The 111,155-nt window shown below is 63.1% G+C and carries 108 protein-coding genes (2 of these 108 only partly in view); 54 read left to right on the forward strand and 54 right to left on the reverse strand.

Translation table 11 applies throughout. The annotated features are described in order from the left end of the window. A protein-coding gene (gene hrpA / locus ACN9MW_RS24390) for an ATP-dependent RNA helicase HrpA (protein WP_426163603.1) crosses the window boundary here: on the reverse strand, positions 1–3,076 show its 5' portion. The gene continues 1,163 nt to the left of window position 1, outside the view; 3,076 of the gene's 4,239 nt are visible here — the first part of the coding sequence; it begins with the start codon at positions 3,074–3,076; its stop codon lies off the left edge, out of view. 56 nt (positions 3,077–3,132) lie between these two features. On the opposite strand from hrpA, the gene argA reads away from it, so the two are divergent. Then, entirely contained in the window at positions 3,133–4,443 is a 1,311-nt protein-coding gene (argA, locus tag ACN9MW_RS24395) for an amino-acid N-acetyltransferase (protein ID WP_426163605.1), read from the forward strand. 24 nt (positions 4,444–4,467) lie between these two features. Continuing rightward, positions 4,468–4,740 carry an oxidative damage protection protein gene (locus ACN9MW_RS24400; RefSeq protein WP_057261247.1) on the forward strand — a complete coding sequence of 91 codons (273 nt, stop codon included), beginning with the start codon at positions 4,468–4,470 and terminating at the stop codon, positions 4,738–4,740. A 64-nt stretch (positions 4,741–4,804) separates the two neighbouring features. On the opposite strand, the gene ACN9MW_RS24405 is transcribed toward ACN9MW_RS24400, so the two are convergent. Further along, complete coding sequence (locus ACN9MW_RS24405) at positions 4,805–5,167, reverse strand: hypothetical protein (RefSeq protein WP_426163607.1); 363 nt, start codon at positions 5,165–5,167, stop codon at positions 4,805–4,807. 21 nt (positions 5,168–5,188) lie between these two features. Further along, positions 5,189–5,866, reverse strand: coding sequence for a ribose-5-phosphate isomerase RpiA (gene rpiA, locus ACN9MW_RS24410; RefSeq protein ID WP_426163610.1), 678 nt, complete (start codon positions 5,864–5,866; stop codon positions 5,189–5,191). A 67-nt stretch (positions 5,867–5,933) separates the two neighbouring features. Here rpiA and ACN9MW_RS24415 point away from each other — a divergent pair, with 67 nt between their 5' ends. From ACN9MW_RS24415 to ACN9MW_RS24425, 3 genes are read left to right on the forward strand one after another with little or no spacing between them, the layout of a single operon-like run. Further along, a complete protein-coding gene (locus tag ACN9MW_RS24415; RefSeq protein WP_426163613.1) occupies positions 5,934–6,299 on the forward strand; it encodes a response regulator in 366 nt (121 codons plus the stop codon). A gap of 2 nt (positions 6,300–6,301) precedes the next feature. Further along, the gene (locus tag ACN9MW_RS24420; protein ID WP_426163617.1) at positions 6,302–6,931 is read left to right on the forward strand and encodes a chemotaxis protein CheC; all 630 of its coding nucleotides are present in this window, start codon (positions 6,302–6,304) and stop codon (positions 6,929–6,931) included. Then, positions 6,928–7,884 carry a diguanylate cyclase domain-containing protein gene (locus ACN9MW_RS24425; protein WP_426163620.1) on the forward strand — a complete coding sequence of 319 codons (957 nt, stop codon included), beginning with the start codon at positions 6,928–6,930 and terminating at the stop codon, positions 7,882–7,884. The genes ACN9MW_RS24420 and ACN9MW_RS24425 overlap by 4 nt, the downstream gene beginning before the upstream one ends. 14 nt (positions 7,885–7,898) lie before the next feature. On the opposite strand, the gene ACN9MW_RS24430 is transcribed toward ACN9MW_RS24425, so the two are convergent. The 10 genes from ACN9MW_RS24430 to edd all read right to left on the reverse strand — a co-directional run bounded on the left by ACN9MW_RS24430 (position 7,899) and on the right by edd (position 16,620). Further along, positions 7,899–8,249 (reverse strand): DUF3147 family protein, encoded by a 351-nt coding sequence (locus tag ACN9MW_RS24430; RefSeq protein ID WP_426163622.1) that lies wholly within the window; start codon positions 8,247–8,249, stop codon positions 7,899–7,901. A 9-nt stretch (positions 8,250–8,258) separates the two neighbouring features. Then, entirely contained in the window at positions 8,259–8,639 is a 381-nt protein-coding gene (locus ACN9MW_RS24435; RefSeq protein ID WP_426163625.1) for a hypothetical protein, read from the reverse strand. Then, the gene (locus tag ACN9MW_RS24440) at positions 8,636–9,691 is read right to left on the reverse strand and encodes an acyl-CoA dehydrogenase (protein ID WP_426163627.1); all 1,056 of its coding nucleotides are present in this window, start codon (positions 9,689–9,691) and stop codon (positions 8,636–8,638) included. Before ACN9MW_RS24440 ends, ACN9MW_RS24435 begins: the two co-directional genes overlap by 4 nt. After that, entirely contained in the window at positions 9,685–11,019 is a 1,335-nt protein-coding gene (locus ACN9MW_RS24445; RefSeq protein WP_426163629.1) for a hypothetical protein, read from the reverse strand. Before ACN9MW_RS24445 ends, ACN9MW_RS24440 begins: the two co-directional genes overlap by 7 nt. Further along, entirely contained in the window at positions 11,016–12,254 is a 1,239-nt protein-coding gene (locus ACN9MW_RS24450) for a DUF3667 domain-containing protein (RefSeq protein ID WP_426163631.1), read from the reverse strand. Before ACN9MW_RS24450 ends, ACN9MW_RS24445 begins: the two co-directional genes overlap by 4 nt. A gap of 22 nt (positions 12,255–12,276) precedes the next feature. Beyond that, complete coding sequence (locus tag ACN9MW_RS24455; RefSeq protein WP_426163633.1) at positions 12,277–12,834, reverse strand: cysteine hydrolase family protein; 558 nt, start codon at positions 12,832–12,834, stop codon at positions 12,277–12,279. 93 nt (positions 12,835–12,927) lie between these two features. Further along, positions 12,928–13,536 (reverse strand): RDD family protein, encoded by a 609-nt coding sequence (locus ACN9MW_RS24460; RefSeq protein ID WP_426163635.1) that lies wholly within the window; start codon positions 13,534–13,536, stop codon positions 12,928–12,930. Between the two features lie 27 nt (positions 13,537–13,563). After that, positions 13,564–14,076, reverse strand: coding sequence for a Rhs element Vgr protein (locus ACN9MW_RS24465; protein WP_426163637.1), 513 nt, complete (start codon positions 14,074–14,076; stop codon positions 13,564–13,566). Next, the gene (gene eda / locus ACN9MW_RS24470) at positions 14,076–14,696 is read right to left on the reverse strand and encodes a bifunctional 4-hydroxy-2-oxoglutarate aldolase/2-dehydro-3-deoxy-phosphogluconate aldolase (RefSeq protein WP_426163639.1); all 621 of its coding nucleotides are present in this window, start codon (positions 14,694–14,696) and stop codon (positions 14,076–14,078) included. The genes ACN9MW_RS24465 and eda overlap by 1 nt, the downstream gene beginning before the upstream one ends. Before the next feature lies 1 nt (position 14,697). Continuing rightward, the gene (edd, locus tag ACN9MW_RS24475; RefSeq protein WP_426163642.1) at positions 14,698–16,620 is read right to left on the reverse strand and encodes a phosphogluconate dehydratase; all 1,923 of its coding nucleotides are present in this window, start codon (positions 16,618–16,620) and stop codon (positions 14,698–14,700) included. A gap of 187 nt (positions 16,621–16,807) precedes the next feature. Here edd and pgi point away from each other — a divergent pair, with 187 nt between their 5' ends. The 5 genes from pgi to ACN9MW_RS24500 all read left to right on the forward strand — a co-directional run bounded on the left by pgi (position 16,808) and on the right by ACN9MW_RS24500 (position 24,465). Beyond that, positions 16,808–18,457, forward strand: a complete 1,650-nt coding sequence (gene pgi, locus ACN9MW_RS24480; RefSeq protein ID WP_426172290.1) for a glucose-6-phosphate isomerase — start codon at positions 16,808–16,810, stop codon at positions 18,455–18,457. Continuing rightward, entirely contained in the window at positions 18,454–19,347 is an 894-nt protein-coding gene (locus ACN9MW_RS24485; protein ID WP_426163644.1) for an SMP-30/gluconolactonase/LRE family protein, read from the forward strand. Before pgi ends, ACN9MW_RS24485 begins: the two co-directional genes overlap by 4 nt. A gap of 32 nt (positions 19,348–19,379) precedes the next feature. Then, complete coding sequence (zwf, locus tag ACN9MW_RS24490) at positions 19,380–20,852, forward strand: glucose-6-phosphate dehydrogenase (RefSeq protein WP_426163646.1); 1,473 nt, start codon at positions 19,380–19,382, stop codon at positions 20,850–20,852. Then, entirely contained in the window at positions 20,852–21,706 is an 855-nt protein-coding gene (locus ACN9MW_RS24495) for an SIS domain-containing protein (protein WP_130310897.1), read from the forward strand. Before zwf ends, ACN9MW_RS24495 begins: the two co-directional genes overlap by 1 nt. 92 nt (positions 21,707–21,798) lie before the next feature. Further along, positions 21,799–24,465, forward strand: a complete 2,667-nt coding sequence (locus ACN9MW_RS24500) for a polysaccharide deacetylase family protein (protein WP_426163649.1) — start codon at positions 21,799–21,801, stop codon at positions 24,463–24,465. A gap of 99 nt (positions 24,466–24,564) precedes the next feature. Here ACN9MW_RS24500 and ACN9MW_RS24505 read toward each other — a convergent pair whose 3' ends face one another. Beyond that, on the reverse strand, positions 24,565–24,969 hold the full coding sequence (locus ACN9MW_RS24505; protein WP_426163651.1) for a hypothetical protein: 405 nt from the start codon (positions 24,967–24,969) through the stop codon (positions 24,565–24,567). Positions 24,970–25,050: 81 nt separating this feature from the next. On the opposite strand from ACN9MW_RS24505, the gene ACN9MW_RS24510 reads away from it, so the two are divergent. Continuing rightward, a complete protein-coding gene (locus tag ACN9MW_RS24510; protein ID WP_426163653.1) occupies positions 25,051–25,992 on the forward strand; it encodes a diguanylate cyclase domain-containing protein in 942 nt (313 codons plus the stop codon). Here ACN9MW_RS24510 and ACN9MW_RS24515 read toward each other — a convergent pair. The 3 genes from ACN9MW_RS24515 to ACN9MW_RS24525 form a co-directional block, all read right to left on the reverse strand. Next, on the reverse strand, positions 25,989–26,264 hold the full coding sequence (locus ACN9MW_RS24515; protein WP_426163655.1) for a DUF4242 domain-containing protein: 276 nt from the start codon (positions 26,262–26,264) through the stop codon (positions 25,989–25,991). The two genes, ACN9MW_RS24510 and ACN9MW_RS24515, sit on opposite strands and share 4 nt — an antisense overlap. A 77-nt stretch (positions 26,265–26,341) precedes the next feature. After that, positions 26,342–27,598 (reverse strand): D-amino acid dehydrogenase, encoded by a 1,257-nt coding sequence (locus tag ACN9MW_RS24520; RefSeq protein ID WP_426163657.1) that lies wholly within the window; start codon positions 27,596–27,598, stop codon positions 26,342–26,344. A gap of 15 nt (positions 27,599–27,613) precedes the next feature. Next, the gene (locus tag ACN9MW_RS24525) at positions 27,614–27,988 is read right to left on the reverse strand and encodes a hypothetical protein (RefSeq protein WP_426163659.1); all 375 of its coding nucleotides are present in this window, start codon (positions 27,986–27,988) and stop codon (positions 27,614–27,616) included. Between the two features lie 117 nt (positions 27,989–28,105). Here ACN9MW_RS24525 and tal point away from each other — a divergent pair, with 117 nt between their 5' ends. The 6 genes from tal to ACN9MW_RS24555 all read left to right on the forward strand — a co-directional run bounded on the left by tal (position 28,106) and on the right by ACN9MW_RS24555 (position 37,964). Next, a complete protein-coding gene (gene tal, locus ACN9MW_RS24530) occupies positions 28,106–29,035 on the forward strand; it encodes a transaldolase (RefSeq protein ID WP_426163661.1) in 930 nt (309 codons plus the stop codon). A gap of 130 nt (positions 29,036–29,165) precedes the next feature. Next, on the forward strand, positions 29,166–30,359 hold the full coding sequence (locus tag ACN9MW_RS24535) for an efflux RND transporter periplasmic adaptor subunit (protein ID WP_426163663.1): 1,194 nt from the start codon (positions 29,166–29,168) through the stop codon (positions 30,357–30,359). A 12-nt stretch (positions 30,360–30,371) separates the two neighbouring features. Beyond that, positions 30,372–33,518: an efflux RND transporter permease subunit gene (locus ACN9MW_RS24540; RefSeq protein WP_426163665.1), complete on the forward strand. Its 3,147-nt coding sequence runs from the start codon at positions 30,372–30,374 to the stop codon at positions 33,516–33,518. Continuing rightward, the gene (locus ACN9MW_RS24545) at positions 33,515–35,014 is read left to right on the forward strand and encodes an efflux transporter outer membrane subunit (RefSeq protein ID WP_426163667.1); all 1,500 of its coding nucleotides are present in this window, start codon (positions 33,515–33,517) and stop codon (positions 35,012–35,014) included. Before ACN9MW_RS24540 ends, ACN9MW_RS24545 begins: the two co-directional genes overlap by 4 nt. Next, positions 35,014–36,087, forward strand: a complete 1,074-nt coding sequence (locus ACN9MW_RS24550) for a patatin-like phospholipase family protein (protein ID WP_426163669.1) — start codon at positions 35,014–35,016, stop codon at positions 36,085–36,087. The genes ACN9MW_RS24545 and ACN9MW_RS24550 overlap by 1 nt, the downstream gene beginning before the upstream one ends. 89 nt (positions 36,088–36,176) lie before the next feature. Then, the gene (locus ACN9MW_RS24555) at positions 36,177–37,964 is read left to right on the forward strand and encodes a methyl-accepting chemotaxis protein (protein WP_426163671.1); all 1,788 of its coding nucleotides are present in this window, start codon (positions 36,177–36,179) and stop codon (positions 37,962–37,964) included. 12 nt (positions 37,965–37,976) lie between these two features. Here the strand turns inward: ACN9MW_RS24555 and ACN9MW_RS24560 are convergent, their stop codons facing one another. Genes ACN9MW_RS24560 through ACN9MW_RS24575 form a run of 4 tightly spaced genes read right to left on the reverse strand, consistent with a single transcriptional unit; the run spans position 37,977 to position 41,685 of the window. Further along, the gene (locus ACN9MW_RS24560; protein WP_426163673.1) at positions 37,977–38,828 is read right to left on the reverse strand and encodes a hypothetical protein; all 852 of its coding nucleotides are present in this window, start codon (positions 38,826–38,828) and stop codon (positions 37,977–37,979) included. A 1-nt stretch (position 38,829) separates the two neighbouring features. Then, positions 38,830–40,065 (reverse strand): radical SAM family heme chaperone HemW, encoded by a 1,236-nt coding sequence (gene hemW / locus ACN9MW_RS24565; protein WP_426163675.1) that lies wholly within the window; start codon positions 40,063–40,065, stop codon positions 38,830–38,832. Next, positions 40,062–40,649 carry an RdgB/HAM1 family non-canonical purine NTP pyrophosphatase gene (gene rdgB / locus ACN9MW_RS24570; protein ID WP_426163677.1) on the reverse strand — a complete coding sequence of 196 codons (588 nt, stop codon included), beginning with the start codon at positions 40,647–40,649 and terminating at the stop codon, positions 40,062–40,064. Before rdgB ends, hemW begins: the two co-directional genes overlap by 4 nt. 31 nt (positions 40,650–40,680) lie before the next feature. Beyond that, positions 40,681–41,685 carry an NADP-dependent oxidoreductase gene (locus tag ACN9MW_RS24575; protein ID WP_426163679.1) on the reverse strand — a complete coding sequence of 335 codons (1,005 nt, stop codon included), beginning with the start codon at positions 41,683–41,685 and terminating at the stop codon, positions 40,681–40,683. 99 nt (positions 41,686–41,784) lie between these two features. On the opposite strand from ACN9MW_RS24575, the gene ACN9MW_RS24580 reads away from it, so the two are divergent. Next, positions 41,785–42,666: a LysR family transcriptional regulator gene (locus ACN9MW_RS24580; RefSeq protein WP_426163681.1), complete on the forward strand. Its 882-nt coding sequence runs from the start codon at positions 41,785–41,787 to the stop codon at positions 42,664–42,666. Positions 42,667–42,725: 59 nt separating this feature from the next. Here ACN9MW_RS24580 and rph read toward each other — a convergent pair whose 3' ends face one another. Genes rph through ACN9MW_RS24595 form a run of 3 tightly spaced genes read right to left on the reverse strand, consistent with a single transcriptional unit; the run spans position 42,726 to position 45,393 of the window. Continuing rightward, a complete protein-coding gene (gene rph, locus ACN9MW_RS24585; RefSeq protein ID WP_426163683.1) occupies positions 42,726–43,454 on the reverse strand; it encodes a ribonuclease PH in 729 nt (242 codons plus the stop codon). Positions 43,455–43,461: 7 nt separating this feature from the next. Then, on the reverse strand, positions 43,462–44,394 hold the full coding sequence (locus ACN9MW_RS24590; protein WP_426163685.1) for a PP2C family protein-serine/threonine phosphatase: 933 nt from the start codon (positions 44,392–44,394) through the stop codon (positions 43,462–43,464). A 12-nt stretch (positions 44,395–44,406) separates the two neighbouring features. Next, positions 44,407–45,393: a serine/threonine protein kinase gene (locus ACN9MW_RS24595; RefSeq protein WP_426172292.1), complete on the reverse strand. Its 987-nt coding sequence runs from the start codon at positions 45,391–45,393 to the stop codon at positions 44,407–44,409. Positions 45,394–45,490: 97 nt separating this feature from the next. On the opposite strand from ACN9MW_RS24595, the gene ACN9MW_RS24600 reads away from it, so the two are divergent. Further along, positions 45,491–46,381 (forward strand): YicC/YloC family endoribonuclease, encoded by an 891-nt coding sequence (locus tag ACN9MW_RS24600; protein ID WP_426163688.1) that lies wholly within the window; start codon positions 45,491–45,493, stop codon positions 46,379–46,381. An 84-nt stretch (positions 46,382–46,465) separates the two neighbouring features. On the opposite strand, the gene ACN9MW_RS24605 is transcribed toward ACN9MW_RS24600, so the two are convergent. After that, positions 46,466–47,767, reverse strand: coding sequence for a M20/M25/M40 family metallo-hydrolase (locus ACN9MW_RS24605; protein ID WP_426163691.1), 1,302 nt, complete (start codon positions 47,765–47,767; stop codon positions 46,466–46,468). 51 nt (positions 47,768–47,818) lie between these two features. On the opposite strand from ACN9MW_RS24605, the gene ACN9MW_RS24610 reads away from it, so the two are divergent. Beyond that, positions 47,819–48,568: a DUF72 domain-containing protein gene (locus ACN9MW_RS24610; RefSeq protein ID WP_426163693.1), complete on the forward strand. Its 750-nt coding sequence runs from the start codon at positions 47,819–47,821 to the stop codon at positions 48,566–48,568. Here the strand turns inward: ACN9MW_RS24610 and ACN9MW_RS24615 are convergent. Together ACN9MW_RS24615 and ACN9MW_RS24620 are read right to left on the reverse strand one after the other, a co-directional pair. Next, the gene (locus ACN9MW_RS24615) at positions 48,565–49,449 is read right to left on the reverse strand and encodes an alpha/beta fold hydrolase (protein WP_426163695.1); all 885 of its coding nucleotides are present in this window, start codon (positions 49,447–49,449) and stop codon (positions 48,565–48,567) included. The genes ACN9MW_RS24610 and ACN9MW_RS24615 overlap by 4 nt on opposite strands. Beyond that, the gene (locus ACN9MW_RS24620; RefSeq protein ID WP_426163697.1) at positions 49,446–50,027 is read right to left on the reverse strand and encodes a TetR/AcrR family transcriptional regulator; all 582 of its coding nucleotides are present in this window, start codon (positions 50,025–50,027) and stop codon (positions 49,446–49,448) included. The genes ACN9MW_RS24615 and ACN9MW_RS24620 overlap by 4 nt, the downstream gene beginning before the upstream one ends. Before the next feature lie 122 nt (positions 50,028–50,149). On the opposite strand from ACN9MW_RS24620, the gene gmk reads away from it, so the two are divergent. From gmk to ACN9MW_RS24635, 3 genes are read left to right on the forward strand one after another with little or no spacing between them, the layout of a single operon-like run. Further along, positions 50,150–50,791, forward strand: coding sequence for a guanylate kinase (gene gmk / locus ACN9MW_RS24625; protein WP_426163700.1), 642 nt, complete (start codon positions 50,150–50,152; stop codon positions 50,789–50,791). A gap of 40 nt (positions 50,792–50,831) precedes the next feature. Next, the gene (gene rpoZ / locus ACN9MW_RS24630) at positions 50,832–51,035 is read left to right on the forward strand and encodes a DNA-directed RNA polymerase subunit omega (RefSeq protein ID WP_005665923.1); all 204 of its coding nucleotides are present in this window, start codon (positions 50,832–50,834) and stop codon (positions 51,033–51,035) included. 24 nt (positions 51,036–51,059) lie between these two features. Continuing rightward, positions 51,060–53,339, forward strand: a complete 2,280-nt coding sequence (locus ACN9MW_RS24635; RefSeq protein WP_426163704.1) for a RelA/SpoT family protein — start codon at positions 51,060–51,062, stop codon at positions 53,337–53,339. A gap of 6 nt (positions 53,340–53,345) precedes the next feature. Here ACN9MW_RS24635 and ACN9MW_RS24640 read toward each other — a convergent pair whose 3' ends face one another. The 6 genes from ACN9MW_RS24640 to greB form a co-directional block, all read right to left on the reverse strand. Continuing rightward, the gene (locus tag ACN9MW_RS24640) at positions 53,346–53,981 is read right to left on the reverse strand and encodes a transposase (protein ID WP_426163706.1); all 636 of its coding nucleotides are present in this window, start codon (positions 53,979–53,981) and stop codon (positions 53,346–53,348) included. Positions 53,982–54,091: 110 nt separating this feature from the next. Next, positions 54,092–55,315: an ABC transporter permease gene (locus ACN9MW_RS24645; RefSeq protein ID WP_426163708.1), complete on the reverse strand. Its 1,224-nt coding sequence runs from the start codon at positions 55,313–55,315 to the stop codon at positions 54,092–54,094. Positions 55,316–55,318: 3 nt separating this feature from the next. Continuing rightward, a complete protein-coding gene (locus ACN9MW_RS24650; RefSeq protein WP_426163710.1) occupies positions 55,319–56,002 on the reverse strand; it encodes an ABC transporter ATP-binding protein in 684 nt (227 codons plus the stop codon). After that, positions 55,999–57,216, reverse strand: coding sequence for an efflux RND transporter periplasmic adaptor subunit (locus ACN9MW_RS24655; protein WP_426163712.1), 1,218 nt, complete (start codon positions 57,214–57,216; stop codon positions 55,999–56,001). The genes ACN9MW_RS24650 and ACN9MW_RS24655 overlap by 4 nt, the downstream gene beginning before the upstream one ends. 7 nt (positions 57,217–57,223) lie before the next feature. Continuing rightward, positions 57,224–57,904: a YIP1 family protein gene (locus ACN9MW_RS24660; protein ID WP_426163714.1), complete on the reverse strand. Its 681-nt coding sequence runs from the start codon at positions 57,902–57,904 to the stop codon at positions 57,224–57,226. Positions 57,905–58,024: 120 nt separating this feature from the next. Next, positions 58,025–58,588, reverse strand: a complete 564-nt coding sequence (gene greB / locus ACN9MW_RS24665) for a transcription elongation factor GreB (protein ID WP_426163716.1) — start codon at positions 58,586–58,588, stop codon at positions 58,025–58,027. 39 nt (positions 58,589–58,627) lie between these two features. Between greB and ACN9MW_RS24670 the strand changes: the two genes are divergently transcribed. The 4 genes from ACN9MW_RS24670 (at position 58,628) to ACN9MW_RS24685 (ending at position 62,646) form a co-directional block, all read left to right on the forward strand. Next, on the forward strand, positions 58,628–59,209 hold the full coding sequence (locus tag ACN9MW_RS24670) for a hypothetical protein (RefSeq protein ID WP_426163718.1): 582 nt from the start codon (positions 58,628–58,630) through the stop codon (positions 59,207–59,209). Positions 59,210–59,223: 14 nt separating this feature from the next. Beyond that, positions 59,224–60,315 carry a histidine kinase gene (locus tag ACN9MW_RS24675; protein WP_426172293.1) on the forward strand — a complete coding sequence of 364 codons (1,092 nt, stop codon included), beginning with the start codon at positions 59,224–59,226 and terminating at the stop codon, positions 60,313–60,315. Further along, positions 60,308–60,955 carry a response regulator gene (locus tag ACN9MW_RS24680; protein WP_426163720.1) on the forward strand — a complete coding sequence of 216 codons (648 nt, stop codon included), beginning with the start codon at positions 60,308–60,310 and terminating at the stop codon, positions 60,953–60,955. Before ACN9MW_RS24675 ends, ACN9MW_RS24680 begins: the two co-directional genes overlap by 8 nt. A 113-nt stretch (positions 60,956–61,068) precedes the next feature. Beyond that, a complete protein-coding gene (locus ACN9MW_RS24685; RefSeq protein WP_426163722.1) occupies positions 61,069–62,646 on the forward strand; it encodes a GGDEF domain-containing protein in 1,578 nt (525 codons plus the stop codon). 51 nt (positions 62,647–62,697) lie between these two features. On the opposite strand, the gene ACN9MW_RS24690 is transcribed toward ACN9MW_RS24685, so the two are convergent. Then, a complete protein-coding gene (locus ACN9MW_RS24690; protein ID WP_426163724.1) occupies positions 62,698–63,318 on the reverse strand; it encodes a hypothetical protein in 621 nt (206 codons plus the stop codon). A gap of 348 nt (positions 63,319–63,666) precedes the next feature. On the opposite strand from ACN9MW_RS24690, the gene ACN9MW_RS24695 reads away from it, so the two are divergent. From ACN9MW_RS24695 to ACN9MW_RS24730, 8 genes are all read left to right on the forward strand, one after another. Further along, positions 63,667–65,127, forward strand: coding sequence for a flagellin (locus ACN9MW_RS24695; RefSeq protein WP_426163726.1), 1,461 nt, complete (start codon positions 63,667–63,669; stop codon positions 65,125–65,127). Positions 65,128–65,203: 76 nt separating this feature from the next. Further along, positions 65,204–65,575, forward strand: coding sequence for a flagellar protein FlaG (locus tag ACN9MW_RS24700; RefSeq protein WP_426163728.1), 372 nt, complete (start codon positions 65,204–65,206; stop codon positions 65,573–65,575). Between the two features lie 183 nt (positions 65,576–65,758). Beyond that, positions 65,759–68,413 carry a flagellar filament capping protein FliD gene (fliD, locus tag ACN9MW_RS24705; protein WP_426163731.1) on the forward strand — a complete coding sequence of 885 codons (2,655 nt, stop codon included), beginning with the start codon at positions 65,759–65,761 and terminating at the stop codon, positions 68,411–68,413. Positions 68,414–68,434: 21 nt separating this feature from the next. Continuing rightward, on the forward strand, positions 68,435–68,872 hold the full coding sequence (gene fliS, locus ACN9MW_RS24710) for a flagellar export chaperone FliS (protein ID WP_426163733.1): 438 nt from the start codon (positions 68,435–68,437) through the stop codon (positions 68,870–68,872). Between the two features lie 12 nt (positions 68,873–68,884). Continuing rightward, positions 68,885–69,211, forward strand: coding sequence for a flagellar protein FliT (locus tag ACN9MW_RS24715; RefSeq protein ID WP_426163736.1), 327 nt, complete (start codon positions 68,885–68,887; stop codon positions 69,209–69,211). Between the two features lie 14 nt (positions 69,212–69,225). Continuing rightward, positions 69,226–70,503, forward strand: a complete 1,278-nt coding sequence (locus ACN9MW_RS24720; protein ID WP_426163738.1) for a flagellar hook-length control protein FliK — start codon at positions 69,226–69,228, stop codon at positions 70,501–70,503. Beyond that, positions 70,490–70,846: an EscU/YscU/HrcU family type III secretion system export apparatus switch protein gene (locus ACN9MW_RS24725; protein ID WP_426163740.1), complete on the forward strand. Its 357-nt coding sequence runs from the start codon at positions 70,490–70,492 to the stop codon at positions 70,844–70,846. The genes ACN9MW_RS24720 and ACN9MW_RS24725 overlap by 14 nt, the downstream gene beginning before the upstream one ends. 26 nt (positions 70,847–70,872) lie before the next feature. Then, entirely contained in the window at positions 70,873–71,607 is a 735-nt protein-coding gene (locus tag ACN9MW_RS24730) for a flagellar brake protein (RefSeq protein ID WP_426163742.1), read from the forward strand. A gap of 76 nt (positions 71,608–71,683) precedes the next feature. On the opposite strand, the gene fliE is transcribed toward ACN9MW_RS24730, so the two are convergent. Then, complete coding sequence (gene fliE / locus ACN9MW_RS24735) at positions 71,684–72,025, reverse strand: flagellar hook-basal body complex protein FliE (RefSeq protein WP_426163745.1); 342 nt, start codon at positions 72,023–72,025, stop codon at positions 71,684–71,686. A gap of 169 nt (positions 72,026–72,194) precedes the next feature. On the opposite strand from fliE, the gene fliF reads away from it, so the two are divergent. From fliF to fliR, 13 genes are all read left to right on the forward strand, one after another. Then, on the forward strand, positions 72,195–73,931 hold the full coding sequence (gene fliF, locus ACN9MW_RS24740) for a flagellar basal-body MS-ring/collar protein FliF (protein WP_426163747.1): 1,737 nt from the start codon (positions 72,195–72,197) through the stop codon (positions 73,929–73,931). After that, a complete protein-coding gene (fliG, locus tag ACN9MW_RS24745) occupies positions 73,924–74,922 on the forward strand; it encodes a flagellar motor switch protein FliG (protein WP_426163749.1) in 999 nt (332 codons plus the stop codon). The genes fliF and fliG overlap by 8 nt, the downstream gene beginning before the upstream one ends. After that, a complete protein-coding gene (locus ACN9MW_RS24750; RefSeq protein ID WP_426163751.1) occupies positions 74,922–75,668 on the forward strand; it encodes a flagellar assembly protein FliH in 747 nt (248 codons plus the stop codon). The genes fliG and ACN9MW_RS24750 overlap by 1 nt, the downstream gene beginning before the upstream one ends. Before the next feature lies 1 nt (position 75,669). Continuing rightward, positions 75,670–77,073 carry a flagellar protein export ATPase FliI gene (gene fliI, locus ACN9MW_RS24755; protein WP_426172295.1) on the forward strand — a complete coding sequence of 468 codons (1,404 nt, stop codon included), beginning with the start codon at positions 75,670–75,672 and terminating at the stop codon, positions 77,071–77,073. A gap of 34 nt (positions 77,074–77,107) precedes the next feature. Next, positions 77,108–77,548, forward strand: coding sequence for a flagellar export protein FliJ (gene fliJ, locus ACN9MW_RS24760; protein ID WP_426163753.1), 441 nt, complete (start codon positions 77,108–77,110; stop codon positions 77,546–77,548). A 12-nt stretch (positions 77,549–77,560) separates the two neighbouring features. Continuing rightward, positions 77,561–79,024: a flagellar hook-length control protein FliK gene (locus ACN9MW_RS24765; protein ID WP_426163755.1), complete on the forward strand. Its 1,464-nt coding sequence runs from the start codon at positions 77,561–77,563 to the stop codon at positions 79,022–79,024. Between the two features lie 129 nt (positions 79,025–79,153). Continuing rightward, positions 79,154–79,672 carry a flagellar basal body-associated protein FliL gene (gene fliL / locus ACN9MW_RS24770; protein WP_426163757.1) on the forward strand — a complete coding sequence of 173 codons (519 nt, stop codon included), beginning with the start codon at positions 79,154–79,156 and terminating at the stop codon, positions 79,670–79,672. A gap of 14 nt (positions 79,673–79,686) precedes the next feature. Next, positions 79,687–80,667, forward strand: coding sequence for a flagellar motor switch protein FliM (gene fliM, locus ACN9MW_RS24775; protein WP_426163759.1), 981 nt, complete (start codon positions 79,687–79,689; stop codon positions 80,665–80,667). A 15-nt stretch (positions 80,668–80,682) separates the two neighbouring features. Beyond that, positions 80,683–81,102: a flagellar motor switch protein FliN gene (gene fliN, locus ACN9MW_RS24780; protein WP_055930721.1), complete on the forward strand. Its 420-nt coding sequence runs from the start codon at positions 80,683–80,685 to the stop codon at positions 81,100–81,102. Next, the gene (gene fliO / locus ACN9MW_RS24785) at positions 81,099–81,737 is read left to right on the forward strand and encodes a flagellar biosynthetic protein FliO (protein WP_426163762.1); all 639 of its coding nucleotides are present in this window, start codon (positions 81,099–81,101) and stop codon (positions 81,735–81,737) included. The genes fliN and fliO overlap by 4 nt, the downstream gene beginning before the upstream one ends. After that, positions 81,727–82,485, forward strand: a complete 759-nt coding sequence (fliP, locus tag ACN9MW_RS24790) for a flagellar type III secretion system pore protein FliP (protein WP_426163764.1) — start codon at positions 81,727–81,729, stop codon at positions 82,483–82,485. Before fliO ends, fliP begins: the two co-directional genes overlap by 11 nt. 11 nt (positions 82,486–82,496) lie before the next feature. Continuing rightward, positions 82,497–82,766 carry a flagellar biosynthesis protein FliQ gene (fliQ, locus tag ACN9MW_RS24795; protein ID WP_055930712.1) on the forward strand — a complete coding sequence of 90 codons (270 nt, stop codon included), beginning with the start codon at positions 82,497–82,499 and terminating at the stop codon, positions 82,764–82,766. Positions 82,767–82,769: 3 nt separating this feature from the next. Then, entirely contained in the window at positions 82,770–83,603 is an 834-nt protein-coding gene (gene fliR / locus ACN9MW_RS24800) for a flagellar biosynthetic protein FliR (protein WP_426163767.1), read from the forward strand. A 65-nt stretch (positions 83,604–83,668) separates the two neighbouring features. Here fliR and flgL read toward each other — a convergent pair whose 3' ends face one another. The 6 genes from flgL to flgG form a co-directional block, all read right to left on the reverse strand. Next, on the reverse strand, positions 83,669–84,898 hold the full coding sequence (gene flgL / locus ACN9MW_RS24805) for a flagellar hook-associated protein FlgL (RefSeq protein WP_426163770.1): 1,230 nt from the start codon (positions 84,896–84,898) through the stop codon (positions 83,669–83,671). A gap of 21 nt (positions 84,899–84,919) precedes the next feature. Continuing rightward, positions 84,920–86,869, reverse strand: a complete 1,950-nt coding sequence (gene flgK / locus ACN9MW_RS24810) for a flagellar hook-associated protein FlgK (RefSeq protein ID WP_426163772.1) — start codon at positions 86,867–86,869, stop codon at positions 84,920–84,922. 62 nt (positions 86,870–86,931) lie between these two features. Continuing rightward, positions 86,932–87,858 (reverse strand): flagellar assembly peptidoglycan hydrolase FlgJ, encoded by a 927-nt coding sequence (flgJ, locus tag ACN9MW_RS24815; RefSeq protein WP_426163775.1) that lies wholly within the window; start codon positions 87,856–87,858, stop codon positions 86,932–86,934. 10 nt (positions 87,859–87,868) lie between these two features. Continuing rightward, on the reverse strand, positions 87,869–88,975 hold the full coding sequence (locus ACN9MW_RS24820) for a flagellar basal body P-ring protein FlgI (RefSeq protein WP_426163777.1): 1,107 nt from the start codon (positions 88,973–88,975) through the stop codon (positions 87,869–87,871). A gap of 2 nt (positions 88,976–88,977) precedes the next feature. After that, positions 88,978–89,634, reverse strand: a complete 657-nt coding sequence (locus tag ACN9MW_RS24825) for a flagellar basal body L-ring protein FlgH (protein WP_426163779.1) — start codon at positions 89,632–89,634, stop codon at positions 88,978–88,980. Between the two features lie 15 nt (positions 89,635–89,649). Further along, entirely contained in the window at positions 89,650–90,432 is a 783-nt protein-coding gene (flgG, locus tag ACN9MW_RS24830) for a flagellar basal-body rod protein FlgG (RefSeq protein WP_426163781.1), read from the reverse strand. Between the two features lie 167 nt (positions 90,433–90,599). On the opposite strand from flgG, the gene ACN9MW_RS24835 reads away from it, so the two are divergent. Together ACN9MW_RS24835 and ACN9MW_RS24840 are read left to right on the forward strand one after the other, a co-directional pair. Continuing rightward, positions 90,600–92,072, forward strand: coding sequence for a hypothetical protein (locus tag ACN9MW_RS24835; protein WP_426163783.1), 1,473 nt, complete (start codon positions 90,600–90,602; stop codon positions 92,070–92,072). Between the two features lie 45 nt (positions 92,073–92,117). Then, positions 92,118–93,491, forward strand: a complete 1,374-nt coding sequence (locus tag ACN9MW_RS24840) for a tetratricopeptide repeat protein (RefSeq protein ID WP_426163785.1) — start codon at positions 92,118–92,120, stop codon at positions 93,489–93,491. A 9-nt stretch (positions 93,492–93,500) separates the two neighbouring features. Here the strand turns inward: ACN9MW_RS24840 and ACN9MW_RS24845 are convergent, their stop codons facing one another. The 6 genes from ACN9MW_RS24845 to flgB all read right to left on the reverse strand — a co-directional run bounded on the left by ACN9MW_RS24845 (position 93,501) and on the right by flgB (position 99,789). After that, entirely contained in the window at positions 93,501–95,834 is a 2,334-nt protein-coding gene (locus ACN9MW_RS24845; RefSeq protein ID WP_426163787.1) for an EAL domain-containing protein, read from the reverse strand. A 106-nt stretch (positions 95,835–95,940) separates the two neighbouring features. Beyond that, complete coding sequence (flgF, locus tag ACN9MW_RS24850; RefSeq protein ID WP_426163790.1) at positions 95,941–96,684, reverse strand: flagellar basal-body rod protein FlgF; 744 nt, start codon at positions 96,682–96,684, stop codon at positions 95,941–95,943. Positions 96,685–96,704: 20 nt separating this feature from the next. Then, positions 96,705–98,246, reverse strand: a complete 1,542-nt coding sequence (locus ACN9MW_RS24855) for a flagellar hook protein FlgE (RefSeq protein ID WP_426163792.1) — start codon at positions 98,244–98,246, stop codon at positions 96,705–96,707. 24 nt (positions 98,247–98,270) lie between these two features. Next, complete coding sequence (locus tag ACN9MW_RS24860; RefSeq protein ID WP_426163794.1) at positions 98,271–98,963, reverse strand: flagellar hook assembly protein FlgD; 693 nt, start codon at positions 98,961–98,963, stop codon at positions 98,271–98,273. A 2-nt stretch (positions 98,964–98,965) separates the two neighbouring features. After that, positions 98,966–99,370, reverse strand: coding sequence for a flagellar basal body rod protein FlgC (gene flgC / locus ACN9MW_RS24865; RefSeq protein ID WP_426163796.1), 405 nt, complete (start codon positions 99,368–99,370; stop codon positions 98,966–98,968). Beyond that, positions 99,370–99,789 (reverse strand): flagellar basal body rod protein FlgB, encoded by a 420-nt coding sequence (flgB, locus tag ACN9MW_RS24870; RefSeq protein WP_426163798.1) that lies wholly within the window; start codon positions 99,787–99,789, stop codon positions 99,370–99,372. The genes flgC and flgB overlap by 1 nt, the downstream gene beginning before the upstream one ends. Positions 99,790–99,917: 128 nt before the next feature. On the opposite strand from flgB, the gene flgA reads away from it, so the two are divergent. The 4 genes from flgA (at position 99,918) to ACN9MW_RS24890 (ending at position 103,136) form a co-directional block, all read left to right on the forward strand. Beyond that, positions 99,918–100,604, forward strand: a complete 687-nt coding sequence (gene flgA, locus ACN9MW_RS24875) for a flagellar basal body P-ring formation chaperone FlgA (protein ID WP_426163800.1) — start codon at positions 99,918–99,920, stop codon at positions 100,602–100,604. A 95-nt stretch (positions 100,605–100,699) separates the two neighbouring features. Next, on the forward strand, positions 100,700–101,023 hold the full coding sequence (gene flgM, locus ACN9MW_RS24880; protein ID WP_426163802.1) for a flagellar biosynthesis anti-sigma factor FlgM: 324 nt from the start codon (positions 100,700–100,702) through the stop codon (positions 101,021–101,023). A 6-nt stretch (positions 101,024–101,029) separates the two neighbouring features. After that, positions 101,030–101,494, forward strand: coding sequence for a flagella synthesis protein FlgN (locus tag ACN9MW_RS24885; RefSeq protein WP_426163804.1), 465 nt, complete (start codon positions 101,030–101,032; stop codon positions 101,492–101,494). 76 nt (positions 101,495–101,570) lie between these two features. Continuing rightward, on the forward strand, positions 101,571–103,136 hold the full coding sequence (locus tag ACN9MW_RS24890) for a hypothetical protein (RefSeq protein WP_426163806.1): 1,566 nt from the start codon (positions 101,571–101,573) through the stop codon (positions 103,134–103,136). Between the two features lie 106 nt (positions 103,137–103,242). On the opposite strand, the gene motD is transcribed toward ACN9MW_RS24890, so the two are convergent. From motD to flhB, 7 genes are all read right to left on the reverse strand, one after another. Continuing rightward, entirely contained in the window at positions 103,243–104,004 is a 762-nt protein-coding gene (gene motD / locus ACN9MW_RS24895; RefSeq protein WP_426163808.1) for a flagellar motor protein MotD, read from the reverse strand. A 1-nt stretch (position 104,005) separates the two neighbouring features. Further along, positions 104,006–104,752, reverse strand: a complete 747-nt coding sequence (locus tag ACN9MW_RS24900) for a flagellar motor protein (RefSeq protein ID WP_426163811.1) — start codon at positions 104,750–104,752, stop codon at positions 104,006–104,008. Beyond that, entirely contained in the window at positions 104,734–105,465 is a 732-nt protein-coding gene (locus tag ACN9MW_RS24905; protein ID WP_057260429.1) for an RNA polymerase sigma factor FliA, read from the reverse strand. The genes ACN9MW_RS24900 and ACN9MW_RS24905 overlap by 19 nt, the downstream gene beginning before the upstream one ends. A gap of 17 nt (positions 105,466–105,482) precedes the next feature. Then, positions 105,483–106,283, reverse strand: a complete 801-nt coding sequence (locus ACN9MW_RS24910; protein ID WP_426163814.1) for a MinD/ParA family ATP-binding protein — start codon at positions 106,281–106,283, stop codon at positions 105,483–105,485. Beyond that, the gene (gene flhF / locus ACN9MW_RS24915; protein WP_426163816.1) at positions 106,276–107,619 is read right to left on the reverse strand and encodes a flagellar biosynthesis protein FlhF; all 1,344 of its coding nucleotides are present in this window, start codon (positions 107,617–107,619) and stop codon (positions 106,276–106,278) included. Before flhF ends, ACN9MW_RS24910 begins: the two co-directional genes overlap by 8 nt. Before the next feature lie 269 nt (positions 107,620–107,888). Continuing rightward, on the reverse strand, positions 107,889–110,018 hold the full coding sequence (gene flhA / locus ACN9MW_RS24920; protein ID WP_426163818.1) for a flagellar biosynthesis protein FlhA: 2,130 nt from the start codon (positions 110,016–110,018) through the stop codon (positions 107,889–107,891). 12 nt (positions 110,019–110,030) lie between these two features. After that, positions 110,031–111,155, reverse strand: the 3' portion of a protein-coding gene (gene flhB / locus ACN9MW_RS24925; protein WP_426163820.1) for a flagellar biosynthesis protein FlhB. The gene runs 12 nt beyond the window's last position; 1,125 of the gene's 1,137 nt are visible here — the last part of the coding sequence; its start codon lies beyond the right edge, outside the window — the gene reads right to left on this strand; its stop codon occupies positions 110,031–110,033.

A 111,155-nucleotide genomic window follows, 5' to 3' on the forward strand; every position in this document is an offset into this window, starting at 1 on the left:
CCGGCAGTTGCTCCGGCTTAAAGTCGGAAGTCAGCACGCTGATCGTGATCTGCTTGCGGATGTCGGCAATAATCGCGTCAATCAGGTCGCCACGCGCAAACTCGGTTCGCTCGCAGAATTTGGCAGCGTAGTCCGGCAGCGGCACCAAGTGACGGCGCTGCTTTTGCGGCAGAGTCTTGAGCAGCAGGTGCACTTTCTCCTTCAGCATGCCCGGCACCAGCCACTCGCAGCGCTCACGCGAAAGCTGGTTCAGGGAATACAGCGGCACAGTGAGCGTGACGCCATCGCGCGGCGTGCCTGGCTCGAAGTGGTAGGACAGCTGCATCTCCAGCCCTGCCGCCATCATCTTTTTCGGGAACAGGTCGGTCGTGATGCCGGCCGCTTCATGGCGCATCAAGTCGTCGCGGATCAGGTACAGCAGCTTCGGATTGTCGGCAGAGGCGTCCTTGTACCATTTCTCGAAACCGGCGCCGTTCACCACGTCGGCAGGAATCTGCTCGTCGTAGAACGCCTCGATCAACTGGTCATCCACCAGCACGTCCTGGCGGCGCGACTTGTGTTCGAGGTTTTCGATTTCGCGCACCAGCTTGTGATTGTGTGCGAAGAACGGTGCACGGGTGTCGTAATCGCCACCGACTAACGCGTCGCGAATGAAGATCTCGCGCGCTTCCACCGGATTCTTCTGCCCGTAGTTGATGCGGCGCTGGCTGTAGACCACCAGGCCGTACAGGGTGGCGCGTTCGGATGCTGTGACTTGCGCGGGACGTTTCTCCCAGCGCGGCTCACCCCAGGATTTCTTCAGCAGGTGGCCGCCGATCTTCTCGATCCATTCCGGCTCGATGCGCGCCACGCAGCGGGCGTACAGGCGCGTGGTTTCCACCAGTTCGGCAGAGACAATCCACTTGCCCGGCTTCTTCGACAGGTGCGAGCCAGGCCAGACGTGGAACCTGATGCCGCGCGCGCCAAGGTAGGCGCCGCCCGGTTCGTCCTCGCCCTTGAAACCGATATTGCCCAGCAGGCCGGTGAGCAGCGCCATATGCAGCTGATCGTAGGTGGCCGGCAGTTCGTTGGTGCGCCAGCCCTGCTCTTTCACGATGGTGAGCAGTTGCGAGTGCACGTCGCGCCACTCGCGCAGGCGCAGCTGGTTCAGGAAGGTGGCGCGGCACGAATCCATCAACTGGCGATTGGACTTCTTGTGCTCGATTGCGTTTTCGAACCACTTCCAGATTTTCAGGTAGCTGAGGAACTCCGACTTTTCGTCGGCGAACTTCTTGTGCGCTTCGTCGGCGGCCTGCTGGTGCTCGACCGGACGGTCGCGCGGGTCCTGTACCGACAAGGCGGAAGCGACGATCAGCACTTCGGTCAGGCAGTGGTACTCCTGAGCGGCCAGGATCATGCGGCCCACGCGCGGGTCGAGCGGCAGCTTGGCCAGCTTGCGGCCCAGCGGGGTCAGGGCGTTGTCGTCGTCGACTGCGCCCAGTTCCTGCAGCAGTTGGTAGCCGTCTGCAATCGCGCGGCCCAGCGGCGGCTCGATGAAGGGGAAGCTCTCGACGTCCGTCAGGTGCAGGGACTTCATGCGCAGGATGACGGAGGCCAGCGAGGAGCGCAGGATTTCCGGGTCGGTGAACTTTGGGCGCTGCAGGAAGTCCTGCTCGTCGTACAGGCGGATACAGACGCCATCGGCCACGCGGCCGCAGCGGCCGGCCCGCTGGTTGGCCGCCGACTGCGCCACCGGCTCGATCTGCAGTTGCTCGACCTTGTTGCGGTAGCTGTAGCGCTTCACGCGCGCCAGGCCGGCGTCCACCACGTAGCGGATGCCCGGCACGGTCAGCGAGGTTTCAGCCACGTTGGTCGCCAGCACGATGCGGCGCGCGTTGGTGGTGCGGAACACGCGGTCCTGCTCTTCCACCGACAGGCGGGCAAACAGCGGCAGGATTTCCACGTGCGGCGGGTGGTGCTTGCGCAGTGCTTCGGCGGCGTCGCGGATTTCGCGTTCGCCGGGCAGGAACACCAGCACGTCGCCGCTGCCGATGCGGCAGACTTCATCGACGCCGTCGACAATGGCTTCCATCAGGTCGCGCTTGTCGCGCGCGGCGGCGGTGCGTGCGCCCTTGGCGTCGGCGCCTTGCTGCGCGCCGGGCGCCGCGACCTGGTCGCGCTCCACGGGGCGGTAGCGCACTTCCACGGCGTACAGGCGGCCGGAGACCTCGATCACCGGCACCGGCGGCTTGCCCTCCTGCGTGAAGTGGCGGGCGAAGCGTTCAGCGTCGATGGTTGCCGAGGTGATGATCACCTTCAGGTCCGGGCGGCGCGGCAGGATCTGCTTCAGGTAGCCAAGCAGGAAGTCGATGTTCAGGCTGCGTTCGTGGGCTTCGTCGATGATGATCGTGTCGTAAGCCTTCAGCAGCGGGTCGGTCTGGGTTTCGGCCAGCAGGATACCGTCGGTCATCAGCTTGACCGAGGCGCCCTTGCTCAGGGTATCGTTGAAGCGCACCTTGTAGCCGACGTGCTCGCCCAGCGGGGAGCCCAGTTCGACGGCAATGCGTTTCGCGGTGGACGAGGCGGCGATGCGGCGCGGCTGCGTGTGGCCGATCAGGCCTTTCTGGCCCCGCCCCAATTCCAGGCAGATCTTCGGCAGCTGGGTGGTTTTACCGGAGCCGGTTTCGCCGGAGACGATGACCACCTGATGCTTGGTCAGGGCTTCCGCGATTTCCGCGCGGCGGCCAGAAACCGGCAAGTCTTCGGGGAAGGTGATCGGCGGCAGCGGATTGCGGAACGCTGCCGCGGCCTCGCGGGCCGCGCGCTGTTCAGGAGTTTCGCGCTCGCGGCGTTCGCCACGGCGCTCCTCCGCGCCCTCTCCACGCTGCTGCGGACGTGGCGCCTCGCGGCGTCCTTCGGCCTGCGCCGGGCGTGCGCCTTCCTGGCGGCCTTCGCGGCGCTGGGTAGCGCCAGCGGGCGGCTGCGCAGGCGCGCGGCGCGCCTGTTGGCCAGGCTGGCTTGCCGGGCGGCGTTGTTCGCCTTGCGGCCGCTGGCCTGCTGGTTGCTGGAGAGGATTCTTCTTGCTTGCTTCAGACATCGTTTTTTACATAGATTGGGCGCGAAAACCGCGCAGCGCATTATAATGCGCGAATAATGGAAAACCCTATCCAATTCGTCTCCTGGCTGCGCTCCGTCGCCCCCTACGTCCATGCCTTCCGCGGCAAGACCTTCGTGGTCGCGTTCCCTGGTGAACTGGTTGCTGCTGGCGCCCTCCCGGTGCTGGCCCACGACCTGTCCCTGCTGCACGCGCTGGACATCAACGTCACCGTGGTTTACGGCTCGCGCCCCCAGGTCGCCGAGCAGCTCGCCCTGCGAAACGTGGAAGGCCGCTTCCACAACGGCGTGCGCATCACCGACACGGCCGCCATGGAATGCGCCAAGGAAGCAGCCGGCGAACTGCGCCTCGACATCGAGGCCGCCTTCAGCCAGGGCTTGCCGAATACGCCGATGTCGCATGCCGCGATCCGTATCATTTCCGGCAACTTCATCACCGCACGCCCGCTGGGCGTGATCGACGGCGTCGACTTCGAGCTGACCGGCCTGACCCGCAAGGTGGACGCGGAAACGATCCACTCCATCATGGGCTCGGACGGCGTGGTGCTGCTGTCCCCACTGGGCTTCTCCCCAACCGGCGAAACCTTCAACCTGACGATGGAAGACGTGGCCTGCACCGCCGCCATCGCCCTGCACGCCGACAAGCTGGTCTTCATCACCGAAACCGAGATGATGACCGACGCCGGCGGCACCGAAATCCGCGAGCTGTCCTCGCACCAGGCCGAAGCCGTGCTGCAGGCAGGCTTCCTGCCCGACGCCACCGCCTACTACCTGAAGCACTGCGTCAAGGCCTGCAACAACGGCGTCGAGCGTGCCCACATCGTGCCGTTCGCGATGGACGGCTCGGCCCTGCTCGAGCTGTTCACCCACGATGGCGTGGGCACCATGATCTCGCACGAGAACTTGGAGTCGCTGCGCCCGGCCACGATTGAAGACGTGGGCGGCATCATCAAGCTGATCGAACCGCTGGAAGCCGACGGCACCCTGGTCAAGCGTGGCCGCGAACTGATCGAACGTGAGATCGAGATGTTCTCGGTCATCGAGCACGACGGCGTGATCTTCGGCTGTGCGGCGCTGTACGTCTTCCCGGAAGAAAAAATGGCCGAAATGGCATGCCTGACTGTCAACCCTGACGTGCAGGCCCAGGGCGACGGCGAGCGTATCCTCAAACACATGGAAAACCGCGCCCGGGCGCAGGGCATCAGCAAGCTGTTCGTGCTGACCACCCGCACCGCGCACTGGTTCATCAAGCGCGGCTTTGCTCCCGCCACTGTCGACGCGTTGCCGAAAGACCGCCAGCGCCTCTACAACTGGCAGCGCAAGTCGCAAGTCTTGATCAAGACCTTATAATCGATTTTTTTAGGAGCATCGAAGATGGCACGTACCGTCCACTGCATCAAACTGAACAAGGAAGCCGAAGGCCTGGACTTCCCGCCTTATCCGGGCGAGCTGGGCAAGCGCATTTATGAATCCGTCTCCAAGGAAGCCTGGGCTGCCTGGATCAAGCACCAGACCATGCTGGTCAACGAAAACCGCCTGAACCTGGCGGACGTGCGCGCGCGCAAATACCTGGCAGCGCAAATGGAGAAACATTTCTTCGGCGAAGGCGCCGACCAGGCAGCCGGCTACGTGCCGCCTTCGGCCTGACATTAAATGGGGACATACCCCATTTATTCAGTTGCTAATTAAATGGGGTACGCCCCCATTTAATTTAGCGGCTTGTCACATCCCCATTCATCGGCTTGCACTGGCGCAGTTCGCAGCGCGCCATGAATACCTTGCCGTTGGCGCAAGACATCCGGTAAATCTCCACCGGGCCACGCTCAGTCACCAGCCCTGCCCCGCGACCGCCGCGGCATTCTTCCGCATTCGCCAGGCGCTCCACCGTTGCCGAGGAAATACCTGGGCGGAATTCCACCTTTTCCACCGGCACGCCATCGATCATCGATCGCTTGGCAATAGCTTCCGCCTCCAGCACAGATTTACGCTTCACAGGCGCCTGGGCCACCTGTTTTTTGGTTGCACAAGCACTCAGTACACCAGCAGCAAGCAATAGCAGGAACAGTCGTTTCATGGGTTCTTTCTAAGGGAAGAATCAGTATTTGACGGTGCGCACGCCGTCGGGAGTACCCAGCAGGCACACATTGGCGCCACGGGCAGCGAACAGGCCAACGGCGACCACGCCGACGATCTGGTTGATACGGGTTTCCAGCGCGACCGGATCGGTAATCGACATGCCTGCTACGTCGATGATATTGCCGCCATTGTCGGTCACGAAGATCTCGTCGGAACCGGCCTTGGTACGCACCTTCGGCTGGCCGCCCAGGGCCGCCAGCTGGCGCATCACCGCGTTACGGGCCATCGGCAGCACTTCCACCGGCAGCGGGAACTTGCCCAGCGTTTCTACCAGTTTGGAACCATCGGCGATGCAGACGAATTGCTTCGATACCGAGGCCACGATCTTTTCGCGGGTCAATGCCGCGCCGCCGCCTTTGATCATGTGGCCTGCCGCATTGATCTCGTCGGCGCCGTCAATGTACACCGCGATTTCCGAAACCTCGTTAAGATCGTAGACAGGAATGCCGTGACCGGCCAGGCGCGCTGCAGTCGCTTCCGACGAGGCAACAGCCCCCTTGATGCGGTGCTTGATCTTGCCCAGTTCATCAATGAAGAAATTCGCAGTGGAACCGGTGCCAACGCCGATGATTTCGCCGTCGATCACATACTCGATCGCCGAAATAGCAACAGCCTGTTTCAATTTGTCTTGCGTCATAGTTACAATGGATTCAATAAAGGTTGCCTATTTTATCCGAACTGCCAACTAAGCCGGGAAAAACGACATGAAGCCAAGTACCGTATTAATCGTGGATGACAGCCGCGTGTCGCGCATGCTGACGCGCCAGCACATCCAGGTGCGCCATGCCGACTGGGTGGTGGAAGAAGCCGCCAACGGCGACGAAGCGATCGCCAAGGCCCAGGGATTGCAGCCCGACCTGGTCTTGCTGGACGTGAACATGCCGGGCATGAATGGCGTTGATGCCGCCGCCGCGCTGCGTGCCATGCTGCCCAATGCCCACATTTCCTTGCTGACTGCCAATGTCCAGGCCGCAACCCGCCAGCGGGCGGAAGAAATCGGCGTGGGTTTCATGGAAAAACCGATTACCGCCGAGCGCATTGCGCAGCTGATTGCGCCGCTGGAAGCCTGACCATGGTCCGGCTCACCGAACTGGAGCACGACGCCCTCGTCGAGCTGTTCAATATTGGCGTCGGCCAGGCTGCTGCCGCCATGAGCGAGATCGTCAACGAAACGGTCACCATGTCGGTGCCTGCCATCAGCTTCCTCACCCGTGCCTCCGCCGCCAAATTGCTGGCCAGCCGCAGCACCGGCAACGGCCGCCTGTGCGGCATCAGCCAGCACTACAGCGGCGCCTTCGACACCGAAGCGATCCTGATGTTCCCGGAAGAGAAGAGCCAGGAAATCGTGCGCCTGATGGTGGGCGAAGCGATGCCGCTGGCTGAACTGTCGGCCATGGAACAGGAGGCGATGAGCGAGATCGGCAATATCCTGCTGAACAGCTGCGTCGGGTCGCTGGCCAACCTGCTCGGCCACGAGCTGCATGGCTCGCTGCCGGATTACCACCTCGGCTACGGCGAAGAAATCCTGGCGCTGGCCGGCAGCGGCGAAACCGCGGTGCTGATGCTGCATATCGAATTTGTCATCGAGCGCCAGCAGATTGCCGGGGACGTCGCCTTCATCATGGACATGACGGCGCTGCACGACCTGAAGCAGCATGTGGCAAACTTCCTCGACCGGTCCATCGGCGGAGCGCAGCCATGAAATCTTCGATCGAGTCCCTGCCGCTCCTGCAGGGCGTTATCGATTGCATCGACGTGGGTACCCTGGTCCTCGACGCCAGCGAACGCGTAGTGTTGTGGAACCGCTGGATGGACCAGCACTCCGGCGTATTGGGCCCCGAAACGCTGGAACGCAGCTTCTTCGACCTGTTCCCCGAGCAGCGCGGCAAGCGGCTGGAGGCGGCCATCGGCCAGGCGCTGCGCAACAACCTGCCTTCCCTGCTGTCGCAAACCCTGAATCGCTGGCCATTGCCGCTCTACGCCAACAAGTCCGCCGCCGAAAAAGGCGAGCGCATGCAGCAGCAGATCACGGTCACGCCGCTCAACCTGGGCAACAACGAACGCTATTGCCTGATCCAGGTCAGTGACGTGACAGCCGCGGTACAGCGCGAGAACCTGCTGCGCGAACAGGCCGTAGCCTTGCGCTCGCAAACCTTGCTGGACGACCTGACCGGCGTCGCCAACCGCCGCCACTTCGACATGGCGATCGACCGCGAAACCCGGCGCGCGCGGCGCATGGGCACGCCGCTGTCGCTGATGATGCTCGACATCGACTATTTCAAAGCCTATAACGACCATTACGGTCACCAGCAAGGCGATGCCTGCCTGGAAGCTGTGGCTTCCGCGCTATCGACCATGCAGCAGCGCCCGGCCGACCTGTTCGCGCGCTACGGCGGTGAAGAATTCGCGGTAATCCTGCCCGACACGCCCGCCGATGCAGCGGTGATGATGGCCAACGCCATGTGCCGCAAAGTGCGCGACTTGCGCATTCCACACCAGGCCTCGCGCACGGATGAACGCATCGTCACCATCAGCATCGGCGTTGCCAGCAGCGACAGCAGCAATGCCGGCGAAGTGTATGACCTGATCAACGCAGCCGACCGCGCCCTCTACCAGGCCAAGGCATGCGGCCGCAACCGCGTGCACTCGTTATGAGCGTATCGGCCTGATCAGAGCAGTTCGATGCCGAAGCGCCGCACGCACACGGCAAACAGGGCAAAGCAGGCAATCGTCAGCAGCACGCTCGCGCCCAGCGTCGGCCAGAACCCCAGGCGCGGCAGCAGCCAAGGGAAGACCAGGAACATCGGCAGCGTCGGCACCACATACCAGAAGGTGTACCAGGCGTGGTTGGCGATCTTTTCCTGCGGTTGCCGTTCAACGTACAGCCAGACCAGCGCCAGCACGGTCACCATCGGCAGCGCGGCGATCAGGCCGCCCAGGCGGTCGCTGCGTTTTGCGAATTCCGACACCGCAACCACGACACCTGCCGTGACCAGGTATTTGAAGATCAGCCAGGCCATGATGCCCTCCTACTGTGCAAAAACAAAACGAACCAGCGCCAGGGACAGCGCAAAGACATAGCCATATGCGAAGCGGTCGATGCGCAGCAGGGTGTCGCCGCGGCGCGCGCGCCAGGCCCCCATCAGGCACATCAAGCCGCCGGCCGCCAGCGGGGTGACCAGCAAGTTAACCTTGCGCAGGACTTCGTTGCGTACCAGGTGATCCGGCAGCAGCCAAAGCGTTATTCCGCCGGCAATGGCGCCGAACAAGGCATAGCCAACGCCGGCCAGCCACGGGTTGGCCTTGTAGCTGCGCGCATCGGACAGCGAATGCATGCCTGCCTCCGCTGCCGCTTCAGCGATGAACTGGATGATGATCTCGCCAATCAGCTCAAACAGGAACTCGATCATGGTGTGAACAAGGCATGCTGGCTGGCGGTATGAAAATCGCGCCAGACGCGGTTGATGTCGGAGTCTTCTTTCGCGGCACGCAAGCCGCAATAAGGATAAATATCGCCCACCGACCGGCGCGCAGAAAGCACCAGCGCCATCGATGCCTCGCGCAGCTGGGCGTCAAGCTCCCCGGCAATGCTGCCTATCTCGCCCTCTGCCTGCGCCCAGGCCTGGTCAAGCAGGGCGTACATGCGTTCACGGGCGCCTTCCAGCGCCACGGCAGCTTGCGCCACCGCGTCCTGCGCACTGGCCGACGGCTGGCGGCGCGCAGCAACGGTCTCCTGTGCCAGCTGCAGGAAGTGGCGCGCCAAGCCGGACAGGTTGGCCGCCAAAGTCATCCACGCCAGCAACATGAAGGGGAAGCGATACAGGGTACCTGGCGCCGTTGCATGAGCGGGATCAATCGTGAAGCCGGAGCTTGCCGGCACCCAGGCCCCTTCGACGCGGTAGCTGTGCGACGCAGTGCCCTTCATGCCAAAGCTGCGCCAGGTCGGCTCAACCACCACTTGCGCGGCAGGCACGATAAAAGCGCGTATCCGCGGCGCACCATCTTCCCCGGCCAGAGCCTGGCCGTTCTCACGCAACACTGCATTGAGCGTGAAATGCGTCGCCATTGGTGCCCCGCTGGCGATGTCCCAGCGCCCGGCAATGCGATAACCTTCGCCTTCCTTGTCGGCGAAACCGGTCGGTGCGCCGCTGCCTGCGAGGCAAACATCCGGGGTCGAGATGATTTCGCGCGCCGTTTCGGGCGGCAGGAAGCCGGCAAACCAGCCGGCGCCGGCGCACAGGGTGACCACCCACCCCATGCTGCCATCCGCTTCCGCAATCGCCTCTTCCAGCCGGACCACTTGCGGCAAGGGCATCTCCGCCCCACCCGCGGCGCGCGGCGCTAGCATCTTCAGCCAGCCCTGCCGGTGGACCAGCGCCTGCTGGCCGGGCAGCAGGAACCCAGCTGCTTCAGCGCCGGCGGCATCGCCGGCAATCAAGTTCTTCTGCTGCTCATTCAACATTTCGCGATCAAATCCAGCTCGTAGTGCAAGACGTCCCTGCTTCCGTCAAACAGCCGTTCCAGCGCTTGCACCATTCCGGGGGCGAGCAGGCGATCTCGCTGCCGCTCGTCCGGGCGCTCGTAAGAATGGCCGGCATGCGCCAGCCAACGCACCATATCAATATGCAGCGCGTCCCACGCCATGCTTCCTCGCTCGGCTTGCGCCGCCTCAAGCGCAATCGTCTCCAGCCAATCCCACTTCCTCAGGCGCGCAAAAGCCAGCAAGATTGATAGATCCGCCTTGTCGCGCAAGACTTCCTTTACTCGTTCAAAGGGAACGTACGCGCCTTGCCGTGTCGCCATCTGCGCCGCCAGCCTGCGATTCGCGCGCCCCTCGTCAGAAAGCGCCGCAAGCGCGATTGCATCCTTGTCAGAGGGGGCCAATTTCAGCCACGCGAGAAATGCAGCGCCGCGTATCGATGGGAACGGCGACTCGCTCATCTCCCGCAACAAGGCGATATCCCCCGCCCCTCCCATGCTTCCCAGTGCGGCAAGGGCCATGCAGGCCTGATTGGTCCTGGCGTGCCTGTCCTGCAGGAGCTCACGATAATAAGGCGCGAGATCCACTCCATTGCTGCGCAAATAGTACTGGGCGAGAGACCTTGCCGACCCTTGCGGGTCCAGCAAAGCGCCGCGGGCAATTTCCGCCGCGTCGGGAGCACACCCCAGCAGGCCGCGCAAGGCATGGGTGCGGACCACGCCGAAATGGGATTTCAGGCCGCCCCGCAAGACGGCAATCCGGTCTTCTTCTAGAAGCGACAGGGCCAACACGGCAGCCTGGCGCGACATGACGATGTCCTTGCCCGATTCGACAGCAAGGGTCAACAGTTCAACGCGCGGGATGAGTTCACGCTCCAGGAGCATGAAGAAACTGCCGCGAGCGACCATGGGATGGCGCGAGCATAAGGCTTCACGCAATTGATCGAACGTGAGCCGGCGGGCAAGTTCGGCCTGCGCGCTGGAAATCCAGGCAGAATGATTCAGCCTTGAGAAATGGCGTAACCGCCATGTGAATCCGACGACCGCCAGCAAGTCTTCGTGTCCGGCGGATGGCAGTAAGGCCTGTATAGCCCGGCGTGCAGCGGCGCGTACCTCCGGCACGAAATCGTTCAAACGGGGCATGATGGCCGGTATCGCACCGTCACCGCCTAAAGCCATCACCCTGTCAATCGCAGCTTCGCGCGCATACCCCGATCGCTGGGCCAGCAAAGCCTTCAATTCTTCAAGGCTGGTGCAAGCGCTGGCCTGAAGTACCGGATCGTCGCGCTGGAGTGTCGTAAACAGGCTCACGTTGCAGACAGCGCCAACACGACCAGGGCGTACATGGTCAGCACAATGACTGTCATGAACAGCAGGAAGCAGGTGCGCCACAAGGCGCCGTAGCGCGACAGGCCGTAGGCGCCACGCAATTGCAGGAACATGTGCACCGGCGGGATGAAGGCGAACAGGCAGCCTGCCAGGCCGCCGAATTCAAAGTAGCTCAGGGTCGCGACAAGGGTGAACAGCAGCGACATGAACGACAGCGAATACAGCGAGAACACGGCGTGGTCATACATCGTGACGCCACGGCGCCAGAAGAACATCAGCCAAAGGAATGGTAGCGAGATCGGCACCAGCAGGAAGGAGTATTTGTATGCCGCGTTCTTCAGCTTGTACTGGGCCAGTTCAGGATTATCGACAGCGTGCCGGATGCCCTTGCCAATCCAGCCGGAGCTCGAATGCCCGGCGTCCCTGCCGCCAGCCGCATCCGCGTCGGTCATCCCTTTGGTAACGTCCTGAACTATTTCCTGAATGATGCCCGGCTCTTTCGTATCCGCGCTTTCCTTACCCTCGTCGCTCGCCCCCTCCTTGCCGGTATTCCTGGCAGCGGGCTTGATCGTTTCAGTAAACTTGGCGGTGCCGGTCATGGCAACTTTGCCGGCTGCCAGGGCGCTATTCAGGCCGTCGAGCGTTTTCTTCGCTTCATCAAGCCGGTGTTGGGCCTTCGGCACTTCCGCCGTGCCTGGCTCCGCTTCCTTGAGTTCTTCCTCTGCTTCGGCGATCAGCTGTTTCTGGTCGGAGATCTTTTCATTCATCTTCTGCTCGAATGCGGCCTTGCCATTCTTGCCTTCGACGACCTTGCCCGTACTCGGGCCGGAGCTGGTGCCCATCGTCAGCGAGAAGACGAAGAACATGAAGAACATCATGAACAGGAACAGCGCCAGCGGCGATACAAAGCGCGTCCGCTGGCCGTCGATGTAGCGGCGCGTCAGCTGGCCCGGGCGGGCAACCAGCAAGGGCAAGGTGCGCCAACCCTTGGTATCGAAGTGAAGCAGGCCATGGATCAACTCCTCGCCCAAATGCAGCACGGATTTGTGCAGGTGGCCCTTCTGGCCGCAGTTGCCGCAATAATTGGCGGTGACTGGCGTGCCGCAGTTGGCGCATGCTGCGCCGTGGGCGTGCTCGCCGGTCTTGCCGGCATCGCCTTCAACTTCCCTGGCCGCCAGGCTGGCTGTCACCAGGTCGCCTGCTGCTTCGATCTCCATCCCCATCGTTTTCCCCGCTCGCTTATTTGAATAGTAATTGTGAAATGGCGTCCTGCGCCTGGATGACGGTGGCATATTCCCCGTGCAGGTTGGACAAGGCCATTGCATGAACTTCCTGCGGGCTGCGCCGCACGCCGTCGAAATCGGTCTGTGCATAGGCATAGCAGCCATCTGCCGCAACAAACGTCTTGAAGCCGAGGTTGCCCGCCGTACGCGCTGTCGCTTCTACCGAATTATTGGTGCTGACGCCAAGCACCAGCACGGACGAAATGCCGCGCGCATGCAGCCAGCGTTCCAGCCCGGTATTGATAAAGGCGTCCGGCACATTCTTTTCCACGATGTGTTCGCCCGCAACCGGGGCCAGCGCCGGCTGGAATTCAGCTCCTCGCTGGCCCGGCCAGAATGGCGATCCCGGAGTGCGCGACATATGGCGGATATGGACTACCGGGGCGCCGTGCTCGCGCCACCGCCCGAGCAGGCCGGCGATGACCTGCTCCGCCTGATGGTTGTTACGCTCGCCTGGCGCCGGCCAGCTCATGCCGACCTGCATGTCGACGATGATCAGCGCAGTGTTCTGCATTGAGAGTGATGTGGAATCTACGGGGCAATAAAGATATCACATCATTGGCAAATCAACAGCCCCGGGGGCCGGCGGCGGCAATCCAATCGCTCATCAGCTCTTTCGCTCCAGTTTCACGACGACGGTGCCGGCCAGGAAGTCATGCACGGCGCGGCGGCGCGAATTCAGCAGCATGACGATTGCACCAAGCCAGGTCCATCCCTGCATGCTCCAATTGACCGCCGTCAGCCAGCCAGGGCCCGATGCCATCAAGGCTTCGCTGCGCGCCAGGAAGCCGTAGTTCAGGTAGGTGGCGTCATCCATCGACAGGGCCGAGAGGCCAAGGCCCAGATTGATCACGGCACCCAGAAGCATCACCGGTGCTTCCCGAATCAACGCTGCCGTAAGCGAGACTGGCGCACCATCTTTCATCTGGACGCGCAACTTCATCACGAGCTTGCCTGGCGTGCCGCCATAGCGACGCACCAGGTAGACCGAGTAGAGAAGGCCGGTAACGATGCCGGGAACGATCCAGGACAGGTAGAAACTGCGAGAAATGGTGCTGAGCCAATACGTCAGCCCAACCAAGGGCAGCATGATGACGAAGTCCAGAAGCTTGGCAGCAACGCGCAGCCAGAAGCCGCCAACCTGCGGGTCTGCATTGCTGCCGTCTTGCACAGGGAGATCGAGGTTGGCAACTGGTGCCTGGTATGGATTGGTCATGGCTGGTAAACGTGTGCTTTAAAGCAACTACGATAGCACACTGTTAGCAAAAAATATACGCGGCAGGTTGTCGCGGGATGAGGGATCGCGCAGGAAATCGCGCAGCATGTCGCGATAAAGGCCGGCCTCCTGTTTGTGCAGGCAGGCCATGGCGAAGTAGTCGGCCAGAATTTCGGCCTGCGCCTCCATATTGAAGTCGCACAAACGCCGCTCGGGCGACACTTCGTAGTCATAGCTCAGGCCAAGCCGGATCGCGCCGCGCCACATCACGGGGTAGCCAAGCTGGTATTGCCATACGTGGGCCATCTCGTGCATGAACCAGTGCTGTTCCGCCTCGGTAGCGAGCGAGAAGTCCGGGCGGTAGCGGGAGATATGGAAATACAGTTCGCCGTTGGGCGTGATGCAGACGTCTTTACGCTGCAGGAAAGGAATGAAGCGGGTGTTGTGGATGCGCACCCGCTGGTAGTCGATCGCGCCGCCGAACACCAGCCGGGCCAGCGCGATCTCACCCGACGTCAACGGCCGGGCGATGACTTCCATCAGTGGCGCAGTGCGCTGGCCGCCTTGGCGATGGCGGTGATGCGGTCCCAGTCGCCCGCCTGCATGGCGTCCTTCGGCGTCAGCCAGGAACCGCCCACGCAAGCCACGTTCTTCAGCGAGAGGAAGGCAGGCGCCGTATCTTGCGAAATGCCGCCGGTCGGGCAGAACACCACGTCCGACAGCGGGCCGGCAATCGCATTCAGCATGCCGACGCCGCCGGCCGGAACCGCCGGGAACAGCTTCAGTTGCCTGAAGCCCTGCTCGCGCGCCTTCATCACTTCCGAAGGGGTCATCACGCCCGGCAGCAGGGGCAGGCCGCTGGACTTGGCGGCGCCGATCAGCGCATCGGTCAGGCCCGGCGACACGCCGAACACCGCACCCGCATCGCGCGCAGCGGCAAATTCCTCAGGCTGGGTGAGCGTGCCGACGCCGACGATGGCGCCCTCCACTTGGCTCATGGCGCGGATGGCGCCCAGGCCGTGCTGGGTGCGCAGGGTCACTTCCAGCACGCGGATGCCGCCTGCCACCAGGGCTTTCGCCAGCGGCACGGCGTGGTCCGGGTCGTCAATCGCGATCACAGGGATCACGGCCGAAGTACGCATAATCTCGAGCAGGGTCATATCAGGCTTTCTTTGCGAGGAAATCTTCATCGGAACCGGGCATGGTGTTGCCCACATTGTCTTCGCCGTGCAACGGCACGGTCGTCTGGATCGGCGACGGCAGCGGGAAGCTGGTCGCGCCCTGCTCCGCTGCGCACACGGTATTGCGGAACATGGAGAACAGTTCGCGGCCCATGCCGATCTGGTTTGGCGACAGGTCGGCTTGCGCCATCGAACGGCCATGCCAGACATCGGAGGAAACCAGCGCTTCCAGCGTGCCCGAGGCAGCGTCGAGGCGGATGATGTCGCCGTCGCGCACCAGGCCCAGCGGACCGCCCGCCAGGATCTCGGGCGAAACGTGGATCGCGGCAGGCACCTTGCCCGACGCGCCGGACATGCGGCCATCGGTCACCAGCGCCACCTTGCGGCCGGCGTCCTGCAGGTTGGCCAGCGCCGGGGTCAGGGCGTGCAGTTCCGGCATGCCGTTGGCTTTCGGCCCCTGGAAGCGGATCACGGCCACAAAGTCGCGATCAAGCTTGCCGGCCTTGTAGGCTGCCATGAAGGCTTCCTGTGAATCGAACACCAGCGCCGGCGCTTCCACCGTGCGGTGCTCTTCCTTGACGGCGGACACCTTCATGATGGCCCGGCCCAGGTTGCCCTGCACCAGCACCATGCCGCCATCTTTCGAGAACGGGTCGGCGGCGCCGCGCAATACTTTCTCGTCGGCGCTCTTCAGCGGGGCTTCCTTGAAGATCACGCCGGATGCATCGTCGTTCAGGAACGGCTCGGCGCAGTGCGCGCGCAAGCCCTTGCCCAGGATGGTATTCACATCGTCGTGCAGCAGGCCGGCATCCAGCAGTTCGCGGATCACAAAACCGGTGCCGCCGGCAGCGTGGAAATGGTTCACGTCCGCATCGCCGTTAGGATAGATGCGGCACAGCAGCGGCACCACGGCCGACAGTTCGTTGAAATCGTCCCAGTCGATCACCACGCCGGCCGCCTTGGCAATCGCCACCAGGTGCAGGGTGTGGTTGGTCGAACCGCCGGTGGCCAGCAGGCCCACCACGGCGTTGATGATGGACTTCTCGTCCACGATTTGGCCGACCGGGATGTACTCGCTGCCCATCTCGGTGATCTGCGCTGCACGCTGTGCGGCGGCGGCCGTCAGCGCATCGCGCAGCGGGGTGCCCGGATTGATGAAGGCGGCGCCCGGCAAATGCAGGCCCATGATCTCCATCAGCAGCTGGTTGGAGTTGGCAGTACCGTAGAAGGTACAGGTGCCGGCGCCGTGATACGACTGGGCCTCCCCTTCCAGCAGTTCTTCGCGGGTCGCCTTGCCTTGCGCGTAGCGCTGGCGGATCGCCGCCTTCTCCTTGTTCGACAGGCCGGAAGTCATCGGGCCGGCCGGCACGAACACCGCAGGCAGGTGACCGAAGTGCAACGCGCCGATCAAGAGGCCCGGCACGATCTTGTCGCATACGCCCAGGTACAGCACCGAGTCGAACATATTATGGGACAGGCCGATCGCCGCCGACATCGCAATCGCATCGCGCGAGAACAGCGACAGTTCCATGCCCGGCTGGCCCTGGGTCACGCCATCGCACATGGCCGGCGTGCCGCCCGCGTACTGCGCCACCGCGCCAACCTTGCGCACCGCATCCTTGATGATGGCGGGGAAGGTTTCGAACGGCTGGTGCGCCGACAGCATGTCGTTATAGGCGGAGATGATCGCCACGGAAGGCTGCTTCACCTCTTTCAGGATCAGCTTATCGTTCGCCGGGAACGCGGCAAAACCGTGCGCCAGGTTGGTGCAGGACAGGGTTCCGCGCTGGGTGCGGCCTTTGACGCGGGCCGCCTGGAGGTGCGCCAGGTAGGCCCCGCGGGAAACGCGGCTGCGCTGGATGACGCGTGCGGTGACTTTTTCCAGGACTGGATGCAACGGCATGATCGTTCCTTTTCAATGAATTTACGGAAATTTTACTACAAAATTTCCGACTGCGAGCGCTCCCATCGCGCCCATTCACGCTCAAAAGCCCCGCAATTCACCAGCGCGACAAAAGATTTGTAGTGAATTTACCTGTTTTTGCTGTATAGTTAAACACAATTCATAAAACCATATGCCACCGGACATTATGCGCTTGCCCGCCCTGACTTCCACCGCGGCCTACCAGGCCCTTGAAATCCACGCCCACGACGCCCGCGACTGGCAGATGCGCCAGTTGTTCCAGAAAGACCCCGGCCGCTTCCCGCGCATGACGGTCGATGCGGCAGGCCTGTTCCTGGATTACTCCAAGAACCGCGCCGACGACGAGACCATCAGGCTGTTGGTGCACCTGGCCCGCACGCGCGGCGTGGTGGAACAGCGCGATGCCATGTTTGCCGGTGAAAAAATCAATATTACCGAACGCCGTAGCGTACTGCACACCGCCCTGCGTATGCCGCGCGGCAAGGCGCAGAAGGTCGACGGCCAGGACGTGAATGCCGACGTGCATGCAGTGCTGGACCGCATCAAGGCCTTCACCGACAAGGTGCGCAATGGCGGCTGGCTGGGCCACACGGGCAAGCCGATCACCGATGTGGTGAATATCGGCATTGGCGGCTCCGACCTGGGTCCGAAAATGGCCGTACTGGCCCTGCGCTCCTACTGCCACCCGCGCCTGAAGATGCACTTCGTCTCCAACGTGGACGGCCACGATATGGACGCCGTCCTGGCGCAAGTGAATCCCGAAACCACGCTGTTCATCGTCGCATCGAAAACCTTCACCACCGCAGAAACCATGCTGAACGCGCAGACTGCGCGCAACTGGTTCCTTGGCCGCGCGCGCGAGGCTGACTTGCCGCGCCACTTTGTCGCCGTATCCACCAATACCGATGCGGTGCGCGCCTTCGGCATCGATCCGGAAAACATGTTCCCGTTCTGGGACTGGGTCGGCGGCCGCTATTCGGTATGGTCGGCCATCGGCCTGTCTGTTGCGATCGCGATCGGCTTCGGCTACTTCCAGGCCTTCCTGGAAGGCGCGCACGCCATGGATGAACACTTCCGCGAAGCGCCGCTGGAAGCGAACATGCCGGTGCTGCTGGCCCTGATCGGTTTCTGGAACCGCCAGTTCCTCGGCGCCAGCTCGCTCTCCATCGCCCCTTACCACCAGGACCTGAACCGCTTCCCGGCCTACCTGCAGCAGCTCGACATGGAAAGCAACGGCAAGCGCGTGACCAGGAACGGGCAGCCGGTGGACACGCCGACCTGCCCCATCGTCTGGGGCGAGTGCGGCACCAACGCGCAGCACGCCTACTTCCAGCTGCTGCACCAGGGCACCGACGCGACGCCGATCGATTTCATCGCCGCCTTGCGCGCAACCCACGACCTGCCGGGCCACCACGACGCCCTGCTGGCCAACTGCTTCGCCCAGTCGGAAGCCTTCATGAAAGGCAAAACCGAAGACGAAGTGCGCGCCGAGCTGAAAGGCGCCGGCCTGCCGGCTGCGGAAATGGAGGAAATGGTTCCGCACAAGACCTTCCCCGGCAACCGCCCGTCCAACACCATCCTGATGGACCAGCTCACGCCATCCACCCTCGGCGCGCTGATCGCGCTGTACGAACACAAGACCTTCGTGCAGGGCGTGATCTGGAATGTCGCCAGCTTCGACCAGTGGGGCGTGGAACTGGGCAAGGTACTGGCCAGGAAGATCCAGGCAGAATTGACCGGCAAGGTCGATCCGGAAGCGCATGACAGCTCGACCAACGGCCTGATCGTGATGGCCAAGGCGGCGCAAATCCAATGAACAGCTACCAGATCGAAGTCGCCTGCGACGCCACCATGACCGTGGGCGAAAGTCCGTTGTGGGCGCCGGACGAGAAAGCCCTGTACTGGGTCGATATCGAAGGCTTTGCCATCCACCGCCTGTGCACGGCTACCGGCCAGCACGAACAGTGGAAGGTCGACAGCGAGGCGTCGTCGCTGGCGCGCGCCGCGAAAGGCGGCCTGATGGTCGCGCAACGCCGCGGCTTCTCCCATTTCAATCCCGATACCGACGAATGGAAGCTGGTGGCCGAAGCGCCGTTCGACCAGTCCACCACCCGCTTCAACGACGGCAAATGCGACGCGGCGGGCCGCTTCTGGTGCGGCACCATTTACGAGCCGCGCGACAAGCCGGCGGCGGAAATGTACGTGCTCGAACGCGGCCAGGTCCGCAAGGTCTGGTCCGGCGGCATGGTCAATTCGAACGGCCTGGGCTTCAGCCCGGACAACAAGACCATGTTCCACGCCGAAACAGCCAGCCACCGCGTGACGCGCTTTGCCTTCGACCTGTTGTCCGGCACTGTCAGCGACGAGCGCGATGTGCGCCGCTTCAGCACCGACAAGTCGGCAGCCGATTACGGCGGCCGTCCGGACGGCGCTGCAGTCGACAGCGAAGGCAATTACTGGATCGCCATGTTCGAAGGCGGCCGCATCCTCAAGCTGTCGCCGCAGGGCGAGCAGTTGGACGAGATCCGCCTGCCCGTGCGCTGCCCGACCATGGTGGCGTTCGGCGGCCCCGACCTGCGCACCCTGTACATCACCACGGCCGGCAAGCGCCCGGCCGAGGAGCTGGCGGCCCACCCGCTGAGCGGCAAAGTGCTGTCGGTGCGCATGCCGGTTGCCGGCCGCATCGAACCTGCTTATGTAGACTGAAGTAAAACCCTGTAACTCACCTGAAGACGATTATGGCTCTCTCTGATTTCGACCTGGTTCTGTTTGGCGGTAGCGGCGACCTCGCAATGCGCAAATTGCTGCCTGCTATGTTTAGCCGCGATATTTGCGGCGACCTGCCGCCGACCGCGCGCATCGTCTGCGTCGGCCGCCAGGAGAGCACCCAGGACGAGTTCATCAATATGGTGACGACCACCTCGCGTCCCCATATCAAATCAGCCAAGGCCACCGACGAAAACTGGGACCGCTTCATTGCGCGCATCGTCTACGTGTCGCTGGACGCCACCGATTCCGCCACCTACAAAGGCCTGGTCGAAGCCCTGCGCACCGATCCCGCCATCACCCGCGTCTACTATCTGGCCACACCGCCGGCCCTGTTCTCGCGCATCTGCGACAACCTGAAGGACAACGGCCTGGCCACCGCCAACTCGCGCGTGGTGCTGGAAAAGCCGCTGGGACGCGACCTGGCGTCGGCCAAGCAGATCAACAAGGAAGTGGGCAAGGTCTTCGAAGAACAGCAGATCTACCGTATCGACCACTACCTCGGCAAGGAAACCGTGCAGAACCTGCTGGCCCTGCGCTTCGGCAACATCCTGTTCGAACCGCTGTGGCGCCGCGAGTGGATCTCCGACGTGCAGATCACCATCGCCGAGAAGCTGGGCGTGGGCAACCGCATCGGCTACTACGATACCTCCGGCGCGCTGCGCGACATGCTGCAGAACCACCTGCTGCAGCTGCTGTGTATCGTCGCCATGGAACCGCCGACCTCGATCGCGCCGGACGCAGTGCGCGACTCCAAGCTGCAGGTGCTGCGTTCCCTGAAGCGCTTCACCCCGACCACGCTGGCGCAGAACATCGTGCGCGGCCAGTACCGCGCCGGCCACGTGGAAGGCAAGGCCGTGCCAAGCTACCGCGACGAACCGGAAGCGCCGCAGAACTCGAAGACCGAAACCTTCGTCGCCATGAAAGTGGAAATCGACACCTGGCGCTGGGCCGGCGTGCCGTTCTACCTGCGCACCGGCAAGCGCATGGCCGACTCGCTGGCCGAGATCGTGGTGCGCTTCAAGCAGATCCCGCACTCGATCTTCAACCAGCCGACCTCCAGCTTCCAGCCGAATTCCCTGGTGATTCGCCTGCAGCCGGACGAAGGCCTGCGCATGAACCTGATGGCCAAGACCCCGGGCGAAGGCATGCGCCTCAAGCCGGCGGAGCTGGAACTGGACTTCCGCGAAACCTTCAAGATGCCGCGCATGGACGCTTACGAGCGCCTGCTGCTGGACGTGCTGCGCGGCCAACTGACCCTGTTCATGCGCGGCGACGAACTGGAAGCGGCATGGGATTGGGTCGAACCTATCCTGAACAACTGGGAGCAGGACGATTCCGCGCCGCTGCCATACGCCTCCGGCACCTGGGGCCCGGCTGCCGCCAGTGCCCTGATCGGCCGCGACGGGCTACAATGGCGCGAAGAAGCGCTCCCGGAAGACTAATGCTGCTCGACTCCATCCGCACCCAGCTCGACTCGCTCTCCAAATCGGAGCGCAAGGTCGCGCTGGCCGTGCTCGACAACCCGGCCCGCACGGTGGGCGCCAATATCACGGCACTGGCCAAGAGTGCGCAAGTGTCGGAGCCGACCGTGGTGCGCTTCTGCCGCACGCTCGGCTACGACGGCTGGCATGAATTCAAGCTGAAGCTGGCGCAGGGCCTGGCCCTCGCCCTGCCCGGCCTGAACGACCAGCCGGCGCAGGACGACCTGGCGTCCGACCTGGTGAACAAGATCTGCAGCCGTTCCATCAACACGCTGCTGGACTTGCGCAACAACCTGAATGCGGAACCGGTGCAGAAAGCCCTCGACATCCTGTCGCGCGCGCGCAAGATCGAGTTCTACGGCCACGGCACCTCCGGCATCGTGGCGGCAGACGCGCAGCACAAGTTCTTCCGCTCCGGCGTGCCCACCGTGGCCTACGCCGACCCGGCGATCCACAGCATTTCAGCAGCCCTGCTGCACGAAGGCGATGCGGTCGTGGCGATTTCCCAGCGCGGCAACAGCCCGGCCCTGGTGCGCTCGGCCAAGCTGGCCAAGGAAGGCGGCGCCGACGTCATCGTGCTCGCCCCCTCCGGCACGCCGCTGGCGGAAACGGCCACGGTACTGATCCCGATCGACCTGATCTTCAACACCGACCCCTACACGCCGATCTCCGCCCGCCTGGCCTACCTGGTGGTAATCGACGTGCTGGCCGTTGGCCTGGCCCTGAAACGCGGCCCCGAATTCCGCAAGAAAATGCAAAACGCCCAGAAAGCGCTGCAGGAATTCGACATGCAGTTCGACTCCTTCATCGGCTGACGCTGCATTGCGGCCGAGGCAGAATGCCGCGCAAATGGGCGTCGGCGACGCCGATGGGCTAGAATTGCATAATTGCAATTAATTTCCCAAAAATGAAGCTTTCCAAACCCCTGCTGGCCGGCGCTGGCCTCATCGCCTTGGCAGCGGCAGTCGGCGCTCTCTATTTCAAACCAGGCACGCAACCGCGCGGCACTCCTGCGGCAGCCAGCGCTGCCGCTCCCGTCGAGGCGCATGCGCCGCTGCAGGCCGAGATGAAAGAGATCCTGGCCAATTACCGCAAGATCATCATCCTGCTGGCCGACGAACAATCGATGTCGGCGCTTGACCGCAAGGCCGCTGGCCAGGTCGGCCAGTTGCTGTTCCACGAGAACGTCGAACGCCTTGGCAAGGCGCGGCAACTGCTGGCCCAGCTGCAGCAAGCGCCATCGGCCCAACGCGATGCGGCCTACGACACCCTGCTCACATATATCGAATCCGCCTCCGACCTGTTCGACGCCGACCGCCTCGCCTTTCGCGAATTGCTGGTCGAAATGAAGGCGCAGGCCGCCGCCAACCAGACCCTGCCCGGCATCAAGCTGCACAAGCGCGTGAGCGAAGACCTGACCGCGCTGGACGACATTGAGCGCCAGTACGACAAGGAGTTGAGCGGCATCTTCGCCCGCTTCGACCAGCGCGCCATCCTGCCCAAGCGCGAGCGCTGGGAAGACTATGTCGCACACCTGAAGCAGCTGTTCAGCCGCGACCAGATCATGAAGGACTACGGCGTGATCGTGCCGTATCCCGAAAAGCCAGGCGCCGACGAAGCGGAGAAAGAGATCTTCGGCAAATCGCTGCCGCCAAAAACCGTGGTGCTGACCTTCGACGACGGCCCGCACGCCACCTATACCGATGAAGTGGCGGCCATCCTCAAGCAGTACGGCGTGCCGGGCGTGTTCTTCCAGGTCGGCAAAAACCTCGGTGAAGTCAGCGCCCAAGGCAAGGAGGCACTGAACAAGCAGTCTGCCGCCAGCCGCCGCCTGCTCGAAGGCGGCAACGTCCTGGCCAATCACAGCTACAGCCATGCCCTGCTCTCGAAGGAAAAAGGCGAGCAGTTGTACGGCGAGATCGCCCAGGCCGACCAGTTGCTGAAGGCGGTCGACGCGCGCCGCTCGGCATTGTTCCGCTTCCCCTATGGCGCGCACAATGCCGAAGGCCTGGAATTGCTGAAGAAACTGGGCCTGCGCTCGGTGATGTGGAATATCGATTCGCTGGACTGGGCCGACCCGGTGCCGACCTCGATCGCCAACCGCGTGCTGGGCTCCCTGGAAAAGGAAAAGCGCGGCATCATCCTGTTCCATGACATCCACGAGCGCACCGTCAAGACCCTGCCGCTGGTGCTGGACAAGCTGGTCGCCGACGGCTACAGCTTCGCCACCTGGGATGGCAACGACTTCACCATCGCCAAGGCCGGCAAGCCGGAACCGGACAAGGTTGCCATCAGCTCCGGCTATGCCAACAGCTACGCCGTGGTCATCGGCATCAACGATTACCAGAAATGGCCCAAGCTGCAGTATGCCGTGCAGGATGCGAAGGCGATCCGCGACACCCTGGTCAACCGCTTCGGCTTCGATGGCGCGCGCGTGTTCACCCTGACCAATGGCGATGCAACCCGCAACAACATCCTCGCGCTGTTCCATGACAAGCTGGCGGAAGCCAAGCTGAGAAAGGACGACCGCATCTTCGTCTTCTTCGCCGGCCATGGCGCAACACGCCAGCTCAGCTCCGGCCGCAGCCTGGGCTACATCATCCCGGTCGACTCCGATCCGCAGCAAGTGAGCGTGGACGCGATTCCGATGACGGACTTGCAGAACATCGCCGAAAGCCTGGATGCCAAGCACCTGCTGTTCGTGATGGATGCCTGCTACAGCGGCCTGGGCCTGACACGCGGCGGCGGCACCACCGCCTTCCTGCGCGACAATGCACGCCGCATCGGCCGCCAGATGCTGACCGCCGGCGGCGCCGACCAGATGGTGGCCGACGGCGGCCCGAACGGCCACTCGGTCTTCACCTGGACCCTGCTGCAAGCGCTGGGCGGCAAGGCCGACCTGAACGGCGACGGCATGATCACCGCCACCGAGCTGGCCGCCTACGTGGCGCCCGCCGTGTCCAGCGTATCGCAGCAGACGCCGGCCTTCGGCAGCCTGCCCGGTTCCGAAGGCGGCGAATTCGTCTTCCAGCTGCCTGCCGAAGCGGAATTCCTGAGCGAGAACAGCACCCAGCTGTCGCAGGAGGCGATCGCCCTCAACAAGAAGCTCGATTCCGGCCGCAATAGCCAGGCCGAAGGCAACGCCACGGTCGTGAAAGACCTGCAGGGCGAAGAGCAGAAGCTGGCCGCGCCAAAGCCGGTCGACGCTTCCAGCCGCCAACTGGCCCAGCGCGCCAACGACCGCGGCCTGCAGCTATATAAAGAAAAGCAGTACGCGCAGGCAGAAGCAGCCTTCACCGAAGCGTTGAAATACCGCCCCGACTTCGGCCTGGCCGCCAACAACCTCGGCTTCATCTACTTCAAGCAGGAGAAATACGCGGAAGCCGCGCGCTGGTTCGAAAACACCATCCAGATCGACGCCTCCCGCGCCATCGCCTACCTGAACCTGGCAGACGCGCGCCAGCGGCAGGGCGAGCAGGAAAAGGCCAGGAAAGCCTACACCAGCTTCCTCGAGCTGGCGCCGAACCACCCGAACGCCGCCTATGCGCGCGAACAGTTGAAAAAACTGGGGTAATACATACCCGCCCGACCACAACCGGTGCGTGCATTGGGCACACCGGAAGGCGGAGCGCTGACCGCCGTCAAGGCAGTCAGCGTGAACGCGACAGTCCTGTCAGAGGCCTTCGCGCAGCATCTTCTCCATTGCCGCGCGCGAAACGTGCGGCGTGTCCTTGCCGGCTTCCACCGACCACTGGCCGCCCTTCTGCTGCACCACATATTCGACTTGCGCGCTGCCGCCTTTCGGATGCGGCACGGCCTGCTCCATGTCGAGGCCCGTGGTCGGGGTATAGGTAAAGGTCACGGTTGCCTTGCAGCGCGCGCCGTCGCAGCTCACGGCGTCGGTCTTCCAGCCGTCGACCAGGTGAACCTGTTCGTAATAGCCTTCCGTATCGTTGTGGAGGCGTCCGCCATCCAGTTCGAACTTCAGGAATTGATCGAGCGCCGCTTGCGGCGTGGCTTCCGCGGCGTGCGCGGAGATGGCGGCGCACAGCGCGGCCAGAATAGTAAGTTTTTTCATGCCGGTATTATATTTTTCTGTAGAGCAATCACTCAACACGAAAATCCGACGCAAGGCTCTAAAATCCATATAATGCCTTTCATGCAAGAATCGACACTACCCGGGCGCATTCTCGGCCTCGCCAACCTCGGCTTGATGGTACTGGATGCCGACCAGCGCATCATTTTCTGGAATCAATGGCTGGCCAGCCGCTCCGGCATGGCTGCCTCCCGCGTGCAAGGACTGACCCTGGTGGAAGCTTTTCCCGAGCTGTCCGGCAAGCGCATCGAGCAGTCGCTGCACACCGCATTGGCCAACAACCTGCCATCCGTGCTGCCGCAAAACCAGGACCGCACGCCTTTCCCGCTATTTGCCGCCGGCACCTGGGGCGGCGAACGGATCGAGCAGGCTGTCAGCCTGACGCCTTTCAACGAAGGCAAGGAACGCTTTTGCCTGGTCGAAGTGGCGGACGTCAGCAACACCGTGGGCCGTGAACGCCAGCTGCGCGGCCAGGCGGAAGCCCTGCGCGCGCAATCCTATGTGGACGGCCTGACCGGCATCGCCAACCGCCGCCATTTCGACGTAGCGCTGGACCGTGAACTGCGCCGCGCGCAGCGCCAGGGCGCCAGCCTTTCGCTGCTGCTGATGGATATCGACTCCTTCAAGGCCTATAACGACCATTTCGGCCACCTGCAGGGCGACGCCTGCCTGACCATGGTGGCGGAAGCCTTTGCCTCGCGCCTGCAACGCCCGGCCGACCTGGCCGCCCGCTACGGCGGCGAGGAGTTTGCCGCCATCCTGCCCGACACCACGCCGGAGCAGGCCGCCCGGCACGCCGAAGTGATCCGCGCTTACGTGGAATCGCTGAACATGGCGCACGCGCCCAAGGCCGTGCATTCGCACGTTACCCTGAGCATTGGCGTCGCCAGCTTCGACAAGGAGCGCCTGAACGACGCCAAGTCCTTGCTGGAAGCTGCCGACCGCGCGCTCTACACCGCCAAGCGCGAAGGCCGCAACCGCGTGGTCGTCGGGCAGCCCGCCTAACCCTGGTAGAAATAGGGGTCGAGCGCGGTTACCTGCGTGATCTTGTCCACCGGCAGGTGGTTCATTTCCGCCGTCTCGCGGATCGCTTCCGGCGATGGCGCCTCGTACAGGCAGTAAGTCTTGCGCAAGTCGTCGCTCACATAGGAGTGGATCCAGGTGACGCCGCTGCGGGCATTGGTGCCGATGACGAGATCGCAGGCCTTGGCGCCGTCTGCATTGACGGGAATGTGCAAGCCTTCCGGGAAAGTGCGCTCAACAATATAGCGTGGCATGGTGGTCTCCTTGAGGGTCCGTGGTTCGCGGCCGAGCCGCCAGTCTTCACCATAGACCATCCTGCCGCACTGTCCAGTCAAGCCGCCACGGGTGTACCCCTGCGCTGCACGCCCGGCACGAGCGCCGCCTCCACTGTTCCCGCGATGAGCTCAGCAGTAGCGGCCGACATGGTCCAGCCCAGGTGGCCATGGCCGGTGTTGTAGAACACGCCAGGGCGCCTGCCCGGCCCGACGCGCGGCATCAGGTCAGGCATCATCGGGCGCAAGCCGGCCCACGGCACCACTTGGCGCGTGCAGACGCCGGGGAAGCACTGCTGCACCCAGTTCACCAGCGGCGCAATGCGGTCGGCGCGGATATCGCGGTTAAAGCCGTTGAACTCCGCCGTGCCCGCCACGCGGAAGCGGTCGGCGCCCAGGCGGCTGCTGACCAGCTTGGTGGCGTCATCCACCAGGCTGACTTTCGGCGCCGCGGCCCGGCTTTGCGCATCCTCCAGCATCACCGTGATCGAATAGCCTTTCACTGGGTAGACATTGACCCGGTCGCCCAGCATGGCGGCAAACTCGCGGCTGGCCGTGCCCGCGCAAATGACGAGGGCGTCGAAACGCATCGACTCCTGCGTTTCGTCCAGCGCGAAGGTGACGCGGGCGCCCCCTTTCCCCGCGTCCAGGCCAAGCACATCGGCGCCGCACAGCATTTGCACGCCGCGCGCTTCAGCCGCCTGCGCCAGCCCAACCGTGAACTTGTGGATGTCGCCCGTGCTATCGCTCTCGGTAAAGAAACCGCCGTAGAACTGGCCTTCGAGCGTCGGTTCGATGGCATGCATTTCCTCGGCCGTCACGGCGCGCCGCTGCAAGCCGCCCTGCGCCAGCAGCCCGGTCACCTGCGCCGCATGGTCGAAACCCGCCTTGTCGCGGTAGACATGCAGGATGCCTTCATGCCGCGCGTCGAAATCGATGCCCTCTTCGCGCGCCCAGCCAAACAAATGCTCGCGCGCTGCAATTGCGAGGCGCGTGCTGGCGATGGTATTGCTTTCATAGCGGGAAATGGCGGCAAGGAATTCGGCGAACCAGGACAGCTTGTGCCAGCCCGGCCTGGGGTTGACCAGCAGCGGCGCATCGCTGCGCAGCATCCATTTCAAGCCTTTGCCGACGGTGCTCCAGCTGTTCCACGCCTCGGCATGCGAGGCCGATAGCTGCCCCCCATTGGCGAACGAGGTCTCCATTGCCGGGTAGCGGTGGCGTTCAAACAAGGTGACCCGCAGGCCGCGGCGCGCCAGCGCATAAGCTGTCGTGACGCCGGTGACGCCGCCGCCGATCACTGCGACTGATTTCATGAACAGGCCCGCTTCTTACTGCGCCGCCACCCTTCCGTGCGAAGCGGCGCCGGTAGCGCCCAGCACACCGGCAATCAGCAATACGTACCACAGCGCACCAGTACCGCCATGCAGCGCCATCAGGGCAGTGGCATCGGCCACCAGTGCAGCAGCGCAGCCCAGCGCCAGCAACAGCAAGGCGATCGACACGGCAAACGACAGCGCGCGGAAATTGGCCACGCGCGCGCCGGTGGCGAACAACAGGTAGCCCGCCACGCTAAACAGCGGGAACATCAGCCACAGCGAAACGCCAGCGGCCAGCCCGCCTACGCCCAGCTGGGCCAGTACCAGCGCGGCTCCGGAAAACAGGCCCAGCGCCAGCAGCAGCGCTCCAACAATTGCCAAAATCATGGCTAACTCCTCAGACCAAAATATGAGAATACTAATAATCCCCATTGTAAACGCAACATGGCGGGCCGCGCCGATTTAGTACAATAGGTTTTTTCGTCCCCCACATCCAGGACTGCAATGAATCAGCTCGAACAGCTCAAGCAATACACTACCGTTGTTGCCGACACCGGCGATTTCCAGTCGATCAAGGCGTATGCGCCGCAAGACGCAACCACCAATCCATCGCTGATCCTGAAAGCGGTGCAGAAGGATGAATACAAGCCGCTGCTGGAAAAGGCAGTACGCGACAACCCGAATGCGTCTACCGGCGAGATCATCGACAAGCTGCTGATCGCCTTCGGCACCGAAATCCTGAAATTCGTTCCAGGCCGCGTTTCGACCGAAATCGACGCCGCGCTGTCCTTCGACGTGGCCGGCAACCTGGCCAAGGGCCGCGAGCTGATCGCCCTGTACGAGCAAGCCGGCATTCCACGCGAACGCGTGCTGATCAAGATCGCCTCCACCTGGGAAGGCATCCGCGCTTCCGAGCAACTGGAGAAGGAAGGCATCCGCACCAATATGACCCTGCTGTTCTCGCTGTGCCAGGCCATCGCCTGCGCCGAAGCAGGTTCCCAGCTGATTTCCCCGTTCGTCGGCCGCATCTACGACTGGTACAAGAAGTCCACCGGCATCGACTACCAGGGCGCGGAAGATCCGGGCGTGCAGTCCGTCAAGCGCATCTACAACTACTACCGCAAGTTCGGCTACAAGACCGAAGTGATGGGCGCGTCGTTCCGCAACACCAGCCAGATCCTGGAACTGGCAGGCTGCGACCTGCTGACCATTTCGCCGGACCTGCTGCAAAAGCTGGCCGACACCCAGGCCGCGGTCGAGCGCAAGCTGTCCCCGGCCGATACCGGCACCGCCGTCAAGATCTCGATGGACGAAAAGACTTTCCGCTTCATGCTGAACGAAGACGCGATGGCGACCGAAAAGCTGGCCGAAGGCATCCGCGCCTTCGTGGCCGACTCGAACAAGTTGAAGCAGATGATCTCGGCCATGCGCTGAACACGACCCGTTTCACTGCGGAAAAGGACGCTTCGGCGTCCTTTTTTGTTATTTGGGCCTATACAAAACGTTACAATTGACAGTGTTATACAATTTTCGGCGCAGTCCCCCTTCACAGAACGAGACGCCAATGAAACCTGTATTGCGCACCCTGCCGCTGGCAATTGCCCTGTCGCTGCCGCTCACGGCATGCGGCGATAAAAAAGACGCCAGCAAGGCGGCCCCGCCCCCTCCCACCGTTTCCATCATCACCGCCGCCAGCGGCGAAGTCACCATCACCAACGAGCTGCCGGGCCGCGTCGAAGCTTCGCGCATTGCCCAGGTGCGGGCGCGCACCCCAGGCATCGTGCTGCAGCGGGTGTTCAAGGAGGGCGGCGACGTCAAGGCGGGGGAAGTCCTGTTCCGCATCGATCCCGCGCAATTCCAGGCCAATGTGGAAAGCGCCGATGCCGCCATTGCGCGCGCCGAGGCCAACCTGGCGCAAGCCGACCTGAAAGCCAAGCGCTACAAGCCGCTGCTGGCGGCGCAGGCGGTCAGCCAGCAGGAATACGACGACGCGGTTACCGCGCAAAAGCAGGCCGGCGCAGAACTGCAGTCGGCCCGCGCCGCGCGCAAGAACGCCGGGCTGACCCTGGGCTATGCCACCGTTACCGCGCCCATCTCCGGCCGCGTGGGCCGCGCCCTGGTCACCGAAGGCGCGCTGGTCGGACAGAATGAAGCGACGCCAATGGCGACCGTGCAGCAGCTGGACCCGATCTACGTCACCATTACCCAGTCTTCCGCCGAGCTGCTGCGCCTGAAGCAGGCGCTGGCCGCAGGCACGCTGAAAAGCGCCGGCAAGGACCAGGCGCGCGTTACCCTGCTGACCGAGGACGGTCAGGAATATGCGCGTCCCGGCAAGCTGCTGTTCTCCGATGTCGCAGTCGACGAATCGAGCGGCTCGGTATCGATGCGCGCCGAATTCCCGAACCCCGAACGCAACCTGCTGCCGGGCATGTACGTGCGCGCCCGCCTTGAACAAGGCGTCAACGAATCGGCCATCACGGTGCCGCAGCAGGCCGTGGTGCGCGGCGCGGAAGGCGCCTCGGTGCTGGTGGTCGGCGCCGACAACAAGGTCAGTTCGGTGCCGGTCAAGGCCGATGCCGCAGCCGGCGGCAAATGGGTGGTCAGCTCGGGCCTGAAAGGCGGCGAGCGCATCATCGTGGAAGGCTTCCAGAAGACCAAGCCAGGCGGCACCGTCAATCCGGTGCCGTGGAAAGGCCCGGCATCCGGCCCTGCACCGGCGGGCGCCGCGCCTGCCGCATCCGCCCCGGCGGCCAGGTAAAGGGGCCGCCACATGGCAAAGTTCTTCATCGACCGCCCCGTATTTGCGTGGGTGATCGCCCTCTTCATCCTGCTGGGTGGAGCGCTGGCCATCACCACGTTGCCGGTGGCGCAATATCCCACCATCGCACCGCCATCGATCGTCGTCAGCGCCACCTATCCTGGCGCAACCGCACAGGTACTGGACGACTCCGTCACCTCCGTCATCGAACAGGAGATGAATGGCGCCGACGGCCTGCAATACGTCGAGTCGCAAAGCGATTCGAGCGGTTCGGTCAGCATTACCGTCACGTTCCAGCCGGGCACCAATCCGGACCTGGCAGCGGTGGACGTACAGAACCGCATCAAGCGGGTGGAATCGCGCCTGCCGCAAGCGGTGATCCAGCAAGGCGTGCAGGTCAACAAGGCGCGCTCCAACATCCTGATGTTCGTCGGCGCCTACTCGACCGACGGCAGCATGGACCCGACTGCGATCGGCGACTACCTGGCGCGCAACGTGCTCAACGAGATCAAGCGACTGCCGGGCGTGGGCCAGGCCCAGTTGTTCGGTACCGAGCGCTCGATGCGCATCTGGGTCGATCCCGACAAGCTGACCGGCTACAAGCTCAATATGAGCGACGTCACCACCGCGATCCGCCAGCAGAATGCCAACGTGGCCGGCGGCACGGTGGGCGATCTGCCCAACACCCGTGCCCAGGCCTGGTTCGCGCCGGTGGTGGTAACGGGCCAGCTGACGTCCATCGAGGAATTCGGCAAGATCGTGCTGCGCGCCAACCGCGACGGCTCCCTGGTGCGCCTGCGCGACGTGGCCCGCATGGAGCTGGGCGGCTCCAGCTACAGCATCAGCGCGCGCCTGAACGGCCAGCCTTTCGTTGCCATCGCCGTGCAGCAGTCGCTGACCGGCAATGCACTGGCCACCGCCACCATCGTGCGCGAGAAGATGGACGAGCTGCAGAAGTACTTCCCACCGGGCCTGAAGTACACCGTGCCTTACGACACCTCGCTGTTCGTCAAGATCTCAATCGAGGAAGTGGTCAAGACCCTGCTGGAAGCGGTCGCCCTGGTGTTCCTGGTGATGTACGTGTTCCTGCAGAACTTCCGCTACACCCTGATCCCGACCATCGTGGTGCCGGTGGCGCTGATGGGCACTTTCGCCGCCATGCAGGTGTTCGGCTTCTCGATCAACGTGCTGACCATGTTCGGCATGGTGCTGGCCATCGGCATCCTGGTGGACGATGCGATCGTGGTGGTGGAAAACGTCGAGCGCATCATGAGCGAGGAAGGCCTGTCGCCGCGCGAGGCGACGCGCAAGGCCATGTCGCAAATTACCGGCGCGATCATCGGCATCACGCTGGTGCTGATCGCCGTGTTCATCCCGATGGCCTTCTTCGGCGGCGCCGTGGGGGCGATCTACCGCCAGTTCTCGCTGTCGATGGTGTCGGCCATGGTGTTCTCCGCGCTGATGGCGCTGTCGCTGACGCCGGCCCTGTGCGCGACCATGCTGAAGCCGGTCGAGGCGGGCCACCATCATGCCAAGACCGGCATCTTCGGCTGGTTCAACCGCGGCTTTGCCGTCACCGCGACCCGTTACCAGGGCTGGGTGGCGAAGATCCTGACGCGCACCGGGCGCTTCCTCCTGGTCTTCGTGGCGCTGCTGGGCATCGTGGCCTGGCTGTACGTGCGCCTGCCCTCCTCCTTCCTGCCGAACGAGGACCAGGGCTATATCATCGCCAACGTCCAGTTGCCGCCGGGCGCCTCGCGCAACCGCGCCGAGGCCGTGCTGGCCGAAGTGGATGCCTACTTCCGCGCCCAGCCGGGCGTGGCGCGCACCATTGCAGTGGCGGGCTTCAGCTTCTCCGGCAACGGGCAGAACGCCGGCCTGGTGTTCGTGCCGCTGAAAGACTGGAAAGAACGCGGTCCCGACCAGTCGGCGGAAGCGATTGCCGGCCGCTCCTTCGGCGGCCTGGCGCATATCCAGGATGCGCAGGTGTTCGCACTGAGTCCGCCGCCGATCCGTGAGCTGGGGAACGCCACCGGCATCACGGCCCGCCTGCAAGACCGCGGCGGGCTTGGCCACGAAGCCTTGCTGGCGGCGCGCAACCAGCTGCTGGAGCTGGCGGGCAAGAGCAAGATCCTGACCGGCATGCGCCCGGAAGGACTGGAAGATGCGCCGCAACTGCAGGTCGACATCGATCGCGAGAAGGCCAACGCGCTGGGCGTGTCGTTCGCCGATATCACCGCCACGCTGGGCACCGCGTTCGGCTCGTCGTATGTGAACGACTTTGCCAGCAGCGGGCGCCAGCAGCGCGTGATCGTGCAGGCCGACCAGCAACGGCGCATGCAGCCGGAGGACATCCTGCGCCTCAACGTGCGCAGCAGCACCGGCACGATGGTGCCATTTGCCTCGTTCTCCAGCACCCGCTGGGTGACCGGCCCGATCCAGCTGGTACGCTACAACGGCTATCCTGCCTACCGCCTCAGCGCCGGCGCCGCACCGGGACACTCCACCGGCGAAGCCATGGAGGAGCTGTTGCGCCTGGCCGAGCAACTGCCGCCGGGCTTCGGCATCGAATGGACCGGCCAGTCAGCCGAGGAACGCCTGTCCGGCTCGCAGGCGCCGGCGCTGTTTGCGCTGTCGATGCTGGCCGCCTTCCTGGTGCTGGCTGCGCTGTACGAATCGGAATCGATCCCGGTCGCCGTGCTGCTGGTGGTGCCGCTGGGCGTGCTCGGCGCCCTGCTCGGCGCGCATATCCGCAGCCTGCCGAACGACGTGTACTTCAAGGTGGGCCTGATTGCGATCATCGGCCTGTCCGCCAAGAACGCGATCCTGATCATCGAGTTTGCCAAGGACCTGCAGGCGCAGGGCAAGGGCCTGATCGAGGCGACACTGGAGGCAGTGCACCTGCGCTTCCGCCCGATCATCATGACCTCCCTGGCCTTCATCCTCGGCGTGCTGCCGCTGGTGATTGCCTCCGGCGCCGGTTCGGCTTCGCAGCGCGCCATCGGTACCGGCGTGATGGGCGGCATGATCACTGCCACCGTGCTGGCGGTGTTCCTGGTGCCTGTGTTCTTTGTGGTCGTGCGCCGCATCTTCAAGGGCAGCGAACGCCAGCGCCGCCTTGCCGCGCATGAACTGGATCTTCCGGAGTCGAAGCAATGATGAAGCCCATCCCTTCCGCCCAACCGGCCTTCCGCGCGCTTGCCGCTGCCCTGCTACTGGCTGGTGCCGTGTCCGGCTGCTCGATGGCCCCAACCTACCAGCGTCCAGCGGCACCGGTCGCTGACGCTTTCCCCGCCGTGCCGCCTGCCGCGGGCGCTGCCGGCAGCGAAGCATCCACCGGCGCAACGCAATCCGCCGTCGAAACCGGCTGGCGCAGCTTCTTCCCTGATGGCCGCCTTCAGCAATTGATCGCGGCAGCCCTGGAGAACAACCGCGACCTGCGCATCGCCGCCCAGCGCATCGAAGAAGCGCGCGGCGCTTACCGCATCCAGCGCGCCGACCGCCTTCCGACGCTGAACGCCACGCTCAGCGAATCGCGTGGCCGTACGCCCGGCTTCGCCAACGCCAGCGGCCAGCCCCAGATCGGCGAACGCTATGACGCCGGTCTCGGCATCTCCGCCTTCGAACTGGACTTCTTCGGGCGCGTCAAAAGCCTGAGCGATTCCGCTCTCGCCGCCTACCTGGCCACCGAAGAAGCCAAACAGGCCGCCCAAATCAGCCTGGTCGCCGAAGTGGCCAAAGCCTACTACACCGAGCGCGCCTTCGCCCAACAGCAAGCGCTGGCCGAAAGCACCTACGACGCCCGCAAGCGCACCTTCGACCTGACGAAGCAGCGTGTGGAAGGCGGCGCTTCGTCGCGTCTCGACCTGCGCTCCAACGAGCAGCAGATGGAAACCGCGCGCGCCTCGGCCCTGGCCCTGGCCCGCCAGCGCGCGCAAGCGGCCAACGCGCTGGCACTGCTGGTCGGTCGGACACTGCCAGGCGGCAGTGGGCAAGGCAGTGCACAAGGCAGCGCGGCGCCGATGCCGGCCACGCTGGAGGCGATGAGCGACGCAGAGGCCGACGCCATGTCTAGCCTCACAGCGGGCTTGCCTTCCGACCTGCTCGCCAACCGCCCCGACATCCGCGCCGCCGAGCAGCGCCTGAAGGCCGCCAACGCCAACATTGGCGCCGCCCGCGCCGCCTTCTTTCCACGCATCTCGCTGACCACTTCGATCGGCAGCGCCAGCCGCGATTTCAGCGGCCTGTTCGACAGCGGCAGCAATACGTGGAGCTTCGCCCCGCAGCTGGTGCTGCCGATCTTCGACACCGGCCGCAACCTGGCCAACCTCGACGTCAGCCACGCCCGCAAGAATATCGCCGTCGCCGATTACGAGAAGACCATCCAGCAAGCCTTCCGCGAAGTCGCCGACGCCCTGGCCGCCCGCACCTACCTCGGCGAGCAGGTCGCTGCCCAGCGCGCGGTGCAGGACGCCCAGGCCGAACGCCTGCGTCTATTACAATTACGCTTTGAAAACGGGGTCGCCAGCTCGCTCGACGTGCTGGACGCCCAACGCGAATTGTTCACCGCGGAGCAGGCCCTGGTCCAGGCACGCCTGCTGCGCACAAGCAGCGCCATCGACTTGTACCGGGCGCTTGGAGGAGGCTTGAAGTAGTGGATTCACCGATCAGTATCCGTCTTGGCCAGCGCGCCCGCCAGCGCATCGAGCGCGAAGGCTTGCAGGCCGCCGACATCGCCATCATCCCCGCCGCCGCGGGCGGCCCAAAAGGCCTGATCCTGAACGGCATCGACCAGTGGATGTTCGGCGAATGGCTGAAACAGGCGCCGCGCCAGCGCCGCCTGATCGGCGCCTCGATCGGCGCCTGGCGCATGGCAGCCGGCGCCTTCCACGACCCGGTGGCCGCGCACAAGCGACTGGCCCACCACTACACCCACCAGACCTACCCGGACAAGGTAGATGCCGCCTATGTCAGCCGCGTCATCCGCAGCCTGCTCGATAGCGTGCTTGATGGCCGCGGCGGGGAAATGCTCACCAATCCCGACTACCTGCTGTCGGTGATCACGGTACGCGGCATCGGCCCGCTGGCCCGCACGCGCGGGGTCCGCTGGCGCGAAATGGCAGGCTTCCTGCGTGCTGCTGCCGGCAATGCGCTCTCACGCAGCCGCCTGGCCGGCGCGATGGAACGGGTGGTCTTCCACGATACCCGCGACGATGCAACCTGGCTGCGCGCCAGCTTCGACGCTTTCGCCTCGCATTACGTCGGCCTGTCGGAACAGAACCTGCGTTCCGCCCTGCTGGCCTCCGGCTCGATCCCGCTGGTTCTGCAGGCGGTCAGCGACATTCAAGGCGCACCGCCGGGCGACTATTGGGACGGCGGCCTGATCGACTACCACCTGCACCTGCCCTACCAGCGCGACCAGGGCCTGGTGCTGTACCCGCACTTCACCGACCACATCGTGCCGGGCTGGCTCGATAAATCGATGCCTTGGCGCCGCGCCCGCGATAGCGCGCTTGAGAATGTGATCCTGGTCTCGCCGTCGCCATCCTTCGTGGCGCGCCTGCCCAACCGCAAACTGCCCGACCGCACGGACTTCAAGCACTACGGCCAGGACCATGCCGCCCGTATCCGCGACTGGACCTACGCCATCGGCGAAAGCCAGCGCATGGCCGACGCGCTGGCGCAGTGGGCTGAGAAGCCCGACCTGCGTTTAGCCCAGCAGTTCTAATCCTCTGCTTCCTGTTGCAGCCTTGCAACGGGATATCTACCACGCAACTATTAGGTGCATACTAGTGCCCTAACCTACTGGAGGTTTGTATGCAATTCCTGTCCCAGCTCCGCATCGGGCCCCGCCTCGCGGCGGGCTTCGGCATCGTCCTGCTGCTGTCGGCCATCGGCACCAGCTATGCCCTGTACCACTCCAACGATACCGCCAACGCCACGCGTGCCATGATGGAGCGCCCGCTGGCCAAGGAGCGCATCGTATCGGACTGGTATGTGCTGATCTATTCGGCCATCGCGCGCACGCAACTGATCGCGCGCAGCAGCGATGCTGAACTGTCGACCACCTTCGCTACCGTGATTGCCGACAGCGCCAAGCGCGGCGCCGAGCTGCTGAAGTCCGTCGAAGGCCTGCTGGAGACGGACGAGGAACGCAAGATCTACCAGGACGCGGTCGCCATCCGCAACAAATACCAGGACGCGAAGAACCAGGTGATGAACGCCAAGAAGGCCGGCGATGCGGCAGAGGGAGAACGCCTGTACCGCGAAGTCTTCGAGCCTGCCGCCAAGGCCTACCAGGAAAAGGTCAATGAACTGCTGGCGCAGCAACGCAAGTCCATCGACGCCACGGCCGCCAGGATCAACGAAGCCAACGCCCGCAGCACTCGCCTGATGCTAACCCTCGGCATCTTGCTGCTGGCCTTTGGCGCCTGGGCCGCCTGGGTCATCTCGCGCAGCATCACCGTGCCGCTGAACTCCGCCCTCGGCATCGCCAACACCGTGGCCGAAGGTGACTTGACCACGCACTTCGAAGAGCAGACTGCACGCGATGAAATCGGCGACCTGATGAAAGCCCTGCGCGGCATGAACGACGCGCTGCGCCGCGTGGTGAGCCAGGTGCAGACCGGCACCACTGCCATCGCCACCGCCTCCAGCGAAATCGCCGAAGGCAACCTTGACCTCTCCTCGCGCACCGAACAGCAAGCCAGCTCGCTGGAAGAAACGGCGTCCTCGATGGAGGAATTGACCTCCACCGTGCGCCAGAATGCCGACAACGCCAACCAGGCCAACCAGCTGGCGCAGGCCGCTTCCGACGTCGCAGCACGCGGCGGCGAGATCGTCGGCCAGGTGGTGGAAACCATGGGCTCCATCGACGCCTCCTCGCGCAAGATTGTCGACATCATCGGCACTATCGACGGCATCGCCTTCCAGACCAATATCCTGGCGCTGAATGCCGCCGTGGAAGCGGCACGCGCCGGGGAGCAAGGCCGCGGCTTCGCGGTCGTCGCGTCCGAAGTCCGCAACCTGGCACAACGCTCAGCCGCTGCAGCCAAAGAAATCAAGGAGCTGATCGACAACTCCGTGGTGCAAGTGAATGCCGGCACCTCGCTGGTGCAGCAGGCCGGTACCACCATGGGCGAAGTGGTGACCAGCGTGCGCCGTGTGACCGACATCATGGGCGAGATCACCTCGGCCAGCCGCGAGCAAAGCGTCGGCATCGATGAAGTGAACCAGGCCATCGGCCAGATGGACCAGGTGACGCAGCAGAACGCCGCCCTGGTGGAAGAAGCCGCCGCCGCTGCCGCCAGCATGCAGGAACAGGCCGCCCAGCTCGCGCAAGTCGCCGCCTCCTTCCGCCTCGGAACGGAAGCAGTGGCGCGCTGGAGCGCCCAGCCCCGCCGTGTCGCAGGCGACAGCAGCGTTGTCGCGGTAGAAGCTGCGCCTGCAAAACGATTGGTGGCGCCGGATGCCCGCACCAAGCCGCGTGCCGCGGCGCGTGCGACGACTGACGACGCGGCGCCCGCGGATCGCAGCAGCGAGCGCCGCACGAAAACCGAACGGCGTGCCCCCGTCGCGAGCAATGACGAATGGGAAGAATTCTGAGCGGCGCCCCGTTCAGCCAGCCCTGCTAAATAGTCGCGAAAACAGACTGTTCTTGCGCGTAATACCGACTTCGCCTAATGCCGGGCTTGCCCTTTGCACCAGGCGGTCATCATAAGGCCAAAGGTCGTCGTGTGGCTTTCCGCACCTGACAAAGCAGCGATGCGTCACGAGTTCAACCCGCTCACCATGGGTCAGGCCGGACTCGTCATCATCATCATCATCATCGCTCGCCAGGTCTTTCTTGCCATCGACATTGAAATAGAAAGTATCGCCTACGACAAAATCACGGCGAAATTCCGTCCGCCATTGCGAGTTGCGCCCCCAACCATGTGATAAGTCCTGGTGGGGCCGATTGCTCCGCAAGTACGTCCAGTACAGTGTCGACGCATCCGCGATTCCCGCGACAAGCAACTGGGCTCCGGCAGAGACGCGGACACCAGCCCTGGAAACCATCATGTTCCCGAGCATGACACACGGCCATTCGAATTCCACGATGGCGACGGGACTGAATGGCGAGGCGGCCCGCTCGACCCGTACCACCTCATGGTAGAAGGGCGAAAATTGCTGCGGCTTGAGCACAGTCATGCCGAGTGCTTCAGCGAATGCAGCATACTCTTCGAGGGAAATCGGAACCTCCTCCCGCAGCAAGAGATCAAGCCCCCTGGCGAGCGCATACAAGGTCCACGATTCCTCAACCTCGATTGGTGGAACGGGATTGCCCTCGCGCTGCCCAAGCAATAGCAGCCACTCCCGCGCGTCGTTATGCTCGCTTAACCACGGTTCCAGTACCTCCGCAAAAACGGCATGCCCCTGGTAATTCGACAAGGCATGAAACAGCCGGTGGAAGGCATTCCAGGCATCCATCTCAAAGGAACATCTGCTGCAGGTCGTTGAGGAAGCGCTGGCCCAATTCGGTCGGCTTGATCAGCATGTGGTCGCGGTACAGCAGGCCTTTGGCTTCGGCCGCATTCAATTGCTTCTCGATGGTGTTCAACGCCACGCCGGTGCGTTCGGCGAACAGGTTCGGCTCGAAGCCGCCTTGCAGGCGCAGGGCGTTCAGCATGAACTCGAAGCCCATTTCGTCGCGCGACAGCTCGCGTTCTTCCTGCACCGGATTGCCGGCGGCTACGGCATCCATATACGACTTGGGCTGCTTGTAGCGCGCCTGGCGCAGCACACGATGCGGGAAGGACAGCTTGGAGTGGGCGCCGGCGCCGATGCCGAGGTAGTCGCCGAACTGCCAGTAATTCAGGTTGTGGCGTGCCTGGTGGCCCGGCTGGGCGTAGGCCGACACTTCGTAGTGGCCATAGCCGTTCGCGGTGGTCAGCTCGGCGATCATGTCCTGCATGTCGGCGCTCAGGTCGTCGTCCGGCAGTTGCGGAGGATATTTGGCGAACAGCGTGTTCGGTTCCATCGTCAGGTGGTACAGCGAGAGGTGCGGCGGCTTGAAGCCGATTGCGGTCTCGATATCCTGCCGTGCCTGCTCCAGCGTCTGGTTCGGCAGCGCGTACATCAGGTCCAGGTTGAAGTTGTCGAAGTTCGCCAGTGCGATTTCCACTGCGCGCTTTGCTTCGCCGTCATCGTGGATGCGGCCCAGCGCCTTCAGGTGTTCGCTGTTGAAGCTCTGGATGCCGATCGACAGCCGATTGACGCCGCTGTCGCGGTAGGAGCGGAATTTCTCCGCCTCGAAGGTGCCGGGATTGGCCTCCATCGTGATCTCGCAGGCGCCATCCAGCGGCAACAGGCTGCGCAGGTCCGACATCAGGCGGTCCATGCCGGCTGCGGACATCAGGCTCGGCGTGCCGCCGCCGATGAAGATGGTGTAAATCTTGCGCCCCCAGATCAGGGGCAGCGACATTTCCAGGTCGCGCCGCAGCGCATCCAGGTATTCCTTCTCGGGTACCTCGCCCTTCGCCTCGTGCGAATTGAAGTCGCAATAAGGGCACTTGCGCACGCACCACGGCCAGTGGATGTAGAGCGACAATGGCGGCAAGGCTTGCAGGTTCAGGGCGCCCGGGCGCAAATAGGTTGCAGCGACGCCGGCGGCGCTGTCGATGGTGCGGCTTGGTACGGCATTGCCGACCGGCTTAATCGGAATCATTTCTTCAGCTTCTCTACCAACGCACGCAGGGCCTGGCCGCGGTGGGACAGGCGGTTCTTCTCTTCCGGGGCCAACTCGGCGACGTGCTTGCCCAGCGACGGGATCAGGAAGTAAGGATCGTAGCCAAAGCCGCCTTCGCCGCGCGCTTCGGCCGAAATCACGCCCTCCCAACGGCCATCGGCGATCACGGGCTGCGGGTCGTCGGCATGGCGCACGAACACCAGCACACAGTAATAGTAGGCTGATTTGTCGGCATGTGCAGCCAGGTCGGCGATCAGTTTTTCGCTGTTGCGCGCATCGGATTTCGGCTCGCCGGCATAGCGCGCCGAATATACGCCAGGCGCACCGCCCAGCGCATTGACGCACACGCCCGAATCGTCGGCCAGGGCCGGCAAGCCGGTCAGGCGAGACGCGTGGCGTGCCTTGGCCAGTGCATTTTCGACAAAAGTGTGGAAAGGCTCTTCCGCCTCCGGGACGTCGAATTCGCCTTGCGGATGAACGGAAAGCCCGATGGTCGAGAGCAGCTCGTTGAATTCCTTGAGCTTGCCCTTGTTGTTCGATGCGAGAACGATGCGCTGTGTCATGAATGTCGGCTCTTTTAAGGGAGCCGACATTTTAAACCACTTGCAGCACCAGCTTGCCCTGGTTGGCGCCCGTGAACAGCTTGGCAAAAGTCTCGGGGAAGGTGTCCAGGCCCTGCACCACGTGCTCGCGGGTCTTCAGCGTGCCGGCCTGGATCCAGCCGCCCATGGTGGTGATGGCTTCCATGGCACGGGGATAGTAGTCGGCCACCATCACGCCGCGCATGGTGGCGCGCTTGACCAGCAACTGCAGGTAGTTCGACGGGCCGGACACCGCTTCGGTACTGTTGTACTGCGAGATCGCGCCGCAGATCACCACGCGGGCGCCGTGCGCCAGGTTAGCCAGTGCGGCGTCCAGGATGGCGCCGCCGACGTTGTCGAAGAAGACGTCGATGCCCTTCGGCGCATGCTGGCGCAGCGCGGCTGCCACGTCTTCCGACTTGTAATCGATAGCAGCGTCAAAGCCCAGTTCTTCGACCAGGTAGCGCACCTTGTCCGCGCCGCCGGCAATGCCGATCACGCGCGCACCTTTGATTCTGGCGATCTGGCCTACCAGGGCACCCACTGCACCGGCAGCACCGGAAACCACCACGGTATCGCCTTCCTTCGGCTGGCCCACATCCAGCAAGCCAAAATAGGCGGTCAGCCCCGGCATGCCCAGCGCGCCGAGGAACAGCGGCAGCGGCGCCAGCGCTGGATTGACCTTGCTCAGGCCAACACCGTTGTGAATAGCGTATTCCTGCACGCCCAGCAGGCCGCTCACATGCTCGCCCGCCGCAAAACCGGGATTGCGCGATTCGACCACGCGGCCGACAGCGATGGCCCGCATGACCTCACCCAGGGCCACTGGCGGCATATACGACTCGGTGGAGGCGTTCATCCAGCCGCGCATGGCCGGGTCGAGCGAAATGTGCGACACGTGGATCAGGACTTCTCCCTCTTCCAGCGCCCGCAGCGGCACGGTGACGAAGTCGAAATCGGAACGCTGGACGGCGCCGTTTGGGCGGCGGGCCAGCAGGAAATGACGGTTACTGGTCATGTTGCTTCCAAAAGAGTGTTGAATGCTGCCAGTGTACGGAGCCGAGGCTTGCTTGATAAGTCAACGATCAGGCATTACATTGTTGATCATGGAGGAACAATGAACCCGCAACGCCTTGCCATTTTCACCAACATCATCCAGGCCGGCAGCATCAGTGCCGCCGCGCTCAAGCTGGGCTGCGGCAAGTCCGTCGTCTCGCGCCAGCTCGCGCAACTCGAAAAAGACCTTGGCGCGCGCCTGATCCAGCGCTCAACGCGCCAGCTCGCGCTGACGGAAGTGGGCCAGCTGGTGCTGGAGGAAGCCCGCCAGATCGAGCGCTCGCTGGACAAGATCGCTCACCTCGCCGACAGCTACCAGCAGCAGGTGCGGGGCCTGCTGCGCGTGTCCTGCTCCCTGGCCGGACGCCGCGTGCTGGTGCCCTTGCTGGCCGAATTTACCGCGCTGTACCCACAGGTGAAGGTGGCGCTGCAACTTGACGATGCGATGGTGGACCTGATTGCGCAGCAGGTCGACGTGGCGATCCGTACCTCGGCGCTGGTCGATTCGACGCTGGTGGCGCGCAAGCTGGCCGAGAGCGCCAACGTGGTGTGCGCCGCCCCGTCCTATCTGGCCAGGTGTGGTACGCCGCGTACGCCGCAGGAACTGCAGCAGCATGCCTGCCTGCTGTACGCGGTGGGCGCCCGTGTGTATGACGAATGGAATTTCGGCGAGGCGGGCATCTTCCGCGTCGACGGGCCGCTGCAGATGAATGACGGCGGCGCGCTGGTCACGGCTGCGGCTGGCGGCGCGGGCATTATCAAAGTGCCTTTGGCCATCGTCGCTGACGAACTGGCCAGCGGGCAGTTGGTGCGCATCCTGGAAGATGTGGTGCTGCCGCCGGGGCCTGCTACCTATGCGGTTTATCCGGCGCGGGAGTTTCTTCCGCTGAAGACTGCGGCGTTTGTGGAATTCTTGCGGGAGCGTATGGGCCAAAACCGGTAAACCTGGGTCTGGCCCAAGGGTCTGCCCCTGTTACGCGGCGGCCGCATGGCGGGTCTGCATTACAGGCCGAGTGCCTGCTTCTGCAGCTTGACCAGGTCGCGGATGCCGCCTTCTGCCAGGTCCAGCAGGCGGTTCATCGCCGCACGGTCGAAGGCCGCGCCTTCTGCCGTGCCCTGCACTTCGACGAAGGCGCCGGCATCGGTCATGATCACGTTCATGTCGGTGTCGCAGTCCGAATCTTCCAGGTAGTCCAGGTCCAGCACAGGAACGCCCTGGTACACGCCAACCGAAATCGCTGCGACGAAATGCTTGACCGGGATGGTTTCGATCATGCCCCGTGCCTTCAGTTTGGAGAAGGCGTCATAGGCCGCCACCATCGCGCCGGTGATCGAAGCGGTGCGGGTGCCGCCGTCGGCCTGGATCACGTCGCAGTCCAGTTGCAAGGTGCGCTCGCCAAACGCTTCCAGGTCAAAGGCAGCGCGCAGCGAACGGCCGATCAGGCGCTGGATCTCCTGGGTGCGGCCGCTTTGCTTGCCTTTTGCCGCCTCGCGGTCCATGCGTGAATGGGTGGAGCGCGGCAGCATGCCGTATTCCGCCGTCATCCAGCCCTGGCCCTTGCCCTTCAGGAAACCGGGCACGCGCTCTTCGATGCTGGCCGTGCAAATCACCTTGGTGTCGCCGCACTCGATCAGTACCGAACCTTCGGCGTGCTTGGTGTAGTCGCGGGTGATGCGGATATTGCGCAGCGCATCGACAGCGCGGCCGCTCGGGCGGTTCACAGTGGTCATGGAATTCCTATTTCAGTAACTGGGTAGATTTCTCGATGGCGCCGCGGATTTCCGCGATCGCCTTTTCAATTTCGTCATCGTCGAACACGTCGACTTCGGTCTTGGCGCCGTGGATGGTGGTGCTGACCACATCGTCCGGCAACTGCTCGGTCGAAATCACGGTCGAACCGCCGTGGGTGGTCGGCGTGCCATCGGCCACCAGCGCTCCCTGCCACATGATCGCCAGCGCCGTCACATTGTCGCTAGTATCGCCGGCACGGCGCAGCGCGGTGGCCAGCATGTCAGGCACCGCCCGCACCACGGTCTGGGTGGTCAGCATCTGCACCAGTTCTTCATCGGTGCACATCGACCACAGGCCATCGGAGCACAGCATCAGCGTATCGCCCGGCAACAGGTTGGCGCGGCCCGAGATCTCGATGCGTGGCGCGCTGCCCGCGCCAAGGCAGGCATACAGCTTGTTGCGGTCCGGGTGGGTATTGCGTGCCGACGCCGGGATCAGGCCCTTCTCGATCATGTTCTCGACATGCGAGTGGTCGCGCGTGCGGCCGTGCACCTGGCCATTGCGCACCCAGTACAGGCGCGAATCGCCGCAATGCGCCCACACGGCGGTATTGTGCTGCACCAGGCAAGCCACAATGGTCGTGCGCGGGGACTCCGGCATGTTGTGGGTCATCGTGTAGGTGTGGATGTCGTTGTGCGCAGCCGCCAGCGCCTCTTCGAGGAAGCGCTCCGCCCCTTTCACGTAAGGCGTGGCCTGCTGCTGGAACATCTGGGAAATGGTGCGGGTGGCGATGGAGGCGGCGATTTCACCGCGGGCATGGCCTCCCATGCCGTCGGCCAGCACCAGCAACAGCGCGTCGCGCGTGAAGCTGTAGCCCATCCGGTCCTGATTGACCTTGCGCCCCCCGATATGCGTTTCCTGGTAAACGGCGAATTGCATGGCATGGGCTCCTTATTTCGGTGTGCGCGGGGCCGCGTGGCGGCCGAATCCGAGCTTGCCTGCCAGCTTGCCCAGCTTTTCCAATGCCCCCGGCGGAGGCGGCGGTTCTTTCGGTGCGGGCGCCTGCGCCAGCAGTTTTTGCAGTTCGAACAGGCTTTGCGGACGGGCCAGCGGATCGATGTCCAAAGTCCATCGTACCAGCTTCACCAGCTCCGGCGAATAGAGGATTTCCAGCTTCTGGAAATGCGGCTCCATCTTGTCCTCCTTGCGGCGCTGGTCTGCCGGCTGCGGGGGTTGGCCGAGCATGCAGGCAAACATCGAAGCGCCGATCGAATAGACGTCGGTCCACGGGCCCAGCGCCTCAGTCTTCGAATACAGCTCGGGCGGCGCGAAGCCGGGAGTGTACATCGGCATCAGCTTCGGGCTGTCGGTATTGACGGTCTGGCGCGCCGCGCCAAAGTCCAGCAGCATGGGCGTGCCGTCCGTGCGCAGGTAGATATTGGCCGGTTTCAGGTCCAGGTGCAGCAGCTTGTTGGTGTGCACCTCCCGCAAGCCTTTCAGCACCTGCGTGAAGATCTGGCGCACGAACGCCTCGCTGCAATTGCGGCCCTTGCTGCGCTGGCGCTGGATGTGGTCCTGCAGGGAATGGCCCGACTCGTAGGCCATTACCATATAGACAGTTTCGTTGGCACGGAAGAAATTCAACACCCTTACAACATTTGGATGCGAAATCTTTGCAAGTGCACGACCCTCTTCAAAAAAGCACTTCAGCCCGATCCTGAAGACCGGCAAGTTTGCTTTTGTAACCACAGGCACCATCTCGCCCTCTTGACGCAATGCAAGGCTGCTTGGTAAATATTCTTTAATTGCTACTGCATTACCTTCGGCGTCGTAGGCCAGGTACACAATACTGAACCCGCCTGACGCAATTTTCTTTACAATGCGGTATCCAGCAATTTCCAGACCATCCGGTAATGGAGCGTTGTTCTGAGCTGCCATAAGTTTCCTCGCTTCAACTAAACCGGATTGTGTGGGACAAAGCAATATATTGTAAAGACAAAGACAAAATCGGGGATATCCTTTGAGCATTTCCAGCATGACTGGCTACGCAGTGGCCACCAGCGAAAGCGCGGCGGGCACGCTGACAATTGAGATCAAGAGCGTCAATTCCCGCTTCCTTGACCTTCAATTCCGAATCAACGACGATCTCCGCGCGCTCGAACCCGATTTGCGATCTGCCATCATGGGCGCCATCACCCGCGGCAAAGTGGAGCTGCGACTGAGCTTCGGCCGCAAGGCAGTAGCAGCAGGCACCCAGGCCCTGAATGTAGCCCTGCTCAACGAACTGGCGCGCCTGCAAGGCGAAGTCAGCCAGCATTTCAGCGGCGCGACACAGATGAGTGTTGCTGAACTACTTCGCTGGCCAGGGGTTGTCGAAGAAGCACAAATCGGCCAGGAGTCGCTTCAGGCCGATGTTTCCGCCCTGATGACCCGGACCCTGGAAGCCTTTGTCCAGAGCCGCCAGCGCGAAGGCGCGGCGCTGGAAGCGATGCTGGTTTCGCGCATCGAAGCGATGGAAGCCATCGTTAAACGAATTACCCCACTAATTCCTCAGGTAGTTGCACAATTCCAACAAAAAGCCGTGGAGCGCATGCAAGAGGCGCTCGGTTTGGCCTGCCAGGGATCAAACACCGCCATGTCGCGCCAGGACGCGATGGAGCGCATCCGCCAGGAAGTGATCCTGTACGGCATCCGCATCGACGTGGCCGAAGAGCTGGGCCGCCTGTCGGCCCACCTGGGCGAAACCCGCCACATCCTGAAAAAAGGCGGCCAGGTCGGCAAGCGCCTGGATTTCATGATGCAGGAGCTGAACCGCGAAGCGAATACCCTCGGCGCCAAAGCCTCGGTCAAGGAACTGGCCGACGCCTCGATGGAGCTCAAGCTGCTGATCGAGCAGATGCGCGAACAGGTCCAGAACCTAGAATAAAGAAAGTCGGGGTCAGGTCTGGCAATCCGCCACATTTTTCGCTATGCGAAAAATGTGGCGGATTGCCAGACCTGACCCCGACTTTTATCTTGTGAGGCGGTACAGCAGTATCGCCGTCCGAATCGCTCCCTGCTCGATCGAGCGCACTTCCAGGTCTTCTCCCGGCGCGTGGGCGCCTTTGCCGGTGGCGCCGAGCCCATCCAGGCTGTCGACGTAGGGTGCGACGAATTGCACGTCGCCTGCGCCACGCAGGCCGGGTGGCAGCGCGGCGATCGGCCCCTGGCCGGCATCGGCGCTGGCTTTGGAATACATCTCCAGCACTTTCAGGTTGCCTTCGGTTGGCGCCATGGGTGGGTAGCCGTCTTCGAAGCGGATCTCGGCGCTGGTGCCGGGCAAACTCTGCGCGACGATTGCGCGCATGCGGGAGCGTGCCTGCTCGCCCTGTTCCGCCGTCAGGAAGCGCAGGTCGCCTTTCACGATCGCGCTATTGGCGATGACATTCGATTTGCCGAAAGCCGTGCCTTTGGCTGCGGCGCCGTCATAAGTGACTTCGGTTCCACCCAGGATCAGGCCGGGGTTGTAAGTCAGGTTCGGTTCCTTCAATTGCTGGCGGAAGGCGTCCAGGATGCGTGCCGTTTCGTACACGGCGCCATACCCGGCATTGGCGTTGAAGATGCCGGAAGAGTGGCCTTGCTTTCCCTTCACTTCCAGCCGCCAGGACGTCGAAGAGCGGCGGCCGATGGTGCCGGTGGCCTTGCCGTTTTCGTCGAGCACCGTCGCCTCAAACGCCAGCGCGACGTCGCTGCGCTTGGCCAGGTTGACCATGTCGCGCCGCGAGATTTCTTTCGGGTCTCCCGCGTTTTCTTCGTCGCCGGTGAACATCACGCTGATGGTGGTATTGTCCAGCGCGCCCGCCGCATGCAGCGCGCGCAGCGCTTCGATGATGATGACATCTCCGCCTTTCATGTCGTTGACACCCTGGCCAGTGGCCCGGTCGCCCTGGCGCTCCCATTTCTGCATCGGTGTATTCGCTTCAAACACCGTGTCAAGGTGGCCGATCATCAGCACTCGCTTGCCTTGCTTGCCTTCGCGCGTGGCGACCAGGTGGCCGGCGCGCTGCATCGCTTGCGGCATGTCGACCCACTGCGTCTTGAATCCCAGCTTGTCCAGTTCAGCCTGGAAGACCTTGCCGACTTCGCGCACGCCTTTGTGATTCATGGTGCCGCTGTTGATGTTGACCGTCTTTTCCAGCAGCGCCAGCGCCTTGCCCGAATTGGCCTTGACCAGGCCGACGATGCGTTCTTCTTCAGGTGACAGCGATTGCGCGGCGGCGCCTCCCATCAATCCGGCGGCGAGCAGCGAAACGAACAGGCGGGATATTCGCATTTCTGGCATCCTCCTTGAAGTGTGTTCGAAACTCTACTACGGAAAATCGAAATGAACATCCGCGTTGGCATCGGCGGCTGGGACTACGCTCCCTGGCGAGAAACCTTCTACCCTCCCGAGGTGCCGCTCAAGCGCGCGCTGGAATATGCAAGCAGCGTGCTGACCAGCATCGAGATCAACGGCACCTTCTACCGCAACGCCAAGCCGGAGCACTTTGCCGGCTGGGCCGAGCGCACGCCGGACGATTTCGTGTTTGCGGTGAAGGCTTCGCGCTACGCCACCAACCGCAAGGTGCTGGGCGAGGCGGGAGAGTCGATCGAGCGCTTCATGGATAGCGGCCTGGCCGAGCTGGGCGACAAACTGGGTCCCATCCTGTGGCAACTGGCCGCCACCAAGCGCTTCGATCCGGACGACCTGGAGGCTTTTTTCAAGCTGCTGCCCAAGAAGCTGGGCAAGCGCAAACTGCAGCATGTGCTGGATGCGCGGCATGACAGCTTCATGTGCCCTGAGTACCTGAAGCTGGCGCGCAAGCACAAGGTCGCAACGGTCATTACCGATTCGCCGAAGTACCCCAACTTCGCCGAAGTGACGGGCGACTTCGTCTACGCACGGCTGATGGATGCGCAAAGCGACATCACTACCGGCTACACCAAGCCCGCATTGAAGAAGTGGGCCGCACAGGCGCAGGAATGGGCCGAAGGCGGCAAGCGCGACGCCTTCGTCTACTTCATCAACGGCGCCAAAGAGCGCGCGCCGGCCGCCGCACAGGAATTATTGCGCGTGTTGGGCGCGAGGCGTTAACGTCCAAGGCCATCGAACCACTCCAGCGTGCGCGCCCACAAAGGCTCGGCGTGCTGGCGGAAGTAGCCCATGTGCCCCAGTTTGCCCAGCCCTGCGGCGGCCGGGTCGATATCCACGCCATGCCACGGCGCGTTGCGGTAGCCGGACATCAGCGCATCGCGCGACCGCGGCGGCGCCCACAAGTCGTCGGTAGCATTCAGCGCCAGGATCGGCGTGCGCACCTTGGCGAAACCGTCCGCAATTTCCGGCACTTTGGGGTCATCGAGGAAGTAGCGCGGGAATTTGCACCAGTGCTTCCACTGGCGATACACGCCCATCGGCAAATCCTCGCCCATGCCAAGCTTGCTCCAGGCCAGGCGCCCTTTCCAGCGCGTGACAATCGGGCCAACCACATGCCACATGGCCAGTACGCGCAAACGCTCCAGCCGCGGCATCCACCCATGCCAGCCGGCGCCGACACCGAACAGGTAGACGCCGGCGATCTTCTCATGGTTCGGCACCAGTCCCAGTGCGTGGCCGCCATAGGAATGCCCCACCATGTACAGCGGCGTGCTGTCGGAAGGCGCGAAGTATTCGATCACCGCGTTCAGGTCCAGCCGCGCCCAGTCGAGAAAGCTGGCCTCAAAGCCGCGCAGGGTTTTCGGCGCCGAACCGCCCACGCCGCGGTAGTCGAAAGTCAGCACGGTGTAGCCCTGCCCCGCCGCGAATTCGGCAAAGCGACGGTAGAAGCCTTGCGGCACGCCAGTGGCGCCGGCCACCAGCAGGCGAGCTTTCTCCGGGCCGCGGGCGCGATAGCACATCGCGGACAGCGGATAGCCGTCGACTGCGCGCAGTTCCAGTTTTTCCGCCAGGAGCAAGGCGGCGGCAGGCATATGGCTCATGTTTTTTTCTCCACTTTCAGCATTGGCATCAGAGCGTCCATGGTCTGCACCATCGGCGCGGTGTCGCCCGCCACGCGGGCTTGCAGCAGGCCGCCTTCGTAGGCGGCAAGGATCAGGGCGGCGATGCCCTCGGCACGGTGGCGTTCGTGGCCAGCCTGCACAAGGGCATCGGCCATGCGGCCACGCAGGTTGGCGAAGCCGGTTTTCAGCGCGTCGCGGATTTCGACGTCGTCCGCAGTGGACTCGAGCGCCACGGCGGCCAGCGGGCAGCCCAGTTCGAACTCGCTGTCGTCCAGGCCACGCAGCGCGCGCAGGATCCACGCTTGCAGCGCGGCCAGCACGTCGGGTTCGCGCTCCATGTAAGAGTCGAGCTTGTGGAGCAGGAAGCTGAAGGTGGCTTCGATGGCGGCCACGGCCAGTTGGTCTTTACCGCCGGGGAAATGGTGGTACATCACGCCTTTCGGCGCCTTGGCCGTGGCCAGGATCTCGCTCAGGCCTGCGCCGTGCAGGCCGCGATGCTGCAGCGTCGTGATCATGGCGTTGATCAGGCGCTCGCGGGTGGTCAGTTGGGTGTTCATGCGGTTTACTCTATAGACCGGTCGGTCCAGTGTCAAGAACTGCCTGCGCACCCGGTTTCAACTCTGCTTGCTCCTTGGTAAAATACCTCTTTGGGCGACAGCCCAGCTTTTGAGAATTGCAAATGAGCCAACATTTTTCCGGCAGCCTGTTCATGGTTGCTGCACCATCCGGCGCCGGTAAATCTACGCTGGTCAATGCCCTGCTGGCACAGGAACCGGCCATCAAGCTGTCGATCTCGACCACCACGCGCCAGCCGCGTCCGGGCGAGCAGCATGGCCGCGAGTACTTCTTCACCAGCGCCGAAGACTTCCGCAAGCGCGCTGCCGAAGGCGAGTTCCTGGAGTGGGCCGAAGTGCACGGCAATTACTACGGCACCTCGCGCATCTTCGTGGAAGAGCAAATGAAGGCCGGTACCGACATCCTGCTGGAGATCGATTGGCAGGGCGCGCGCCAGGTCAAGAAGCAGTTCCCGCAAGCGGCCGGCATCTTCATCCTGCCGCCATCGTTCGCGGCCCTGGAAGAACGCCTGCACAAACGCGGCCAGGATGAAGTCCACGTGATCAACCGGCGCCTGCTGGCGGCCGGCGGCGAAATCGCCCACGCGCCCGAGTTTGAGTATGTTATTATCAACGAAGAGTTCCCGGTCGCCTTGTCGGAGCTAAGCGCGATCGTCCGATCGGCCCGTTGCCGGTTTGCGCAACAAGCCGCCCGCAATGCCAGGTTGATGTCCGAACTGGGCATCCACGCCGACCACGCAGAATAATCACCGACGAATCAATACCGAATTTATCCAGGAGTTAAGCATGGCCCGTATCACTATTGAAGATTGCCTGAAGAATGTCCCTAACCGCTTCCAGCTGACCCTGGCAGCCACCTACCGCGCACGCCAGCTGCTGCAAGGCCACACCCCTAAGGTCGAAGCCAAGGACAAGCCAACCGTCGTCGCCCTGCGTGAAATCGCTGCAGGCAAAGTAGGCCTGGAAATGCTGAAAAAGGTCCCTATGTAAGCTGGGAACCTTCTTGTTCCCGATATGAACCTGACTTCCGCAGATCCCAACATCAGCGAACAGCCCGCACGGCGGGCACGGCGCCCGGCTAAGCAACAGCCGGGCGTTGACGTTTCTGCACCAACCGTTTCCACTTCTGCACTGGCGGCGCCTACCGTGGCCACTGGCGTCGCAACGATCACCCACCTGACCGAAAAGCTGTCCGAGTACATGGGCGAGGCCGACCTGAAAAAGGTCAAGGAAGCCTATCGCTTCTCGGACGAGATGCACCTGGGCCAGGTACGCAAGTCGGGGGAACCGTACATCTCGCACCCGATCGCGGTGGCCGAGATCTGCGCCGACTGGAAACTGGACGCGCAAGCCATCATGGCGGCGCTGCTGCACGATGTGATGGAAGACCAGGACGTCAAGAAGGACGAGCTGATCGAACGCTTTGGCGCGCCGGTGGCGCACCTGGTGGACGGCTTGTCCAAGCTGGAAAAAATCGAGTTCCAGAGCCAGATCGAAGCGCAGGCGGAAAACTTCCGCAAGATGCTGCTGGCCATGGCCTCGGACGTGCGCGTGATACTGATCAAGCTGGCCGACCGCCTGCACAATATGCGCACGCTGGAAGTGATGATCCCGGCCAAGAAGCGCCGCATCGCCGCCGAGACGATGGAAGTCTACGTGCCGATCGCGCACCGCCTTGGCCTGAACAACATCTACCGCGAACTGCAGGACCTGTCCTTCTCCCACCTGTACCCGGTGCGCTACCACGTGCTGGCCAAGGCCGTGAAAGCGGCACGCGGCAACCGGCGCGAAGTGGTGTCGAAGATCCTCGACGCGGTGAAGAACACGCTGTCCATGGCTGGCATCGAGGCCGAAGTCTATGGCCGCGAAAAGACCCTTTACGGCATCTACAAGAAGATGCGCTCCAAGCACCTGTCATTCTCGCAGGTGCTGGACGTGTACGGCTTCCGCGTGGTGGTCGACAGCTTCCCCAATTGCTATGTGGCGCTGGGCACCCTGCACTCGCTGTACAAGCCGATGCCGGGCAAGTTCAAGGACTATATCGCGATCCGCAAGCTGAACGGCTACCAGTCGCTGCACACCACCCTGATCGGCCCGTACGGCACGCCGGTGGAATTCCAGATCCGCACCCAGGAAATGCACCGCACCGCCGAATCGGGCGTGGCCGCGCACTGGCTGTACAAGAGCAACGACGCCAACATCTCGGACATGCAGCAGCGCACCCACGCCTGGCTGCAATCGCTGCTCGACATCCAGCAGCAGACCGGCGACTCGGCCGAATTCCTGGAGCACGTCAAGGTCGACCTGTTCCCCGATTCGGTCTATGTGTTCACGCCGAAGTCCAAGATCATCGCCCTGCCCCGCGGCGCTACGCCGATCGATTTCGCCTACTCGATCCACACCGGGATCGGCGACCACACGGTGTCGGTCAACATCAACGGCGAAGCCGCCCAGTTGCGCACCGAACTGCGCAACGGCGACATCGTCGAAATCGTTACCGACCCGAACTCCCGCCCAAGCCCGACCTGGCTGTCCTTCGTCCGCACCGGCAAGGCGCGCTCGGCGATCCGCCACCACCTGCGCACCATCAACCTGCCGGAATCGATCCGCCTCGGCCAGCAACTGCTGGCGCAGGCGCTGGATGCGATCAGCGTGCCGGGCGAGCTGCCGCCGCCGCTGATGGAACGCCTGCTGAACGAATCGTCGGCCAAGTCGATGGAAGAACTGTATGCCGACATCGGCATCGGCAAGCGCATGGCCGCGCTGGTGGCGCGCCACATCTTCGGCCTGCTGGGCGGAGAGTCGGCCAGCGCGCCGATCGAGCACACCAGCCCGAAAGAACTCGACCCGGTCACGATCTACGGCAGCGAAGGCGTGTCGGTGCAGCTTGCGCCATGCTGCCTGCCGATCCCGGGCGACCATATCGTCGGCCAGTTGCGCCGCGACCAGGGCCTGCAGGTGCACACCGGCGACTGCTCGGTGGCCAAGCGCTCGAAGCAGAAAGAGCCGGAGCGCTGGATCGCCGTCAAATGGGGCACCGAGATCAACCGCCGCTTCGACAGCCGCATCCGCCTGATCATCAACAATGAGAAGGGTATTTTGGCCCGGGTGGCCGCCGAAATCGGCGAAAGCGACGGCAACATCACCTTTGTCGGCATGGATGAAGACCGCGACCATGTGCTGCACCAGCTGCGCTTCACAATCCAGGTAAAAGACCGCGTCCACCTGGCAGCATTAATCCGCAACGTAAGAAAAGTGGCAGGCGTCAACCGCGTCACCCGCGAGCGCGCGTAGAAGGTGTCAGACCCTGCGGGTCTGACACCGGTTTACCGGTTTTAAAGCGGCATCCCCCAAAGTTGCAAACCGAATCCGCTCCAGGTCTTTTTCCGAAAATGGGGTATCAAAAAGCGCCCGATAAGCGCGCTGCCGCTCCAATGCATTCATCCCCAAGCCAAGATAAACCGAATGCTGGCACAGCAAATCATCCCTGACACCTTCTGCATTTGCCCGATAGCTCGACCACTTATAACCACCAGCAAACTCCACCATTCCAGCGCGAACTGGATTGAGTTCAATATAGCGCTGACACAAGAGCAAATATGCTTCGCTGTCGATTTGTGACGAGTGATATCGACCATCCCACATTGGACCTGTACCACCATGCCTGACGTGCCGCCAAAGTGCAGTGCGCTGCGCCAGCAACTTCATCATGTTCGCTTGCGCATTGCGTTCTCGCACTGTCACAAGTAAATGGAAATGGTTTGTCATCAACACATAGGCATGAACATCGCAGTGGGCTTTAAGACTATGTTCCTTGAGCAGGGAAAGGAAACCTCGCCGCTCGTCATCGTCATGAAAGCAACACTGGCCGTTGTTGCCACGCTGAACCAGATGGAGACAGGTGCCTGGTGGGTAATTGCGCAGTGGGCGGGGCATTTTCTCTCTCCTTTAAACCGGCAAACCGGTGTCTGACCCGCCGGGTCAGACACCGCCAGTTCAAAGGATAGCGATGTGGCGGGCGTGGGCTTTGTGCGGGCGCAATCAGCCTATTCGTAGCGCAGGGCTTCGATCGGGTCGAGCTTGGCGGCTTTGGCGGCGGGCAGCACGCCGAAGATCACGCCGACGCCGGCGGAGAACATCACCGACAACGCGACCGCCCACCAGGGCACGTATGCGCCGGGGAAGTCGGGAATCACGCTGGCGATCGCGTGGCCCAAGCCATAGCCGAGCAGGACGCCGATCGCGCCGCCCAGCATCGACAAGGTCACCGCTTCGATCAGGAACTGCATCAGGATGTCGCGGCTGCGCGCGCCGATTGCCTTGCAGATCCCGATCTCGCGCGTGCGTTCGCTGACCGACACCAGCATGATGTTCATGATCCCGATTCCGCCCACCAGCAGCGCGATGCCGACCACGCCGCCCATCACCAGCGTGACCGTGGTGGTCACCGTCTCAAAGCTCTTGAGGAACTGGTCGGAAGACTGGATCTCGAAATCGTCCTTCTGGTCCGCGTGCAGGCGATGCGCTTGCCGCATCACCGTGGCAATGCGCGCCTTGAGTTCTTCGGTGCGGCCAATGTCGCTGATCGACACCGTGATCGACATGCTCGGCTTGCGGGTGTTGCCGATGACGCTTTGACCGGTGCGGAACGGTACCAGCACCTGGTCGTCCTGCGACATGCCGAGGATTTCGCCCTTCTTCTCCAGCACCCCGACAATCTTGAACCACTCGCCCGAGAACTGGATGAACTCACCCAGCGGATTGTCGGGAAGGTGCAGCAGCTCGATCATCTTTTCGCCGATCACGCACACCCGCCTTGCGCTCGCATTATCGGACTCGCTGATGAAACGCCCCAGGCGGGGATAGCTGCCATTCACTTCCATGAAGGCCGCCGTCACGGCCAATTGCTGGCGGCTGGACGCAGTCTGGTTGCCGTAGCGGATTTCACTTCCGGGGAACATGAATGCCGGGCTCAATTCGCGGATGCCTTCCACGTGCCCGCGCAACTGTTCGACGTCTTCGAACTGCAGGTAATTGATCTTGCCCCGCATGACGTCCTTGAAGTCGTTCTTGGCATGCACCGTCAGCGCATTGCCGCCCAGGCCTTCGAACTGGCGCGTGATCGACTGCGACAAGCCCTGGATCAGCGAGATCACCGTAATCACCGACGCCACGCCGATGATGATGCCCAGCGAAGTCAGGAAGCTGCGCATGCGGTGCGCGCGGATGGCCGCCATCGCCGAGCGAAGCGCTTCGATAAAAATGTACATCGGCTAGCCTCCTGCCACGCGATGGTCGGACAGCACGCGCCCATCCTGCAGCCTCACGATGCGCTGGCATTGTTCCGCAATGTCAGGTTCGTGCGTCACCATCACGACCGTCTGGCCGTTCCGGTGCACGTCCTTGATCAAGGCCATGATTTCGCGCGTGGTGGCCGAATCCAGGTTGCCGGTCGGTTCATCGGCCAGCAGGATCGATGGCTTGCCCACCAGTGCCCGCGCGATCGCCACCCGCTGCCGCTGGCCGCCGGACAGCTCGTTGGGCCGGTGATGCATGCGCTCACCCAAGCCGACGTGCTCCAGCGCCTCGCGCGCCATGCGCTTGCGCTCCGATGGCGGAATGCCGCGGTAGATCAGCGGCTGCGCCACGTTATCCAGCGCAGTGTGGCGAGGCAGCAGGTGGAAGCTCTGGAAGATGAAGCCGATTTCCTCGTTGCGCACCTGGGCCAGGTCGTCGCTGGCCATGGTCGCCACATCTTTGCCGTTCAGGAAATAGGTGCCCGCGCTCGGCCGGTCCAGGCAGCCGACGATATTCATCATCGTCGATTTGCCGGAGCCCGAAGCGCCGATAAACGCCACCAGTTCGTTGCGCTCGATGTGCAGGTCCACACCCTGCAAGGCATGCACGGTCTGGTCGCCCATCTGGTATTGCTTGGTGATGCCGGTCAGCGTGATCACGGCTTGCTTCCATCGGCGACCTTGAGGGCCTTGGACTCCGCCGCCTTGGCCTTGACGGCAGTTCCTTCACGCAGGTCGCGCAAGGTGCGCGCCGGCCCCACTGCAACGGTCTCGCCGAGCGCCAGGCCCTTGGTGATCTCCTGGTTGCTGTCGTCAGACAAGCCCAGTTCCACGGCGCGCTTCTTCGCCACGCCGTCGACAATCGCGTAGACATAATTGCTGCGCTTGCCCTTGCCTTCCGAAGCCTCGGTCAGTTGCACGGCCTGCAGCGGAACCACCGGCCGCGGCGCGCCGTCGCCGGTCACGATCTCGGCACGGCAGGTCATGCCGGAGCGCAGCGCAAGCTGGTGCTGCGCCAGCTTGACCTTGACCACGTAGCTGCGGCCCTGGCTCGTAGCCTGGCCCAGGCCCTGGGGCTTCGGCGCCAGCGAGACCGATTCCACCCTGCCGCTCAGCGGACGGTCGGCATAGGCCGAGGGGAAGATGCGCGTCTTCAGTCCTGGCGCGACGTTGGCGATATCGCCTTCGTCCACGTTTACCTCCGCGATCATGGAGCTGACGTCGGCGATCGTCATCAGGCTGGAGCCGGCAATCCCCGTAGCGCTGGCCACGGCCGTTTCACCGGCCTTGATCGAAACGCTGGTGGCGGTACCCGAAATCGGCGCCCGCACCTCGGTCTTGGCCAGGCGCTCCTGCGCCAGCGCCAGCATCGCCATCGCTTGCTGACGGCTTTCACGCGCACTGCGCAGCGACACCACCGCCAGGTCCACCGCCAGCTTCGCATCATCGAGGCGCGACACATCGATGAACTTGGCAGCGGCAAGCTGGCGCGAGCGCTCCAGCTTGCGCTGCTGGTTTTCCAGGTCGATCTGGGCGCGGTCCACGCTGACGGCCGCGTTGCGCACCGCCGCTTCCTGCTGCGCCACATCGGCTTTGTAGGTGCTCGGATCGAGGCGCAGCACGACCTGCCCTTTTTCGATCTTGTCGCCCTCCTTCACCAGCACTTCCGACACCTTGCCGATCACTTCCGGCGACAGTTGCACCTCCTGGCGGAACACCAAGCTGCCGGACGCCAGCACCGCAGGATAAATCGCCTTGTTCTCGACCTTGGCCAGTTCGGCTTCGACCTTCGGCGGCGAGCCGCCGAACTTGACGGCGACAGGAATGCCGATGAAGGCCGCCACCACGGCCAATGCAATCAGTTTGCGTTTCATGCGCGCCTCAATTCTTGAACAGGATCCAGGCGGTCCAGCAGCCGTAGATCACGACATACGGCAGCGCCGCGATGATGGCGCAGGTCGTGGTGCTTTTACCGGTCCAGGTACGCAGGCCGATCGCAGCCAGCAAGACCACCCAGATATCGGTGAGCTTGAGTGCGCTGGCGATGCCCGCCCATGGCGTATGCGGCGCAGCGTGCACCAGCAGGAAGTTCAGCGACAGCATGTCCGCTTGTTCGAGCGCCAATTGGCCCTTGCTGGTGATGATCTGCAGCGCCATCAGCGGCACGCCGATCAGGCCTGGCAGCGAGGCCCATGCCGCCAGCGAGAAGCCGGACTTGAAGCTCAGGTCCATGCTGGCCAGTTTCCCCGCCAGCCAGTAATACAGTCCCAGCAGGCAGTAGATGAACAGGGTGCCCACGATGATGCCCGCCACGCCCATTCCCATCATCACGCCGCGTGTCATGGTTTTGCTGGCCGCCTCGCGCTGGTCGGCGGGCATGTCCGGCGGGAAGGTGTTCATCATCATCCAGTCCCAGTCGACGGTCTGGAAATACCAGACCAGGATGCCGATACTGCTCACGTAAAGCAGCAGCAGCGGCAACCACGCCCGCGGGCGCTCCTTCAGCGCCGCGAACGCCGCGGATGGATCATAGAAGACCTGCGTCAGTTGAGCGAAAGCCATGCGCACACCTTGCCATAAAAGTAATTAAAAATTTATTATAACAACTTGGCAAAGTTGCACTGATAATACTTTGGCGATGAATTGCTGCTGCAGGCCGCTATTGCGGTATCCCCGCCTTGCTCAGGCGTTCGGGGAGGGGTAGCTGACTTCCAGGATTTCCAGTTCTTCGGCGCCATTCGGCGTGTGCAGCAGCACTGTGTCGCCCTCGCGTGCTTTGGTCAGCGTGCGGGCGACCGGGCTGATCCAACTGACCTTGCCCTTCAGCGGATCGAATTCGTCGATGCCGACGATGGTGATGGTGTGCTCCTCGCCGTCGCGCCTGGCGTAGGTGACGGTGGCGCCGAAGAATACCTGGTCGTTGCCATGGTGGATGCTGGGATCGACTACTTCGGCCAGGTCCATGCGCTTGGTGAGGAAGCGAATGCGGCGGTCGATTTCGCGCAGGCGGCGCTTGCCATAAATGTAGTCGCCGTTTTCGGAACGGTCGCCGTTCGATGCGGCCCAGTGCACCACCTTCACCACCTCGGGACGCTCGACATCGATCAGCTGCAGCAGCTCATCCTTGATGCGCTGGTAGCCAGCCGGCGTAATGTAGTTCTTGGAGCCGGGAGGGATCGGCGGCGCACCTGGCGGCAGGTCGTCGTCATCGTCCTGCTCACCCTCTTTGACAAAAGCTTTGTTCATAACCGTTTTCTAATTATTTGGTGCAATAATGGCACTCACATGAAGCGATTGTACACACTCAGGCGGCGCCTGTTCGCCCCCCTCGTCTACTGCGCAGCCCTGTTCCTGATCTTCGAGGAATGGCTGTGGGATCTCGGGGCGCGCCTGATGGCGATACTGGCTCGCTTCCCGCCGTTGCGGGCATTGGAGCGCATCATCTGCAGCCTCGGCCCCGCTGCCGCCATGGCCGTGTTCCTGCTGCCGGCACTGATGCTGTTCCCGGTCAAGCTGCTGGCCCTGTTCGCCATGGCGCGGGGCCATGCCTTCATGGGCATCAGCGTATTCGTGCTGGCCAAGGTGGCTGGCGCCGCCGCCGTGGCGCGGCTGTATGCCCTGACCCGCCCGTCGCTGCTGCGCCTGCGCTGGTTCGCCTGGCTGCACGGCCGCTTCATGGAATTGAAAGAACGCTGGATCGCGCGCCTCAAAGCCACTGCCGCCTGGCGTGAATGCCGCGCCCTGGTCGACCATGTGCGCGAATGGCTGCGCCGCTGGCGCGCCGGCTGGCGCCGCGGCCGTTTCGCCGCCCGACCGATGCGCGTGCTGCGCCGCTTCAGCGCGTTCTGGCGCATGCGCCGCCGCTGACAATTCAACCACATATGCGTCCAGCCTTGCCGACCGCCCTCCACCATATCGCCGCCAACGCTCCCGGACTGGTCTACCAGTTCCGCCGCCATCCTGACGGCAGCGTGTCCTTCCCCTATTTGAGCGATGGCTGCCTGGCCCTGCTGGGCATCAACGCCGCCGAACTGCAGGCCGAACCTGAGCGTTTCCTGTCGCTGGTGCTGCCGGAAGACCGCCCCGCCTACCTGGAGTCGATGCAGTCCTCGGCCAATTCCCTGTGGAGCTGGAACTGGGAAGGCCGCATCTGGGTCGAGGCCTGGAAAGACGTCAAGTGGATCAACCTGCGCAGCACCCCGCATGCCCTGCCCGATGGCGGCGTGCAGTGGGAAGGCATCATGTCCAACATCACGGAGAGCAAGCAGGAGCAGCTCGAAGTGCGCGCCAGCCGCGCCCGGCTGGCCGAGCTGACCGCCCATATCGAACGGGTCAAGGAGCAGGAACGCGAACGCATCGCGCGCGAAATCCACGACGACCTGGGCGGCAACCTGACTGCCATCAAGATGGCCCTGGCCATGCTGGCCGCGCGCCTGCCGGAAGGCGATGACACCCTGCAGCAGAAGGCGGCCTACGTCGACTCCCTGGTCGACCGTACCATCGATGCCGTGCATCGCCTGACGCTCGACCTGCGCCCCTCGGTACTGGACTTCGGCCTGCTGCCGGCGCTGGAATGGCAGGTCAAGGAATTCGAAGCCCAGGCCGGCATCGCCTGCACCCTGCAGGCCAGCATGAAGGAACTCGAACTGGACCCCGAACAGGCGGCAGCCCTGTTCCGCATCGCACAGGAAGCGTTGACCAATATCGCCAAGCACGCGCAAGCGAGCGCGGTCACCGTCAAGCTGACGCGCAGCCGCGGCGTCCTGACCCTGAAGATCATCGACAATGGCCGCGGCATCCGCCCGTCCGACCGCGCCAAGCCCGACTCCTTCGGCCTGCGCGGCATGGCCGAGCGCGCGCGCGCGCTGGGCGGCACGCTCAACCTGGGTCATGCAGCCGGCGGCGGCACCGAAGTGGCGATCAAAATCCGCCTCCCGGCCCACGCGCCAGACGTTACAATGGGTCATGAGTGAAAAAGCCGTCATCAAAGTATTTATTGCCGACGACCATGCCATCGTGCGCGAGGGCCTGAAGCAGATCCTGGCTGAAACCAAGGACATCGTCGTCGCCGGCGAAGCGGAAAATGGCCTCGATGCCATCAAGCTGTTCCGCAAGTCCGGCTGCAATGTCCTGCTGCTCGATATCTCCCTGCCCGACCGCAACGGCATCGAAGTGCTGAAACAGGTCAAGAAAGACAAACCCGAGCTGGCCGTGCTGATGCTGTCCATGCATCGCGAAGACCAGTACGCCATCCGCTCCCTCAAGGCCGGCGCTGCCGGCTACCTCACCAAACAAAGTGCACCGAAAGAGTTAGTAAATGCAATCCGCCAGTGCGCAGCGGGGTTAAAATATGTTAGCCCGGCACTGGCCCAGGAATTGGCCAACCATGTCGGCGAGGACCATCAGGCTGCGCCGCACGAAACGCTGTCCGACCGCGAGTACCAGACCCTGACCATGATCGCCTCCGGCAAGACCGTAGGCACCATTGCCAAGGAGCTATCACTCTCGGTCAAGACCGTCAGCGAATACCGCTCCCGCCTGCTGGCCAAGATGAACCTGAAGAACAGCGCCGAACTCACGCACTACGCCATCAAGAACCAGCTGATCGATTAGAAAATGATGCCAAGAAGTAAGCACATTTTCTCCCGTTTATCATTGAATCATGCGACTGGACAGTGGCTTAAGATGCTGGTAATCGGTAAACCTTAATGAAGGCTGTACGTCAGATGTCTAGCAAACCCACCAATCCAGCCGCGGCGGACATGAATCCGGCTGATATCGCTCGCGAGGCATTCCGCCGCCTCGCTGTGCGCCGGATTGCCCCTACGCCAGACGCGTATCGCGACATCTACAATGAAATCGCCGGCATCGTGCCGGTGCCGCCGGCCCCGGTCGTGCAGGAGAGCCCGGCAGAAGCCATGCTGGTCCAGTTCGCCGCCCGCCTGACCGACCAGCCGGGCGACCTGGCCGACTTCGGCCGTCGTTTCAACCGTGCCGTCAAGGCGCGCGACTGGGATACCTACGCCCGCACCCTGGCTGCCCTGGCCGAACGGCCCCTGGTCAAGGTCGGCGCCGGCGGCCTGGTGCCTGAAGAAAACAACGAACAGGCGCGCCTGCTGCGCGAACTGCTGAGCCGCACCCTGACCTTTGCCGTCGCTTCCTTGCTGTCCGACAGCCCGAACCTGGTGGCCGAAGCCGAGTCGCTGGGTGCCGCCACCAAGGAAGCCCATACCGAGGCTGCGCTGACCGAGATCGGCAGCCGCCTCAAGGAGCTGTGTTACCAGATCGAGATCCGCAGCGGCGACACCGCCGAGCAGCAAGAACTGCTGCTGCGCCTGTTCCGTCTGCTGCTGGAAAACGTCAGCGAATTGCTGGATGACGACTCCTGGCTGCGCGGCCAGATCGACGCCGTGCAAAACCTGATTGCCGGCCCGATCGACCAGCGCGCGCTGGAAGAAGCCACGCGCAGCCTGAAAGACGTCATCTACAAGCAGAGCCAGCTCAAGCACTCGATCACCGACGTCAAGGCCACGGTCAAGAACATGATGATGACCTTCATCGACCGCCTTGGCGCTGTAGCGACCTCGACGGGCGACTTCCACGAAAAGATTGGTGGCTATTCCGACAAGATCCGCGCCGCCCGCGATATCGGCGAGCTGAACCAGATCCTTGACGACGTGCTGAAGGAAACCCGCCAGGTACAGAGCGAAGCCCTGAAGGCGCGCGACAATATGATGGTGGCGCGGCAGGAAGTGCAGGATGCCGAAGCGCGCATCCACGCGCTGGAAGCGAAGCTGCAGCACCTGAGCGAACTGGTGCGTGAAGACCAGTTGACCGGCTCGCTGAACCGGCGCGGCCTGGACGACGTGTTCGAACGCGAAACCGCGCGCGCCGACCGCCGCGGCACGCCCCTCTGCATCGCCGTGCTGGACCTGGACGATTTCAAGAAGCTCAACGACACCATGGGCCACATCGCCGGCGACAACGCACTCAAGCACCTGGTCAAGGTAGTCAAGGAGACCCTGCGCTCGATGGACGTGATCGCCCGCTTCGGCGGCGAGGAATTCCTGATCCTGCTGCCCGAGACGACCATCGAGGCGGCGGAAGCCACCATGACCCGCCTGCAGCGTGAACTGACCCGCCACTTCTTCATGCATGAAAACGAAAAGGTACTGATCACGTTCTCGGCCGGTGTCGCCCTGCGCCGCCCGCACGAGGGTCAGTCCGACCTGGTCAAGCGCGCCGACGAGGCCATGTACAAGGCCAAGAAGTCGGGCAAGAACCGCGTGGTGGTTGCTGAATAGCAGGCTCAGGGCCTGAGCGAAAGAGCCCGCCCATGGCGGGCTCTTTTCTATTTAGCGCACGCGCCGGGCCGCCAGGTTTCGTGCCAGCGCCAGCATCGCCAAGCCCAGCAGCGTGAGCATGCCGGCGCCTGGCGCCGGCACATCGGAGGCCGGATCCGTTGCGGCAGGGTCCGGGATCATCCAGGTGGTGAAGGCCAACGAGCGGTCGGTTCTCCGCATCGGGAAATCCGAAAAGTTGTTCTTTTCGTACAGCGGCCCCAAGCCATGCTGCACCATGAATGCGCTGCCACCACCGCCAACATCAAAGACGATGTCGTCACCTGCATTCACGTGCAGCTTAAAGCCTGTCAAATCGACCAGCGTCCCGTCCAGGCGAGACGTAAACGGTGCAGTCCAGCCATCGGTCTGCCAGCTGTCGCCGCCGCCAATCTTGATCTTGACGCTGGTCGTCTGCCAAGTGTAGCCGGGGGCCGTGAATATGCCCAATCCCGACAGGAGTCCGGTTTGGGTCGCGAAAAAATGCTGTTGGTAATGACTATGGATCGCATCGACCGCGGCGCCCGGCCAACTGACCGGGTTATTGACGTCGACGACGGGCAGGACGCCGGCGCACGCCTGGGTACAAGCCACGGCGCATAAGGCGGCAGCCAAACGTTGAGGGAGAATATGCATTGTGATTAACAAAGAGTTATCGGAATTGCATAGTACTCAATATATTTCCAAATGCAAACGTTAATTACCAAGCATAAACATCCCTATTTCTCCGCCCGCCGAACTTTTTTTGCGCGTGAAAAATATTTTTTTTCGGCCTAAAGTTCATGAAAAGCCCGCCGACTAAGCGGCACTCCGTAGGCAACTTGAGGGGTAAAACAGGGGGATTTGCCGGCTAAATCGCCCTAAAGGTTCCCGTGCGGCAACCGTTACCCAAAACAACAGCGGCTTGATCGTCACAAGAACAGCGTGGCGGGCCAAAGTGAATGAGCAAATTGCCCAATCAGTAGTACCGAATGGAGAAATACCATGGCTTCCGTAATTAACACCAACATCTCGTCCCTGAACTCGCAGCGCAACCTGAACGCATCCCAGAGCAGCCTGTCGACCTCCCTGCAACGTCTGTCCTCCGGCCTGCGTATTAACAGCGCTAAGGACGATGCGGCTGGCCTGGCAATTTCGGACCGTATGAATTCCCAGATTCGCGGCATGAACCAGGCAATGCGCAACGCCAACGACGGCGTTTCGCTGGCTCAAACCGCTGAAGGCGCGCTGGCTTCCTCCGGCGACATCCTGCAGCGTATCCGTGAACTGGCAGTGCAGTCCTCCAACGCAACCAACTCGGCTTCGGACCGTCAGGCGCTGCAGACTGAAGTTGGCGAACTGGCATCCGAACTGAACCGCGTTGCCCAGACCACCAACTTCAACGGCAAAAACCTGCTGGACGGCTCGATGGGCACCGCCACCTTCCAGGTCGGCGCTGACGCCAACCAGACCATCCAGGCTGTTGGCGCCAACTTCCTGACCAGCACCTACGGCGACAACCGTATCGAAGGCGCGCCTGCTGCCGTGACCGCTGCCAACACCTCGGCTGCCACCACCGCGACCATCAACGGTTCCCGCGGTTCGGCAACCATCACCACCTTGGCCGCTACCAGCACCGCCAAGTCGGTCGCTGCCAGCATCAACGCACAGACCGCCAACACCGGCGTCACTGCATCGGCCAAAACCGACGCTGCACTGACCCTGGGCGCTGAGTCCTACACCATGACCGTCGAAGGCGACAACGCTGGCTCCCCAGTGACCGTGTCCTTCACCATCGGTACCGGTGCCAACTCGGCTGACGACTATGCTTCGGCGATCAATGCCTTCAATGCGCAATCGTCCAAGACCGGCGTGACTGCCCAGTACGACGAGACCAACAACAAGCTGAAACTGTCGCATTCGACCGGCTCCGACATCAAGCTGACCAACACCAAGACCGGTGGCAACACTGTCCTGAGCGCACAGAACTACAACGCCGCTGGCGCGCTGAACGGTGCAGCCAACGCGATGACTGCAGCAGCTGCTGTGTCGACCGTGATGGGCCGCGTGACCATGGACTCCGAGAGCTCGTTCTCGGTGACGGAAGCCGCTGCAACTGGCTTCAGCCTGGCTGGTGGTTCGACCCTGAAGTCGGTGGCAACCCTGGACGTGACGACCTTCGACAACGCCCAGCTGGCAATCAAGATCGCTGACGCCGCCCTGGCTTCGGTGAACAGCCAGCGCGCATCGTTCGGCGCACTGCAGTCCCGCTTCTCCTCGACCATCTCGAACCTGAGCGCGACGACCGAGAACCTGTCTGCATCGCGCAGCCGTATCGTGGACACCGACTTTGCTGCAGAAACCGCAAGCCTGACCCGCGGCCAGATCCTGCAACAAGCTGGTACCGCGATGCTGGCCCAGGCTAACTCGCTGCCTAACGGCGTGCTGAGCCTGCTGCGCGGCTAATCGCCAATAAGCTAGGTAAAAAAGCGGTTCCCCGCTCCGGTTCGCCGGACCGGGGAATTTTCCGTAGGAGGTCTGTATGACTATCGATTCAATAACTGCTACTGTGCCGCGCGCTGACCGCGGCATCGCGGTCCCGGATTTCGTGGCCCTCCCGGTGGCAGGCCGCAGCCCGGCTGCTGCGGTGGAAACCATCGATGCGGTCAAGGCCAAGGAAGCAACGCCTTCCAAGAAGGATGTGGAAGAAGCCGTTGCAAAGCTGAACAAGTCGGTGCAGCAGCGGGCCCAAAGCCTGCTGTTCTCGATCGACGATGACAGCCACCGCACCGTCGTCAAAGTGATTGACCTGCATACCCAGGAAGTGCTGCGCCAGATTCCGACTCCGGAAGCCCTGGAGATCGCCAAGGCGATCGACGCCTTCAGGGGTTTGCTGGTCGATCAGGAAGCCTGACCACTAGCAACAGCGTTCCCGGCCCGGCCCTGCCCTTGCGGCAGCCCGGGCTTTTTTGCGCTATGCTGGCCGCAGGGAAGCTTGTCATTTCAGACAAGAATAAACAGGTATTTCCCCCTCTCAAGTCCCCTTTGATTCTGCCGTAAACAAGTTAGACTTATCTTGTTTCCTCAGGAGTTTGCCGTGGCCCTTTCCAGCACCCCAGCACTATCATCTCCCGGTATCGGTTCCGGCTTGCAGGTCAACGACATCGTCGACAAACTCATGGCGGCCGAAGCGGCGCCACTGGCGGGCTACGACCGCAAGACCGCGTCCTACCAGGCCAAGGTGAGCGCCTTCGGTTCACTGACCGCAGCGGTCGGCGTGTTCCAGAGCGCCCTGGGCGGCCTGACCTCGGCCAACTCCTTCAAAGGCTTCTCTACCACGGTAGGCAACAAGGATTTGCTGACTGCCAGCGCTTCGGCCAAGGCAGTGGCGGGCAATTACAAGATCAATGTCAGCCAGCTGGCGCAGGCGCAGACCCTGATGACCACTGGCCTGGCGAGCAAGACGTCGACTATCGGCCTGGGCGGTTCGACGACCCTGTCCTTCCAGTTCGGTACGGCCAGCGGCAGCTTCGGCTTGCAAGGCACGGGCCTGAGCTCATCGATGCTGGCCAACGGCTTGGCCAATGGCTCGCTCAGTATCAACGGCACTGCCATTCCAACCTCAAGCGGCACCAATAGCGCCACGGCACTGGCAAATGCCATCAATGACAAGACCAGCACGACCGGCGTCACTGCCACGGTGGCGAATATTTTCTCCACCTTTGGCGACGTGGCGACCGATGGCACGGGCTCTTACGCGCTGAAAGTCGGCAACGTCACGATCGCCAGCCAGGGAGCAGGCGTCGCGGCGGGCGCCGGCGTCACGGCTGCTTCCCTCGATGCCGACCTGGCCAATGCGGGCGGCACCACCGCTACCGCACTCGCTGCTGCCGGCATCACGTTTACCGGCAGTGCCGCCGCCGGCACCCTGGAATTCCGCAGTGCCAGCGGCGCCAGCGTGGCCATCACCGAAACCGCCAGCGGCGTCACCGGCGGCGCCAAGACTGCGGCGGGCGCCGCGAACGCCGGGGCCACCTACGCTTCGGCCAGCAGCGTCACCCTGACCTCGGCCAACGGCAGCCCAATCACCATCGCCGGCAACAATCCTGCCGCCGCCGGCCTGACTGCCGGCACCGGCGGCAGCATGTTGGGCGGTGGTTTCAGCCAGGATGCCAGCCAGCCAACGGGTTCCGTCGTCATCGACAGCACCAACAACACCCTGCAAGGCGTGGCTGACGCCATCAACAAAGCCAGCCTGGGCGTGACCGCCACCATCGTGTCCGACGGCAGCGCGTCCCCGTACCGTCTGGTGCTGACGTCGAACAAGACCGGCGAAAACGCGGCCATGAAGATCAGCCTGAGCGGTGACGGCAGCAACCCGCCGGACGCGGCCCTGAGCAGCCTGCTCAGCTATGATCCGGCCGGCACCCAGTCGATGCAGCAGACCAGTGCTGCCCAGGACACCAAGCTGACTGTCAACGGCATTGCCGTCAGCAGCCACTCCAACACTGTCAACGAATCGATCCAGGGCGTGGGCCTGACGGTCAACCAGGTCGGCAGTACGACGCTGAATGTTGCCCGCGACACCAACAGCGTCAAGACCAACCTGACGGCCTTCGTCAAGGCGTACAACGAACTCAACGGCGCGCTGAAAAAACTCACCGCCTACGACCCGGAAACCAAGAAAGCCGGCGCGCTGCAAGGCGACCCGACCGCCCAGTCGATGCAGGCGCAATTGCGCCGCATGATGAGCGGCCAGATCACCGGCCTGTCCGGCAGCCTGACCAATATGGGCCAGGTAGGCATTTCCTTTGCAAAAGACGGCACGCTCAGCCTCGACGACGCCAAGCTGAACAAGGCAATCGAAAAGAATTTCGGCGACATCGCCGGCCTGTTTACCGCGATCGGCAATGCCACCGACCCGAACGTCAGCTTTGTCAGCTCGACTGCAAAAACCAAGCCGGGCAGCTATGCGCTGAACATCACGGCACTGGCCAGCCAAGGTGCATTGACCAGCTCGGCAGCGCTGGGCAGCACCACGATTGCCGCCAACACCACCTGGGCGGTGACCCTGAACGACACCACGCCCAGCAACTCGAAAAATATCGCCAATGTCACCATCCCGGCAGGCACCTATTCGCCCGCCGAACTGGCCAAGATCGTACAGTCATCGATCAACGGCACAGCAGCCTTCTCGGATACCGGTTCCAGCGTCACCGCAGCGATCGACGGCAGCGGCAAATTGGTGCTCTCGTCCAGCAAATACGGCTCGGCCTCGAATATCGCCCTGACCAGTGTCAGCGGCAGCACCGTGGACAGCGTGTTCGGCGGCGCAACGCCGGTGGTCGGCACCGACGTGGCCGGCACCCTGGGTGGCAAGGCAGTGGTCGGAACCGGACAGACCCTCACCGGCGCCGAGGGCACCGATGCGGAAGGCCTGAAAATCGACATTACCGGCGGCGCCCTCGGCGATCGCGGCACCGTCTCCTTCTCGCAAGGCTATGCCTACCAGCTCAACAACCTGGCCACGTCATTCCTGGGCAGCAAAGGCTTGCTGACGACCGTGACCGAAGGCTTAAACAAGAGCATCAAGGACGTGGCCAAACAGCGCGACGCCTTCTCTTCCAAGCTGGACGACATTGAAAAACGCTACCGCACCCAATTTACGCGGCTTGATGCGACCTTGGCGAAAATGCAGAGCACGCAAGCGTATTTGACTCAGCAACTGGCGGCTATTGCCTCCAACAGCTGAGCGCAGGAATAAGGAGAGATTATGTTTGGAACTACTTCACGCGGCGTCAACGCCTACGCGAAAGTCGGTCTGGAAACCGGCGTCAGCTCCGCTTCGCCGCACAAGCTGATCGTCATGCTGTACGACGGCGCCCTGGCTGCGATCATGACTGCGCAGACCCAAATGAATGCAGGTAATGTGCAAGAAAAAGGCAAAGCCATCTCCAAAGCCATCCGCATCATCGACGATGGCTTACGTGCCAGCCTGGACAAGGAAGCCGGCGGCGAGATCGCCCGCAACCTGGATGCCCTGTATGACTACATGAGCCGCCGCTTGCTCGAAGCAAACATAAAGAACAGTCCGGAAATCCTGGACGAAGTGCGCGGCCTGCTGGCCGACCTGCGCGATACCTGGAACCAGATCGGCGGCAACCCTGCCGCGACCACCAATGCCCAGCCTGCTGCTTTGTCCAGCATGTAATCGAGGATGACAATGACGAACGTGGAAATTTTGACCGCCTACACCGCCATGGCCGCACTGACCCACAAGATGGTGGCGGCAGCAACGATGTCCGACTGGGACGGACTGGAAGTGCTGGAAAGCCAGGTAGCGGCCCAGGTGGCCCTGCTGCGCGGCAATGAGGAAGCAGTCGTGCTGGACGCCGCCGAGCGCCAGCAGAAGCTGGGCCTGATCAAGCAGATGCTGGACGACGACCGCCAGATCCGCGACCTGACCATGCCCTGGATGGCCCAGCTGTCCAAACTGATCAACAACAGCGGCACTGAACGGCGCCTGGCCGCCGCCTACGGCGCCGTCTGAGCGGGGCGGCTGCCATGCTGCCCCCGCGCCTGGATGTCCGGGGCGTCAGCGCCACCAGCGCGGCTTCGGCCGCGCCAGCGGTTGCCGCACCGCGCCAGGAAGCCTTCCAGCGCGCCCTCTCGCAAATGGTCGGGCAAACCCTGCCCGCCCAGGTCCTCAGCAAATTCTCCGATGGCAGTTTCCTGGTGCGCGTGGCCGATACCAATGCGCGCATGTTGCTGCCAAACGGCATCAATGCCGGCGATGAACTGCCTCTGACCGTCGTCAGCGGCCAACCGCGCGCCACGCTGCAGGTGGGCGCCGGCAGTCCGCAAGCGGGCCAGATGGCGACCTTCGTGTCGGGCGACCAGATGCCCGACATGCCGGCCCAAGGGCGCCTGCCTTCGCAGGAAGCGGCCATCCTGAACCTGAGCGGCAAGCAACCGCAGGCAGCCGGCGGCGCAGAAGCCGGCCAAACTGGCGCCGCGCAAGCCCAGGGCCGCGCGCTGAGTGCAGGCGCTGCCCTGCTCAGCAAAGCCCCGCTGGTGCCGTCCGACCAGTTGCCCTCGCTCGGCAAGGACACGCCGCAGGCCGCGCTCAGTCCCGCCGCACGCGCCATCGCCAGCGCACTGGCCTCCGCCTACACGACGCCGGGCATGCCGGTCACCATTAACGGCAAGGCGCCGCTCAGTGCCGGCGGCCCGCCCGATACGGGAAAACTCAGCCAGGGCTTGCAGCGCGCCCTAGGCGACAGCGGCCTGTTTTACGAATCCCATGTGGCCGAATGGGCCTCAGGCAAGCGTTCGCTGCAAGACTTGCAGCGCGAGCCGCAAATGCAGCGCCAGGCTGCCGCGCAAGGTGCGGGACAAAGCCAGGCTGATGCCGTGGCGAAAGCGTTGGCAGGCCCCGATCTGTCCGCCGCGCAAATGATCAACCAGCAGTTGCACACCCACGAACAAGGCAAGGTCATGTGGCAAGGCGAAGCCTGGCCCGGCCAGCAAATGCAATGGCTGGTCGAGCGCGACCAGCAAGGCGAAGCCGGCGGCAAAGGCAGCCGCCGCGAGGGGCGCGACGGCGAAGCCGATCCCGTCTGGCGCAGCGGCGTGCGCTTCCGTTTCCCCATGCTGGGCAAGGTCGCGGCCAACGTCACCCTGGTCGGCGACCAGGTGCATATTGCTGTCCAGTCCGGTTCGGAAGACACGGCTGCCACCCTGCGCGCCTGGGCCAGCGCCTTGCAGCAAGCCATGGATGCCGCAGGCGCACCGCTGACCTCCCTCGCCATCAACGCGGAGGGCAACGATGGCGCCGAGTGAGCAGAACGAGCAGCCGCGCAAGCCGCTGCAAAGTGCCGTCGCCCTCGCCTACAAGAGCGGCGAAGCGGCACCAAAAGTCGTCGCTAAAGGACGCGGGCTGGTGGCCGAGCAAATCATTGCCGTCGCCGCCGAACATGGCGTGCACATCCACGAGTCGAAAGAACTGGTATCGCTGCTGATGGAAGTGGACCTGGACCAGCAGATCCCGCCACTGCTCTACCGTGTAATTGCGGAACTGTTAGCGTGGCTTTATCATATTGAAGCAGCGCAAAAGACTGGCCAGCCTCCGCCCCCGGCGCCCGATCTCAGCGTACCGAATGAATCCCCAGAAAACGGACTTTGATGCACAGCTATATTTCGGAATCGGACATGGAAAACTGGCATGATTTCGAGGTCGCATCGCGCCGTGAGATCACTGCGCTGCTGCGCAGTATCGGCGAGAAAAACCAGTTGATCCGCATGCTCATCAAGGGCGAGTCCGATGTCTGCGTCACGTCGATCCTGGAAGTCGATGCCGAGGGCGGCAACGTCATCCTCGACTGCTCCATCAGCCCCGACCAGAACCGCCGCATCCTTGGCGCAAAAAGGCTTTCCTTCGAAACCACGCTGGACAAGATCCGCATCATGTTCAGCGGTGAGCACATCGAATCGACCACGTTAGAAGGCAGCCCGGCCTTCAAGATGCCGCTGCCGGCCAGCCTGGTGCGCCTGCAGCGCCGCGAGTTCTACCGCATCGCCACGCCGGTCACCAACCCCGTGCGCGTCCTGATCCCGCAGCCGGCTGAGCTGGGCGGCGGCAGCAAGCCGTTCCCGCTGTCCGACATCAGCTGCGGCGGCATTGCGATCCTCGACAACAGCCTGGAATTGGGCGACACGATTGGCAAGGTCTACAACGACTGCCGCATTGAACTGCCCGAAGTGGCCACGATCACCACCGGCCTGCAGATCCGCAACTCGCTGGACCTGACGCTTTTAAACAACAAAACCAACCGCCGCCTCGGCTGCCAATTCGTCGACATGCCGCGCTCCTCGCTGACCGCCGTACAACGCTACATCACCAAGCTCGAGCGCGAACGCAACGCCCGCATCGCCGGCCTGGAATGATGAAAGTCGGGGTCAGGTCTGGCAATCGGACAAATCGCGTCGCGATTTGTCCGATTGCCAGACCTGACCCCGACTTTCAAACCTGCATGTTCATGATGTCGTGGTAGGCCTGCACCAGCTTGTTGCGCACCTGGACGGTGGCCTGGAAGTTGATGCTGGCTTTCTGCATCGAGATCATCACGTCCGACAGGTTGACCGAATCGTCCCCCATCTGGAAACGCTTGGTCAGTCCTTCGGCCTTGTCTTGGCTGGCCTGCACCGCGTCCAGCGCGCCTTTCAGGGCGTTGGTGAAGTCGGGCTTCTCAGCCACTTTCTCGGTCTGGATCACCGGGGGCGTGGCTGACGGCCGCGTGGCCGCCGCATGCAGCTGGGCGATCATGGCCTGGATTTGGCTAGAATCAATTCCGCCTGTTCTCATTAGTTGACTCCAAGATACAATATTCCTGTTTTCAGGCTTCCAGAATACCCGTGTGAAAGCAAGGGGATAGCCTTGAGCAGCAAGGCAAACGGCCTCCTGTTCACGCATTTAAAGGACGCAACATCGCCTGATAATGTGCAACAGGCCCATTAACCCACAGTGATTACCCATGGCTGCAGCCGCCGAACAAATCGATATCGACGATCCAGAAGCCCAACAGGCGCCCAGGGGCCGCTTCGCCTTCTTCCAGACCCCTATGGGCAAGATGGTGATTCGCGGCGCTGCCGTGGCAGGCGTCCTGGCGCTCATCCTGATCCTGTGGATGTGGAATAAGGAACCGGATTACAAGGTCCTGTTCGCCAATTACACCGACAAGGATGGCGGCGCCATCACCGCTGCACTGGACCAGATGCAGGTCAAGTACAAGCTGGCCGAAGGCGGCCAGGCCATCCTCGTGCCCGCCGAGCAAGTGCACAATGTGCGCCTGCGCCTGGCCCAGCAGGGCTTGCCGAAAGGCGGCAATGTCGGCTTTGAGGTCATGGAAAACCAGAAGCTGGGCGTATCCCAGTTCCTGGAACAGGTCAATTACCAGCGCGCCCTGGAAGGCGAACTGGCGCGCTCCATCCAGTCCATCGGCGCGGTGGAGTCGGCGCGCGTGCACCTGGCCCTGCCGAAGCCTTCGGTCTTCGTCCGCGACCAACAGAAGCCCACCGCTTCGGTGATCTTGCAACTGCACGCCAACCGCATGATCGATCCGGCCCAGGTCAGCGCCATCGTGCACCTGGTCGCTTCTTCCGTGCCGGAGCTGTCGCCGGCCAATGTGACCGTGGTCGACCAGGCCGGCAACCTGGTGTCCGACATCAACAAGAACGGCAACGCGGCCAACAACGCCAAGAACCTCGACGCATCCCAGCTCAAGTACGTGCAGGAGATGCAGAAGCAAGTCATCAAGCAGGTCGAGTCGATCATCACCCCGATCGTGGGCGAAGGCAATGTGCGCGCCGAGGCTGTGGCCGACGTCGACTTCTCCGCCATCGAACAAGCCGCCGAGACCTACAAGCCGAACTCGCCGCCCGCCGCTTCGGCCATCCGCAGCCAGCAAAGCAGCGAGACCAGCGGCAATGCCAACGCCAACCCCGGCGGCGTTCCTGGCGCCCTGTCGAACCAGCCGCCGGGCGTTGCCACGGCCCCGCTGACGACCACGCCGCCAGGCGCTGCCGGTGCGCCGGGGCAGCCAGGCACAGGCGCCGCGACTGCCGCGGCCGGGCCAAGCCATAAGGAATCGACAACCAATTATGAAGTCGACAAGACGGTGCGCTATGAACAGAAGGCAATGGCCGGACTGAAGCGCATGACCGTCGGCGTCGTAGTAAACTATCGTCGGACCATCGATAAAAACGGCAAGGTCGTCGTCAAGCCGCTCAGCGCTGACGAAATGGCCAAGATCAACAGCCTGGTCAAGGAAGCCATGGGCTACAACCAGGACCGCGGCGATTCCGTCAGCGTGGCCAACGCGCCATTCGACGGCGTCGACAGGGAACCGGAGGCACCGCTCGAATGGTGGCGCGACCCGGCCAACCTGCCGCTGGCCAAGGAACTGGCGAAGTTCCTGATTACGGCCCTGATCCTGCTGTACATCCTGCTGCGTATCGTGCGTCCGATGATGCGTCCGGTATTCAAGAAGATCGACCAGATCAACGAACCGGAACCGGAACCAGAACCGGAGCCTATCGTGGAACCAGTCGGCCCGACACCGGAAGAATTGCTGGCGGAGGAGATCGCCAAGATGGAAGAAAACACTGCCCGCACCTACCGCGACAACCTGGCGCTGGCGAAGAAACTGGCTGCGGAAGATCCGCGCATCGTCGCCAACGTCATCAAGGAATGGATAGGCAACAATGACTGAGAATACCGGACTGCAAAAGGCCGCCATCCTGATGCTGGCCATGGGCGAAGCCGAGGCGGCCGAGGTGATGAAGTTCCTCGGCCCGCGCGAGGTGCTGAAGCTGGGCGCATCGATGGCCACCATGAAGAACATCCCGCATGAAATGGTGGTTGACGTGCTGGACGATTTCCGCGACCAGTACGCGGCCGCTTCCACCGTGGGCCTCGATTCGGACGAATACATCCGCCAGGTGCTGACCAAGGCGCTGGGCGACGACAAGGCGTCGGTCCTGCTGTCGCGCATTTTGGGCGGCAAGGATGCTTCCGGCATCGAATCGCTGAAGTGGATGGATTCGCAATCGGTCGCCGAATTGATCCGCAACGAACATCCGCAGATCATCGCCACCATCCTGGTCCACCTGGAGCGCGACCAGGCCTGCGAAATCCTGGGCCACTTCACCGACCGCCTGCGCAACGACGCGGTGCTGCGGATCGCCACGCTGGATGGGGTGCAGCCGGCCGCCTTGCGCGAGCTGAACGACGTGCTGACCAAGCTTCTGTCCGGCAATGAAAATATCAAGAAATCGACCCTGGGCGGCGTGCGCGCCGCGGCCGAGATCCTGAACTTCATGTCCGGCGAACAGGAACAGAACGTGATGGACAATATCAAGAACTACGACAACGACATGGCGCAGAAGATCATGGACGAAATGTTCGTGTTCGACAACCTGATCGACGTCGATGACCGCGGCATCCAGCTGCTGCTGCGCGAAGTGCAGTCCGAAATGCTGATCATTGCGCTGAAAGGCGCTTCGCAGGACTTGCGCGACAAGATCTTCAAGAACATGTCGGCGCGCGCCTCCGAAATGATGCGCGAAGATTTGGAAAACAAAGGCCCGGTACGCCTGTCCGAAGTGGAGACGCAGCAGAAGCAGATCCTGCAGATTGTGCGCCGCCTGGCGGATGAAGGCCAGATCGTGCTGGGCGGCAAGGGTGAGGATTCCTTCGTCTGATGACAAGCATCCCGAAAGAAAAACAGACGGCCTACCAGCGCTGGGAGTTGCAATCCTTCGGCGACGCGCGCCCGAGCGTGGTGGCCCAGCGCGAACGCGAGGAGGCGGAAGTGCGCGCCGCCCTGGCCGCCGAAGCCGCCGCACAGGCGGAAGTCGAGCAAGCCGAATACGCGGCGGAACCGGCTCCTGCCCCGGAATATCCAAGCGAAGAAGAACTGGCCGCGATCCGCGAGGAAGCACGCCAGCAGGGCTATGACGCCGGCTTCAAGGCCGGCCACGACGAAGGCGCGGCGCAGGCCCTGGACGAAGCGCGCGCCGCCACCGAGCAAGCGATTGCACCGGTGCGCGAGATCGCCGACAACTTCAGCAGCGCGCTGCGCGAAGCCGACCAGGCCATCAGCAATGAGGTGCTGGAACTGTCGCTGCACCTGGCCAAGGGCATGATCAAGACTGCCCTGCGCGTGAAGCCGGAACTGATCCTGCCGATCGTGCGCGAGGCCATCGAATACCTGCCGGTGCTGCAGCAGCCGGCACTGCTGATCCTGAATCCGGAAGACGCCGCCGTGGTGCGCGAGAGCATTGCGGAAGAACTCGACAAAGGCGGCTGGCGCGTGATCGATGACCCGACCGTCGAACGTGGCGGGTGCAAGGTCGATACAGCCTCCAACCAGATCGATGCCACCGTGGCGTCGCGCTGGCAGCGCCTGAGCCTGGCGCTTGGCAAAGACATTGACTGGATCGATTGAGATGGGCGCCCCCGACCCACAGGTGCACGCGGGCCGCTGGCGTTCTTACCTGAACGATTGCGCAACGCTGGTCGATTTCGTCGAACCGATGCAAGTGTCGGGCCGCGTCACCCGCGTGGCGGGCCTGGTAATGGAAGCAGTCGGCTTGCGCCTGGCGGTCGGCGCGGCCTGTACCGTGCCCCTGCCCTCCGGCGGCAAGGTCGAAGCCGAAGTGGTCGGCTTCGAGGGTGACAAGCTGTTCCTGATGCCGCAAAGCGACGTCGAAGGCATCATCCCCGGCACCCGCGTGTTCCCGGTAGAACAGAGCGTGCCGAAGCCCGGCAGCGTCAACCACCCGCGCCGCCGCCCCAGCGACCGCGCGCGCCATTTGCCCGTTGGCCCCGAGCTGCTTGGCCGCGTGGTCGATGGCGCCGGCCGCCCTCTCGACGGCCTGGGCCCGATCCAGACCAGCGATTCGGCGCCGATCAATGTGCGTCCCGCCAACCCGCTGGGCCGCGCACCGATCGTGGAAACGCTGGACGTCGGCGTGCGCTGCATCAATGCCATGCTGACGGTGGGACGCGGCCAGCGCATGGGGCTGTTTGCCGGCTCCGGCGTCGGCAAGTCCGTGCTGCTCGGCATGATGGCGCGCTACACCGAAGCCGACATCATCGTGGTCGGCCTGATCGGCGAGCGGGGACGTGAGGTGAAGGAGTTCATCGAGCAGATCCTGGGCGAGGAAGGCTTGCGCCGTTCCGTCGTCGTGGCAGCACCGGCCGACACGCCGCCGCTGATGCGCATGCAGGGGGCGGCGTATTCCACCGCGATCGCCGAGCACTTCCGCGACAAGGGCCAGAACGTCCTGCTGATCATGGATTCGCTGACCCGCTACGCGATGGCGCAGCGCGAAATCGCCCTGGCCATTGGCGAGCCGCCAGCCACCAAAGGTTACCCGCCTTCCGTGTTTGCAAAATTGCCAGTGCTGGTCGAGCGCGCCGGCAATGGCGAACTGGGCGGCGGCTCGATCACGGCTTTCTACACCGTATTGACCGAGGGCGACGACCAGCAGGATCCGATCGCCGACTCGGCGCGCGCGATCCTGGACGGCCACATCGTGCTCAACCGTCGCCTGGCGGAAGCCGGCCACTACCCGGCAATTGATATCGAACAGTCAATCAGCCGTGCCATGCACTCGATCACATCTCACACCCACCAGAACCAGGCGCGCCGGCTGAAACAGTTGTTTTCGCGCTACGAACGCAGCCGCGACCTGATCGCTGTCGGGGCGTACACGCCGGGCACCGATCCGGTGCTTGACCAGGCCATCAACCTGCACGATAAGATTGAACAATTCCTGCAACAGCAAATTACGGAGCAGGTGAACATGCCCGAGAGCTTGGGGCAGTTAACCTCTCTATTCGACTGATTGGTGCGTTTGGCCTTGCATATAATTGACTATCATGGCCTCTACCCAGCAACTTGAAACCCTGATCGACCTGGCGCAGCGGGAAACCGACGACGCTGCCAAGCGCCTTGGCGCGGCCTTGAAAGCCGTGGCGGACGCGGAAGAGAAGCTGAACATGCTGGTTGGTTACCGCGACGAATACGGCCGCCGTTTCGACGCTTCGCAGCAGCAAGGCATCACGCCGATGGCGTATCGCAATTTCCAGGCTTTCATGGAGAAACTGGATACTGCGATCCAGGGCCAGCAGGAAGTGGTCCGTCACAGCAAGGCACGCGGCGACAAGGAGAAGCAGTTGTGGCAGGACGCCGAACGCAAGCGCATGTCCTATTCCACCCTGCGCGACCGGGCCGAAGCCCAGGAGCTCAAGAAGGAAGCCAAGCGCGACCAGAAGGCCATGGATGAACACGCCTCCCGCCAGGCATTTTTCAAACGCTAGACCGATTCGATCATGCAAACCCAGACTGTCCAGAACTCCCCTCTTCTTTCCGGCAATTCGGCTGGTAGCCGTTCGTCCAATGGCGCGCAGGAAGACAAGCAGTTCGCACAGGCCCTGAACAGCCAGATCGAACGCCAGGCCAGGGCCTTGCCGCCATCGCTGCAGCCGCAAGCGAATGCCGCGCCGCGCCGCGCCGAGGCGCCGAAACCTGCCGCGCAGCAGCCAAGCCAGCAAGCGAAACCGGCATCCAGCGCGCCAGCGCCAGCCAACAAACCGGCCACGCAAGCTCAGGCGCCTGCCAAGGCCCAGCAAAGCGAGCAGCCAAACCAGGCCAATCATGCCGCTGCGCCTGCGGACGCGCAGCCGGCGCCGGCCGACGCGGCATCTGCCAGCTCTGCCACTGCCGCCAACGCCTCCAGCAGTGCCGGCGCGGCCAGCGACGAAACCGATAGCCAGCAAGCGGCCAACGATGCCGTCGCCGACATGCTGGCCATGATCCAGGGCCTGGCCCAGCCAACCGCGGCCGACGCGGCCAGCGCAGCAAGCGCGGCAGCCGCTGCGGCAGCAGCCTCCACCAAAGACGGCCGGGCCACCGAGGCCGAACTGGCCAGCGATGCCGTACTGTCCGGCAAAGGCGGCAGGAACGGCATTGCCGAGCGCCTGCCAGCGGAAGGCATGCCCGTCGACCAGGAGGCATTGCTGGCAGCGAAAGCTGCGGCAGAAGGCGCCGGCAAAGCACAAGATCCATCCCTGGCAGACGCGCTGGCGAAGGCACGCCACGGCGCAGCCGCCGAAACCGGCGACGCCAGTGCATCGTCCGCGGCTGCCGGCGGCAGCGACAAAGCCGCCGCCCAACCGCGCAGCGATTTCCAGGCCGCCCTGCAACAGGCCAGCGCCGACGCCGGCAAGGCCGCCGATGCCGCCGCGCTGGACACCAAACACGCCATCCAGCCGCAGGCCAGCGCCCTGCAGGCAGCCGCTACCGCCCTGGCGCCAGCCGGCGCAGCGAATGCACAAGCCGCCCAGGCCCTGGCCAGCAACCAGCTGCACGCCCGCGTCGGCAGCCAGGGCTGGGATCACCAGCTGGGCCAGAAAGTTGTCTGGATGGTCAATGGCGGCGAGCAGAGCGCCACCCTGACCCTGAACCCGCCCGACCTCGGCCCGCTGCAAGTGGTGCTGAGCGTCTCCAATGACCAGGCCAGCGTGGCCTTCACCGCTGCCCAGCCGGAAGTGCGCGAAGCGCTTGAGCAAGCACTGCCGAAGCTGCGCGAAACCATGGGTGAAGCCGGCATCACGCTCGGCGACACCAGCGTTTCCTCTGGCAGCCAGGACCAGCAGCAAGCGTTCGCTGATATGGCAGCCGCCGGGCGTGGCCGCGGCGTCGCCGATGGACAGAATGACAATGCGGAGCAGGCCCCGCAAGCAGCCCCTCAAGTGCGGCGCAGCGTGCTCAGCGCTGTCGATACATTCGCCTAAGGCAGAGATAGCCCTGCTTCCTGCCTCTTTTCGGCGCATCGCTCCCCGAAAGCTTTCGCGATAATGACATAATGGCGTCATGATCCAACTCTTGCATCCAAGGCAGCAGAATTGAAAGCGAATCCAAAAATGAAGGCTGATGCTAAGGCAGAAGCAGCACCGCCGGCAGGTGGCGGTAAGAAAAAGCTGATCATCATCCTGGCAGCCGTGCTGGTGCTCGCACTGGCCGGGGGCGCCGGGGCCTGGTTCATGCTGCATGGCGATAGCGGCGACGAACATTCTGAAGAAGCCAAGCCCAACAAGAAAGCCAAGAAACCGGCCAAGAAAGCCGGCCCGCCGGTCTATATCCCTGTGGACCAGTTCACGGTCAACCTGCAGCCGGAAAATGGCGACCAGTACCTGCAACTGGCGATCACGCTGCAGGCCAGCAGCCTGGAAGAGTCGGAGGTCATCAAGACCAATATGCCGAAGGTGCGCAGCCGCATCCTGCTACTGCTGTCGAGCAAGCACGCATCCGAGATCAACACTCCGGAAGGCAAGCAGCAGTTGAGCAAGGACATCATGGAAGCGGTCAACCTGCCGTTTGAAAACGGCGGCGAGCCGCAGGAAGTCTCCGAAGTGTTGTTTACCGCATTCATCATCCAGTAAGGCCCGGGTGAAGCATGGCTGATAATTTTCTCTCCCAGGAAGAAGTCGATGCCCTCCTGAAGGGCGTCAACGGCGACCAGGACGACGTCGCTGCGCCGGAGGAGACCTCGGGTGTCCGGACCTACAACCTGGCGACGCAGGAACGCATCGTCCGGGGCCGTATGCCGACCCTGGAAATTATCAACGAGCGCTTTGCGCGCCTGCTGCGCGTGGGCCTGTTCAACTTCCTGCGCCGCAGCGCGGAAGTGTCGGTGGGCTCGGTGCGGGTCTCCAAGTATTCCGAGTTCATCCGCAACCTGGTGGTGCCGACCAACCTCAACCTGGTGCACATGAAGCCGCTGCGCGGCACCGCCCTGATGGTGTTCGACCCGGGCCTGGTGTTCCTGCTGGTCGACAACCTGTTCGGCGGCGACGGCCGCTTCCACACGCGCGTGGAAGGCCGCGACTTTACCCAGACCGAGCAGCGCATCATCCTGCGCATCCTCGACATCGTGTTCGAGGCCTATACCAAGTCGTGGGAACCCGTGTACCCGGTGGAATTCGAGTACATCCGTTCCGAAATGAATACGCAGTTTGCCAACATCGCCACGCCGAACGAGGTGGTGGTGGCGTCGACCTTCACGATTGAACTGGGGTCCGTATCGGGCCAGATCCACTTCTGCATGCCGTACTCGATGATCGAGCCGATCCGCGACGCGCTGACCTCCTCGCTGCAGGGCGAGGCGCTGGAAGTGGACAAGCGCTGGATTCGCCTGATGACGCAGCAGATCCAGATCGCCGAAGTGGAACTGGTGGCCAAGCTCGGCACTGCCAAGGTCAATTTCGACGAAATCCTGAACATGAAGGTCGGCGACGTGATCCCACTCAACATCCCGGACACCATCGAGGCGACCGTGGATGGCGTGCCTGTGCTCGATTGCACCTACGGGGTGTTGAACGGGCAATACGCATTGAAGGTGGAGAAACTGCTGGCAAACGCGGATAATATGAAATAAAGCTAGGAGAGAAACATGGCGGATAATCAAGACGACGATACAAGCATGGATGACGATTGGGGCGCCGCGATTGCCGAGCAGGCCGCTGCCGAGGCTGCCGCGATGCAGAACCAGGCTGCCACTGCTGCCGTGTTCAAGGACTTTTCCAAGCAGCCGAACAAGACCGAAACCCATAACGATATCGACTTCATCCTCGATATCCCGGTCCAGCTGACTGTGGAGCTGGGCCGTACCAAGATCGCCATCAAGAACCTGCTGCAACTGGCGCAGGGCTCGGTGGTGGAACTGGATGGCCTGGCCGGCGAACCGATGGACGTGCTGGTCAACGGCTGCCTGATCGCCCAGGGCGAGGTGGTGGTGGTGAACGACAAGTTCGGTATCCGCCTGACCGATATCATCACGCCTTCCGAACGCATCCGAAAATTGAATAAATGAAGCAGAGCATTCCTGCCTTTTACCTGCTGCGGCCGCTGACCATGGCGGCCGTCTTCTGTCTCGCCGGCGCGCCTGCGCTGGCGCAGCAAGCGTCCGCCCCAGACACCATTTCCACCAGTTCGCAAGCTGCCCCGGCCAATGCCGCCAGCCCAGTTGCGCCTGGCGCCGCGCAAACTACTGCACCGGCCGCCGCGCCAGCGGCGACACCCGAACAGCAGGCCGCCATGGCCGGCGCCCGTGCCGCCAACGCCCAGGCGCCGAGCAATGTGCTGGCGGCACAAGCACCGTCCGCTGCCGGTTCGCTGTTCCAGACCATCCTGTCGCTGGGCTTTGTCATCGCCCTGCTGGTCGGCCTGGCCTGGCTGCTGAAGCGTTTCGGCCCGAAACACATCACGGGCGGCAGCAAGCTCAAGCTGGTCGGGGCGCTGAGTGTCGGCGCCCGCGAACGCATCCTGCTGGTGGAAGTCGGCGAGCAATGGATCGTGGTCGGCGCCTCGCCTGGCCGCATGAATGCCCTGGCGACCATGCCGCGCCAGGAAAGCGACGAAACCGAACTGGCCGGCGCCCAGCCGGTGCCTGGCGCGAATTTCGCCGAATGGTTCAAACAGACGATTGAAAAGCGCAATGGCAAATAAACGCGCGTGGCGCATGGCCGGCTGCGCGGCTGCCGGCGCGGCGCTATTGCTGCCCTTGCTGGCGGCGGCCGAACCGACCATCCCTGCCTTCACCAGCACGCCCGCCGCGGGCGGCGGCACCAACTACGGCCTGACGCTGCAAACGCTGATCCTGATGACGGCGCTGACCTTCATCCCGGCAGCGCTGCTGATGATGACCGGCTTTACCCGCATCGTGATCGTGCTCTCGTTGCTGCGCCAGGCGCTCGGCACGCAGTCGGCGCCGCCCAACCAGGTCATCATCGGCCTGTCGCTGTTCCTGACCTTCTTCGTCATGAGCCCGGTGTTCGACAAGATCTACACCGACGCCTGGGTGCCGCTGCAGGACAACAAGATCACCATGCAGCAGGCGATGGAGCGCTCGGCCGCGCCGCTGAAGACTTTCATGCTGAAGCAGACGCGCCAGTCCGACCTGGCCCTGTTTGTCAAGATATCGCGCAGCCAGGAACTGCAAGGGCCGGAAGACGTGCCGCTCAAGATCCTGGTGCCGGCCTTCATCACCTCCGAACTGAAGACCGCCTTCCAGATCGGCTTTGCCATCTTCATCCCCTTCCTCATCATCGACATGGTGGTGGCGTCGGTGCTGATGTCGATGGGTATGATGATGATGTCGCCCGCCGTGATTTCACTGCCGTTCAAGCTGATGCTGTTCGTGCTGGTCGATGGCTGGCAATTGCTGCTGGGCTCGTTGTCCCAGAGCTTCTATTAGGGAGGCTGGCAATGACGCCTGAAACAGTCATGACCATGGGCCGCCAGGCCATGGAAGTCACGCTGATGGTGGCCGCGCCGCTGCTGCTGGTGGCGTTGCTGATCGGCCTGGTGGTCTCGATCTTCCAGGCCGCCACCCAGATCAACGAGGCGACCCTGTCCTTCATCCCGAAGCTGGTCGGCGTGTTCGTCACCCTGGTGGTGGCGGGACCGTGGATGATTTCGGTGATGGTCGACTATATGCGGCAGGTGCTGACTGGCATTCCTTCGCTGGTCTCGTGACCGATGCTGGTCGTCACCGCCGCTGAACTGAACACCTGGATCGCCGCCCTGTTATGGCCGGCAGCTCGCATCCTGTCGCTGATTGCGGCCTCCCCCATTTTCGGCAATGCCCGCATCCCGCAGAACGTCAAGCTCGCGCTGGGCGTGCTGATCGCCATGGTGGTCGCACCAGCCGTGCCGGCCATGCCGGCGCTCGATCCTGCCGGCTGGGCCGGACTGTCGGTGCTGGCGCGTGAAATCGTGATCGGCGCCGGCATGGGCTTCGCGATGCGCCTGGTGTTTGCAGCAGTGGAAATGGCGGGCGAGATTTCCAGCCTGACCATGGGCCTCGGTTTCGCCAGCTTCTTCGACCCGATGTCGCAAGGCCGCTCCTCGGCGGTGTCGCAATTCCTGGTGTGGGTGGTGACGTTGGCAGTGCTGGCGGTGAATGCCCACCTGGTGCTGATCGAGGCGCTGGCGGAAAGCTTCTACACGCTGCCGGTAGCCGCCATCGCCTTCCATAACGATGGCTTCTGGGACCTTGCGTTGTGGGGCTCGAAGATCTTCACGGCAGGCCTGCAGCTGTCGCTGCCGATTGTCGCGGCCCTGCTGATCACCAACGTCGCGCTGGGCATCCTGACGCGCGCCGCGCCGCAACTGAACCTGTTCGGCATCGGCTTCCCGATCACCCTGGGCGTGGGCTTCCTGACGCTGACCATGACCCTGCCCTACATGAGCATGCCGATCCAGTCGCTGGTCAACGAGGGCATAGAAAAAGCGCGGCAATTGCCGCGCGAGTGGGATAGCAGGAAAAAAGTCGGGGTCAGGTCTGGCAATCAGACACGGCCTCAGCCGTAGGCGACGCCTACGGCTGAGGCCGTGTCTGATTGCCAGACCTGACCCCGACTTTTTTAACGCAAGCCTCAGATCAAGTTAAACAACGACAAACCAGTCAGCGCCTTGTAGGATTTCTGCGCTGCTTCCAGCGTGGTTTGCTGCTGCGTGAAGCGGGAAATGGCTTCCACCGGGTCCAGGTCGACCAGGTCGGACAACTGGCTCGCATATTGCAGGTTCAGGTCGTCGCCAGCGCTGTCGAGGTGATCCAGCTCGCTCAGGCGGGCGCCGACGGATGCGCGTACCGACAGCACGTTGTCCAGCGAGTTGGTGATGTTCTGGTTGGCCAGGTTCAGCGCGTTCGTCAATGCCGTACCTGCCTGCGGCGTACCGCTCGGGCCGCGCAACGCGGCGATCAGGGTTGTCATGGTTTCGAACACCGACTGGTTCTTGCTCGGGTCAACGTTGAACACGTCGCCGTTGGCCGGCGCCCCGGTGATATCCATCTGGATGCCATCGAAAGCAATCGGCTGGCCGGACACATAGGGGACGTTCGACGCGACGGCAGTGCCAGCAGTGACGTCGTTGACGGTATAGGTAGTCACCGCCGGCGTGCCGGTCACGGTGAAATTCAGAGTGTAGTTGTGGCCAGTCACTGCCGAAGGGGTCTTCACCACGCCCGGGGAAATGATGCCGGTGCCGCCACGGGTATAGTTGTTCGGGTCGACGCTGGTCTGGAAGGTGCCGTTGCCGGTGATATTGCTTTCGAAGATGGCCGAGCCAGTCTCGCTGGTCGCCAGCTTGCGCGACGAGGCCACCTGCAGTTCGCGCTGGCCCTGGTCGCCGTTATAAGTGGCGCCGGTAGCGGAACGGGTAAATGGCTGGATGTCGCTCTTGTAGCCGGAGAACAGGTAGGCGCCGCTGCCGTCGGTAGCGTTGGCCTGGCCCAGCAAGTCTTCCAGGCGCCCCTCCAGTTCCTTCGCCAGCGCTTCGCGGTCGGCGAGCGTGAACCCTGGGTTGCCTGCGGCGACGATCTTGCTCTTGACTTCCTGCAGCAGGTCGTCGGTGTTCGCCAGCGTATTGTCCACCAGCGACAGCGAGGCATTGGCGTTCGTGCGATTGGTGACGTACTGGGTGTTGATTGATTTCGACTGCGACACTTCCAGCGCGCGTGCCGACGCGACCGGGTCGTCCGACGGTGTCACAACGCGCCGCATGGTCGATAACTGCAGCTGCGTCTTCTGCAGTTGCGCCTGCAGCGTGTTCAGCTGGCTGACGCCGTTCTCGTAAATCGTCCGGGTGGCAATACGCATGACCATGATGCTATTCCTTCAAAAATCTTACCTGCCCAGCGAAAGCAGGGTATCAAACAGTTCGCTTGCCACCTGGATCACCTTGCCGGATGCCTGGTAGGCCTGCTGGTAGCGCAGCAAGTTGGATGCTTCTTCGTCCAGGTTCACGCCGGAGACCGAATCGCGCGCGGCCTGGGCCTGCTCCACGGTGGTATCGGCCGCAGCACCGGCGATCTGCACTTCACGTGTCTTGTTGCCGACAAAGTTGACCATCTGCGCGTAGCTGGCCTGGAAGGTGGCGTGGCCATCGTCCAGGATGTTCTTCGTTTGCAGGCCTGCCAGCAGCACGCCATTGCGCGCGTCACCCACGCCGCTGCCAGGCGAGATGGTGAACTTGTCGTTGTTGGCAGGGTTGCCGGTGATCTCGATCTCGATGCCCTGGAACGTCATCTTGGCGCCAGCGGTGTACGGCACCGGGGTGCCGGCCGGATAGTTCGTGGTGGTGCCATTGACCGTGACGTCGACAGCCGTCGGGAAGCCGCTAAGCTGGTTGGTCGCGCTGTTGTAGGTCAGCGTGACCGGCGCCGCCAACTGGTTGCCCGGCAACAGGTAGTTCGAGTTCACCGCACCGGCACTGATCTTGCCGGTGCCGGTATTGGCGGTCGGCACCGAAGTGCTGATCGGCGCTCCCAGCGCAATCTTGTTGCGGTCTTTCAGTTCGACGCCGAAATCCTGCGCCGCGTTATAGGTCGGGCGCACCAGGAAGTGGTCGGGGCCGCCGGCCGCACCGGTGATGGAGAAGGCGACGCCATCGATCACTTGCGGCTGGGTCTGCGGATAGGGCGAAATGGTCGTGGTCACGCCATCGCTGGCGCGCGTCACGATGAAGTCGGTGCCGTTGTAGTTAATGTCGTAGTCCGACGCGGTCAGCTTGGCCGCGTCAACCACTACCGCATCGATTTTCACCGTGCTCGATGGCGAGTTGCGCGTGTCGTAGCCGACATAGGCGTGGATGTCCTTGAAGAAGTTGCCGCCCAGGTTGCCATCCAGGTCGATGCCCAGCTTGTGCTGGTCATTGAAAGCATCGGCCAGGCCGGCGGCGATCTTGCCGAGGTTGGCATTTGCCACGTCCAGGCCGCTATTGCGGAAATCGATCAGGCCGCCCAACTGGCCGCCGGTCAGCACGCTGTCGGGCAGCTGCGAGAAAGTGCCGCCCTGGGTGCGGTAGCCGACCACGATGCGCTCCGGGTCAAAGGTCGAAGGCGCCGTGGCCAGTTCCTGGCTGCGATTACCGATCACCAGCGGCTGGCCGGTGCCGAACGAAACGTTCAGCATATTGTTCTCGGCCGGCCTGACAGTCACCTGGACCTGCTTGTTCATCTCCGCGATCAATGCGTCGCGCTGGTCCATCAGGTCGCTCGGCAAGGCCGATGGGTCGACCGACAGGCCGGCAATCGTATTGTTCAGCTCGGCGATACGGCGCGCGAAGGAATTGATTTCGTTGACGCTGGCGGCGACGCCGGTGTTGACGCCCTCGTTCAATTCCTTCATGCGGCTGGACAGACCGTTAAAGCGCGATGCCAGCGATTCTGCCGCGGACAGCATGGCCTGGCGCGCCGCGGTCGACTGCGGGTTCGAGTTGGCATTCTGCACGCCGCTGAAGAAGCTCTGCAGTGCCGGTCCCAGGCCGACCGTGGTATCGGCCAGCAGGTTGTCGATCTGGCTGACCTGGTTGAAATAGGTGTCGAGCTGGGCCTGGTTGGTCTGGGCGCCCAGCAATTGGCGGTTCAGGAAGTCGTCATAGACGCGCTTGATCTGCGCCACTTCGGTGCCGGTGCCGAGAAAACCTTCGCCGGTCTGGATCGGCTGCGTGGTGCTCTGCACCACCACCTGCCGGTTATAGCCGAGCACGTTGGCGTTGGTAATGTTGTGCCCAGTGGTGGCCAGGCCCGTCTGGGCAGCCAACAAACCACTTTTACCGATGCTGAGTAAGGACATTTTATTAATTACCTTCGCTAGATATTCAGTTTACGGCACATCCCGACAAAACTTGATGTTCGTCAGGCAAGAGTGCGCTTGATAATGCCGGCCAGCTTGCTGGCATAGTTGGGATCGGTGGCGTAGCCGGCGCGCTGCAAGCCCTTGGCAAACCCGGCGGCATCGGTGCCGTTGGCTGCCGCCAGCGCTTTTTCATAGCGCGGATTGCTGCTCAGCAGGCGGGCGTAGTCCTTGAAGCTGTCGGCATAGCTGTCGTAGGCGCGGAACTTCTCGACGCGGGTCTGCGGCTTGCCGTTGATATACTCAGTTGTAGCCGTTTCGACAACACGGCCCTTCCAGTCCGGGCCGGCCTTGATGCCAAACAGGTTGTGGCTGTTGCTGCCGTCGCGGCCCTTGATTTCGCGGCGGCCCCAGCCGGTTTCCAGCGCGGCCTGGCCGAGCATGAACTTGGCCGGGATGCCGGAAGCGCGGCTGGCTTCTTCCGCGTGGCTGGCCAGTTTGTCCTGGAAGCTGCGCACGTGGGCCGGCTTGTCGCTGGCCGCTGCCGTGCTGGTCGCCGCCTTGGACATCGCCGCCGCCCCGCCGCTGGCTTCGATCGAGCGCTGCAACCTGGCCTGCTCCATCAGGGCGCGCGTCATGGCCGGATCAGTCGGCACACCATCCACCGGCGGCAAGGTTTTCGACAGCTGGCGCACCAGCACGTCGGCCAGGCCCAGGCCTTTCTTGGCGATGTCCTGGCTGGTCTGCTGGTCGAGCATGGTGGTGAACATCTTCGTTTGCTGGTTGTCCATCAAACCGTCTTGCGGCGTAGCATCGCGCATGCTCTTCATCATCATGTTGACGAACATCGCTTCGAACTGGGTGGCCGCGGTTTTCAGCGCCTCGGGCGAACCGGCACGCGCCGACTGGCGCAGCTCGGACATGCCCTTGGTGTCGATGGCAAGATTGGCGCTCAGGTCGGTGGCAGCGGAGGCTGTGCGGGGGATCATGGCGGCATCCTCAAATGATTTCCAGCTCGGCGCGCAGCGATCCCGCTGCCTTCATCGCCTGCAAGATGGCCAGCAAGTCTTGCGGGGAGGCGCCGATGGCGTTGAGGGCTTTCACCACGTCGGCCAGCGACGCACCGCCCTTCAGCATGATGACCTTGCCGGAGTCCTTCTTGATGTCGACGCTACCCTGCTGGGATACCACGGTCTGGCCACCGCTGAGTGGATTCGGCTGGCTGACCTGGGTGTCGGCACTGACCGATACTGACAGGTTGCCGTGCGAAATGGCGCACGTCTCAAGCGTGACTTCCTGGTTCATCACCACCGAGCCGGTGCGGGCGTTCATGATGACCTTGGCGGCCTGGCGCGCCGGGCGCACGTCCATGCTTTCCAGTTCGCCGATAAAGGCCACCCGCGCATCGCTCGACGAAGGCGCGGTGACGCGAATGGTACGGCCGTCCTGCGCATAGGCCACGCCGGCGCCGTATTTGTCGTTGATGGCGTTGACCACGCGGCTAGCCGTGGCAAAGTCGGTATTGTTCAGTTCGAGGCGAATCTGGTTGCTGTCGCCCAGCGTGGTGGGCACCGCGCGTTCCACCGTGGCGCCGCCGGAAATGCGGCCGACCGACAGGTGGTTGACGACGACAGCAGCGCCGCCGCCCGGCGCCTGCGCACCCACGCCACCGACCAGCACATTGCCTTGCGCCATGCCGTACACCTGGCCATCAGCGCCTTTCAATGGCGTCATCAGCAGCGTGCCGCCGCGCAGCGACTTGGCGTTACCCATCGACGACACGGTGACATCGATCTGCTGGCCCGGTTGCGCGAACGCCGGCAGGTTGGTGGTGACCATGACTGCCGCCACGTTCTTCAATTGCAGCGTGGTGCCGGGCGGCAGCGCCACCCCCATCGACTGCAGCATGGAAGCCACCGATTGCACGGTGAACGGGGTTTGCGTGGTCTGGTCGCCGGAACCGTCGAGGCCGACCACCAGGCCATAACCCATCAACTGGTTCTGCCGCACGCCGGCCACGCTGGCCAGGTCTTTCAGGCGTTCAGCCTGCACGGCCGGCGCCAGCAGCAAGGCGGCGCAAAGAGTGAGGAGCTGAAAAGTCTTCATGATCAGAAAGGCAGCAGGCTGAGGAAGAAGCGCGACAGCATCGACTGCACTTCGGCGCCATCGATATTGCTCTTGGTGCGGTATTCGACGCGGGCGTCGGCGATCGAGGTCGACGCCACCGAATTGCCGTTGATCGAATCCGGATTCACCATGCCGGAAATGCGGATGTATTCGGTCGCCTTGTTCATGCCGACCTGCTTTTCGCCGGCAATGATCAGGTTACCGTTGGACAGCACTTCCACCACGGTGGCGCCAATGGTGCCGCGGAAGCTGTTGCTCAGCGACTGGCTGTCGGCATCGGCAAACTTGTTGTCGGCACTGGTGGCGACGTTGGTGCCGAAGCGGTTTTGCAGCACGCCCGGAATGCCGAAGTTGACGCTGCCGGACTTGCTGCCCGCGCTGGCGCCGTTCTTGACGGCAGACGTGCTCTCCGTAATGACGACATTGATCACGTCGCCCACGTGGCGTGCGCGGCGGTCTTCAAAGGCCGGGCGGAAAGTGCTGGCCTGGTAGATCGCACCATTGTTCTGCGCCACCGGCGGATACGGCGGCGGCAGCGGACGGGCGCTGGTCGGGCCGTTGACGATCGAGGTTGGCGCACCGGCGCAGGCGGACAGCAGCGCGGCGGCGATGATGGTGGCGGCAAGACGGAATCGCATGGCGGGCTCGCTTGATTACAGCTGCGACAGGCGCTGCAGCATCTGGTCGGAGGTGGTAATCGCCTTCGAATTGATTTCGTAAGCGCGCTGGGTCTGGATCATGTTCACCATTTCCTCGACCACGTTGACGTTCGAGGTTTCCACATAGCCCTGCAGGATCACGCCCGTGCCGTTGGTACCGGGCTGGTTCTGGGTCGCTGCACCGGACGAACCGGTTTCCACGTACAGGTTCTCGCCCTTCGATTCCAGGCCGGTCGGGTTGATGAAGGTCGCCAGCTGGATGGCGCCGATCTGCTGCGGGGCAGCCTGGCCCGGCAGGGTGACCGAGACGATGCCGTCGCGGCCGACCGTTATGCTGGTGGCATTGATCGGGATCGTAATCGCCGGCTGCAGCACGAAGCCGCTGGAAGTCACCATCTGGCCATTGTTATCGCGCTGGAAGGAACCGTCGCGGGTATAGGCGGTGGTACCGTCCGGCAGCAGCACCGGGAAGAAGCCGTTGCCGTTGACCATCAGGTCCTTGTCGTTGCCGGTCGACTGCGGGTTGCCCTGGGTATGGATGCGCTCAATGGATACCGGGCGCACGCCGGTGCCGAGCTGCATCCCCGACGGAAGCTGGGTCTGCTGCGAGGACGCGGCGCCCGGCTGGCGGATGTTCTGGTACAGCAGGTCTTCGAAGACCGCGCGCGACTTCTTGAAGCCGTTAGTGCTCACATTCGCCAGGTTGTTGGACACCACGTCCATCTGGGTCTGCTGCGCTTCCATGCCGGTCTTGGCAATCCACAGTGATCGAATCATTTGCTGCCCCTTAAACGGTAAAACCAAGCGGTTTTTCTATACAGGCATTATCCCGTGGCAAGGATCAACTCAAAGCTTCGATCTGGCTGGTTTTCCCCCGCCTATTCACGCGTGTGGCGCGAATTGTTCAGCTCTGCTATTGTTTGCGATTTGATAATTATTGCTGTATGCCGCACGACCAAGAAGCCCCATCTGCCGGAAAACGCCTTGTCGCGTTCGTGTTCGCCCTCCTTGCCGCGTGTGGAAACTGCGCTGCCGCATGTTTCCAGGCCAACCCAATGGTTCCGCCATCAAATGACATCGGCGTCTACACGGGCGAAACGCCGGAGGGCCTCATGGCATTCGGCGAATCCCCTTACGGGCGGACTCGCGCACCGTATCCGCCGCCACCGCCTGCGGGCATAACGAAACAGGATCAACAGCGTTTGCCAGGCGAGGCCGGCACGGTAAAGCTGTGGTACTTCGAGGCCAGTCCCAAAGACCGCTCGCTGCGTGTCTGCAGGGTTGATGTATGGTTGCCGCGCCAGCATCTGGGACAGGGGCAAGGGATGTTTGAGCAGATAGCACGGCATTCCAAAGGGAATGCCCTATCCCGCAGCCTGCTGGACCAGGACTTGACGCTTGCGTACAGCACCAGCTATTCCTACGACAGCAAAGGCCGGATCGAACAGATTATCCAGGCCGATTTGTCAAAAGACCTTCCGGTCGACACAACTGCACAACATTGCAACCGCTACGATGACAGCGACCGCGTGATCCTGTGGGTGAATCCGGAACATACGAAGAAGTGTCCGATAGGCGAGCCGTCCCTGCGCGATGAATGGCGCGAGTTCAGGTACGCAACAGTCGATGGGAAGGAAGTCCAGTTACGTTCGCGCTGGCATCTCCCCAAGTCCACTGCGCGCTGGCGGGAAGAATGGTCGCCATTTCAAATCGATCCGACTCCCGATTCGGTGTGGGGAAATGCATTTGTCGACTCGCGGCGCGGCGTGTATGAGATATTCGGCTCAACTTACGGAAAGCTGGACAATAACGCGGCCAATATGGTCGTCGACGTATTCGGTCGGTGGAACGGGTCCAACTATACTTTCCTGAAGCCGCCGGTTCGCATTTCCCTACTCGAGAATCCGGACGAGCTTTACAAATACGAACGGCGCCGCATGACACGCCTGGATGGGCACATCCGTTTATACGAGCTGTTCAAGGCGAACGAGCACATTTCCCGGCACCGCTTTTACATTCTGGAGGGATACGTCCTGCGGCATGAGCAACTCGATGCGAAGGGCAAGATCAAACGCATCATCACGGTCAACGACTGGCGCCAGCCGCGCCCTGGGCCCAATCCGGATTTCGACGACAGGCTGTTGAAGACGAGTGCTCCGCTCCTGATTGCCCACCAGGTGTACCACCGTGTCTACGAGATAGATGCGAATGGCCGGCCAACCCTGGTTGCCTTGAGCTGGAATCGATCCGTGCGCAACCCTTTAAAGAGGACTCCGCTGACGATGGCTGACCTGGTGTTCGGAACGCCAGACGGCCAGGAAAAATGGAAGACTCGCGAAGAGTTCGACAAGGCTTTTGATACAAGCGAATACGCCCTTCAAATCTTCCCCGAACGACCGATGGACGACGACGAATAGGCAAGCAACTCAACCCCAAAAGCCGACCAACTTTCGATTCTTGAAATGACAAAGACTCCTGCGATCTTCTTTACCACGGCGCTGCTTTACTCGCTGCCACTGGCTTCCTTGGCACAAGCAGGCTTCGCGCTCACCGATCAGGAGAATCGCTATATCAGCGCCCTGCTTGAGTACCAACAGGCAGCTGACTTGCCCGCGCCAGCCAGGCAGTTCATGGCGGCGCGGGCACACGAGTATGGCGGCGACCTCGAACGGGATGACGAGCGCGCGCAGAAGCTCTATATCCTTGCAGCCGATGGTGGCCACATCGGTGCGCAGAAGCAGCTGGTAGCGGCCCACAAGCAAAACAGTTCCGGTTCGACGCCAAGCGCAAAGCAGGTGGCAGCATGGGAGGCAAACATCAAACGGAATGAAGGAGCCGCCCGCGCTTTGCCTTCCATATCGGCTCCCTCGCAGCAGCAGGCACTTGCCCTTCTTGAAAAATCTGCGGAATCCGGGCACATACAGGCCCAGCTTCAACTGGCAAACACATACCGGCGCGGCCTGGAAGGCGTCAAACGCAACGCCGCCAGCAGCAAGCAATGGTATTTGAAGGCTGCCGAGCAGCTCTGGCCAATGGCCGACAGAGGAAATCCCATCGCTGCCAGTATCCTGGCCGAATTGAGCCTGCAGAACAAGGGCTTGCCCTATGACCCGGAACTGGCGGGCCTCCTGCTGAAAGTCTCGCAGCAGCGCTTGGCCGGAAATGAACGCGACGCGGAGGCATTGGACAAGCTGGAACGGGAGCTTGCGCCCGAACGACTCGCTCGCCTGAATGCCACGGCAGCACAATGGCGGCCGGGGGCGGAGCTGCCGCGTGACCTGCGGCAGGCAATTTGTACCTCGTCCGACTTTGTCCAGCCGAATTTCGACCGGCCGAAAGCCCTGGCGGAGTTTGCCGACTTCCAGGCACGCCTGCGGAAGGCTATTGATGACGTGAGTGCAGTCGAGCCTTCGCTTATTGGCCAAACTGCCGCACTCAACACCTTGCGTACTGCATTTGCGGGAACCATCGCGGCTGGGGCAAAAGGCGAGGCGTTGCTGGCCGACTTCATCCAGCCATCGCCCAGGGGCGTGGTGTCGCCGCTGGGATCCATGTTTGAGAAGATCAAGGGGAAATCGTGCCCGGTGGGATACGGCGGCAGCTTCACTGAAGACGGAAATACGGTGGAGCTTTGGTATGTGGATCTCGATCCGGCCGACCGCGGCGCACTCCAGGCGTTCTCGCAAGCGGCGTTGCCCGCACACGGAAGCCTGGTGCGCAGAAAATTCCCTGCGCTTGTTTTTACGAGAAACGAGAGCGGGAAACTGCAGCTTTACGCGATGTCGCAGGAGATGGCGAAGGTCATGCAATATTGGTGGGGCATACAGCTGATGTAAGCGCCAGGGTCAGAGCGCAGCTTCCTTGTCCGCCTGCCGGGCTGCCTGCAGGGGCTCGGGCCGCCCTACACCATATCCCTGGGCAAAATCGACACCCATCGCGCGCAGGCAGGCCAGCACTGCGTCGTCCTCGACGAATTCGGCAATGGTCTGCTTGCCCATCACGTGCGCGATCTGGTTGATCGATTCGACCATGGCACGCTCGGTTGGGCTGTGCAGGATGCCTTTAATGAAGCTGCCATCGATCTTTACGTAATCGACAGGCAGGTGTTTCAGGTAGGCGAAGGAGGACATGCCGGCGCCAAAGTCGTCGAGCGCGAAGCGGGCGCCCTGTGCCTGCAGGTCCTGGATCAGCGTTGCCGCCTGCGCCAGGTTGGCCACCGCCACCGTTTCCGTGATTTCAAAGCACACGTCCTCCAGCGCCACGCCGGTCCTGCGCTGCTGCTCCAGCACGAATTCCAGCAAACCCTCGTCGCACACCGAGGCGCCGGACAGGTTGATGGCCCAGCTCGTACCGGCAGCTTGCTGCGCCAGCGCTTCGAAGGCGTGGCGGATGACCCAGCGATCAAGCAGCGGCATCAGGTCGTAACGTTCCGCGGCCGGGATGAAGGCCATTGGCGGCACCAGGCCGCCCTGCTCGTCCAGCATGCGCACCAGTACTTCGGCATGGGCGCGGCCGCCGCGCAGCGGGGCGATCGTCTGCAGGTGCAGGCAGAAGCGGTCGTTTTCCAGCGCGGCGCGGATGCGCGACACGGCTTCCATCTCAGTCTGGCGCACGGACAGTTCGGCATCGTCGTCGCTGTACAGGTGGATGCGGTTGCGGCCTTTTTCTTTCGCCATGTAGCAGGCGGCATCGGCTGCTTTCATCACTTCCTTCAGGCTGCTGCTGCGGCTATCGAGCAGCACCAGGCCGATGCTGACGCCAATGCGGTAGCTGCGCACGCCCCAGGCGAAATGCAGGTCGACCACGGCCTTGCGCACTTTTTCCGCGACGCGCAAGGCGTCCTCGTGGCTGCACTGGGTCAGCATGATGCCGAATTCGTCGCCGCCCAGGCGGCCGACGATATCGCGTTCGCGCAGCGTGGCTTGCAGGAGCTGGCTGACTTGCTTGATCAATTCGTCGCCGGCTGCGTGGCCGCTGGTGTCGTTGATGATCTTGAAGCGGTCCAGGTCGAGGTATAGTACGGCATGCTCGCCGCCGCTGCCCTGCCGTAAAGCCGCCAGCAGTTCGCGCAGGCGCCGTTCGAATTCGCGCCGGTTAAGGATGTCGGTCAGCTCGTCGTGCGTGGCCTGGTAGCTCAATTGCGCGGCGTGCCGGCGCGCTTCGCTGGCGTCGTGCAGCACGATGACCTGGCCGATGGCAGCGCCGTCCGGCGCGTGGATCGGCGCCACCGAGCGGTCGACTGGCAGCAGCGTGCCGTCGGCCGCCAGCAGGTGCAGCGCTCCGCCCTCGCCTTCCAGCCGGCACACTTGATCCAGCGGGCGGCCGAGCATGTCGGCGCCTGGCATGCCCAGCATCTGTTCGGCATTGCGGTTGCTGTAGCTGACGCGTTGCTCGCGGTCGGTCGTGATGACGGCGTCGGCAATCGAACCCAGGGTCACCTGCACCAGCTCTTTCTCGGCGAAGGCTTCCGCCTCGCTTTGGCGCAGTTGCTGCAGCAGGCGTTCGCGGCGGGCAAAGGAACGGCGCAGGTAGCTGTTGCCGCTCCAGGCCAGCACGGCCGCTGCCAGCAACAGCACGGCCAGCAAGGCCGTCGAGACCTGGCGCGCGGCATCGTTGATGGCGGCGGCAAAGCCGATGGCAAGCGGAGTCAGACGGCGGTCGATTTCCTGGATTTCCAGCAGCACCACCGGTGCTCGGCGTGCAGCCGGCGGCATCCCGTGCACGCGCTCGCCCAGTTCACGCAGGCGCAACAGGTGCTCGTCGCTATGTTCCCAGTAGGTGATGGCGCGCGCCATCAGGTAGATATCCTTGAAATTACGGTACAGCCAGACCATGCCGCGCACGTCTTCTTCGGCATTACGGCCGCCCAGGAAGCCTTCGCGCACCACTTCCCAGTCCATCTGTTCCTGGTCCATCTCGCGCCGCGCGCGCATGTCCGATAGCGGCACGGCCAGTTCGGACTGGAATTGGGCGTAATCCTGTTCGTCAGCGGTAACGAGATAGCGCTGCAGCGAGGCGATGGCGGCCTTCTGCCCTTTGGACCAATGACTTTCGCCGCCGACGTAGGCGCGCAGCGTGGCGGCAATCGACAGGCTGAACACGGCCACCAGGGTGAGCGCTGCCACGGCCAGCACAAACGGCAGGACCACAGTGGCGTAACGTTCCTCGGGACGAGCCATAACCTTGTACTGCTGAGATGAAAGGTCCCATGATGGGGAATCCCGGCGCAGTGCGCAATGGCGCAGGCGTGATTCGTTGCCTCAAAGCAACAACATTAATGCAATATTAATTCAACGCCAAGATTTGCGTGGCCTTGGCAGCATTGTTTTCCGCGTTTTTCAGCAAACTCATTTGCGTTTCGAAAGAACGTGCCAGGGTGATCATATTGACCATGGCGTCGATCGGGTTGACGTTGCTGCCCTCCAGCGTGCCGTCGGCCAGGCGCACGTTCTGGTCGGGATCGGCCGGCAGGCCGCTTTGCTGGCGGAACAGGCCGTCGTCGCCGCGCACCAGGCCTTTGACGTCCGGATTGACCAGCTTGATGCGGCCCAGCACATTCGATGGGCCGGGCTGGGTCTGGGTGGTGTCGATGGCCGACACGGTGCCGTCGGCGGCAATGGCCACCTGGGCGTCGGGCGGAATGGCGATCGGGCCGTTTTCGCCCACCAGCGTGAGCCCGGCCGCCGTTTGCAGCATGCCGTTTTCACTGACCTTCAGGCTGCCGTTGCGGGTATAGGCTTCGGAGCCGTCGGTCGATTGCACGGCAATGAAGCCGTCGCCGCGCAGGGCCACGTCCAGCGCCCGCCCCGTGGTCTGCATCGCGCCGGCGCGGAAATCCGAGCCGACCGTGTTGTCGACCACGAAGGTACGGGTCGGCAAACCTTCCGCCACCACCGGCACGGCACGGAAGGAATCGAGCTGGGCGCGGAAGCCGGTCGTGGTGGCGTTGGCCAGGTTGTTCGACGTGGTGGCCTGCTGCTCCAGGATATGGCGCGCGCCGGTGGCGGCGGTGTAGACAAGGCGGTCCATCGCTTGCTCGCTTTATCCGATTAACGCAGGTTGACCAGGGTTTGCAGCACCGAGTCCTGGGTCTTGATGGTCTGCGCATTGGCCTGGTAGACGCGCTGCGCGGTGATCATGTCGACCAGTTCCTTGGTCAGGTCCACGTTGGACGATTCGACCGAGGAGGAGCGCAACTGGCCCAGGTTGCCCTCGCCCGGCGTGCCGACCTGCGGTGCACCGGAGGCCGAGCTTTCCGCCCACACGTTGTTACCGAGCGGGATCAGGCCGTCCGGGCTGGCGAAGTTGGCCAGCACGAATTGCGCCAGCGGCCGCGACTTGCCATTGCTGTACTGGCCGATGATGGTGCCGCTGGCATCGGTCGAGAAGCGCTGCAGGCTGCCCGAGGAGTAGCCGTTCTGCGTCGATTCCTTCTCGCTGGTCGGCGAGCCGTACTGCGTGGTGCCGACGAAGTTGGTGGTAATCGTCATCGTCAGGTCGGCGCCGTTGTCCGGGAAAATCGGCAGGTCGATCGAGAACGGCAAGGTCTGAGGCGGCGTCAGCAGCGCCATGCGCGCTGCGCTCAACTGGCCGTTGGTGTCGAAAGCCAGGGTGCCGGCCTTGACCGCTGGGACCGTAATTGCCGCCGCCAGTTTCTGGTCAATGATGTCGGGCGTATTGCCCGGGACGGCGCCAACGTCGGTCGGCGGCGTGTACACCGCCGCCAGCCTCGCCAGTTGGGCCGGCGTAGCGCCCGCTGCCGTCGCGGCAGCGGTCATGGCCGCACCGGCAGCAGCGGAATACGCTTGCTGGGCCGCCAGCATGCCGGCGGCATTGCCCGCCGCCGCCGCGGTGTTGTAGGCGGCGCGCGCCGCCAGCGAAGCCGGGTCGGTCAGCACGGCTTGCGCGATCGCCTTGGAGTCGACCTGCACGCCATCGCTACCGGCGTACACATCCCATACGCCGCTGCCCTTGTTCACGTAGAACACCGACATGGTGTGGGCATTGCCCAGGCTGTCGAACACATCCATCACGGTCTGCTTGGTGTAGGTCAGCGGATCGGTGGCGTCGAACGGCACCTTGGTCGGTACCGGCGAGGTGGACGACAGGTTGATCTTGAAGTTCGCTTCGGTGGTCTCGACCGGGGTCAGGTCGGCCGTATCGATCTTGATCGGCACTGGCGCGCCTGCCAGGATCACACCTTGCTGGTTGGCCAGGTAGCCGGTGATGGCATTGCCCTGGGCATTGGTGATGATGCCGTTCTTATCGAGCAGGAACTGGCCGTTGCGCGAATACTGCACTTCGCCGCTGGGCGCCACGGTGCGGAAGAAGCCGCCGCCGTTGATGGAAACGTCCAGCGGGTTGTTGGTGGTCTCGATATTGCCCTGCGTGAATTGTTGCGCGATGCGCGAAATGCTCACGCCGATACCCGGGTTGTTGCCCGCCACGCCGTTCAGCGAGTTGGCATACAGGTCGGCAAACTGCGCCTGCGAACTTTTGAAGCCCACCGTGCTCGCGTTGGCGATATTGTTGCCGATCACGTCGAGCGACTTGCCTGCGGCGTTCAGGCCGCTGAGACCTTGTTGAAACATGGTATTTCCCCTATCAGGTTGGGCTTACAAAACTTGCTTGATATCGTCCATGGTCAGTTGACCGATGGCTGGAACATTGAGCTTGGTGCCGCCGGCGCCGGTGGACACGCTGGCCACGGTGCCGAAGGTCAGCGCCTGCACGCCTTCGGCCGCCTTGCCGCCCAGGGTGCCGCTGACGCTGACGGTGTACATGCCGTCCGCGGCGGTGGTGCCGTCTTCCAGCTTGCCGTCCCAGCCTAGTGGCAGCACGCCGGCATCGACCGCCTGCAGGGTCTGCGTGTGCACCACCTTGCCGGCGGCATTCTTGATGTCGATCTGCAGCGAGTCGACGGCGTTCTTCAGCTCGACACCGAACAGGCCCTTGCCCGACACCAGTTGCAGGTTCTTGCCGGCCGCGAGCACGCCGTGGTTGATCAGGTTGGTCGCCTGCAGCGAAGCCGAATTGGCGTAATCTTTCTTCAATGATTCGATCGTCTCGTTCAGCTTGTTGATGCCGGTGACGGTCTGCAGTTGCGCCAGCTGGCTGGTCACTTGGGCGTTGTCCAGTGGATTCAGCGGATCCTGGTTCTTCAGCTGCGTGATCAGCAGCGTCATGAATTTGTCCTGGTCGGCCGAGACGCTTTTGTCCGAGCCGGTGGTGCCGCGCGTGTTGACTGCGTTGAGCAGGGCTTGCGACGGCGCGCCGCCGCCAGTGACGGGGGTGTTGGTGATGGCCATGGTTACTGTCCGATCGTCAGGGTTTTCAGCAGCATGGTCTTGGCTGCATTCATGGTTTCCACATTGGTCTGGTAGGAGCGCGAGGCCGACAGCATATTGACCATCTCGTCGACCACGTTCACGTTTGGCATCGTCACATAGCCCTTCTCGTCCGCCAGCGGATGCTTGGGGTCGTAGACTTGCTTGAGCGGCGACGGGTCTTCCACCACCTGGCTGACCTTCACGCTGGTGGCGGCGCCATTGGCGGTCGGGGTGGCTTCGAACACGACCTGCTTGGCGCGGTAGGCTTCGCCGCTGGCCGAGGTGGCGCTGTCGGCGTTGGCCAGGTTGGAGGCCACCACGTTCAGGCGCTGCGCCTGGGCGCTCATGGCCGAACCGGAAACATTGAAGATGCTGAACAAGGACATTACTGGCCTCCCTGGATCGCGGCCAGCAGGCCTTTGATCTGCGAATTAATAAAGGTCACGCCGGCTTCGTAGCGCAAGGCATTGTCGGCAAAGTTGTTACGTTCGACATCCATGTCGACGGTATTGCCGTCCACCGCGCCCTGCGCCGGGTGGCGATACAGCAGCGGCGTGCCGTCCGGCAGGGTGCTGCCGTCTTGCGGCGGGCGCGGGAAATGCTTGTTGGCAGTCGTATTCAGCGGCTGCGGCGTGGCCGCCCGCTGCATGGCTTCCTGCAGGTTGGCGGAAAAGTCGATGTCGCGCGCCTTGTAGTTTGGCGTGTCGGCATTGGCGATGTTCGACGCCAGCACGGCCTGGCGCTTCTCGCGCAGGCTGAGGGCGGTTTCGTTGAACAGCAGGTAGTTGTCGAGTTTGCCTAACATGGCACTTCTCCGCTTGATGACAGGTTCGATGATACGGAGCAATGTGCTTGCTTGATCGGAAGAGAAAGGCGGGGTTTTTGCCCCTATTCGCGGCTTGCGGCTGTCGCGCGAGGGCTAAGATGGGCAGCATGAAACAAATCCTCATCATTGCAAGCTTGTTGGCCGCCAGCGTGGTCCAGGCCGCCCCGGCCCGCATGGAGCCGACGGCCCTGCGCCAGGTCGCCGAGCAATTCCTGCAAGTACAGACCGCCGGCCTGCCCGGCAAGGTCACCGTCAACATCGGTGCGGTGGACCCGCGCCTGAACCTGGCGCCCTGCCCTGCGCCGGAAGCCTTCCTGATGCCAGGCGCGCGCGCCTGGGGCAAGACCACCGTGGGCGTGCGTTGTGCGGCGCCTTCGCCGTGGACGGTATATATTCAGTCTCAGGTATCCGTGTTGGGCAGTTACGTGGCCGCAGCCGTGCCGCTGGTGCAGGGCCAGTCCATCGAGGATGGACAGTTGGCGATGATGCAAGGCGAACTGACCGCCCTGCCGCCCGGCATTGCCACCGACAAGGCGCAACTGGTCGGCAAGTCCAGCAGCATGTCGATTTCGGCCGGCACCCCGGTCCGGGTGGACATGGTGAAGGCGAAGCCGGTGATCCTGCAGGGCCAGCTGGTCAAGCTGGTCACCCGCGGCAACGGCTTCTCGGTTTCGGCCGAAGGCAAGGCGGCCGGTTCGGCGGCCGAGGGGCAGGTAGTGGCAGTTCGCACCGGCAATGGCCAGCAAATCAGCGGGATTGCCCGCCTGGGCGGACTGGTCGAAGTAGCTTTTTGAACAAGTTTCACGATGCCAGCTAAAGTTTGGCCGCAGGTTGCCGTAATAGACTCGTATGCCGGGGTAAAGTACTCCAACCAGACGAGGATAATGCTGTGAAGATCAACGATACATTGAAGAACACGCCGGGCTTGCCGAGTTCGCCCGCGACGTCCGGCAACGCGCGCAGCGCGGACAGGACTGCCGCAGCGACTTCCACCGCACCACAGGCAAGTACCGACAATGTGCGCCTGTCCCCGCAAGGACAGGCAATGGCGGCCAGTGGCGCAGCAGCCAGCAATGCCGTGTTCGACACCAAGAAAGTCGAACGCATCAAGATGGCAATTGCTGACGGCCAGTTCCAGGTCAATTCGGAAAAAGTGGCAGACGGTTTGCTGGACACGGTCCGCGACCTGCTGCACGCGCGTAAGCAACGCTAAGGAAGCATGATGGCCGCAGTCTCCCCCAAACACAGCCTGCAGGCTGAGTTAAGCAAGATCACGGAATTGCTGGAAGTCCTGAAACAGGAACAGCAAGACCTGGTAGCGGCCGACATCGACCACCTGACCTCGCTGACCCCGCACAAGTCGGCCCTGGTCAATGAAATGGCCACCCTGGCCACCGCGCGCCACCGCGCCCTGGCCGACGCCGGTTATCCAGCGATGGAACTGGGCATGGAGTCCTGGCTGGAAGCCCAGCATGACGATGCCGCCAATATCCTGTGGCAGCAGTTGCTGGACCAGACTCGGGCGGCAAAGGAACTGAACCGCCTGAACGGCGTACTGATCAACAAGCACCTGGGCCACACCCAGGGCGCGCTGCAGGCCTTGCGCCCGCAGCAGACCACGGTCTACGGCCCGAGCGGCATGACGACCACCGGCACGACGCGCCGCGGCTTCATCGCCGGCTAGGCCTTTGCGCAACCGGCACGGTGCCGGAACTTTCGAAATGTGTGACTTTTTATGCAACCTTCTGCATAATGGGCGCATGCGTACATTTCTCTCAGGAATTATTCTGGCGGCCACGACCGCCCAAGCTGATGCTGCCTCCGTTCACTCCGCCCTTGGCGGGGAACAGTTCGGCTTGCAGCCTGCCGACAATTATCAACTGGCCAATGGCCGCTGCAAGGACTGCGGCCAGAAACAGGCCTTGTGGTATTTCCAGGACGAGCTGATCGCCCTGCCGCCCGCCAGTGCCAAGGATGCGCCGGGCCTGGTCTGGCTCGGTTCGCCGCAACTGGTGCCGCAGGCGCGCTTTGACGGCAAAGCGCTGCATACGGCCGATGGGACCACGCTCAACTTCCGCCTCGCGCCAAAGATCGCCACCAACCGCTCCTATTTCAACGCGAGCTCGGAAGCCTTCTTCCGTCAGCGCGAGGTGCGCGTGCGCGGCCAATGGGATGAGGCCGGGCAGCAGTTCGTGGCGCGCACGATCTGGCCGCGCGACTATGTGATCGATGCCGGCAAGCTGCCGGTGCAGCCGCTGTCCGGCGCCGACGACCTGCAGGGCTTCGTACGGCATGCCGAGGGCGGCGCGCGCGGCGAGTACACGGTGCGCAAGGTGTGGCAGCGCCCCGGCGCCACGCCGGCCGAGCTGTCCGGCAAGCCGGTGCTGGCCATGATGCTGAGCGGCGCCCAGGGCGACGACGACGAAGCTTACGGCGGCCATTTCGCCATCGCCACCGGCCGGCTGGGGCCGCAAGGCGAGTGGTCCGACTGGCTGGTGAATAACTTCTACGGCCTGGATTCGTACAGCGAAAAAGGCATCGTGGCGTCGGCACTGCCGATGGATAACTACCTGATGGACCTGAACAGCGGCCAGCAGTACTACCGGCCGTCGTACATGCTGGTGGCCGTGCTGAAGGATCCGCGCACGGCGCAGGCTTACCAGGCCAACGTGAACCAGGTGTTCCGCGATTTCTATGCCCATCATTTCAGCTACCAGCATGCGGCTGCCAACTGCACGGGGATCAATGTCGACGTGCTGCGCAAGCTGGGCTGGCAATGGCCGCTGCAAGGGCCGACCAATCGCCTGAAAGCCGTTGGCGCCTTTGCGTATATGGCGGCGAAGGAGATGAGCATTGCCAGCGGCAAGAAGGCCTACAGCTATTTCACCGAGGAGCAGACCCGCTTGCACCCGGCGGTGGCATTCGATGTGCTGGGCAAGGATTTGCTGAACGTGCTGGGCGGGCAGGCTGGACGCCAGTTGAGCGGCTTCGAACAGCAGTTGCAGTCGGATGTGGAGGCTGTGATGCTGGTGCGGATTCCGCAGGTGCCTTCCAGCCGGGCGTTTGGTTCGGCGCCGGCGTATTCGATCGATGAATTCATGGCGCGTGCGCCGGAGGATCGCAGCAAATGGCAGGTGGTGCCGACGGAGCCAAGGCCGTTTCCTGAGGAGTTGATGGACGAGCAAGCCAGGAAGAATTTGCAGACGTCGGCCTGGCCGATGGCGGCGCTGGTGTTGCTGGTGGCGGCGATCGGGACTGCGTGGCACTGGCGGCGCAGGCAAAAGCTGCGGCAGCAGGTGCCGCATCCGGAGCGGCTGCGCGCGTAAAACCGGCAAACCGGGGTACGACCCGCAGGGTCGGACCCCAGCCAGCGACCGCCGCGTACTGGGGTCTGACCCTATGGGTCTGACCCCGGTTTACCGGTTTAAGGGTTTAAGGGCTTGGAATTTCAGTAGCAGGATCCGGAATCCCGGACAGGATCGTCACCGCCACCCGCCGATTGCGCGCCCGCGATTCCGGGTTGTCATTCGACGCCACCGGCTGGTTGTCCGCATGCCCCACCGCCGTCATGCGTGAAGCAGCAATCCCCGACTCGATAAACAGCCTGACCACGCTGCCCGCCCGCACCGCAGACAACTCCCAGTTCGACGGAAAGATCGCATTCCTGATCGGGACATTATCGGTATGCCCCTCTACCTGCACATTATGCGGGTCGTCCTTGAGCAGCGTCGCCACAGCCGTCAGCGCCTCGCGCGATTCCTCGGTCAGGCTCGCATCGCCAGCCCTGAACAGCACCGAAGCATTGATTTCCACGCTCACCCCGCGGCTATTCTGGGTCACCCGCACCTTGCCCTCCTTGACGAGGGGCGCCAGGGTGCTGGCCAGGTCCTTGGCCAGGCGCGTCATCTGCTCCTTCTCCTTCTTGATCGCCTCATTGCGCTTGCGCGAAGCCGGATTCGGAATCGGCAGACTCTGGACTTCGGTATTGGTCGGCGGCGCAGCGCCGGCGCCGCCAAACGCATCGCCCAGCGCATCGGAAAACACCTTGTACTTGCCGGTATTGATCGAGGAGACCGCGTACATCACGACAAAGAAGGCAAACAGCAGCGTGATGAAGTCGGCGTAGGAAATCAGCCAGCGCTCATGGTTCTCAGGATCGTCGTCGAACTTGCGGCGTGCGCGGCGGTATTGCATGTCACGGCTCCCGCATCAGGGTCGCGATCCGTTCGTCGATGACGCGCGTGAAATCGCCGGTGGCGATATCGTAGAACACCGACGCCGTCAGCTCCTGCAGGTAGACCTGGCGCGTGACGATGGTCTTCAGCTTGTTGGCAATCGGGTAAAAGAACAGGTTGGCCAGGCCGACGCCGTAAATGGTCGACACGAAGGCCACGGCAATGCCGGAACCGAGCCTGCTCGGGTCGGTCAGGTTTTCCATCACATGGATCAGGCCCAGCACGGCGCCCAGGATGCCGATGGTCGGCGAGTAGCCGGCCGCCGATTCCCAGATGCGCACCGCCTGGCGTTCGGCCGTTTCGAAAGCGGTGATTTCCATGTCCAGCAACTGGCGCATCTTGTCGGGGTTGATGCCGTCGACGATCATGCGCAAGCCCTTGGCGACAAACTTGTCCTTGGCGCCCAGCATGGGGCGCTCCAGCGCCAGCAGCCCGTCGCGGCGGGCCAGCATGCTCCAGTTGTTGATGTCGCGCGCCAACTGGGCGCGATTGTCTGGTGGAGGCTTGAACACCCAGCGCAGCATGGTCAGCCCGCGGCGCAGGGTTGGCCGGGTGGTTTGCAGCATGACGGCGCCGAACGTGCCAATCACAACAATCGCGAAGGCAGCCGGCTGCAGCAAGGAAGTCACCTTGCCGCCTTCCAGCCCCTGGCCGACGATGATGCCGGCCAGCGCCAGCAAGACGCCGGCTACGCTGGACCAGTCCATGCCTGCTCCCTGAGCGAGGCACGCAGGCGCGCCACGGCTTGTGTGTGCAATTGCGATACCCGGGACTCGGACACGCCCATCACCGCGCCGATCTCCTTCAGGTTCAGCTCTTCCTCGTAGTAAAGGCCCATCAGCATTTTCTCACGTGGGGGTAGCGCTTCAATCGCATCGATCACAGCCTGGCGGAAGTCGGTGTCGAGCAGCGCGCGCAGCGGATCGGCATCTTCATCATGGGCATAGCGGTCGAGGAAGCTGTCGTTGCCGTCTTCCTCGTGAAAATCTTCGTAGTACACCAGTTGGTGGCCGCCGCCTTCGGACAGCATTTCCTGGTAATCGGCCAGCGACAATTTGAGCGATTTCGCCACTTCCGACTCGGTCGGCGGGCGGCCCAGGCGCTGCTGCAGCGTGGCCATGGCGTTTTCAATCTTCCGCATGTCCTGCCGCATCGAGCGCGGCATCCAGTCGGAAGAGCGCAATTCATCGAGCATGGCGCCACGGATACGCATCACCGCGTAGGTCTCGAACTGGGCGCCGTGGGTTTCTTCATATCGATTAATAGCGTCAAGCAAGCCGATCATGCCGGCCTGTACCAGGTCATCCACTTCCACACTGGGCGGCAATTTTGCCTTCATATGGTGGGCCAGGCGCTTGACCAACGGCATGTGCGTCGTCAGCAAGGAATCCTTGTCCACCTTCCCTTTGACCGTGTACATAAAGGTTCTAATTCTTTTCAGGCTCTAAAATGGTTGCAGCTCCCCATCGCAAAACGCCCTGCCAGCTGGCGGAAGGCCACTGAAGCCCCGGCCAATGGGAAGGCGTCCACCACCGCACGACCCAGGCGGGCTGCACGCTGCAGGTATTCGTCAGCCGGCACAGAACCCATGGAAACAAGGTTGACTGCCAGGTAACGGCTTGCCGCATGTGCCATATTATCGTAAACCACCCTTGCTTCGGCCTCCGAAGCGCCGGTGACCAGGATGCCGAACGGCCGGCGGCCCAGTTCATGGTTGAGCCGCTTGATCATCATATAAGCATTCTTGATCGAAGTGGCGCTATTCGACACCTGTACCACGATCTCGGAACTGGCCATCAAGGGTACCGGGAAGGCTTCGCCGTCGAACTCGCCGTCCACCAGCACGATGCCGGCCTGGCTGGCCAGCACGCCGAAGGCCTTGGCCAGGCGGCGCCCTTCGTCCGGGCCGCGGCGCGCTTCGCCGCGCGTCATCGACACCACATTGAAGCCTTGCGGTGCAGCATGCAACACCTGGTTCAAGCCGCAGCGCTGGCGCGCCACGTCGAGCAGGCTGGCGCCGTGGTCCAGCCCAAGGCGGGACACCACCCCGTGGGCACTGGCGCAGGCATCGACCAGCAGCACGTCGTTGCCGGCCTGCGACAGCGAGGCGCCCAGGTTAACCAGCATGGCGCCCTTGTCGTCCTGCGGCGTGGCCGACAGGAAGGTGATGATGCGTGGCCGGGGCCCGGCCAGCATCCGGCGCAGGCCTTCGGCCTGGTCGAAGTCAAAATTAGCCAAAGCGTACCTCGCGCAGCATTGGGTCATGGGCGGCACCGGCTACCAGCAGCGGCAGTTCGGCATCGCCGTATTTCGGGGCGGACTGGCCACCGAAAGCGCGCCCTACCAGCGCTGCCGGGTCGGCCAGGTGCAGGTCTTCCGGCACGCGCTGGCCGTTGGACATGTAGAACAGGCGCAGCTTGTGGCGAATCACCACGTCCAGGGCGGAGCCGATCGAGGCAGCTTCGTCGAGCTTGGTGATGATGGCACCGGCCAGGCCGCTGCCCTGGTAGGCGCGGACTACTTCGGACAAGGTTTCCTGGGTCGAAGTAGCGTTCATGCACAGGATGCGCTGCACGTCGGTGCCGACGCCCTGCAGCATGGCGACCTGTTCGGCCACCATCTGGTCACGCTGGCTGACACCAACGGTATCAATCAGTACGGTGTGCTTGTTGCGCAGCTCGTTCAGGGCGATGCGCAGGTCCGCTTCGTCCTTCACCGAGTGCACCATCACGCCCAGGATCTTGCCGTAGATGCGCAGTTGTTCGTGGGCGCCGATACGATAGGCGTCGGTGGTGATCAGGGCCAGCTTTTCCGGGCCGTGGCGCATCACGCAGCGCGCAGCCAGCTTGGCGGTGGTGGTGGTCTTGCCGACGCCGGTCGGGCCGACCAGGGCGAACACGCCGCCCTTTTCCAGCAGCGCGTCTTCGTTGTTCACGGCATTGATGTTGCGCGCGAGGACAGTGCGCATCCATTGCAGCGCTTCGGCGCTGTCGCGGGTGGCCGGCAGCTTGTCGGTCAGGTAGCGCGCCAGGCTGGCGGAGAAGCCGGCTGCCAGCAGTTCGCGCAGCACCACGGTTTTGTGCGGTTCGCGTTGCTGGGTGTTGGCGAAGGCCAGTTCGTTGAGCTGGGTTTCCATCATGCCGCGCATGGCGCGCAGCTCGCTCATCATGCTGGTCATCTCGGCGGCGGCGCTGGCTTTGGCGCTGGCGACGGCTTCGGCGACCAGGGAGGAAATGCGGTCCATGTCCACGGCTGGCGCAGCCGCTACCGGTGCGATCGGGCGGGCCGCTGCACGCGGGGCGGCCGGCGCCGCGCGTGCGGTGGCGCGCACCACTGGCGCTGCCGGCTGGGAGACCAGGGCCGGCGCCAGGTCCAGTTGCGGCGCCGGTGCGGCCATCGGGGAATCCGGGGAGTGCGGGGCCAGCGCGGCGGCATCGTCGCCGCCCAGGGCCAGGATTTCCACCGCGCCGTCGACGGCGCGGTTGGACAGGATCACCGCATCCGGGCCGAGCGCTTCGCGCACCTTGCGCAGCGCTTCACGAGATGTTGGGGCGGTAAATTTTTTAACGTTCATTTCCTGCTACTCCGACAGATTCGCACATGGTCAGATTATTGACGATGCGTGGAGGTAACAATCGGTGGAATAGCTTGGGAAATGCGGCTTAATTCAAAACCCGGTAAACCTGGGTCTGACCCGCAGGGTCAGACCCTGTCTGTTCGACGGCCGACAGGTGTGGGTTCGAAGCTTTTGACTTTTGACGAAGACCAACGGCGCACAACCAACCCCGTTGGCCGCGCCGCAGACAGGGTCTGACCCTGCGGGTCAGACCCTGGTTTACCGGTTTACTGCGCACCCACCAGCGAAGTCACCCGAATCGTCTTCGTCTCCGGAATCTCCGAATGCGACAGCACTTTCAGCTGCGGCAGTGCGCGGCGCAGGAACTTGGACAGCAGCGGACGCAGTGCGCCCGGCACCAGCAGCACCGGCGTCATGCCCAGCGCCTCCTGCTGCTGCGTTGCCGCAGCAGCCTGCTGGGCAATCGTATCGGCCAGCCCCGGCTCAATGCCCGCCGCATCGCCGGCACCACTCGTCATGGCCTGCATCAGCAAGCGCTCGAGGCGATTGTCAAGCGTCATGACCGACAGCTCCCCGCCGGCCGGGAACAACTGCTGCACGATCGCCCGGCCCAGGGCCACACGCACCTGCGCAGTCAGCTCATTCGGATCCTGGGTATGCGGCGTGAACTCGGCCAGCGTCTCGATAATGGTGCGCATGTCGCGGATATGCACGCCCTCTGCCAACAGGTTCTGCAGCACCTTCTGCAGCGCCGACAGCGACAGCATCTTCGGCACCAGGTCCTCCACCAGCTTCGGCGAATCCTTGCCCAGGTGATCCAGCAAGGACTGCACTTCTGCGCGACCAAGCAATTCGGAAGCATGCGATGTGATCAGGTGATTCAGGTGGGTGGCCACGACGGTGCCCGCATCGACCACGGTATAACCCATGCCGGTAGCCTGGTCGCGCAGCGAGGCGTCGATCCAGATGGCCGGCAGGCCGAAAGCCGGATCGGTAGTGACCATGCCCGGCAGCGTGCCGCTTGCCATGCCCGGATTGATCGCCAGGAACTGGCCGTTGAATGCCTCGCCGGTACCGACCTCTACGCCCTTCAGCGTGATACGGTAGGCAGAAGGCTTCAACTCCAGGTTGTCGCGGATGTGCACCGGCGGCGCAAGGAAGCCAACTTCCTGCGCAAATTTCTTGCGAATGCCCTTGATACGCTTCAGCAGTTCGCCCCCCTGGGTCTTGTCGACCAGCGGGATCAGCCGATAGCCCACTTCCAGGCCGAGGGTATCGACCGCCATCACGTCCTGCCAGGTCGCCTCTTCCTGCTCTGGGGCCGCCTGCGCACCGGCCGCGGCGCCGGCCGCACCACCACCGCCAGGGCCGCCGGCCTCCTGGGCGGCAACCGTTTCCGCCTTTTCCTTCGCGCGCTTCTGCAGCATGTAGCCGGAGCCGATCAGGACCGACGCCAGCAGGATGAACACCAGGTTAGGCATGCCGGGAATCAGGCCGAGACCGCCGATGATGCCGCCAGTGATGAACAGCACTTGCGGCTTGGCGAACAACTGGCTGATCACCTGCGTGCCGATGTCGGTCTCGGAGGCGACCCGCGACACCACGATACCGGCTGCAATCGAAATCACCAGCGAAGGAATCTGCGCCACCAGGCCGTCACCGATCGCCAGCAGCACATAATTTTTCAGCGCGTCGGCAAATCCCATATCGTGCTGGATCATGCCCACCAGCAGGCCGCCCACCACGTTGATCACGGTCACCAGGATGCCTGCCACCGCGTCGCCGCGCACGTATTTCGAGGCACCGTCCATGGCGCCGTAGAACTCGGCCTCCTGCGACACTTCATTGCGGCGGCGCTTGGCTTCCGGTTCGCCGATCAGGCCGGCATTCAGGTCGGCGTCAATCGCCATCTGCTTGCCGGGCATTGCGTCCAGGGCGAAACGGGCGCCCACTTCAGCGATACGGCCAGCACCTTTGGTCACCACCACGAAGTTGATGATGGTCAGGATTACGAACACCACGATACCGACGGTGTAGTTACCGCCGATCAGGAAGTGGCCGAAAGCCTCGATCACCTTGCCGGCAGCATCCGGCCCGGTGTGGCCTTCGGTCAGCACGACGCGGGTCGAGGCCACGTTCAACGACAGGCGCAGCATGGTCGAGACCAGCAGCACGGTCGGAAAAGCCATGAAGTCCAGCGGCTTGACCGTGTACAGGCTGGTCAGCAGCACGATGATCGACAGTGCGATATTGAAGCTGAAGAACAGGTCGAGCACGAACGCCGGCAAGGGCAGGATCATCATCGCCAGCAGCATGATGATCAGGATCGGCGCAGCCAGGGCTTGCCCGTTACCGGCAATGCCTCTCATCCATGGCGGCATGTTCAGGGCGTTCATTCTCTACTCCGTTTATTTCTTGTTCAGTGGGTCCATGTCGTCCGGCACATCGAGCCTGGTCGGACGATCCGGGTAGCGCAGGCCTGGACGATAGGCCTTGATCTGGTACACATAGGCCAGCACTTCAGCCACGGCGGCGTACAGGCGCGGCGGGATTTCATCGCCGATTTCGGTGTGCTTGTGCAGGGCACGCGCCAGCGGCGGCGCTTCCAGGATGGCAACCCGGTGCTCTTTGGCCAGCTCGCGGATCTTGGCCGCCACTTCGTCGGTGCCCTTGGCCACCACGCGCGGCGCCCCCTGCCCGCCTTCGGCGTATTTCAGCGCCACCGCATAGTGGGTCGGGTTGGTCACCACGACGTCGGCGGTCGGCACTTCCTGCATCATGCGTTTCTTCGCCATTTCGCGCTGGAGCTGGCGGATCTTGCCCTTGATTTGCGGGTTGCCGTCCGACTCCTTGGATTCCTGGATCAGCTCCTGGCGCGTCATCTTCAGCTTGTTCGCGTAATGCCACATCTGGTACGGTGCATCGATCAGGGCGATGAAGCCCAGCGCGCCGACGATCACGATGAAGCTGAAGCCCAGCATATTCATGACATGCGTGCTGCCGGTGTGCAGCGGCTCGAGCATCAGGCCGATTGCCTCCTGCTGCTGGCGCGAAATGACCATATAGGCCACCACGCCGACGATGATGGACTTGATGATGGCCTTGACCAGCTCCACCAGCGAGTTGGTGGAGAACATGTTGCCGATGCCCGTGATGGGATTCAGCTTCATGAAATTGGGGGTGAAGGCCTTGGCCGAAAACAGCCAGCCGCCGACCAGCAGCGGCGAGGCCAGGGCCACCACCATCACGGCGACGGCGATCGGCAGGCAGGCCAGCATCACGTGCACCACATCGACCAGGATGCGGGTCACCAGGACGTCGGGGTTGTAGACTTGCTCACGCGTCAGCGACAGCCCCGAAGTGAGGCTGCGGCTCAATTCGCGCACCAGGCCGGAGCCGGTCATCCACAGGCCGGCACCCGCTGCCATGAGAACGGTAAAGGTCGCGACTTCGCGCGACCTGGGTACGTCCCCTTCTTCACGCGCCTGCTCGAGGCGCCTCTGTGACGCGGGTTCTGTTTTCTCGGCTTCGCT

Origin of the sequence: Pseudoduganella sp. R-34, assembly GCF_049904655.1 — a bacterium.
Lineage (GTDB): Bacteria > Pseudomonadota > Gammaproteobacteria > Burkholderiales > Burkholderiaceae_D > Rugamonas.

What these genes read in the sequence shown, in the direction of transcription:
- argA (WP_426163605.1), top strand. Translation starts at nt 3,133, where the DNA reads ATGGAAAACCCTATCCAATTCGTCTCCTGGCTGCGCTCCGTCGCCCCC.
- ACN9MW_RS24400 (WP_057261247.1), top strand. Translation starts at nt 4,468, where the DNA reads ATGGCACGTACCGTCCACTGCATCAAACTGAACAAGGAAGCCGAAGGC.
- ACN9MW_RS24405 (WP_426163607.1), bottom strand. Translation starts at nt 5,167, where the DNA reads ATGAAACGACTGTTCCTGCTATTGCTTGCTGCTGGTGTACTGAGTGCT.
- rpiA (WP_426163610.1), bottom strand. Translation starts at nt 5,866, where the DNA reads ATGACGCAAGACAAATTGAAACAGGCTGTTGCTATTTCGGCGATCGAG.
- ACN9MW_RS24415 (WP_426163613.1), top strand. Translation starts at nt 5,934, where the DNA reads ATGAAGCCAAGTACCGTATTAATCGTGGATGACAGCCGCGTGTCGCGC.
- ACN9MW_RS24420 (WP_426163617.1), top strand. Translation starts at nt 6,302, where the DNA reads ATGGTCCGGCTCACCGAACTGGAGCACGACGCCCTCGTCGAGCTGTTC.
- ACN9MW_RS24425 (WP_426163620.1), top strand. Translation starts at nt 6,928, where the DNA reads ATGAAATCTTCGATCGAGTCCCTGCCGCTCCTGCAGGGCGTTATCGAT.
- ACN9MW_RS24430 (WP_426163622.1), bottom strand. Translation starts at nt 8,249, where the DNA reads ATGGCCTGGCTGATCTTCAAATACCTGGTCACGGCAGGTGTCGTGGTT.
- ACN9MW_RS24435 (WP_426163625.1), bottom strand. Translation starts at nt 8,639, where the DNA reads ATGATCGAGTTCCTGTTTGAGCTGATTGGCGAGATCATCATCCAGTTC.
- ACN9MW_RS24440 (WP_426163627.1), bottom strand. Translation starts at nt 9,691, where the DNA reads ATGTTGAATGAGCAGCAGAAGAACTTGATTGCCGGCGATGCCGCCGGC.
- ACN9MW_RS24450 (WP_426163631.1), bottom strand. Translation starts at nt 12,254, where the DNA reads ATGGAGATCGAAGCAGCAGGCGACCTGGTGACAGCCAGCCTGGCGGCC.
- ACN9MW_RS24455 (WP_426163633.1), bottom strand. Translation starts at nt 12,834, where the DNA reads ATGCAGAACACTGCGCTGATCATCGTCGACATGCAGGTCGGCATGAGC.
- ACN9MW_RS24460 (WP_426163635.1), bottom strand. Translation starts at nt 13,536, where the DNA reads ATGACCAATCCATACCAGGCACCAGTTGCCAACCTCGATCTCCCTGTG.
- ACN9MW_RS24465 (WP_426163637.1), bottom strand. Translation starts at nt 14,076, where the DNA reads ATGGAAGTCATCGCCCGGCCGTTGACGTCGGGTGAGATCGCGCTGGCC.
- eda (WP_426163639.1), bottom strand. Translation starts at nt 14,696, where the DNA reads ATGACCCTGCTCGAGATTATGCGTACTTCGGCCGTGATCCCTGTGATC.
- edd (WP_426163642.1), bottom strand. Translation starts at nt 16,620, where the DNA reads ATGCCGTTGCATCCAGTCCTGGAAAAAGTCACCGCACGCGTCATCCAG.
- pgi (WP_426172290.1), top strand. Translation starts at nt 16,808, where the DNA reads ATGCGCTTGCCCGCCCTGACTTCCACCGCGGCCTACCAGGCCCTTGAA.
- ACN9MW_RS24485 (WP_426163644.1), top strand. Translation starts at nt 18,454, where the DNA reads ATGAACAGCTACCAGATCGAAGTCGCCTGCGACGCCACCATGACCGTG.
- zwf (WP_426163646.1), top strand. Translation starts at nt 19,380, where the DNA reads ATGGCTCTCTCTGATTTCGACCTGGTTCTGTTTGGCGGTAGCGGCGAC.
- ACN9MW_RS24495 (WP_130310897.1), top strand. Translation starts at nt 20,852, where the DNA reads ATGCTGCTCGACTCCATCCGCACCCAGCTCGACTCGCTCTCCAAATCG.
- ACN9MW_RS24500 (WP_426163649.1), top strand. Translation starts at nt 21,799, where the DNA reads ATGAAGCTTTCCAAACCCCTGCTGGCCGGCGCTGGCCTCATCGCCTTG.
- ACN9MW_RS24505 (WP_426163651.1), bottom strand. Translation starts at nt 24,969, where the DNA reads ATGAAAAAACTTACTATTCTGGCCGCGCTGTGCGCCGCCATCTCCGCG.
- ACN9MW_RS24510 (WP_426163653.1), top strand. Translation starts at nt 25,051, where the DNA reads ATGCAAGAATCGACACTACCCGGGCGCATTCTCGGCCTCGCCAACCTC.
- ACN9MW_RS24515 (WP_426163655.1), bottom strand. Translation starts at nt 26,264, where the DNA reads ATGCCACGCTATATTGTTGAGCGCACTTTCCCGGAAGGCTTGCACATT.
- ACN9MW_RS24520 (WP_426163657.1), bottom strand. Translation starts at nt 27,598, where the DNA reads ATGAAATCAGTCGCAGTGATCGGCGGCGGCGTCACCGGCGTCACGACA.
- ACN9MW_RS24525 (WP_426163659.1), bottom strand. Translation starts at nt 27,988, where the DNA reads ATGATTTTGGCAATTGTTGGAGCGCTGCTGCTGGCGCTGGGCCTGTTT.
- tal (WP_426163661.1), top strand. Translation starts at nt 28,106, where the DNA reads ATGAATCAGCTCGAACAGCTCAAGCAATACACTACCGTTGTTGCCGAC.
- ACN9MW_RS24535 (WP_426163663.1), top strand. Translation starts at nt 29,166, where the DNA reads ATGAAACCTGTATTGCGCACCCTGCCGCTGGCAATTGCCCTGTCGCTG.
- ACN9MW_RS24540 (WP_426163665.1), top strand. Translation starts at nt 30,372, where the DNA reads ATGGCAAAGTTCTTCATCGACCGCCCCGTATTTGCGTGGGTGATCGCC.
- ACN9MW_RS24545 (WP_426163667.1), top strand. Translation starts at nt 33,515, where the DNA reads ATGATGAAGCCCATCCCTTCCGCCCAACCGGCCTTCCGCGCGCTTGCC.
- ACN9MW_RS24555 (WP_426163671.1), top strand. Translation starts at nt 36,177, where the DNA reads ATGCAATTCCTGTCCCAGCTCCGCATCGGGCCCCGCCTCGCGGCGGGC.
- ACN9MW_RS24560 (WP_426163673.1), bottom strand. Translation starts at nt 38,828, where the DNA reads ATGGATGCCTGGAATGCCTTCCACCGGCTGTTTCATGCCTTGTCGAAT.
- hemW (WP_426163675.1), bottom strand. Translation starts at nt 40,065, where the DNA reads ATGATTCCGATTAAGCCGGTCGGCAATGCCGTACCAAGCCGCACCATC.
- rdgB (WP_426163677.1), bottom strand. Translation starts at nt 40,649, where the DNA reads ATGACACAGCGCATCGTTCTCGCATCGAACAACAAGGGCAAGCTCAAG.
- ACN9MW_RS24575 (WP_426163679.1), bottom strand. Translation starts at nt 41,685, where the DNA reads ATGACCAGTAACCGTCATTTCCTGCTGGCCCGCCGCCCAAACGGCGCC.
- ACN9MW_RS24580 (WP_426163681.1), top strand. Translation starts at nt 41,785, where the DNA reads ATGAACCCGCAACGCCTTGCCATTTTCACCAACATCATCCAGGCCGGC.
- rph (WP_426163683.1), bottom strand. Translation starts at nt 43,454, where the DNA reads ATGACCACTGTGAACCGCCCGAGCGGCCGCGCTGTCGATGCGCTGCGC.
- ACN9MW_RS24590 (WP_426163685.1), bottom strand. Translation starts at nt 44,394, where the DNA reads ATGCAATTCGCCGTTTACCAGGAAACGCATATCGGGGGGCGCAAGGTC.
- ACN9MW_RS24595 (WP_426172292.1), bottom strand. Translation starts at nt 45,393, where the DNA reads ATGGCAGCTCAGAACAACGCTCCATTACCGGATGGTCTGGAAATTGCT.
- ACN9MW_RS24600 (WP_426163688.1), top strand. Translation starts at nt 45,491, where the DNA reads ATGACTGGCTACGCAGTGGCCACCAGCGAAAGCGCGGCGGGCACGCTG.
- ACN9MW_RS24605 (WP_426163691.1), bottom strand. Translation starts at nt 47,767, where the DNA reads ATGCGAATATCCCGCCTGTTCGTTTCGCTGCTCGCCGCCGGATTGATG.
- ACN9MW_RS24610 (WP_426163693.1), top strand. Translation starts at nt 47,819, where the DNA reads ATGAACATCCGCGTTGGCATCGGCGGCTGGGACTACGCTCCCTGGCGA.
- ACN9MW_RS24615 (WP_426163695.1), bottom strand. Translation starts at nt 49,449, where the DNA reads ATGAGCCATATGCCTGCCGCCGCCTTGCTCCTGGCGGAAAAACTGGAA.
- ACN9MW_RS24620 (WP_426163697.1), bottom strand. Translation starts at nt 50,027, where the DNA reads ATGAACACCCAACTGACCACCCGCGAGCGCCTGATCAACGCCATGATC.
- gmk (WP_426163700.1), top strand. Translation starts at nt 50,150, where the DNA reads ATGAGCCAACATTTTTCCGGCAGCCTGTTCATGGTTGCTGCACCATCC.
- rpoZ (WP_005665923.1), top strand. Translation starts at nt 50,832, where the DNA reads ATGGCCCGTATCACTATTGAAGATTGCCTGAAGAATGTCCCTAACCGC.
- ACN9MW_RS24635 (WP_426163704.1), top strand. Translation starts at nt 51,060, where the DNA reads ATGAACCTGACTTCCGCAGATCCCAACATCAGCGAACAGCCCGCACGG.
- ACN9MW_RS24640 (WP_426163706.1), bottom strand. Translation starts at nt 53,981, where the DNA reads ATGCCCCGCCCACTGCGCAATTACCCACCAGGCACCTGTCTCCATCTG.
- ACN9MW_RS24645 (WP_426163708.1), bottom strand. Translation starts at nt 55,315, where the DNA reads ATGTACATTTTTATCGAAGCGCTTCGCTCGGCGATGGCGGCCATCCGC.
- ACN9MW_RS24655 (WP_426163712.1), bottom strand. Translation starts at nt 57,216, where the DNA reads ATGAAACGCAAACTGATTGCATTGGCCGTGGTGGCGGCCTTCATCGGC.
- ACN9MW_RS24660 (WP_426163714.1), bottom strand. Translation starts at nt 57,904, where the DNA reads ATGGCTTTCGCTCAACTGACGCAGGTCTTCTATGATCCATCCGCGGCG.
- greB (WP_426163716.1), bottom strand. Translation starts at nt 58,588, where the DNA reads ATGAACAAAGCTTTTGTCAAAGAGGGTGAGCAGGACGATGACGACGAC.
- ACN9MW_RS24670 (WP_426163718.1), top strand. Translation starts at nt 58,628, where the DNA reads ATGAAGCGATTGTACACACTCAGGCGGCGCCTGTTCGCCCCCCTCGTC.
- ACN9MW_RS24675 (WP_426172293.1), top strand. Translation starts at nt 59,224, where the DNA reads ATGCGTCCAGCCTTGCCGACCGCCCTCCACCATATCGCCGCCAACGCT.
- ACN9MW_RS24680 (WP_426163720.1), top strand. Translation starts at nt 60,308, where the DNA reads ATGAGTGAAAAAGCCGTCATCAAAGTATTTATTGCCGACGACCATGCC.
- ACN9MW_RS24685 (WP_426163722.1), top strand. Translation starts at nt 61,069, where the DNA reads ATGTCTAGCAAACCCACCAATCCAGCCGCGGCGGACATGAATCCGGCT.
- ACN9MW_RS24690 (WP_426163724.1), bottom strand. Translation starts at nt 63,318, where the DNA reads ATGCATATTCTCCCTCAACGTTTGGCTGCCGCCTTATGCGCCGTGGCT.
- ACN9MW_RS24695 (WP_426163726.1), top strand. Translation starts at nt 63,667, where the DNA reads ATGGCTTCCGTAATTAACACCAACATCTCGTCCCTGAACTCGCAGCGC.
- ACN9MW_RS24700 (WP_426163728.1), top strand. Translation starts at nt 65,204, where the DNA reads ATGACTATCGATTCAATAACTGCTACTGTGCCGCGCGCTGACCGCGGC.
- fliS (WP_426163733.1), top strand. Translation starts at nt 68,435, where the DNA reads ATGTTTGGAACTACTTCACGCGGCGTCAACGCCTACGCGAAAGTCGGT.
- ACN9MW_RS24715 (WP_426163736.1), top strand. Translation starts at nt 68,885, where the DNA reads ATGACGAACGTGGAAATTTTGACCGCCTACACCGCCATGGCCGCACTG.
- ACN9MW_RS24720 (WP_426163738.1), top strand. Translation starts at nt 69,226, where the DNA reads ATGCTGCCCCCGCGCCTGGATGTCCGGGGCGTCAGCGCCACCAGCGCG.
- ACN9MW_RS24725 (WP_426163740.1), top strand. Translation starts at nt 70,490, where the DNA reads ATGGCGCCGAGTGAGCAGAACGAGCAGCCGCGCAAGCCGCTGCAAAGT.
- ACN9MW_RS24730 (WP_426163742.1), top strand. Translation starts at nt 70,873, where the DNA reads ATGGAAAACTGGCATGATTTCGAGGTCGCATCGCGCCGTGAGATCACT.
- fliE (WP_426163745.1), bottom strand. Translation starts at nt 72,025, where the DNA reads ATGAGAACAGGCGGAATTGATTCTAGCCAAATCCAGGCCATGATCGCC.
- fliF (WP_426163747.1), top strand. Translation starts at nt 72,195, where the DNA reads ATGGCTGCAGCCGCCGAACAAATCGATATCGACGATCCAGAAGCCCAA.
- fliG (WP_426163749.1), top strand. Translation starts at nt 73,924, where the DNA reads ATGACTGAGAATACCGGACTGCAAAAGGCCGCCATCCTGATGCTGGCC.
- ACN9MW_RS24750 (WP_426163751.1), top strand. Translation starts at nt 74,922, where the DNA reads ATGACAAGCATCCCGAAAGAAAAACAGACGGCCTACCAGCGCTGGGAG.
- fliI (WP_426172295.1), top strand. Translation starts at nt 75,670, where the DNA reads ATGGGCGCCCCCGACCCACAGGTGCACGCGGGCCGCTGGCGTTCTTAC.
- fliJ (WP_426163753.1), top strand. Translation starts at nt 77,108, where the DNA reads ATGGCCTCTACCCAGCAACTTGAAACCCTGATCGACCTGGCGCAGCGG.
- ACN9MW_RS24765 (WP_426163755.1), top strand. Translation starts at nt 77,561, where the DNA reads ATGCAAACCCAGACTGTCCAGAACTCCCCTCTTCTTTCCGGCAATTCG.
- fliL (WP_426163757.1), top strand. Translation starts at nt 79,154, where the DNA reads ATGAAGGCTGATGCTAAGGCAGAAGCAGCACCGCCGGCAGGTGGCGGT.
- fliM (WP_426163759.1), top strand. Translation starts at nt 79,687, where the DNA reads ATGGCTGATAATTTTCTCTCCCAGGAAGAAGTCGATGCCCTCCTGAAG.
- fliN (WP_055930721.1), top strand. Translation starts at nt 80,683, where the DNA reads ATGGCGGATAATCAAGACGACGATACAAGCATGGATGACGATTGGGGC.
- fliO (WP_426163762.1), top strand. Translation starts at nt 81,099, where the DNA reads ATGAAGCAGAGCATTCCTGCCTTTTACCTGCTGCGGCCGCTGACCATG.
- fliP (WP_426163764.1), top strand. Translation starts at nt 81,727, where the DNA reads ATGGCAAATAAACGCGCGTGGCGCATGGCCGGCTGCGCGGCTGCCGGC.
- fliQ (WP_055930712.1), top strand. Translation starts at nt 82,497, where the DNA reads ATGACGCCTGAAACAGTCATGACCATGGGCCGCCAGGCCATGGAAGTC.
- fliR (WP_426163767.1), top strand. Translation starts at nt 82,770, where the DNA reads ATGCTGGTCGTCACCGCCGCTGAACTGAACACCTGGATCGCCGCCCTG.
- flgL (WP_426163770.1), bottom strand. Translation starts at nt 84,898, where the DNA reads ATGGTCATGCGTATTGCCACCCGGACGATTTACGAGAACGGCGTCAGC.
- flgK (WP_426163772.1), bottom strand. Translation starts at nt 86,869, where the DNA reads ATGTCCTTACTCAGCATCGGTAAAAGTGGTTTGTTGGCTGCCCAGACG.
- flgJ (WP_426163775.1), bottom strand. Translation starts at nt 87,858, where the DNA reads ATGATCCCCCGCACAGCCTCCGCTGCCACCGACCTGAGCGCCAATCTT.
- ACN9MW_RS24820 (WP_426163777.1), bottom strand. Translation starts at nt 88,975, where the DNA reads ATGAAGACTTTTCAGCTCCTCACTCTTTGCGCCGCCTTGCTGCTGGCG.
- ACN9MW_RS24825 (WP_426163779.1), bottom strand. Translation starts at nt 89,634, where the DNA reads ATGCGATTCCGTCTTGCCGCCACCATCATCGCCGCCGCGCTGCTGTCC.
- flgG (WP_426163781.1), bottom strand. Translation starts at nt 90,432, where the DNA reads ATGATTCGATCACTGTGGATTGCCAAGACCGGCATGGAAGCGCAGCAG.
- ACN9MW_RS24835 (WP_426163783.1), top strand. Translation starts at nt 90,600, where the DNA reads ATGCCGCACGACCAAGAAGCCCCATCTGCCGGAAAACGCCTTGTCGCG.
- ACN9MW_RS24840 (WP_426163785.1), top strand. Translation starts at nt 92,118, where the DNA reads ATGACAAAGACTCCTGCGATCTTCTTTACCACGGCGCTGCTTTACTCG.
- ACN9MW_RS24845 (WP_426163787.1), bottom strand. Translation starts at nt 95,834, where the DNA reads ATGGCTCGTCCCGAGGAACGTTACGCCACTGTGGTCCTGCCGTTTGTG.
- flgF (WP_426163790.1), bottom strand. Translation starts at nt 96,684, where the DNA reads ATGGACCGCCTTGTCTACACCGCCGCCACCGGCGCGCGCCATATCCTG.
- ACN9MW_RS24855 (WP_426163792.1), bottom strand. Translation starts at nt 98,246, where the DNA reads ATGTTTCAACAAGGTCTCAGCGGCCTGAACGCCGCAGGCAAGTCGCTC.
- ACN9MW_RS24860 (WP_426163794.1), bottom strand. Translation starts at nt 98,963, where the DNA reads ATGGCCATCACCAACACCCCCGTCACTGGCGGCGGCGCGCCGTCGCAA.
- flgC (WP_426163796.1), bottom strand. Translation starts at nt 99,370, where the DNA reads ATGTCCTTGTTCAGCATCTTCAATGTTTCCGGTTCGGCCATGAGCGCC.
- flgB (WP_426163798.1), bottom strand. Translation starts at nt 99,789, where the DNA reads ATGTTAGGCAAACTCGACAACTACCTGCTGTTCAACGAAACCGCCCTC.
- flgA (WP_426163800.1), top strand. Translation starts at nt 99,918, where the DNA reads ATGAAACAAATCCTCATCATTGCAAGCTTGTTGGCCGCCAGCGTGGTC.
- ACN9MW_RS24885 (WP_426163804.1), top strand. Translation starts at nt 101,030, where the DNA reads ATGATGGCCGCAGTCTCCCCCAAACACAGCCTGCAGGCTGAGTTAAGC.
- ACN9MW_RS24890 (WP_426163806.1), top strand. Translation starts at nt 101,571, where the DNA reads ATGCGTACATTTCTCTCAGGAATTATTCTGGCGGCCACGACCGCCCAA.
- motD (WP_426163808.1), bottom strand. Translation starts at nt 104,004, where the DNA reads ATGCAATACCGCCGCGCACGCCGCAAGTTCGACGACGATCCTGAGAAC.
- ACN9MW_RS24900 (WP_426163811.1), bottom strand. Translation starts at nt 104,752, where the DNA reads ATGGACTGGTCCAGCGTAGCCGGCGTCTTGCTGGCGCTGGCCGGCATC.
- ACN9MW_RS24905 (WP_057260429.1), bottom strand. Translation starts at nt 105,465, where the DNA reads ATGTACACGGTCAAAGGGAAGGTGGACAAGGATTCCTTGCTGACGACG.
- flhF (WP_426163816.1), bottom strand. Translation starts at nt 107,619, where the DNA reads ATGAACGTTAAAAAATTTACCGCCCCAACATCTCGTGAAGCGCTGCGC.
- flhA (WP_426163818.1), bottom strand. Translation starts at nt 110,018, where the DNA reads ATGAACGCCCTGAACATGCCGCCATGGATGAGAGGCATTGCCGGTAAC.